Annotated in this window: 99 protein-coding genes and 1 pseudogene (1 of these 100 running past the window's edge); 37 read left to right on the top strand and 63 right to left on the bottom strand. The window is 70.8% G+C overall.

The genetic code is table 11. From position 1 onward, the window contains the following. Positions 1–297 precede the first annotated feature (297 nt). Positions 298–921, bottom strand: coding sequence for a DUF305 domain-containing protein (locus ABZT74_RS08245; RefSeq protein ID WP_355870344.1), 624 nt, complete (start codon positions 919–921; stop codon positions 298–300). Next, complete coding sequence (locus tag ABZT74_RS08240) at positions 918–1,583, bottom strand: DUF3105 domain-containing protein (protein WP_356165912.1); 666 nt, start codon at positions 1,581–1,583, stop codon at positions 918–920. Before ABZT74_RS08240 ends, ABZT74_RS08245 begins: the two co-directional genes overlap by 4 nt. Positions 1,584–1,916: 333 nt before the next feature. Between ABZT74_RS08240 and glnA (ABZT74_RS08235) the strand changes: the two genes are divergently transcribed. Beyond that, the gene (gene glnA, locus ABZT74_RS08235; RefSeq protein WP_355870349.1) at positions 1,917–3,278 is read left to right on the top strand and encodes a type I glutamate--ammonia ligase; all 1,362 of its coding nucleotides are present in this window, start codon (positions 1,917–1,919) and stop codon (positions 3,276–3,278) included. Between the two features lie 78 nt (positions 3,279–3,356). Here glnA (ABZT74_RS08235) and ABZT74_RS08230 read toward each other — a convergent pair whose 3' ends face one another. The 5 genes from ABZT74_RS08230 to ABZT74_RS08210 all read right to left on the bottom strand — a co-directional run bounded on the left by ABZT74_RS08230 (position 3,357) and on the right by ABZT74_RS08210 (position 8,771). Further along, positions 3,357–4,622, bottom strand: a complete 1,266-nt coding sequence (locus tag ABZT74_RS08230) for a site-specific integrase (protein ID WP_356433771.1) — start codon at positions 4,620–4,622, stop codon at positions 3,357–3,359. Positions 4,623–4,694: 72 nt separating this feature from the next. Then, positions 4,695–4,940, bottom strand: a complete 246-nt coding sequence (locus tag ABZT74_RS08225; RefSeq protein ID WP_356433770.1) for a helix-turn-helix domain-containing protein — start codon at positions 4,938–4,940, stop codon at positions 4,695–4,697. 447 nt (positions 4,941–5,387) lie between these two features. Next, positions 5,388–6,863, bottom strand: a complete 1,476-nt coding sequence (locus ABZT74_RS08220; RefSeq protein ID WP_356433769.1) for an ATP-binding protein — start codon at positions 6,861–6,863, stop codon at positions 5,388–5,390. After that, the gene (locus ABZT74_RS08215; protein WP_356433768.1) at positions 6,856–7,698 is read right to left on the bottom strand and encodes a bifunctional DNA primase/polymerase; all 843 of its coding nucleotides are present in this window, start codon (positions 7,696–7,698) and stop codon (positions 6,856–6,858) included. Before ABZT74_RS08215 ends, ABZT74_RS08220 begins: the two co-directional genes overlap by 8 nt. Further along, positions 7,695–8,771 (bottom strand): DNA cytosine methyltransferase, encoded by a 1,077-nt coding sequence (locus ABZT74_RS08210; protein ID WP_356433767.1) that lies wholly within the window; start codon positions 8,769–8,771, stop codon positions 7,695–7,697. The genes ABZT74_RS08215 and ABZT74_RS08210 overlap by 4 nt, the downstream gene beginning before the upstream one ends. Positions 8,772–8,889: 118 nt before the next feature. On the opposite strand from ABZT74_RS08210, the gene ABZT74_RS08205 reads away from it, so the two are divergent. Then, complete coding sequence (locus tag ABZT74_RS08205; RefSeq protein ID WP_356433766.1) at positions 8,890–9,336, top strand: hypothetical protein; 447 nt, start codon at positions 8,890–8,892, stop codon at positions 9,334–9,336. Here the strand turns inward: ABZT74_RS08205 and ABZT74_RS08200 are convergent. The 6 genes from ABZT74_RS08200 to ABZT74_RS08175 all read right to left on the bottom strand — a co-directional run bounded on the left by ABZT74_RS08200 (position 9,333) and on the right by ABZT74_RS08175 (position 14,211). Continuing rightward, on the bottom strand, positions 9,333–9,797 hold the full coding sequence (locus ABZT74_RS08200; protein ID WP_356433765.1) for a hypothetical protein: 465 nt from the start codon (positions 9,795–9,797) through the stop codon (positions 9,333–9,335). The genes ABZT74_RS08205 and ABZT74_RS08200 overlap by 4 nt on opposite strands. Positions 9,798–10,001: 204 nt before the next feature. Then, positions 10,002–12,113, bottom strand: coding sequence for an ATP-binding protein (locus ABZT74_RS08195; protein WP_356433764.1), 2,112 nt, complete (start codon positions 12,111–12,113; stop codon positions 10,002–10,004). 16 nt (positions 12,114–12,129) lie between these two features. Next, a complete protein-coding gene (locus tag ABZT74_RS08190; RefSeq protein ID WP_356433763.1) occupies positions 12,130–12,690 on the bottom strand; it encodes a hypothetical protein in 561 nt (186 codons plus the stop codon). Continuing rightward, positions 12,687–13,064 carry an RRQRL motif-containing zinc-binding protein gene (locus tag ABZT74_RS08185; RefSeq protein ID WP_356433762.1) on the bottom strand — a complete coding sequence of 126 codons (378 nt, stop codon included), beginning with the start codon at positions 13,062–13,064 and terminating at the stop codon, positions 12,687–12,689. Before ABZT74_RS08185 ends, ABZT74_RS08190 begins: the two co-directional genes overlap by 4 nt. Beyond that, the gene (locus ABZT74_RS08180; RefSeq protein WP_356433761.1) at positions 13,064–13,948 is read right to left on the bottom strand and encodes a DUF2637 domain-containing protein; all 885 of its coding nucleotides are present in this window, start codon (positions 13,946–13,948) and stop codon (positions 13,064–13,066) included. The genes ABZT74_RS08185 and ABZT74_RS08180 overlap by 1 nt, the downstream gene beginning before the upstream one ends. Further along, positions 13,945–14,211 carry a DUF6284 family protein gene (locus tag ABZT74_RS08175; RefSeq protein WP_356433760.1) on the bottom strand — a complete coding sequence of 89 codons (267 nt, stop codon included), beginning with the start codon at positions 14,209–14,211 and terminating at the stop codon, positions 13,945–13,947. Before ABZT74_RS08175 ends, ABZT74_RS08180 begins: the two co-directional genes overlap by 4 nt. Before the next feature lie 458 nt (positions 14,212–14,669). Here ABZT74_RS08175 and ABZT74_RS08170 point away from each other — a divergent pair, with 458 nt between their 5' ends. Beyond that, a complete protein-coding gene (locus tag ABZT74_RS08170) occupies positions 14,670–15,464 on the top strand; it encodes a GntR family transcriptional regulator (RefSeq protein ID WP_356433759.1) in 795 nt (264 codons plus the stop codon). Next, on the top strand, positions 15,461–16,126 hold the full coding sequence (locus ABZT74_RS08165; protein WP_356433758.1) for a YdcF family protein: 666 nt from the start codon (positions 15,461–15,463) through the stop codon (positions 16,124–16,126). The genes ABZT74_RS08170 and ABZT74_RS08165 overlap by 4 nt, the downstream gene beginning before the upstream one ends. A gap of 36 nt (positions 16,127–16,162) precedes the next feature. On the opposite strand, the gene ABZT74_RS08160 is transcribed toward ABZT74_RS08165, so the two are convergent. Together ABZT74_RS08160 and ABZT74_RS08155 are read right to left on the bottom strand one after the other, a co-directional pair. Beyond that, complete coding sequence (locus ABZT74_RS08160) at positions 16,163–16,738, bottom strand: DUF4231 domain-containing protein (RefSeq protein ID WP_356433757.1); 576 nt, start codon at positions 16,736–16,738, stop codon at positions 16,163–16,165. Positions 16,739–16,782: 44 nt separating this feature from the next. After that, complete coding sequence (locus ABZT74_RS08155) at positions 16,783–19,872, bottom strand: ATP-binding protein (RefSeq protein ID WP_356433756.1); 3,090 nt, start codon at positions 19,870–19,872, stop codon at positions 16,783–16,785. Positions 19,873–20,476: 604 nt separating this feature from the next. Between ABZT74_RS08155 and ABZT74_RS08150 the strand changes: the two genes are divergently transcribed. Beyond that, a complete protein-coding gene (locus ABZT74_RS08150; protein ID WP_356433755.1) occupies positions 20,477–20,584 on the top strand; it encodes a glutamine synthetase in 108 nt (35 codons plus the stop codon). A 97-nt stretch (positions 20,585–20,681) separates the two neighbouring features. On the opposite strand, the gene ABZT74_RS08145 is transcribed toward ABZT74_RS08150, so the two are convergent. The 4 genes and pseudogenes from ABZT74_RS08145 to ABZT74_RS08130 form a co-directional block, all read right to left on the bottom strand. Further along, on the bottom strand, positions 20,682–21,701 hold the full coding sequence (locus ABZT74_RS08145; RefSeq protein WP_356433754.1) for a TolB-like translocation protein: 1,020 nt from the start codon (positions 21,699–21,701) through the stop codon (positions 20,682–20,684). Further along, a complete protein-coding gene (locus tag ABZT74_RS08140) occupies positions 21,698–23,158 on the bottom strand; it encodes an MFS transporter (RefSeq protein ID WP_356433753.1) in 1,461 nt (486 codons plus the stop codon). Before ABZT74_RS08140 ends, ABZT74_RS08145 begins: the two co-directional genes overlap by 4 nt. A gap of 1 nt (position 23,159) precedes the next feature. Continuing rightward, positions 23,160–24,047 carry an alkaline phosphatase family protein gene (locus tag ABZT74_RS08135; protein WP_356165863.1) on the bottom strand — a complete coding sequence of 296 codons (888 nt, stop codon included), beginning with the start codon at positions 24,045–24,047 and terminating at the stop codon, positions 23,160–23,162. Between the two features lie 215 nt (positions 24,048–24,262). After that, a pseudogene (locus tag ABZT74_RS08130) lies at positions 24,263–24,462 on the bottom strand (hypothetical protein); the annotation flags it as partial. Between the two features lie 114 nt (positions 24,463–24,576). On the opposite strand from ABZT74_RS08130, the gene ABZT74_RS08125 reads away from it, so the two are divergent. Beyond that, positions 24,577–27,582, top strand: a complete 3,006-nt coding sequence (locus ABZT74_RS08125) for a bifunctional [glutamine synthetase] adenylyltransferase/[glutamine synthetase]-adenylyl-L-tyrosine phosphorylase (protein ID WP_356165860.1) — start codon at positions 24,577–24,579, stop codon at positions 27,580–27,582. A gap of 134 nt (positions 27,583–27,716) precedes the next feature. Here ABZT74_RS08125 and ABZT74_RS08120 read toward each other — a convergent pair whose 3' ends face one another. Both ABZT74_RS08120 and ABZT74_RS08115 read right to left on the bottom strand, forming a co-directional pair. Then, the gene (locus ABZT74_RS08120) at positions 27,717–28,577 is read right to left on the bottom strand and encodes a phosphatase PAP2 family protein (protein WP_355870366.1); all 861 of its coding nucleotides are present in this window, start codon (positions 28,575–28,577) and stop codon (positions 27,717–27,719) included. A gap of 108 nt (positions 28,578–28,685) precedes the next feature. Next, positions 28,686–29,720, bottom strand: a complete 1,035-nt coding sequence (locus ABZT74_RS08115) for a LacI family DNA-binding transcriptional regulator (RefSeq protein WP_355870368.1) — start codon at positions 29,718–29,720, stop codon at positions 28,686–28,688. 467 nt (positions 29,721–30,187) lie between these two features. Between ABZT74_RS08115 and ABZT74_RS08110 the strand changes: the two genes are divergently transcribed. The 7 genes from ABZT74_RS08110 (at position 30,188) to ABZT74_RS08080 (ending at position 43,077) form a co-directional block, all read left to right on the top strand. Continuing rightward, a complete protein-coding gene (locus ABZT74_RS08110; protein ID WP_356165857.1) occupies positions 30,188–31,462 on the top strand; it encodes an extracellular solute-binding protein in 1,275 nt (424 codons plus the stop codon). Positions 31,463–31,566: 104 nt separating this feature from the next. Further along, a complete protein-coding gene (locus ABZT74_RS08105) occupies positions 31,567–32,571 on the top strand; it encodes a sugar ABC transporter permease (RefSeq protein WP_356165854.1) in 1,005 nt (334 codons plus the stop codon). 13 nt (positions 32,572–32,584) lie between these two features. Then, positions 32,585–33,493: a carbohydrate ABC transporter permease gene (locus ABZT74_RS08100; protein ID WP_355870376.1), complete on the top strand. Its 909-nt coding sequence runs from the start codon at positions 32,585–32,587 to the stop codon at positions 33,491–33,493. 254 nt (positions 33,494–33,747) lie between these two features. Continuing rightward, positions 33,748–35,427 (top strand): glycoside hydrolase family 13 protein, encoded by a 1,680-nt coding sequence (locus ABZT74_RS08095; protein ID WP_356165851.1) that lies wholly within the window; start codon positions 33,748–33,750, stop codon positions 35,425–35,427. Positions 35,428–35,675: 248 nt separating this feature from the next. After that, a complete protein-coding gene (locus ABZT74_RS08090; protein WP_356165849.1) occupies positions 35,676–37,058 on the top strand; it encodes an alpha-amylase family protein in 1,383 nt (460 codons plus the stop codon). Positions 37,059–37,196: 138 nt separating this feature from the next. Further along, the gene (gene pulA / locus ABZT74_RS08085) at positions 37,197–42,602 is read left to right on the top strand and encodes a pullulanase-type alpha-1,6-glucosidase (protein ID WP_356433752.1); all 5,406 of its coding nucleotides are present in this window, start codon (positions 37,197–37,199) and stop codon (positions 42,600–42,602) included. A 118-nt stretch (positions 42,603–42,720) separates the two neighbouring features. Continuing rightward, complete coding sequence (locus ABZT74_RS08080) at positions 42,721–43,077, top strand: 5-carboxymethyl-2-hydroxymuconate Delta-isomerase (RefSeq protein ID WP_356165846.1); 357 nt, start codon at positions 42,721–42,723, stop codon at positions 43,075–43,077. Positions 43,078–43,099: 22 nt separating this feature from the next. On the opposite strand, the gene ABZT74_RS08075 is transcribed toward ABZT74_RS08080, so the two are convergent. From ABZT74_RS08075 to ABZT74_RS08055, 5 genes are all read right to left on the bottom strand, one after another. Beyond that, positions 43,100–43,801 (bottom strand): TetR/AcrR family transcriptional regulator, encoded by a 702-nt coding sequence (locus tag ABZT74_RS08075; protein WP_356433751.1) that lies wholly within the window; start codon positions 43,799–43,801, stop codon positions 43,100–43,102. A gap of 57 nt (positions 43,802–43,858) precedes the next feature. Continuing rightward, the gene (locus tag ABZT74_RS08070) at positions 43,859–44,911 is read right to left on the bottom strand and encodes a PDR/VanB family oxidoreductase (protein ID WP_356433750.1); all 1,053 of its coding nucleotides are present in this window, start codon (positions 44,909–44,911) and stop codon (positions 43,859–43,861) included. After that, positions 44,908–45,828: a metal-dependent hydrolase gene (locus tag ABZT74_RS08065; protein WP_356433749.1), complete on the bottom strand. Its 921-nt coding sequence runs from the start codon at positions 45,826–45,828 to the stop codon at positions 44,908–44,910. Before ABZT74_RS08065 ends, ABZT74_RS08070 begins: the two co-directional genes overlap by 4 nt. Positions 45,829–45,966: 138 nt before the next feature. Further along, positions 45,967–47,895, bottom strand: coding sequence for a hypothetical protein (locus ABZT74_RS08060; protein WP_356433748.1), 1,929 nt, complete (start codon positions 47,893–47,895; stop codon positions 45,967–45,969). 50 nt (positions 47,896–47,945) lie between these two features. Beyond that, positions 47,946–48,455: a tetratricopeptide repeat protein gene (locus tag ABZT74_RS08055; protein WP_356433747.1), complete on the bottom strand. Its 510-nt coding sequence runs from the start codon at positions 48,453–48,455 to the stop codon at positions 47,946–47,948. 157 nt (positions 48,456–48,612) lie between these two features. Here ABZT74_RS08055 and ABZT74_RS08050 point away from each other — a divergent pair, with 157 nt between their 5' ends. Next, the gene (locus tag ABZT74_RS08050) at positions 48,613–49,050 is read left to right on the top strand and encodes a hypothetical protein (protein WP_356165832.1); all 438 of its coding nucleotides are present in this window, start codon (positions 48,613–48,615) and stop codon (positions 49,048–49,050) included. A 96-nt stretch (positions 49,051–49,146) separates the two neighbouring features. On the opposite strand, the gene ABZT74_RS08045 is transcribed toward ABZT74_RS08050, so the two are convergent. The 9 genes from ABZT74_RS08045 to ABZT74_RS08005 form a co-directional block, all read right to left on the bottom strand. Next, positions 49,147–50,688 carry a DUF1996 domain-containing protein gene (locus tag ABZT74_RS08045; protein WP_355870407.1) on the bottom strand — a complete coding sequence of 514 codons (1,542 nt, stop codon included), beginning with the start codon at positions 50,686–50,688 and terminating at the stop codon, positions 49,147–49,149. 212 nt (positions 50,689–50,900) lie between these two features. Then, on the bottom strand, positions 50,901–51,557 hold the full coding sequence (locus tag ABZT74_RS08040; protein WP_356433746.1) for a response regulator transcription factor: 657 nt from the start codon (positions 51,555–51,557) through the stop codon (positions 50,901–50,903). Further along, positions 51,542–52,813, bottom strand: a complete 1,272-nt coding sequence (locus ABZT74_RS08035; protein ID WP_356433745.1) for a sensor domain-containing protein — start codon at positions 52,811–52,813, stop codon at positions 51,542–51,544. The genes ABZT74_RS08040 and ABZT74_RS08035 overlap by 16 nt, the downstream gene beginning before the upstream one ends. Before the next feature lie 306 nt (positions 52,814–53,119). Then, a complete protein-coding gene (locus ABZT74_RS08030) occupies positions 53,120–54,124 on the bottom strand; it encodes an NAD-dependent epimerase/dehydratase family protein (protein ID WP_356433744.1) in 1,005 nt (334 codons plus the stop codon). 113 nt (positions 54,125–54,237) lie between these two features. After that, entirely contained in the window at positions 54,238–54,834 is a 597-nt protein-coding gene (locus ABZT74_RS08025; protein WP_356433743.1) for a winged helix-turn-helix domain-containing protein, read from the bottom strand. A gap of 328 nt (positions 54,835–55,162) precedes the next feature. Beyond that, positions 55,163–56,092, bottom strand: a complete 930-nt coding sequence (locus ABZT74_RS08020; RefSeq protein ID WP_356433742.1) for a hypothetical protein — start codon at positions 56,090–56,092, stop codon at positions 55,163–55,165. Positions 56,093–56,197: 105 nt separating this feature from the next. Beyond that, on the bottom strand, positions 56,198–57,226 hold the full coding sequence (glnII, locus tag ABZT74_RS08015; protein WP_355870422.1) for a glutamine synthetase: 1,029 nt from the start codon (positions 57,224–57,226) through the stop codon (positions 56,198–56,200). A gap of 597 nt (positions 57,227–57,823) precedes the next feature. Then, positions 57,824–58,510, bottom strand: a complete 687-nt coding sequence (locus ABZT74_RS08010; RefSeq protein WP_355870424.1) for a hypothetical protein — start codon at positions 58,508–58,510, stop codon at positions 57,824–57,826. Between the two features lie 188 nt (positions 58,511–58,698). Then, entirely contained in the window at positions 58,699–59,061 is a 363-nt protein-coding gene (locus ABZT74_RS08005; protein ID WP_355870426.1) for an arsenate reductase family protein, read from the bottom strand. A 208-nt stretch (positions 59,062–59,269) separates the two neighbouring features. Between ABZT74_RS08005 and ABZT74_RS08000 the strand changes: the two genes are divergently transcribed. Continuing rightward, positions 59,270–59,578, top strand: a complete 309-nt coding sequence (locus tag ABZT74_RS08000; RefSeq protein WP_355870428.1) for a hypothetical protein — start codon at positions 59,270–59,272, stop codon at positions 59,576–59,578. 138 nt (positions 59,579–59,716) lie between these two features. Here the strand turns inward: ABZT74_RS08000 and ABZT74_RS07995 are convergent, their stop codons facing one another. Further along, entirely contained in the window at positions 59,717–60,853 is a 1,137-nt protein-coding gene (locus ABZT74_RS07995) for a winged helix DNA-binding domain-containing protein (protein WP_356433825.1), read from the bottom strand. Positions 60,854–61,096: 243 nt separating this feature from the next. On the opposite strand from ABZT74_RS07995, the gene ABZT74_RS07990 reads away from it, so the two are divergent. The 6 genes from ABZT74_RS07990 (at position 61,097) to ABZT74_RS07965 (ending at position 67,426) form a co-directional block, all read left to right on the top strand. Then, positions 61,097–61,603: a hypothetical protein gene (locus ABZT74_RS07990; protein WP_356433741.1), complete on the top strand. Its 507-nt coding sequence runs from the start codon at positions 61,097–61,099 to the stop codon at positions 61,601–61,603. 5 nt (positions 61,604–61,608) lie between these two features. After that, positions 61,609–62,967: a DUF2252 domain-containing protein gene (locus ABZT74_RS07985; protein WP_356433740.1), complete on the top strand. Its 1,359-nt coding sequence runs from the start codon at positions 61,609–61,611 to the stop codon at positions 62,965–62,967. Positions 62,968–63,088: 121 nt separating this feature from the next. Continuing rightward, entirely contained in the window at positions 63,089–63,688 is a 600-nt protein-coding gene (locus ABZT74_RS07980) for a chemotaxis protein CheB (RefSeq protein WP_356165812.1), read from the top strand. A gap of 105 nt (positions 63,689–63,793) precedes the next feature. Continuing rightward, entirely contained in the window at positions 63,794–65,665 is a 1,872-nt protein-coding gene (locus ABZT74_RS07975) for a CheR family methyltransferase (protein WP_356433739.1), read from the top strand. 18 nt (positions 65,666–65,683) lie between these two features. After that, positions 65,684–66,532 carry an ANTAR domain-containing protein gene (locus ABZT74_RS07970; RefSeq protein WP_356433738.1) on the top strand — a complete coding sequence of 283 codons (849 nt, stop codon included), beginning with the start codon at positions 65,684–65,686 and terminating at the stop codon, positions 66,530–66,532. 153 nt (positions 66,533–66,685) lie between these two features. Beyond that, positions 66,686–67,426, top strand: coding sequence for an ANTAR domain-containing protein (locus ABZT74_RS07965; protein WP_356165804.1), 741 nt, complete (start codon positions 66,686–66,688; stop codon positions 67,424–67,426). Between the two features lie 87 nt (positions 67,427–67,513). Here the strand turns inward: ABZT74_RS07965 and ABZT74_RS07960 are convergent, their stop codons facing one another. Beyond that, a complete protein-coding gene (locus ABZT74_RS07960) occupies positions 67,514–68,242 on the bottom strand; it encodes a DUF1269 domain-containing protein (protein WP_356165802.1) in 729 nt (242 codons plus the stop codon). A 274-nt stretch (positions 68,243–68,516) separates the two neighbouring features. Here ABZT74_RS07960 and ABZT74_RS07955 point away from each other — a divergent pair, with 274 nt between their 5' ends. Further along, on the top strand, positions 68,517–68,822 hold the full coding sequence (locus tag ABZT74_RS07955; protein WP_355870442.1) for a hypothetical protein: 306 nt from the start codon (positions 68,517–68,519) through the stop codon (positions 68,820–68,822). Positions 68,823–68,859: 37 nt separating this feature from the next. Here ABZT74_RS07955 and ABZT74_RS07950 read toward each other — a convergent pair whose 3' ends face one another. The 3 genes from ABZT74_RS07950 to glnA (ABZT74_RS07940) all read right to left on the bottom strand — a co-directional run bounded on the left by ABZT74_RS07950 (position 68,860) and on the right by glnA (ABZT74_RS07940) (position 72,023). Next, positions 68,860–69,444 carry a hypothetical protein gene (locus ABZT74_RS07950; protein WP_356433737.1) on the bottom strand — a complete coding sequence of 195 codons (585 nt, stop codon included), beginning with the start codon at positions 69,442–69,444 and terminating at the stop codon, positions 68,860–68,862. A gap of 4 nt (positions 69,445–69,448) precedes the next feature. Beyond that, entirely contained in the window at positions 69,449–70,393 is a 945-nt protein-coding gene (htpX, locus tag ABZT74_RS07945) for a zinc metalloprotease HtpX (RefSeq protein ID WP_356165796.1), read from the bottom strand. Between the two features lie 220 nt (positions 70,394–70,613). Further along, positions 70,614–72,023 (bottom strand): type I glutamate--ammonia ligase, encoded by a 1,410-nt coding sequence (gene glnA, locus ABZT74_RS07940; RefSeq protein ID WP_355870449.1) that lies wholly within the window; start codon positions 72,021–72,023, stop codon positions 70,614–70,616. 199 nt (positions 72,024–72,222) lie between these two features. Between glnA (ABZT74_RS07940) and ABZT74_RS07935 the strand changes: the two genes are divergently transcribed. Further along, positions 72,223–72,690 (top strand): RDD family protein, encoded by a 468-nt coding sequence (locus tag ABZT74_RS07935; protein WP_355870451.1) that lies wholly within the window; start codon positions 72,223–72,225, stop codon positions 72,688–72,690. Between the two features lie 337 nt (positions 72,691–73,027). On the opposite strand, the gene ABZT74_RS07930 is transcribed toward ABZT74_RS07935, so the two are convergent. The 4 genes from ABZT74_RS07930 to lipB form a co-directional block, all read right to left on the bottom strand. Continuing rightward, positions 73,028–73,726 (bottom strand): DUF4191 domain-containing protein, encoded by a 699-nt coding sequence (locus ABZT74_RS07930; protein ID WP_355870454.1) that lies wholly within the window; start codon positions 73,724–73,726, stop codon positions 73,028–73,030. 81 nt (positions 73,727–73,807) lie between these two features. Then, on the bottom strand, positions 73,808–74,005 hold the full coding sequence (locus ABZT74_RS07925; protein WP_081216839.1) for a hypothetical protein: 198 nt from the start codon (positions 74,003–74,005) through the stop codon (positions 73,808–73,810). Positions 74,006–74,309: 304 nt separating this feature from the next. Continuing rightward, positions 74,310–75,275, bottom strand: a complete 966-nt coding sequence (gene lipA / locus ABZT74_RS07920) for a lipoyl synthase (RefSeq protein ID WP_355870456.1) — start codon at positions 75,273–75,275, stop codon at positions 74,310–74,312. Between the two features lie 132 nt (positions 75,276–75,407). Then, the gene (lipB, locus tag ABZT74_RS07915; protein ID WP_355870459.1) at positions 75,408–76,214 is read right to left on the bottom strand and encodes a lipoyl(octanoyl) transferase LipB; all 807 of its coding nucleotides are present in this window, start codon (positions 76,212–76,214) and stop codon (positions 75,408–75,410) included. 328 nt (positions 76,215–76,542) lie between these two features. Here lipB and ABZT74_RS07910 point away from each other — a divergent pair, with 328 nt between their 5' ends. Continuing rightward, positions 76,543–78,015 (top strand): regulator, encoded by a 1,473-nt coding sequence (locus tag ABZT74_RS07910; RefSeq protein ID WP_355870461.1) that lies wholly within the window; start codon positions 76,543–76,545, stop codon positions 78,013–78,015. A 99-nt stretch (positions 78,016–78,114) separates the two neighbouring features. Here ABZT74_RS07910 and ABZT74_RS07905 read toward each other — a convergent pair whose 3' ends face one another. Together ABZT74_RS07905 and ABZT74_RS07900 are read right to left on the bottom strand one after the other, a co-directional pair. Beyond that, positions 78,115–79,476 (bottom strand): NAD(P)/FAD-dependent oxidoreductase, encoded by a 1,362-nt coding sequence (locus ABZT74_RS07905; RefSeq protein WP_356433736.1) that lies wholly within the window; start codon positions 79,474–79,476, stop codon positions 78,115–78,117. Between the two features lie 267 nt (positions 79,477–79,743). Then, positions 79,744–80,661 (bottom strand): TIGR01777 family oxidoreductase, encoded by a 918-nt coding sequence (locus tag ABZT74_RS07900; RefSeq protein WP_356433735.1) that lies wholly within the window; start codon positions 80,659–80,661, stop codon positions 79,744–79,746. A gap of 72 nt (positions 80,662–80,733) precedes the next feature. Between ABZT74_RS07900 and ABZT74_RS07895 the strand changes: the two genes are divergently transcribed. After that, positions 80,734–81,225, top strand: coding sequence for a GNAT family N-acetyltransferase (locus tag ABZT74_RS07895; protein WP_355870468.1), 492 nt, complete (start codon positions 80,734–80,736; stop codon positions 81,223–81,225). An 84-nt stretch (positions 81,226–81,309) separates the two neighbouring features. Here ABZT74_RS07895 and ABZT74_RS07890 read toward each other — a convergent pair whose 3' ends face one another. Beyond that, positions 81,310–81,975, bottom strand: coding sequence for a TetR family transcriptional regulator (locus tag ABZT74_RS07890; protein WP_356165787.1), 666 nt, complete (start codon positions 81,973–81,975; stop codon positions 81,310–81,312). Positions 81,976–82,134: 159 nt separating this feature from the next. On the opposite strand from ABZT74_RS07890, the gene ABZT74_RS07885 reads away from it, so the two are divergent. Next, positions 82,135–82,920: an SDR family NAD(P)-dependent oxidoreductase gene (locus ABZT74_RS07885; protein ID WP_356165784.1), complete on the top strand. Its 786-nt coding sequence runs from the start codon at positions 82,135–82,137 to the stop codon at positions 82,918–82,920. Positions 82,921–82,995: 75 nt separating this feature from the next. Here ABZT74_RS07885 and ABZT74_RS07880 read toward each other — a convergent pair whose 3' ends face one another. After that, positions 82,996–84,180 (bottom strand): MarP family serine protease, encoded by a 1,185-nt coding sequence (locus ABZT74_RS07880; protein ID WP_355870476.1) that lies wholly within the window; start codon positions 84,178–84,180, stop codon positions 82,996–82,998. Between the two features lie 389 nt (positions 84,181–84,569). Between ABZT74_RS07880 and ABZT74_RS07875 the strand changes: the two genes are divergently transcribed. Together ABZT74_RS07875 and ABZT74_RS07870 are read left to right on the top strand one after the other, a co-directional pair. Then, complete coding sequence (locus tag ABZT74_RS07875) at positions 84,570–85,295, top strand: peptidoglycan recognition protein (protein WP_356165781.1); 726 nt, start codon at positions 84,570–84,572, stop codon at positions 85,293–85,295. A 319-nt stretch (positions 85,296–85,614) separates the two neighbouring features. Then, positions 85,615–85,791: a hypothetical protein gene (locus ABZT74_RS07870; RefSeq protein ID WP_356165778.1), complete on the top strand. Its 177-nt coding sequence runs from the start codon at positions 85,615–85,617 to the stop codon at positions 85,789–85,791. A gap of 78 nt (positions 85,792–85,869) precedes the next feature. On the opposite strand, the gene ABZT74_RS07865 is transcribed toward ABZT74_RS07870, so the two are convergent. From ABZT74_RS07865 to ABZT74_RS07850, 4 genes are all read right to left on the bottom strand, one after another. Beyond that, on the bottom strand, positions 85,870–86,391 hold the full coding sequence (locus tag ABZT74_RS07865) for a DUF4240 domain-containing protein (RefSeq protein ID WP_355870727.1): 522 nt from the start codon (positions 86,389–86,391) through the stop codon (positions 85,870–85,872). 141 nt (positions 86,392–86,532) lie between these two features. Next, positions 86,533–87,504: a WYL domain-containing protein gene (locus ABZT74_RS07860; protein WP_356165775.1), complete on the bottom strand. Its 972-nt coding sequence runs from the start codon at positions 87,502–87,504 to the stop codon at positions 86,533–86,535. A 154-nt stretch (positions 87,505–87,658) separates the two neighbouring features. Then, on the bottom strand, positions 87,659–90,367 hold the full coding sequence (gene aceE, locus ABZT74_RS07855; protein WP_356165772.1) for a pyruvate dehydrogenase (acetyl-transferring), homodimeric type: 2,709 nt from the start codon (positions 90,365–90,367) through the stop codon (positions 87,659–87,661). Between the two features lie 353 nt (positions 90,368–90,720). Beyond that, complete coding sequence (locus ABZT74_RS07850) at positions 90,721–91,344, bottom strand: GntR family transcriptional regulator (protein WP_355870491.1); 624 nt, start codon at positions 91,342–91,344, stop codon at positions 90,721–90,723. 274 nt (positions 91,345–91,618) lie between these two features. Between ABZT74_RS07850 and ABZT74_RS07845 the strand changes: the two genes are divergently transcribed. Then, on the top strand, positions 91,619–91,801 hold the full coding sequence (locus ABZT74_RS07845; RefSeq protein WP_356433734.1) for a hypothetical protein: 183 nt from the start codon (positions 91,619–91,621) through the stop codon (positions 91,799–91,801). A 97-nt stretch (positions 91,802–91,898) separates the two neighbouring features. On the opposite strand, the gene sucB is transcribed toward ABZT74_RS07845, so the two are convergent. The 3 genes from sucB to ABZT74_RS07830 all read right to left on the bottom strand — a co-directional run bounded on the left by sucB (position 91,899) and on the right by ABZT74_RS07830 (position 96,993). Then, complete coding sequence (gene sucB, locus ABZT74_RS07840) at positions 91,899–93,698, bottom strand: 2-oxoglutarate dehydrogenase, E2 component, dihydrolipoamide succinyltransferase (protein ID WP_355870497.1); 1,800 nt, start codon at positions 93,696–93,698, stop codon at positions 91,899–91,901. Positions 93,699–93,790: 92 nt separating this feature from the next. After that, positions 93,791–95,179: a dihydrolipoyl dehydrogenase gene (lpdA, locus tag ABZT74_RS07835; RefSeq protein WP_355870500.1), complete on the bottom strand. Its 1,389-nt coding sequence runs from the start codon at positions 95,177–95,179 to the stop codon at positions 93,791–93,793. Positions 95,180–95,472: 293 nt separating this feature from the next. Further along, positions 95,473–96,993, bottom strand: a complete 1,521-nt coding sequence (locus ABZT74_RS07830; RefSeq protein WP_356433733.1) for a leucyl aminopeptidase — start codon at positions 96,991–96,993, stop codon at positions 95,473–95,475. A gap of 347 nt (positions 96,994–97,340) precedes the next feature. Here ABZT74_RS07830 and ABZT74_RS07825 point away from each other — a divergent pair, with 347 nt between their 5' ends. From ABZT74_RS07825 to ABZT74_RS07810, 4 genes are all read left to right on the top strand, one after another. After that, complete coding sequence (locus tag ABZT74_RS07825) at positions 97,341–99,368, top strand: hypothetical protein (RefSeq protein WP_356433732.1); 2,028 nt, start codon at positions 97,341–97,343, stop codon at positions 99,366–99,368. Positions 99,369–99,489: 121 nt separating this feature from the next. Next, entirely contained in the window at positions 99,490–101,019 is a 1,530-nt protein-coding gene (pelF, locus tag ABZT74_RS07820) for a GT4 family glycosyltransferase PelF (protein ID WP_356433731.1), read from the top strand. Continuing rightward, positions 101,016–102,638, top strand: a complete 1,623-nt coding sequence (locus ABZT74_RS07815; RefSeq protein WP_356433730.1) for a hypothetical protein — start codon at positions 101,016–101,018, stop codon at positions 102,636–102,638. The genes pelF and ABZT74_RS07815 overlap by 4 nt, the downstream gene beginning before the upstream one ends. A gap of 38 nt (positions 102,639–102,676) precedes the next feature. Continuing rightward, a complete protein-coding gene (locus tag ABZT74_RS07810) occupies positions 102,677–103,372 on the top strand; it encodes a spherulation-specific family 4 protein (protein ID WP_356433729.1) in 696 nt (231 codons plus the stop codon). Between the two features lie 43 nt (positions 103,373–103,415). On the opposite strand, the gene ABZT74_RS07805 is transcribed toward ABZT74_RS07810, so the two are convergent. Then, positions 103,416–104,210: an adenosylcobinamide-GDP ribazoletransferase gene (locus ABZT74_RS07805; protein WP_356433728.1), complete on the bottom strand. Its 795-nt coding sequence runs from the start codon at positions 104,208–104,210 to the stop codon at positions 103,416–103,418. A 60-nt stretch (positions 104,211–104,270) separates the two neighbouring features. Here ABZT74_RS07805 and ABZT74_RS07800 point away from each other — a divergent pair, with 60 nt between their 5' ends. Next, positions 104,271–105,038 (top strand): hypothetical protein, encoded by a 768-nt coding sequence (locus tag ABZT74_RS07800; RefSeq protein ID WP_355870521.1) that lies wholly within the window; start codon positions 104,271–104,273, stop codon positions 105,036–105,038. Here ABZT74_RS07800 and ABZT74_RS07795 read toward each other — a convergent pair. From ABZT74_RS07795 to cobT, 3 genes are all read right to left on the bottom strand, one after another. Further along, a complete protein-coding gene (locus tag ABZT74_RS07795) occupies positions 104,975–105,676 on the bottom strand; it encodes a hypothetical protein (protein ID WP_356433727.1) in 702 nt (233 codons plus the stop codon). The genes ABZT74_RS07800 and ABZT74_RS07795 overlap by 64 nt on opposite strands. Before the next feature lie 43 nt (positions 105,677–105,719). Further along, positions 105,720–107,516 (bottom strand): phosphatidylglycerol lysyltransferase domain-containing protein, encoded by a 1,797-nt coding sequence (locus tag ABZT74_RS07790; RefSeq protein ID WP_356165742.1) that lies wholly within the window; start codon positions 107,514–107,516, stop codon positions 105,720–105,722. Between the two features lie 235 nt (positions 107,517–107,751). Further along, on the bottom strand, positions 107,752–108,906 hold the full coding sequence (gene cobT, locus ABZT74_RS07785) for a nicotinate-nucleotide--dimethylbenzimidazole phosphoribosyltransferase (protein WP_356433726.1): 1,155 nt from the start codon (positions 108,904–108,906) through the stop codon (positions 107,752–107,754). Between the two features lie 122 nt (positions 108,907–109,028). Here cobT and ABZT74_RS07780 point away from each other — a divergent pair, with 122 nt between their 5' ends. Continuing rightward, complete coding sequence (locus ABZT74_RS07780; RefSeq protein ID WP_356433725.1) at positions 109,029–110,096, top strand: class I SAM-dependent methyltransferase; 1,068 nt, start codon at positions 109,029–109,031, stop codon at positions 110,094–110,096. 25 nt (positions 110,097–110,121) lie between these two features. On the opposite strand, the gene ABZT74_RS07775 is transcribed toward ABZT74_RS07780, so the two are convergent. Next, on the bottom strand, positions 110,122–111,321 hold the full coding sequence (locus ABZT74_RS07775; protein WP_355870535.1) for a bifunctional adenosylcobinamide kinase/adenosylcobinamide-phosphate guanylyltransferase: 1,200 nt from the start codon (positions 111,319–111,321) through the stop codon (positions 110,122–110,124). A gap of 113 nt (positions 111,322–111,434) precedes the next feature. On the opposite strand from ABZT74_RS07775, the gene ABZT74_RS07770 reads away from it, so the two are divergent. Further along, complete coding sequence (locus tag ABZT74_RS07770) at positions 111,435–111,659, top strand: hypothetical protein (protein ID WP_355870538.1); 225 nt, start codon at positions 111,435–111,437, stop codon at positions 111,657–111,659. A 67-nt stretch (positions 111,660–111,726) separates the two neighbouring features. On the opposite strand, the gene ABZT74_RS07765 is transcribed toward ABZT74_RS07770, so the two are convergent. From ABZT74_RS07765 to ABZT74_RS07755, 3 genes are all read right to left on the bottom strand, one after another. Further along, positions 111,727–112,833 (bottom strand): trypsin-like peptidase domain-containing protein, encoded by a 1,107-nt coding sequence (locus ABZT74_RS07765; RefSeq protein ID WP_356433724.1) that lies wholly within the window; start codon positions 112,831–112,833, stop codon positions 111,727–111,729. A gap of 94 nt (positions 112,834–112,927) precedes the next feature. Then, positions 112,928–113,629 (bottom strand): methyltransferase domain-containing protein, encoded by a 702-nt coding sequence (locus tag ABZT74_RS07760; protein ID WP_356165728.1) that lies wholly within the window; start codon positions 113,627–113,629, stop codon positions 112,928–112,930. An 83-nt stretch (positions 113,630–113,712) separates the two neighbouring features. After that, complete coding sequence (locus ABZT74_RS07755; protein WP_355870546.1) at positions 113,713–114,336, bottom strand: DUF3043 domain-containing protein; 624 nt, start codon at positions 114,334–114,336, stop codon at positions 113,713–113,715. A 245-nt stretch (positions 114,337–114,581) separates the two neighbouring features. Here ABZT74_RS07755 and ABZT74_RS07750 point away from each other — a divergent pair, with 245 nt between their 5' ends. After that, on the top strand, positions 114,582–115,343 hold the 5' portion of the coding sequence (locus ABZT74_RS07750; protein ID WP_355870729.1) for a PspA/IM30 family protein. It continues 36 nt past the right edge of the window; the window shows 762 of its 798 coding nt (coding positions 1–762); it begins with the start codon at positions 114,582–114,584; its stop codon lies off the right edge, out of view.

The raw sequence follows: 115,343 nt of genomic DNA, 5'->3' as shown, positions 1-115,343 counted from the left end.
CATGTAGTGGTTGGTCGGTGAACCACGTGGGACCCCACGCCCTACCAGGGCGGGAGGAATGGATCACAGATGGGGGCCACTCTTTCGATGAACCGTTCATGCCAGGGGAATGAAAGAGCCAAGGAAACCCCAAGTGGCCGTGATTCACGGCTGTTTGGGGCGATTTGTTGGATCTCCATGCCCAAGATCGAGGGTTTTCCCTCGGTCTGTCGGGATGAGGGCAGGGGGAGGTGCGCAGATCCGCGGGCGCGGCGCCCGCGGCCGGACCCGGCGGGCCTCGGCGACCGCCTTGCGTGACTAGTTCCGGGGCTTCGCGCCCCGCTGCTCGAGCAGGCCGGCCATCAGGTCGAGTTCCGACTGCTGCGAGGCGACCATGCCCTGCGCGAGCCGCTTCTCCACGCCCACCGTGCACTTCTCGACGCAGCCCTCGGCCATGTGGATGCCGCCCTTGTGGTGGTCGGTCATCAACTGGAGGTAGAGGACCTCGGCCCGCTTCCCGTCGAGGGTGCCGAGCCGCTTCATCTCGGTGTTGGTGGCCATGCCCGGCATCAGCGAGCCGTCCTTGCCGGAGGCCATGTCACCCATGCCCATCCAGGTCATCGGCGGGTCGGCCGACACTTTCGGCAGCTCCCAGAGGTCGAGCCAGCCGAGCAGCATGCCCCGCTGGTTGGCCTGCGTCTGCGCGATGTCGTACGCGAGCCGCCGCACCTCCGTGTTCCTGGTGCGGTCCCGCACGATGTACGACATCTCGACGGCCTGCTGGTGGTGGACCGCCATGTCCCGGGCGAAGCCGGCGTCCGCCGAGTCGGCGGCGGGCGCCCGCGTCCCGGAGTCGTCGCCGTCGGCCACCGCGTACGTGATCGCCCCGGCCCCGACCAGCACGGCCGCGGCGCCGCCCGCGATCCACCCGAGATGCCTCACTGGGAGAGACCGTTGGTGCAGGCGGCACCCGGCTCGGGCGTCTGCTTGCCCTGCACGAACTCCGAGAAGAACGCGTCGACGTTCTTGTCCGACGCACCCGTCACCGTGCGCTGCTTGCCCCAGGCGCTCAGCATGATCGGGTCCTTCTGGTCGTCGACCGGGCTCATCAGCGTGTACGGGGTCTTCTTGACCTTCGCGGCGAGCGTCTTCACGTCGTCCGCGGACGCCTTGCTGTTGTACGTCACCCACACCGCACCGTGCTCCAGCGAGTGCACGGCGTTCATGTTGTTGACCGCCTTGGTGTAGACGTCGCCGTTGCAGTTCATCCAGACCTGGTTGTGGTCACCGCCGACCGGGGGCTCCATCGGGTAGGACACGGTCTTCGTGACGTGGTTGCGCGCCAGGGTGCCCTTCCAGGTCTTCACCCCGTCCGCGCCCGTGACGAAGTGCCCGGAGGCCTGCTTCGCGTCGCTCGCGGTGTCCTTGTCGTCGGACTGGGACTGGACCAGCACGACACCGCCGACGGCGAGGCCGATGACGACGACCACGGCGGCGGCGATCACCAGGATCCGGTTGCGCCGGTCACGGGAGCGCTCGGCACGGCGCAGCTCCTCTATACGTGCCTTGCGCGAGCCGGTGCTGGTGTTCTTGGCGGAACCCATGGTGAGTCCTTATGAGGATGGGACGGTCGGTGCGCTGATCGTAATCGCCCGGGGAGCTCTGTCGGCAGGGCGGGCGCGGGATTGGCCGAAGCCGTACGGGGCCGGTCGGAGAGTGGGTGAGGGTCGGCCCTTACAGGTGGGGCCGTGAGCAGGCAGTATGGGCACCGGAGCAGGACACCTCCCGTACGCGAGGCGTTCAGACCGAGGTCGCCCGGTCGATCAAGGTCCGCAACGCGCATGAAATGGTGTTGTGGTGGGATGCTCAGGAGCCCCGATCGTCTCCGAGGCGTGGGAGCAGGCGGCCTGACCAGCAAGGATGGGTGGAAGCGGAAGATGGACAAGCAGCAGGAGTTCGTGCTCCGGACGCTGGAGGAGCGTGACATCCGGTTCGTACGTCTGTGGTTCACGGACGTACTCGGCTTCCTGAAGTCGGTGGCCGTGGCCCCGGCCGAGCTGGAACAGGCCTTCGACGAGGGCATCGGCTTCGACGGCTCCGCCATCGAGGGCTTCGCCCGCGTCTACGAGTCCGACATGATCGCGAAGCCCGACCCGGCCACCTTCCAGGTGCTGCCCTGGCGCGCCGAGGCCCCCGGCACGGCCCGGATGTTCTGCGACATCCTGATGCCGGACGGCTCCCCGTCCTTCGCGGACCCGCGCTACGTCCTCAAGCGCGCCCTAGCCAAGACGTCCGACCTGGGCTTCACCTTCTACACCCACCCCGAGATCGAGTTCTTCCTGCTGAAGAACCGCCCGCTGGACGGCTCGCGGCCCACCCCCGCGGACAACTCGGGCTACTTCGACCACACCCCGCAGAACGTGGGCCAGGACTTCCGGCGCCAGGCCATCACGATGCTGGAGTCGATGGGCATCTCGGTCGAGTTCAGCCACCACGAGGGCGCCCCCGGCCAGCAGGAGATCGACCTGCGCTACGCCGACGCGCTCTCCACGGCCGACAACATCATGACCTTCCGGCTGATCATGAAGCAGGTCGCGCTGGAGCAGGGCGTGCAGGCCACGTTCATGCCGAAGCCGTTCTCGGAGTACCCGGGCAGCGGTATGCACACCCACCTCTCCCTCTTCGAGGGCGACCGGAACGCGTTCTACGAGTCCGGCTCGGAGTACCAGCTCTCGAAGGTGGGCCGCTCCTTCATCGCCGGCCTGCTCAAGCACGCCGCCGAGATCTCCGCCGTCACCAACCAGTGGGTCAACTCCTACAAGCGCATCTGGGGCGGCTCGGAGCGCACGGCGGGCGCCGGCGGCGAGGCCCCCTCGTACATCTGCTGGGGCCACAACAACCGCTCCGCCCTTGTCCGCGTCCCGATGTACAAGCCCGGCAAGACCGGCTCGGCGCGGGTCGAGGTCCGCTCCATCGACTCGGGCGCGAACCCGTACCTGGCGTACGCGCTGCTGCTGGCCGCGGGCCTGAAGGGCATCGAGGAGGGCTACGAGCTCCCGCCGGGCGCCGACGACGACGTCTGGGCCCTCTCCGACGCCGAACGCCGCGCGATGGGCATCGAGCCCCTCCCGCAGAACCTCGGCGAGGCCCTGGCCCTCATGCAACGCAGCGAACTCGTCGCCGAAACCCTCGGCGAACACGTCTTCGACTTCTTCCTCCGCAACAAGAAGTCGGAATGGGAGGAGTACCGCAGCGAGGTCACGGCCTTCGAGCTGCGGAAGAACTTGCCTGTGCTGTAGGGGCAGGTCAGGGCAGGTTTTTGCGGTCTTCTTCATGGGGCCCACGGTCGTTGACCGTGGGCCCCCACGGCTGTGCGGCTACGGCTGGGCCGTCTCTGGGCCGTCGGACGCTGAACCGGTGCGTTGGAACACGGAGTCCACCGCCCTCCGGCTACGTCCCTCGCTGCTCGGCAGCAGGTGCGTGTACACCCGGAGCGTGAAGCCAGGGTCGGTGTGCCCGAGGTAGGTACTCAGCGCCTTGATGTTCTCGCCCGCGTCCAGGAGCACGGACGCGTAGAAGTGCCTCAGGGCGTGCATGCCGTGCTCGCGGGCGGCCTGGTGACGTTCGCCCGGCCTGGGCTCAGGAATGACGCCGGCCGCGACGAGTGCGGGCTTCCAGAAATGCGTGTTGAAGTCCGTACGGCGCAAGGCGCCCCGGCCGTCGGGGCGCACGAACAGGAGCTGCTTCGTGACCGGGCGACCGTCAGGGCGCTGCCACGGCAACGTCACCGCTACGGGAGGATGAGCGGCCATGTGCTCCTTGAGGGCGCGCGCGACAGAGTCGGAGAGCGGGACGTCCCGTTCCTTCTCGCGCTTGGGAGGGGCGAACACGAGCTTCCCGCCGGACACCTTCACCTGGTAGGCGACGTGCAGCCAGCCAGTGTCGAACCTGATCTCATCGGCCGGAAGCCCGAAGATCTCGCCCTGTCGCAGACCGCAGCCGGCCCCCAGGTCGACGATGGCACGGTGCTGCGCCGGGAGGGCGGCGCGCACAGCGAACGTCCGCTCGGCAGTCCACGGGACTACACGACGATTACTCGGACCAGGGGCGCGGACCGTGCTGGACTTACACGGGTTCCGGTGCAAGTGGTCGTCCTCTACAGCCGCGGCGAAGACTCCAGAGACGCTCGCAAAGATGACCCGCCGGTAGCTGGACGCGGGAATGGCCCGCTCCAGGTCGGCGAGCCAGTCGCGGATGTTCTCGGGCTTGAACGTGCCCAGGGGACGAGACCCCAGGTAGGGGATGGCGTGGCGCCGGATCTGGACGCTGACAGGTTCCTGCGTGGTGGGGTCTGTTGTCTGCGACTGAAGCCACTTTTCCGCGTACTGCCGGAACGTGATTCGCCCTGCCTTGGGGTCGATGTAGCGGCCGCCGTCCATGTCGGCCTTGGTCTTTGTCAGCCACTGCTCAGCCTTGCGCTTCTGCCCATCGGGGAAGCTCTGCGACTTCTCGGTGCCATCGGGGCCGATGTAGCGGGCCCGATAGCGGAGACCGGTGCCGTGGCGGTCGGACTTCGTGCGGATGCTCTTGCCGTTGGCGTCGTTCTCGGTCTTGAACCAACGGTCTTGGATATGGCCGGCCATGTGGTGTCTGCGTCTCCTCATGCAGAGGGAGGGCCACCGAGGCGGCCCTCCCTGGGAACAGCGATGACAGATCTAGGCGGCGTCAATCTCGGCGCGCTGCTGCCGGGCGACGAAGGCCTGAACGTCAGCGGGGTCGTAACGCAGGTGCTTGCCGATGCGGAAACCGGCCGGGCCGGTGCGCTTCTTGCGCCACTGGTAGACGGTTTCGAGGGGGACACCGAAGATCTCGGCGATGTCGCCCGGGGTGAGGTACCGATCGGGCAAGCCGCCGCGAAGGGCGGCGCGGGGGTCGGGTTGAGCGGAACGGGATCGGCTCATGGGGTGTCCTCAGAAGTTGAGTCACATTGGCATCGGTGACCTCGGACTCCTTGTGTGTCCGAGGCTCGGATTTCTGCGTCACCCGCGCCATCAGCGTCACTATGGTTTCTGACCTGCGGTTTTCGGTGACACGGCAAATCGGTCCTGCGTCACCGGTCCGTCATCGATTGCGTCACCGGGTGACGCAGGTGACGCAGGATGACGCAGAGAAATCCGTCTGCGTCACCGCTGTTGCCGCAGGTCAGCAGCCGTTTTCCGGCCGTGGTGACACGGGTGACGCAGCGTCTTTCTACTTAGGACAAAGAAGGGGCTGCCTGTAGTAGTTGGCTGCGCCTCAGGGCGTGAAGAAGGAGCCGCTGCGCGGCGCGACCTTGGGGCGGCGTTCCGCCGAACAGCAAGAGGAGCACGTGCTCCTCTTGCTGTTCGCTTGTGCCTGCGGATCGCGAGTCAGAACGCCCGCGACTGCTCGTGCGGTGCCGGGGGCAGTGTGCGGGTCATTTCGAGATAGCGGCCCGCTTTGGTGCGGCCCGCGTCGACGACGACACGGCGGGCCGCAAGGGTGGGTTGAAGGCGCTTGAGGCGGTCGGAGAGGACTTTGCCGGTGGTCGGCCACCCCTTCGGCAGGGGACGGCAGTCCGCGCCGCTGTAGAGGCCGCTGAGGCAGGCAAGCCACTCGGTGGACGTCATGCGCTGCGCCGCGCCGGGCTCCATGGTGTCGGCGTGCAGGAGGACGGTCTGTGCGAGGAGGTCACCTTCGATGACGTCGTCGTTCAGGTCGTCCAGACTCGCCCGGTACGCCGCGAGAGCTCCCAGCCCGGTTGCTGCGTCGAACTGCGCGCACAGGTGGGCGAAGTCAGCCATCCGCAGGTCGGTGGGCGTTTCTGCTTCCACGGCCCGGACCTTGACCGTGAGGTCCAGAAGCGAGCCGAGGACGACCGGCAGGACTTCTGCGTACTCGGCCCACAGTTCGGCCTCGGTGCGCCGGACCTTGGGGCGTTCCAACCGCAGTGGGAGGAGCCGGTCCGCGAGGTCGGGGCGGATGACGCCGACGTCGATGCCGGTGAGGAGCAGGGGTCGGCGGTAGCCGACGCGGAAGACATCTCCGTCGGTGAACAGGGCCCGCTTGACGCTCTCGGCTCCGGTCACGATGCAGCACATTGCGTCGGACAGGTCCGGCGTGACGTGGGAGAGGTTGTCCAACGCGGTGACCCATCCCGCCGCCACTGCTGCAATCAGGCTTTCCTCATCCTTCGGTGCCCGCCGCAGGTCACCGCTCATCCCTTCAATGATCCGGGTGAGCATCCGTCCCCCGGTGGACTTGCCCGCGCCCTGGGGGCCGGTGAGGAACGGCGCGGGCACAGGCACGGACGGTCCGAGGCAGCCGATCAGCCACACGATGGCCAGGCACTCGGTTTCCGCGTTGGCGAAGTTACACAGCCGCATCAGGAGGTCGATCCCCTTCCCGCCGGTGTCCTTCGCCGGCAGCGGGAGCTCCCCGGTGAGCTGTGTGCGCCGCCAGCAGACTTCGCGTGGGTCGGGGGTAAGGATGTCCCACCCGGTGGGGTGGATGCGGACGGACCTCCCGTCACCGCGTCCTAGGTCCAGCCACGTCGCCCCGTCGAACCCGGGGGCCACGCGGATGTGCACGGGCTGAACGTCTTCGGTGAGCGCGAGTGCTTCGATCAAGTCCAAGGCTTCCTTGAGCGCGGAGCCGTTGAAGACGCCGATGCCGTCCTTGAACAGTCCGACCATGAGTTCCTGCCTGTGGCTGCCGGTGGTGCCCTGTGAACGGATCGGGCGGGCCACAGGGTGGCCCTTCTTCTGCGCGTAAACGGTCCCGTCCGCGGTGCGGAAGTATCGGAAGTGCTCCTGCGCGTAGTCCGCGATGACTTCGCGGCCGGGAGTCTTGTCGTCGTCAGACATGGTTCAGGCCCAACGTGGTCAGGGCGTTGGTCCACGCATCGGTGCAGTGCCGGGCCGATTCACCCTTGGCTTGCGCTGCGGTGAACAGGCGCGCGGTGTGCGTCTCGGTGAGACAGCCGCACCGGCCGTGTGTGGACAGCACCGCGAGGAACGTGCGGTAGACGGTGGCGTGCACCGCCTCCCGGGCCTCGGTGATGCGCTGTTCCGCCATGGCGATCCCACGGTCCAGATAGGTCGGCGTGCGGTGCGGGCACTCATCCCCACTGGCCAGCGCGGGCATCGTGACGCACACCGAGCGAAACGGAGCGGGCTCCTTGACGATCAGCGCTCGCACGGCATCCGGCAAGGGCGCCATGGTTCCGGTCCCGGAGCCGAGCCAACGGGCGTATTGCATGGACGACTTGATGTCCACGCCGGGCCGTACGGCATTGGCCGACGCCGTGGGCCCCATGTAGAGCCAGTGCTCACCGCGCGTCGTCGGCACGGTCCGCGTGGCGGGCAGGGTCTCGCGGGCCCATGCGATGGCTTCGGCGTGGTCTAGGTCTACGACCGTCAACCAGGCCCCGCCGGGGTGATAGGCGACCGCACGTGCCCGCATCCATGCGCGGCGCCAGATGCCGGACTCGATGACGTCCGGGTCGGTGGTCGCGGCGGCCCAGCCGTGGCAGGGCGCCGGGCAGGTGCAGAAGCCGGGCGTCCTCATGTTCGGCCGGCCACCGCATGCGTTCTTGGCGCAGGCCCGGCAGTTACCGAACGGCACCTTTCCCTCGCGCAACGGCAGCACGGGCACGCCTTGAGCCGCGAGGGTGAGCGCGGTACGCAGATGTTCGCTCATGCCGCCACCTCCAGTGGCCGTGTTGCGGTGAATTCGAGCAGCAGTCCGTAGGCGTGGTGTGCCTGGCGGGGCACGACTCCGTTGCCGAGGATGCGGAGCTGTTCTTTGCGGGGGATGCCGGGCACGGCGGTGACCCACCCGTCGGGCAGGCCCATCAGCCATTCCGTGAAGACCGGGGACAGCCGGCGGTTGCCGCGCGTTCCCGGCTCGGTCGGGCAGGGTGCCGGCCGTCCGGTGATCTGCTCCCAACGGCGGATGGCGGGCCCGTAGTCGACGCCGTCCGTGGACACCCATGAGCCGCTGTAGGGGAGTCGGTTGACGACGAACTCGTTGAGCGGGCGGGCGTTGCGGTCCATCAGGTTGGAGGCGCCGGACCGCCAGTCCCGTGCGGCCGGTGTGGGGACCAGGCTCAGGACTCCGGGTTCTCCGGGGTGGCCGGCAGTCGGGTCACTGCGGTGCGCAGGTTCAGGCCGCCCTTGCGTTTGGGGGAGGTGCCGGGGCCGCCAGTGCCGTCCGAGGTGGTGGGGGTCGGCATCAGCGGGATGGGCAACTGAGAACCAGCGATCCCGTTCGTGCGGGGCGCCGGTTTCGGGGTCACCAGCTCGTAGACATGTCCACCGCGCGTCATACCCGATCGCGGCCAGGTCCGCGGCGACGACGTCCAGCCCCCGCGAGCGGAGCGCCGCCACGTTTTCCAGGAACACGAGACGCGGTCGAAGGACGCCCACAGCCTGAGCGACGTTTTTCCAGACCCGAGACCACCGTCCATGGATTCCGTCCTTTCGACCAGCGTTGGAGATGTTCCTGCACGGGAAGCCGGCGGCGACGACGTCAGGCCGGTACAGGTCGCGGACTTGGCGCCAGTCCACGGCGGTGATGTCCCCGAGGTTCGGCACCCCGGGGTGCCGGGCGGCGTAGACGGTGGAGGCGTAGGGGTCGTTCTCGGCGTAGGCGGCGACTTGGCCGCCGATGTGGGCCCGGATCGCGGCTTCCAGGCCGCCGTAGCCGGCGCACAGCGCCACGATGGTTGGCGGTAAGCCGGGGGCTCGCGGGATGTCGGTGGGTTGCGTCATGCTGGGGGATCTCCACTTCGTTGGGTAGAAGCAGGCGCGGCCCGGTCTTGGCGGAAGGGGTCGCGCCTGCGCTGTTGGGCGGGAGCTGTTTTCGGGGGTGGCTGTGGAGTGGGTGGCGTTGACCAGCACCGTGGTGGGCGGTGGGATCGCCATGGCCTCGGCTGGCACGTTGGAGCTGTGGCGTTGGAGGCGGGACCGAGGGGTGCAGCACGTGGAGACGCGGAGGGTCCTCTACGGCTCGTATCTCGCGGCTCTGGCCAAGTCACGGCACACATGCAGCCTCATGGCACGGGAAACAGCACTGCCGGACGACGAGCGCAGAAGGGCCGTGTGGGACGCGTTCGAACCGTGCGCCAGCCTTCGCTACGAACTGGCGATCTCCGCACCGCCCTTTGTCGTTGAGCCCGCGGAAGCCACGTTTCGCAGGCTCCGGGACATCCGCGACACCGTCGCGCAGGGCCTGCCCCCGGACAGCGGGGAATACGCCCGAGGTCGCACGGAGTACGACAAGGTCCACTTGGCCCTTCGCAAGGCGATGAGGCGGGACCTCGGTGCGGACGCCTAGCCGTGGAAGTGGTTGCGCTTGATCACGGCTTTGCGGATGTTGACCGTGGTCCCCTGCTTGGGGCCGGACGCAGAGAAGATCTGCACCGCGATCCATCCGCCGAAGATCACGGCGGCGAGGGTGATCAGTTGGGTGATGAGCGCGGTGAGTGCCGCGATGAACGTCGTCAGCAGGATCAGCCCGCCGCACACAGCGGCGAACCCGATCCCCCCGACTGCGACGTTCACGGCCGCCCGCGAGACAGCCGGCTTGGCCGCGAGGGGTTCGGGCTGGACGGGGTTGATCGCGTAACCGGTGACGATCCGTCCGTCGGGAAGGACGATGCTCGCCACGGCCGGAACGCTGCCCGGCTGCATGGCCACGAGCGGCGCCGGCGCCATCGTGGCGGGTGCGAGGGGTATGGGCTGGTGGACTTCTACGGCGGTCCTGGGGTGGCTGGTGGTGGGGTGTTCGGGGTACATGCGGAATCCCTTCCGGCGCTTGGTCAGGGAGGCGGGGGCACACCCTTGGGGGTGGGCTGTGGTGGGGGTTTTCGGGGGCTGACCTGGGGTGCCTCCCTGACTCCCTGAGCGATCATTTGTGCAGCTCAGGTGCAGGGAGGCGGGTCAGGGAGGCTGTCAGGGAGTTCTCCCTGCCTCCCTGACCCGTGCGGGGTCGGCTCCCTGTCATCCGTCGGCGGAAGCGGAAGCGGAACCGTCCGTGTCGCGGTTGGCGAGTGCTTGGGCGACGCGGTCGCGGCTGACGACCATAACCCCGTCGGACTTGTGGGGCTCCGCGCCGGCGTCGTCGAGCACGCGCTTGAGGTCGAGGAACGACCAGCCGCTGTATGCCTTCTCGTTCAGGGTGGCGAGCCGCTTGAGGACGTCCTTGGTGCGGACCCTTGGGGCGTCTCCGAGGGCGCCGAGGATGTCGGCGAGCGGGTCGCGCTCCTCGCCCTGCTCGATGACGGTGAGGGTGGCGATCCCGTCCCGCAGGGCCTTGGCGCGGTCGGCGATGACGTGGGCTTCCTCGGTGCTGATGTAGTGCGTGCGGACTGTGATGGACGACTGCCCGGCAGGGACCTTGATGCCGTCGGAGGCGATGACCAGGGTTCCTTTGTCGAGCCCGGGGCGCAGTAGGTGCGGGGCGGCGCCGCCGTTGACGGCCTTGTCCCCGAGTGCCATGCGGGACTGCGACTCGGTGCCCAGCGCGAGGGATGCGCGGGTGTGGGCACCCTCGCGAACCAGCTTGGGAAGGTTCTGGTCGGTCGGGTCCTGCGTGCCCTGCCACAGCAGCACGTTGACCGCGCGGCCCTGGTTGTGAAGCTTCCGGGCGGCCATGAAGTACCGGGAGGTGGCCTTCGATCCGCCGTAGAAGCGGCCCTCTTCGTCCTTGAGCGGGCACATGAACGCGACCTGCGCCTCATCCACGTTCACGATCAGCGCGGGGAACTGCGTTCCGGGCGGAGCCATCAGACGCCGGTTCATCTCCTCGACCGCGTCTTCCAGCATCTTCGTGACCTGGATGACGTGGTCGTCGGTCGGGCCCTGGATGAAGCGGGTCGCGAGCCCTTCGAACATGGCCCAGTCACCGACGCCCTTGAGGTCACCGACCCAGAACTCCACCGACCGATCCAGCGCGGCCCACAGGGCCAGCGCGCGGAGAGCTGCGGTCTTGCCCTGGTTGGACAGGCCCGTGATCAGAAGGTGCCGCTGGTAGACCGAGAGCGCCGCCGCGTCGCCGCGCAGGTCCTGGCCCCAGGGCGCGCGGCCCTTGGCGTAGTCGGCGGTCATCGTCTCGTCGGTGACGAGCAGGGACGGGCCGATCGGCTCGTCGAGTGCACCGGAGTCGGCGACCCACAGGCGGACCGTGCGGGCGGCCTGCGGGATGGTGATGAACACCTCGTGCTCGTGCCGGGTGAGGTTCTCCGCGAGCTTGCGGCGCCGGTTCTGCACCTCGATCGTTGAGACCCCGGACGGGAGGGTGACGTCGACTTCCACGCCGCATCCCGCGATCCGGATCGGACCGAGCATCCCGGCGCCGGCATCCCCCATGTCCTTGATGGCGGTCCGCAGGGCAGGCACGCCGAGGTCGCGCAGGGCCTTGACCACAATGGACGGGGTGATCGGCTCACCCTCACTGTTGCGGACATTGTCCGGCAGGGCCCAAGCAGGGGCGGCTTGCTGGTGCTTGCCCACGGCCCACAGGGCGAGCAGGGCCAGGAACGGACCGAGGGTTACGGCCGGGCCCCACACCACCTGAGCGATGGTGATGAGCAGGTTGATGAAGTCCACCGTCGCCATCAGCGGCGTGAACACGTTCCCGGCATCTTTCGTCGCGACCGCCATGACCACACCGAGCGCGATCAGTGATCCGACGCTCATCCCGGCGCCGACCGCGACGCCTTTGGCCGCGTCGATCGGGGAGGTGATCAGGTCCATGCGGCGTTGGTGGCGTTCGCGGCGGAAGTGCTGCCCGCGCTCTTCCCACTCAGCGGCCAACTCGTGGTTCCCCGCGGCTTCTGCCGCGCGGATCATCCGCTCGTACCGGGAAGCGGTCCGACCGTCCCATGTCCGCTTGGCCGCGATCCTCGCGCCGCCGGCGACGAACAGTGTGTGCCGGGCCATGGCGCGGGCTGTTGTCTTGGTGACGTCGTGCGTCACAGCCGTACGCACCGCGCGCCCGGAGCGGATCCAGAGCGGCACGGGCTTGGCCGGCGCAGGTTCGGGGACCACGGTCAGGGTGGTCACGGGCGCCGGATCGGTGTTCTTGTGCAGGTGAACGACGTTGTCACTCATGCTGAGATCTCCTGAGTCAGGCGGCGCGGGCGCCGGGAACGATCTGGTCGGCGAGGTACTCGCGGCTGTACGCCTCGCGCTCTTCCTCGTCGTGGCAGCGCTCTTGCTCGCGGGACTGCCGGCGGGACTGGCGCTCGATGTTGAAGCAGTGGCGGCGGTCGCGGATGATCCGCTCGCGGACGCCCTTGCGGCTGAACTGCATGGCGTGGACCAGCTCGTGCACGAGGGTGATGGCGAACTCACCCGGGCTCTGGTTCTGGTCGACGTTGATCAGGACCAGCACCGACCCGTCCGCGAGCGGTACCGCCCTGCCAGCGCAGTCGCGGCCCTCCCGGGCGGCGTGCCGCTCCTCGCGGTCCTTGACCCGCTTGTCGACCCCGCCACCTGCCAACTCGACTTCCGCGAGGATGGCCAACTCGGCCATGCCGCGCGGGTTCGTGAGGGTGATCTGAACGTCCGGCATGCTGCCCGGCACGGACCGGTTGACCACCTTCACCGCAGGTGTGGCGAGTTGTTTCGCGGTGCGGAGGGTGGCGCGGTAGCCGAACAGCTTGTGCGTGCTGACCTCGATCTTCACTGCGGGCACTCCTCGGGGTAGGCGCAGGTCACGCAGGTTCCGAGCGATGAAGGGATGACGTATCCGGCGTCCGTGCGGCACTGCGGGCAGGTGCGGCGGGCGAGCATCGCTTTCGCGAGTGCGGCTCGCCGGCCGGCGGTCATGGGCCGGACGGGCTTGGCGCGGTCGACGCGGTACAGGTAGGCGACCAGCGGGCCGCGCCGGTAGCGCGGGCGCAGGATCTGCGCCGCTATCGGCTGACCCCCCGGACGCAGCCCTCGGGCCCGTAACTGCCGACGGGTCGCGAACCCGTCCGGGGCGAGCCGCCACGGGTAGGTGGGCAGTCCGTAGCGGGCGCCGTTCGGGTCGAAGCACCTACCGAACGAGCCGCCCATCAGACGCTCTTGGCGGCGCGCTCAGCGGTCAGGGTGTCCCGCAGCATCCGGGCGTTCGCCGGGGACGTGTGGACGGTCTTGCGGATGCCTTCGGCTGTGATCCGGTCGTCCGACCAATCGGCCGTCGCGGTCCGTGCCTCGTCGAGCAGTTGCGCGGCGGTGCGGCGAGGCTTCGGGGATCGAGCAACCTCCGGAACCCGACCGGTTGCCCGGCGGGGTCGGGTCGACTCCGCGGCGACCGGGCGGCGCTCGATCGCGACGACCGGAGCCGGGGTGGGGAGTGGCTTGGCGAGCGGGGTCGACTTCAGGAAGTCGACCGTCACCGGATCGGGTATCCGCACCGGCAGCACCGACGCGGGCGCGGGGGTCGATACGACGAGGTCAGCCGTAGACCGATTCCTCAGCGTCTCGGTGGATTCCTCCGCATTCGCGCCCGGTCCGAGGATCGGGTCGGGGCGGTGGTGGAGAACCTTGGCGACCAGGTCGGAACCGAAGTAGATCGACCCGACCGGAAGCGACGTCGCGAGCAGGACCAAAGCCCAGTTGGCTGGGTCCCAATTGGCGAGCCGCGTCCAGTCGAGTTGCGCGTCATGGAGTTTGGGGACCAGGCCGTGCACGTAGTTGAGGACCAGGGAAGCGAGCGTGTAGGTGCCCAGCACCCGCAGCGCGAATGTCCGATCCTTGCCCGCGAGTACGAGGGTGGCGACCAGGGCGAGGGCCATCAGGCCGTCGACCACGAACGGGTAGAGCGTCGCGGCCGTGTTGTCCGCGCCGACCGCGTTCGCGATGTCCCGCAGTGCGTTCCACGAGACGCGGAACGCCATGGCGACCACGGCGACCAGGGCCAGCACGAGAGCGGCCCTGCCTTTGCGGTGAAGGTTCATGCCGCACCGCCCGCCGTGCTCGCGCCGGCGCGGTTGGCCTGGTCGCGTTCGGCGGCCAGCACCCGTCGGGCGGCCCGGCGGATACGCCGGATGTCCAGCTCGGTGGGCGTGCGGTCAAGGGTGGTGATCTGCGCGTCGAGCAGGTCGACGTCCGCCAGGATCGCGGGCATCTCCAGGTCGATCGCGTCCAGCTCCCCGTTCGTCGGCTCCATGAAGTCGGCGAATGCGGTAACAGCGTCCTGAACAGTGACGATGGGACTCATTGGGTCGTGTTCCTCTCACACAGGAACGGCCCGAACAGCGGCCCCGGTGTTCCAGCACCGGGGCCGCGCGCCGTTGAAGTCGGTAGATCCGGCTCCCCTCAGCGCTGCTCGTACGAGACGAGCAGCGGAGGCAACCGGCCGCAGGTGCCCTGCGGAAAGGTCGATAGGCGCTGTACTCGCACCCGGGACAGAGCCCGTGTACGCCGCCCTCTTGATCGTGGAGGTGGGGCGGTTTCCCTCAGGCGCACTGTTTAGTTCTCAAGGAACGACCGGCAGGGGGCTGGCTCCCGCAGGAGGGCTATCCCGAACCGACCGGGCTTCGAAGCAGCCCTAAGAAGACCGCTCCGGATCGCTGTCCCAGGACTGCGACCGACTGAGAAAGAGAATGCACCGCAGTCCCAGGACTGTCAACAGTCCTGGGACTGTGCTTCACTGGACGCGTCGAGAGGAGTTCTGTAGTGGCACCGAAGTGGCGGGAACTGGCGGACAAGCTCGCCGAGCAGATCAGGAGCGGCGAGTACGCTCCGGGCGTCCAGTTGCCCCAGATCAGGGACCTTGTGGCGGCCGGCGAGGGCTCAAAGGACACTGTCCACAAGGCATACAAGGCGCTCGAAGTGCAGGGACTAGTGACCTCTTCGCGAGGCCACGGCACGGTGGTGCGACAGCAGACGCCTCTCAAGCGGCTCGGTATCGCTCGGTACGACAAGGCCAAATGGCGCGACGGTGACGAGGTGGCGTTCATCGCCGACCGCGTGGCATCCGGCCGTGCCTACCGCCGGAACGAGCAGACGCAGAGCGTCAGCCGGGTGCCGGCCCCGCCACTCGTGGCGGAGGCGCATGGTCTGCCTGAGGGTGCAGACGTCTACGCGCGGGCCCGGCTCGTAAAAGAAGGCTCGCAGCCGACGCACACCCTCACCAGCTACTACAGGCCCGAACACGTCGAGGGCACACGGATTGTGGACCCAACTCCGGGGCCCGCCGGCCGTGGCGGCGGTTTCCGAGTCCTCTATGACGCTGGGTACGAGATCGACCACATGAAAGAGGACCTGTTCGCCCGGGTCCCTACCGACGAGGAATCCCAGCTCTTGCAGCTCTCGCCGGGGGAGTGGGTCGTCGAGTTGCACCGCACCACATTCACCGCCGACGGGACTGTGGTGGAGTTCGCGATCGGGGTACACGCAGCCACACGGTTCTCGTGGTCCTACGACTTCAAGGTGCCCGACTCGGCGAAGACTGAGGGTGAGCGCAAGTGATCTCGACGCAGGCATGGGCCGATGCACAACTGCTCTGGGACTTCCAGGAAATGGGGCACGAGCTGCGCCCATGCTCTGTCGCGATAGGACTTGGCAGTCACGACCTCGGCGTCGCGGAAACAACCGCCGATCTCTACCGCCGGGGCATGATGCCGCTGACCGTCTTCACCGGGGCGACCAGCCGCACCACACGCGACCGCATGCCGCGAGGCGAGGCTGAGCACTACCGCGAGCGGGCGATGGAACTGGGGATGCCAGCCGATGCCATCCTCGTGGAGCCGCGGGCTCGGAACACAGCAGAGAACATCCGATTCGCGCGCGCACTGCTGGAAGAGCACCAGATCACGGTGTCGTCCGTCCTGCTGGTGAGCAAGCCGTATGAGGAACGACGGGCCTACGCAACCGCACGCAAACTATGGCCCGAAGTCGAGTGGGTCAGCGCGTCCACACCCATGACTCTGGCTGACTACGTCGACTCGATCGGAGACGCACGCCTGGTCATCGATATGCTGGTTGGCGCGCAGCAACGGCTCATGCTCTACCCGCAACAGGGCTTCATGATTGAGCAGTTCGTGCCTGGAGAGGTGGCCGCAGCGTACGAGCGCCTTCGCGAAGCCGGGTTCACAAGTCGGCTTGTGGAGGGCACCGCAGAGGCGAATTGATCAAACCGTCATTGTTCGTCAAAAAGCTCCCCTCTGTCAGCCAGCTCGACCGGCAGCGGCAGCACCCTGCACTTGGGTGACTGAGCCCTCCAGAATATTCAAATCACCATGGAACTCTGTGATCCAATTTGCGGTCTCTTGCTCCACCACCTGTGCCACAGATTCCACGAATTCCTCCAGCAAATCGAACTGGCGAGCCAGCAGTGGACCGGCAAGTTCATCCCGCGGAGAGTGGACATACTTCATCCACTGTACTTGAAAAACCATAAGCATGCGACGCAATGCTGTGGCCGTAGCAAGGTACCGAGTCCAAGACGATGAGAAACCGAATACCTTGTCAACGGCAATAAGACCCGCGCCTAGGCCGATGAATCCGTAACCCCAGATGGCATTACTGGATATCTTGAGGCCTACGGCTACGACGGGCGCTACTGTGCCCAGAGTAATGAACGTTACAGCTAGGAAACGTAGCGTGCGAGACCATCGAGCTTTACTTGTCTTTTCTCTTAAGTACCAATCGATCGTTTCAGTTACCTGATGTTCAACCCAGCCGAATACGGCCTCTGCTACCTCTGTGGAGTTAGCGTCAACGGAAAGGCGAGGCGCGGTCACCGGACCCAAGTTTTCCGAGGTCCCACCAGGGTTTCCATCCACGGTTAGGCTACCTCGTTATTTCTCGTCCAGTAGCTGGTGTCTAGTAGTCTCTTCCCCTCTGAGGCTCCACTAAGAATCTGCGAGAATGCATCCAAATCGATTGTATTCAGGCTTCTGAGTTTAGAAAGCCTTACCATGAAATCGTTCGCCATGTTGCCAGTAACGAAATATCCGGATTGGCCGGCAGCGTAGCATGTGGCGATCAACCAAAGAAGAAGAGCCAGTCGTTCGTCGCCAGGTGCCAATAGACCCTCAGCGTCACGGTAGGAATCGACTGTTTCTTTCCAAGGGTGATCTGGGAGCAGGAAAACCTGGCCGCCCATTCGCACTCCGATGATATCTTCGGAAAAACCGCTCAACTCAACTTTTGAGAGCGGAGCCAGGAACTGAGAAATCGAGCCTCGGACGTCCTTTTCTGCGGCCTCTACCTGCAATTCGCGTGGAATTTTGACCTTCGACCATCGAGGCTCGGAACTCTTTTCAAGCATCACGTCAAAGTAGCGCGCCTCAAGGTTGGCCACTAGCCTTGCCGGCTGCCACACGTCACTAACGTACGTGTGAAGTGGGTTACTAGCCGAGAGGGTGGTGCACAAGAGCGCTTCGTTCTGTTGAATTTGATTAATGGGCTCGCCCAAAGCCTTCATGAGCGACGTCCGCGATACGGTTGAAGAAAGATCTCGAAGAAGATGCTCGGCGTGATAGGAGATATTTCCTTCGCGGCAATGTAGGGCAGAGAAGGCTTCGAGATCGCTGGCACTGTACTGCCGTCTGATCCCGGTAATATCTTCGGCAAGGAACAGGGGCACACTCCGAAGCGCAACATCGAATTGTTCGCTAAGTTGGCTCCTGCGACGTTGCCTCTGCGCAAGGATCCGGGCCATGTACGTACCTTCCTGCACCGCAAAGGTAAGTGACTGTCCCCGGCTTGCCTGGAGTTCTTCGACTTCATTTTCGATGTGTTTAGCGTAAGCGCTGTAGATGTCTCGCATTAGAATCTCGCGGGCGGGAGTTGCGTCAAGAGACTTGCGAGCTACATCCGTTCGGGGAGATTTCAGGCCGCACGAATTGACCAGTGCCCAAATACCGCTGTTCTCCGAGAAGCCTGGCGACGTGCCCTCGACTTTAATGCCTTCGACACAGATACCAAAGCCTCCCTGAGGAATATCTACTACCCGCTCCCAGGGTTCGTGATCTCGAAGGTAAATGAAGCTCCAGGTCTTGAAGTAGTCGTCTCGTTGAAGAGCGTACGCAATGGAAAATTCCTCTTCTTCCAAGCATTTAATTCGCACTTTGCCTTCCGTGAAGTCTTTCTCCGTATATGTTCCTTCGTTTAACATTGAAACGCGAAGCGCTTCGGTCAAAGTGGAGAAGCCAACTCGTACAGATTCAGCTCCATCGATCTCCATCGAGACGTGGCAACGAGGCATCACAACCCAGTCGTGCGCAGCCTCAAAAATGCTGTCCGTCTCGACGCTGTGTCGTACCTTGAGCCGAACGATAGTCCCGTTGTTTGAAACACCTTCAGGAATTTCCGAGCCAGCCTTGTTTAGCAGTTGCACAAGGTACTGACCGTGAGCCGTTCGCAGTGAGAGTTGCCTTCCTTCCTCTTCATCGGTATGTGCTGTAATTACTTCAACAGTATCGGCGATCATGAATGTTGACATTACGCCAATGCCGAAGCGACTGATTGGACTGAAATCAGGATTCTTTTTCTTGAATTCCTCCTCTTGATATAGGCTAGATCCGGCTTTTAGCAGGTTGTCTCTGATGACCCTTTGCGTCATCCCAGTCCCGTTGTCTCCAACCTCCAGGATCCTTTTTTCCGAGTCCCATTTAATCCACACCCTTCCCAGCTCTTCTGACTTTTCCTGATAGCGCAAGCGCACTGCGTCGATAGAGTTTTGCAAGAGTTCTCGCAGGACGACGCGGGAGTCGTTGTAGAGGGTGTGGCCGGTGAGCAAATCCAGGACTTTCCTCTGATCGAGAGAGAACCGGAACTGCTGAGGAAGGAAGCCCTTGGCTTTGACGTTTCTCGAATCAATTGAACGCCAAGGAAATTCGTGTGGAGCGGCGTGCATCTCACGGGACGTGAGAATCCATCGGTTGCTCTGTTGTAGCTGCTGCTCCGCATAGTCCAGGTAGGAGGTCAACCCGAAGTAGGCCTGACCGCTTGTGAAGTTCGCATAGACCTCTACGGTGTCCGGTTCGCCGTGCGGATCGGCGGAACCGTCTGGCTTTTTTGCCATCTGGTTACGCACGGTCCGAACGGGTTCCTGCTTGGCCCACTCGAATTGACTAATGGGATCCGATGGGGTGATTAGGCGATAGGTGAATGACGGAGTGCGATCCTTTGTCATGTGCAAAAGATCGGCGGTCCTTAGAAGTACAGCCGAGTACTGAACATTGGCACACTCGTCCCTGTCTAGCCCGTACGGATTCGAAACAGGGTACCTTTCGGTGTCATAAAGGTTGTCCAGATGGTGACTCTCGCACACGAAGGCCAAATCCTCCCGGAATGGCTGACCCAAGGGTGCGAGAATCTCTGAAACGATTTCTTGCGCGGCCGAGGAAACGCCCAACTTTGCTGGAGCGTCCCCGAGAATCCAGTTCTTGATTCTCGTAGCGTGATTATGGCGAACGTACTCTTGATACTGCATCCGTTCAATGTCGACTCCAAGGTCCCTTAGTTCTTCGAGTCGAAATTCATAATTTTTGCCATCGTCGTCATTAGTGAGAAGGGTGTTTCGCTTGAAGTCTTCGAATCCGCTGTTGGATCGGTTTCGGTACTCTTCCTTAGTTACCAACATGCCGAGATCGTGGAAGTAAACTCCCAAAACCGTGAGGAGCCAATCCCCCACGGTCATAATTTCCTTCGTTCGCTCAGGGATAATCCAATCAAGAGATTTGAGCATGCCGTCTACATGCTTCATGTCGTGCTTGGTGTATTCGTCGAAAATTCCATCAGTGCCGATGAGTTCAACTAGCTGAGCCACTTGGCGGCGCACGTGAATAATGTTGATTCCGCCGAACGCTTCAAGCTGTACCGCAGCTTGTGCCTTGACCTCAGCTGCGGTCTGGAGTCCCTCGGTCAAGACGTCTCCCGGTTTGTCGCCCTTGCATCGCGTGAGAACCCAACACTCTACTGTCGATTTGAGGCCCTGTCAGGGGTTGACGCTAGAACGCCAAATCGTGGCAAGGGGCGCGACCTCCAGGCTCCAGAAATGCAAGATTCTGACACATAAGACCCAAATCTGGAGTGAAGTAGCGGCATCCCGTGAATTGTTGAAGTGTCAACGAGTCGAGGGTTTGGTGCACCTTCATCCGGACGCGGGCAGTCATCGCAGGGCTGACCCGCATACCTGTGACTTCAGGTGGGCTTTGTAGGACGTGGGGGAGGTTGAAGGCGGACTGAGTCGGCTTACCCTCGCCGTCTGGACGTCCCTCTCGAACCAGATAGGCCTATCGGGGCGGCAGCGGGTATCTCGGGGGCCCGCCGGTTGGTGCTTCCCTTGGAAATGTCCGAGGCGTGCGACACGTGAGCGGCGGCCCGATGACGCACTTGCTTCCCTCAACGTTGGAAGCAGCCTTTGTCGGGGCCGTCGCTGGGCCGTCAACGGGCAACCCGCAACGACAACCGACGGCCTCGGACGACCTGACTTGCGCAGGTCAGGGGCGGACCAGATTGGATCGCCCCACGTGGCTGGCGGCCCTCGTCAATTCCTCCGCAACAAGAAGTCGGAGTGGGAGGAGTACCGCAGCGAGGTGACCGCGTTCGAGCTGCGGAAGAACCTGCCGGTGCTGTAGGGGCACGGCGGTGCGGGTCTGTCTCAAGGGTCCGCGCGGAAGCGACACGCAGGGCCGGCGGTCATTGATCGTCGGCCCTGCGCTGTGTCCGGCGGGGCTAGCCGATGTATGCCGGAGATACCGCCGCCGTGCTGATGCGGTGTGGGGTTCCCGTGCCGTTCGACGGGATTGTGTACAGGTCGGCGCCGTAGTCGCCGGGGAGGGCGTAGACCAGGGTGTGGTTGTCGTGCCAGACCGCCTGGTCGTCGACGCTGCGGGGCTCCGCGAGGGCGGTTTCGCGGCCGGTGCGCAGGTTCAGGACGTACAGGTGCCACGGGGCGTCCGCCGGGAGGCCCTTGACGCGCTTCTTGTAGGCGACGCGGGTGCCGTCGGGGGACAGGGACGGGCATTCCACGTTGGTGTGCAGGGTGGTGACGGTGCGGGCCCGCAGGTCGCCGCGGACCAGGTAGGTCGAGCCGTGCGTGGCCATCGTGGCGTAGAACGTGCGGTCGTCGTCCGCGAAGGTCACGCCCCAGAAGTTCACGTCCGCCGCGTGATAGGCCCTCCCGTCCTTGACCACCCGGTACGCCTCCAGCGACGGCGTCAGCCGGCCCGTGCGCGTGTCGACGATCGCCGCCCGTGTCGAGAAGTTCGTGCCCGCGTACGAGTCGCCGCCGACGAACGCCGTCCAGGCCGCGAACCGCCCGCTGGGCGAGACCCGGGCCCGGGACGGGATCCCCGGCACGTCGTAGCGGGCCCGCTCGTGCAGCGTGGCGTCCAGGATCACCGCCCGGTATGTGTCCCGCACCGCGCCGTGCGCCGCCTGGAGACACACGCCGGTGCCCGAAGCGGCGTAGAAGCGCAGGCACTTGACGTCCGACGCGACGCGCGGGCCCGACGGGTCCGACGCCGGGACGGCCGTCAGCTCGTCGCGGTGCGGACCCCACGCCATGTTGCGGAACACCAGCCGCCTCGAATCGGTCAGGGACACCGGCCCGGCGGTGATCCGCGGGCCGCCCGGCCGGGCCTGGTTCCGGCGGTCCGCGCGCGCCGAGGCGTGCAGCACGGAGGCCACCGCGACGCCCGCGAGGACGACCAGGGCGCAGGCGAGGACCAGGATGCGGTTGCGGAGTGTCATACGAGGCCTTCTGAGGGGGTGGTGGCGCGGATCGGGCGGAGGCTCAGGGCGAACGCCGCGCACAGGGCGAGCAGGACGGCCGACGCCGTGAGCGCCGTACGGTCGCCCCACGCCGTCCAGGCCGCGCCGAAGCCGAGCGAGCAGACGAACCGGGCCAGCGCCTGGCCCGTCTGGACGAGCGCGAGCCCGGACGAGCGCAGCTCGCTCGGCACGCTGTCCGAGGCGGCGGCCATCAGGACGCCGTCGGTCGCCGCGTAGAAGCCGCCGTGCAGCAGCAGCACGGCGCAGGCGGACGCGGTGCCCTGCCAGGAACTGAGCAGCAGCGCGTACGCGAGGAGCAGGGCGCCGTGCCCGCCGAGGAACACCCGCCACCGGCCGGCCCGGTCCGCGAGCCGGCCGAGCGGGACGGCGAGCAGGAGGAAGGCGGCGGCGGTGCCGAGCGGCAGCAGCGCGAACCAGCGGTCCGGCACCCCGAGACGCCGCTGGAGGAGCAGGAACACGAAGGAGTCGCTGACCGTGGCGAGCCCGAGCAGCAGCGCGCACACCGCGATGCGCCGCAGCTCCGGGCGGTGCAGCAGGGCCAGGGCGGCGCGCAGGGTGGGGCGCGGCGCGGCGGCCGGTTCGGCCGCCTGGCCGCCCGTGCCGGCCGCGGTTACGGGACCGGCCCCGCTCTCCGTCCCGGTTTCCGGACCGGCCCCGGTCCTCGTCCCGGTTACGAGCCCGGCCCCGCTCCCCGTCCCGGTTTCGAGGCCGGCACCGGTGCCGGGCGGCCCGCCGGTGTCACCCTTCGTGCCGGCGCCGCCCGGTACGAAGAGCACCAGGACGAGCACGCCGACCACGGCCACGCAGAAGCTCACCGTGAACACGGCGTCGTAGCCGTCGACGGTGGCGCGCAGGATCAGGAAGGCGGCGAGCGGGCCGAGCAGGGCGCCCGCGGTGTCCATCGCGCGGTGCACGCCGAAGGCGCGGCCACGGTTCTCCGGGGTGCTCGACAGGGAGATCAGGGCGTCGCGCGGGGCGGTGCGCAGCCCTTTGCCGGTGCGGTCGGCGGCGAGGACCAGCCCGATGGGGGTGAGCGTCTGTGCCACCAGGAGCAGCGGTTTGCAGGCCGCGGAGAGCGCGTAGCCGGCGCCCGCCACCCACTTGTGGCGGCCGCCTCCCCGGTCGGCGAGATGGCCGCCGACGAGGCGGACCAGGGCCGAGAAGCCGTTGTAGATCCCGTCGAGGAGCCCGAAGCCCAACGGGGACAGGCCGAGCCCCGCCACCAGGTAGAGGGGCAGCACCGCCGTCACCATCTCGGAGGAGACGTCGGTGATCAGACTGACCGCGCCGAGGGCCAGCACGGTGGGCGCGACCGCGGCACGGCGCCGCCCGGCGAGGGGCCGGGCGGCGCTGTCCGCGGACGGGGCCGCCGCCGGGGTCTCGGGCGTACCGGCGCGGCTGTCCGCTACGTACATGTCAGGACGTCCAGATGCCCGTGATGTCCTTGGCGGAGGCCGCGTTGCCGGCGTGTGTGAGGCCGTGCATGTCCTCCAGCGTGCGGAGCAGGTCGTAGTGGTTGTAGGTGGTCGCCGAGGAGGAGCCCGGGGTCACCTGCTGGCCGTACAGCACGGTCGGGATCTTGTTCCCGGCGAGCCGGTTGTCCTCGTCGAAGGTGACGACGAGGAGGCTGTTGTGGGTCTTGGCCCAGGTGGCGTAGGCGCCGATCTTGTTCTTCAGCCAGGTGTCACCGGTGGACACCGAGCAGTCGTGCATGTCGCTGCACAGGTTCGGGACGACGAAGGAGACCTGCGGGAGCGTCGTGTAGTCCGTGGGGAACTGCGCGAACGTCTTGGCGCTGGACGTGGGCACGTTGCTGAAGCCGAACCAGGGGTTGTGCTTGCGGGCGTAGTCGCCGCTGCTGCAGGTCGTCGAACCCTGGCTGGGCAGCGTCTCGTTGTAGCTGCCCCAGGTCTTGCCCTTGGCGATCAGCTCGGAGGCGAGGTTCGGGGCGGAGGAGAAGCCGGGCGTGTAGCAGCTGTCGTCCGTGATCCCCTGGGTGGAGCCGGAGAACAGGGCGAAGTAGTTGGGCTGGCTCGGGTGCGTCTCCGCGTACGACTGGGAGAGGTTGGCCCCGCCGGTCTTGAGCGAGTTGATGTAGGGGGCGCTGGAGGAGCCGATCACCTGGCTGTACGCGTGGTTCTCGAAGACCACGACCACGACGTGGTCCGGGGTCGGGACGGCCGCCGCTGCGTGCGCGGGGGCCGAGCCGGCGAAGCCGGTCCAGACCCCGGCCGCTGCCGCGGTGAAGGCGAGGGCGGATGCCACGACGGCACGACTGCGGCGGTACACGTTTCTGCCGGGCACTGCAGACCTCCGGTGAGTGGGGGGTGACGACGGGGGCGGTGCGGACAGAGCATGCACACGCCAATATTCCCGGGGCCCACGTCCCTCAACCGGCGGGGTGAAGAGCGGATGAACGACTGCCGTCGGCGCCGCCCGCCGTAAGCCGCGGCCGTCGGCGCCGCCCCCTGTGAGTTGCCGCTGCCGTCGGCGCCCGCTGCCCTGGGCGCCGCCCGCCGTCAGTGCTCGCGGGCGAGTTGGCCGAGGGCCTGGTGGAGCGGCTCAGCCGCCCGCTTGCGGTACTCCTGGACCACCCAGCCTCCCCGAGTTCTCGGCTTCGCTCGAACACGGGGGGACCCCCGTCATCCGGGTCCGCGAAGTGCATGAAGGCGGCACCGTCCTGCGGCGCGTACGCCACCGGCTCGCTGACGCCGAGGCCATCACCTCGCCGTCCCGACCGGCGCGGGGCGCCACCCCGGCACCCGGGGTTACGCTCGCTTCGCACGACCTTGATCCGAAGGCGGTGCGGGGTCCGATCCGACGGGAGGCCGGGATGACGGCGCCGGGGCGCAGGAGCAGTACCTTCACACGGCTGCTGCGGCACGGGTTCACCGATCCCTCGGCGGCCGAACGTCTGCTGGAGGGCCCCGAACTGGCGCCCATAAGAGTCGACCCGGTCCTCCTGGACGCCCTCGGCGCCACCGCCGATCCCGACCTCGCCCTCCTCGGACTCGTCCGGCTCGTCGAGGCGCAGGACGGGGACTCCGCCCGGCGGGAACTCCTCGACACCCTGATCGCCGCCAAGCCGCTGCGGGACCGGCTCCTCGGCGTCCTCGGCGCCTCCGAGGCGCTCGGCGACCACCTCGCCCGGCACCCCCAGGACTGGCAGGTCCTCGTCACCTACGAAGCGCAGGACCTGCACCCCGGCGTCGCGGAGTTCGAGGAGGGGCTCGCCGACGCCGACGACCCCGTCGCCCTGCGCGTCGCCTACCGCCGCTGCCTGCTCTCCATCGCCGCGCGGGACGTGTGCGGCACCACCGACCTCGCCCAGACCGCCGCCGAGCTGGCCGACCTCGCCACGGCGACCCTGCGCGCCGCCCTCGCCATCGCCCGCGCCGCCGCGCCCGAGGACGCCGCGCTGTGCCGGCTCGCGGTGATCGCGATGGGCAAGACCGGGGGACACGAGCTCAACTACGTGTCCGACGTCGACGTCATCTTCGTCGGGGAGGGCACGGAGGGCACCGAGGGTGCGGACGAGTCCAAGGCCGTGCAGGCCGCGACCCGGCTGGCCTCCCACATGATGCGCATCTGCTCCGAGACCACGGTCGAGGGCAGCATCTGGCCGGTCGACGCCAACCTCCGCCCCGAAGGCCGCAACGGCCCGCTGGTGCGCACGCTCAGCAGCCACCTCGCCTACTACCAGCGCTGGGCGAAGACCTGGGAGTTCCAGGCGCTCCTCAAGGCCCGCCCGGTCGCCGGTGACCTCGAACTGGGCAAGGAGTACGTGGCGACGCTGGCTCCGCTGGTGTGGCACGCCGCCGAGCGGGACAACTTCGTCCCCGACGTGCAGAAGATGCGGCGCCGGGTCGTCGAGAACATCCCGGCCGCCGAGATCGAACGCGAGCTGAAGCTCGGACCCGGCGGCCTCAGGGACGTCGAATTCGCCGTGCAGCTCCTCCAGTTGGTGCACGGCCGGGTCGACACGTCGCTGCGCAGCGGCACCACCCTGGACGCCCTGAAGGCACTCGCCACGGGCGGCTACGTGGGCCGCGCCGACGCCGTGCAGCTCGACGAGGCGTACCGCTTCCTGCGCTCGATGGAGCACCGCATACAGCTCTTCCGGCTGCGGCGCACCCACCTGGTGCCGGAGGACGACGCCGACCTGCGGCGGATCGGCAGGTCGCTCGGTCTGCGCGTCGACCCCGTCAGGGAACTGAACCGGGAGTGGAAACGGCACGCCTCCGTGGTGCGCCGTCTGCACGAGAAGCTCTTCTACCGGCCGCTGCTCGACGCCGTCGCCCAACTGGCGCCGGGCGAGACCCGGCTGAGCCCCGGCGCGGCCCGGGAGCGGCTCGTCGCCCTCGGCTACGCCGACCCGGCCGCGGCGCTGCGACACCTGGAGGCCCTGGCGTCCGGGGTGTCGCGCAAGGCCGCCATCCAACGCACCCTGCTTCCGGTCCTGTTGGGCTGGTTCGCGGACTCCGCCGATCCCGACGCCGGTCTCCTCAACTTCCGGAAGGTGTCGGACGCTCTCGGCAAGACCCCTTGGTATCTGCGGCTGTTGAGGGACGAGGGCGCCGCAGCGGAGAACCTCGCCCGGGTGCTCTCCGCGGGGCGGCTCGCCCCCGACCTGCTGCTGCGCGCGCCGGAGGCCGTCGCGCTGCTGGGCGACGGCGAGGCCGGCGGCCTCGAACCGCGCGACCGCGCCCACCTGGAGCAGGAGATCCTCGCCGCGGTACGCCGGGCCGACGGCGGCGAGCAGGCCGTGACCGCCGCGCGCGGGGTGCGGCGGCGGGAACTGTTCCGCACGGCCGCGACGGACATCGTCGCCTCCTACGGCACCGAGGAGACCCCGGCCGTCGCCGACCAGGGAGCACTGGTCGACCTCGTCGGCGGCGCGGTCTCCGACCTGACCGCGGCGACGCTCGCCGGGACGCTGCGGGCCGTGGTGCGCGACAGCTGGGGCGACACCCTGCCCACCCGGTTCGCCGTGATCGGCATGGGCCGCTTCGGCGGCCACGAGCTGGGCTACGGCTCCGACGCGGACGTCCTCTTCGTGCACGAACCCCGCGAGGGCGTCGACGACCAGGAGGCCTCACGGGCCGCGAACGCCGTGGTGTCCGAGATGCGGCGGCTGCTGCAGATCTCCAGCGCGGACCCGCCCCTGCTGATCGACGCGGACCTGCGCCCGGAGGGCAAGTCCGGCCCGCTGGTCCGGACGCTGAAGTCGTACGAGGCGTACTACCGGCGCTGGTCGCTCGTGTGGGAGTCGCAGGCACTGCTGCGGGCGGAGGTCGTCGCGGGTGACGCCGACCTCGGGAGCAGGTTCATCGAGCTGATCGATCCGCTGCGGTACCCGGCGGAGGGGCTGGGCGAGGAGGCCGTCCGGGAGATCCGGCGGCTGAAGGCCCGGATGGAGTCGGAGCGGATGCCGCGCGGCGCCGACCCGACGCTGCACAGCAAGCTCGGGCGGGGCGGCCTGTCCGACGTGGAGTGGACGGTGCAGCTCATCCAGCTCCGGCACGGCTGGGCCGAGCCGGGCCTCAGGACGACCCGGACCAGGGAGGCGCTGGCCGCCGCGTGCGCCGCGGAGCTGCTGTCCACGGAGGACGCGGCCACGCTGGACGAGGCGTGGGTGCTGGCCACCCGGGTACGGAACGCCGTGATGCTCGTACGGGGCCGGGCCGGCGACACCTTCCCCTCCGACGGCCGCGAGCTGGCCGCCGTGGGCCGCTACCTGGGCTACGGCCCCGGCCACGTCGGGGACATGCTCGACGACTACCGCCGCACCACCCGCCGGGCCCGTGCCGTCGTGGACGAGCTGTTCTACGGCGCGTGAGTGGCAGGGCCCCGCGGCGGCGCGCCGTGATCCGCCCGGTCCTGGTGCGCGGGGACCGAGGGCGAAAGTGCCGAAGGGCGGTCACACGACGTGACCGTCCTTCGATCGTGGTGGCCCCCCCGCCGGCGGCTCGGTCAGGTCTTCGCCGGCAGGTTCCGCGCGGTGCCGGTGTCCGGGACCCACTGCGGCAGCCGGTAGGGCAGCGCCCCGTACCAGAGGCGGGCCACCAGGAAGCCGAAGGCGAGGCAGAGCATGCCGCCCACCGCGTCCAGCCAGAAGTGGTTGGCCGTCGCGACGATGACCATGAGGGTGGCCGCGGGGTAGAGCAGGCCGAGGACACGGGCCCAGGGGGCCGAGGCCAGGGCGAAGACCGTCAGGCCGCACCACAGGGACCAGCCGATGTGCATGGACGGCATCGCGGCGTACTGGTTCGACATGTGTTTCAGGTCGCCGGAGGCCATCGACCCCCAGGTCTGGTGGACCGTGACGGTGTCGACGAAGGTCCCGCCGGTCATCAGGCGAGGTGGCGCAAGCGGGAAGAAGTAGTAGCCGAGAAGGGCCACCGCCGTGGTCGCGAAGAGCGCGAGACGGGCGGCCGCGTACCGGCCGGGATGGCGACGGTACAGCCACACGAGAACACCCAGCGTCACCACGAAGTGCAGCGTCGCGTAGTAGTAGTTCATCCCGATGATCAGCCATGTCGCCGAGTTCACGGCGTGGTTCACCGACTCCTCGACGGCGATGCCGAGGTCGTGCTCCAGCCGCCAGATCCAGTCCGCGTTGCGCAGCGCCTCGTGCCTCTGCTCCGGCACGGCGTTGCGGATCAGCGAATAGGTCCAGTAACTGACGGCGATGAGCAGGATTTCGAACCAGAGGCGGGGGCGACGCGGGGCCCGCATACGACGCAGGAGGTTGTGACCCGCCTTCTCCTCCGCGACGGGTTGTGGAGTGGCCTCATTCCGGCCTTCCAGTGTCGTCACGGTCGTCTCACCCATAGGCGCAGAGTCTGCCAGAAAAGCCTTCGACCACCGATCATCCACCGGATGGGTTCGAGTCGCACTTTCTACGCCCAGGGCAGGACTGAAACCCGCAGATCATCCTGCTCAGGGACGAATACGGTCTCCGGGCGCCGAAGCGGTCGAACCGCGCACCACCAGTTCCGGCATGAACACGAACTCGCTGTGCGGCGCGGGTGTCCCGCCGATCTCCTCCAGCAGCGTGCGCACCGCCGCCTGCCCCATCGCCGGCACCGGCTTGCGGATCGTCGTGAGCGGCGGGTCGGTGAACGCGATGAGCGGCGAGTCGTCGAACCCCACGACCGAGACGTCCGTCGGAACCTCCAGACCGCGCTGGCGCGCCGCCCGTATCGCGCCGAGCGCCATCATGTCGCTGGCGCAGACGATCGCCGTGCAGCCGCGGTCCATGAGAGCGCTCGCGGCGGCCTGGCCGCCCTCCAGCGTGTACAGCGAGTGCTGGACCAGTCGCTCCTCGACGTCGGCGGGGAGCAGGCCCAGCTGCTCCTGCATCGTGCGCACGAAGCCCTCGATCTTGCGCTGCACCGGCACGAAGCGCTTGGGGCCGAGTGCGAGCCCGATGCTCGTGTGTCCGAGGGAGGCGAGGTGGGTGACGGCCAGGGCCATCGCCGCGCGGTCGTCCGGGGAGATGAAGGGCGCCTGCACCTTGGGGGAGAAGCCGTCGACGAGGACGAAGGGGACACCCTGACCGCGCAGTTGTTCGTAGCGCTGCATGTCCGCGGAGGTGTCGGCGTGCAGTCCGGACACGAAGATGATGCCCGCGACCCCGCGGTCCACCAGCATCTCGGTCAGCTCGTCCTCGGTGGAGCCGCCCGGGGTCTGGGTCGCGAGGACGGGGGTGTAGCCCTGGCGCGTCAGGGCCTGCCCGATGACCTGCGCGAGCGCGGGGAATATCGGGTTCTCCAGCTCGGGGGTTATGAGGCCCACCAGGCCCTCGCTGCGCTGCCGCAGACGGACGGGGCGCTCGTAGCCCAGTACGTCGAGCGCGGCCAGGACGGACTGGCGGGTGGTCGCGGCGACGCCCGGCTTCCCGTTCAGGACGCGGCTGACAGTCGCTTCACTGACCCCCGCCTGGGCTGCGATGTCGGCAAGCCGTGTGGTCACAGGATTGGACTGTACCGGTCGTGTCCCGCCCTGCCCACCAACCGGACGCCGTGTGCGGGCGGTTGTACGGCCCGCTGCGGGCTGCTGCGTCATCGCGCTCCCTCGTGTTCCGGTCGGATCGGCGTCCCGGGCGTGCGCCGCGGGAAAGGGTGGCTCCTGCAAGGCGCTGACGGCCCGATGATCCCCGTGCGCGACACCCATGGCAAGAGCTTGCAGAGTCTTGCACAGCGGCCCCGAAGTCCGCTGAGCGGCCTCAGAGAAGGGTTTCGGGGTGATGCGGGGGAGGTCACGGCGCCGTAACTCTCGGCAGCTCTTGCACTTTTTTGCTGCAAGGTCTTTCGCGCCGCTTACAACGCTGTTACGTTCACGTCGCCCGGCGGACGCAACGGCGCAGTCGGCAAGTCGGCAAGGGGATCGGGCGGGACCGCATCCCCACCTACTCGGGCTTTCACCCTCAAGGAGATCTCATGCGGCGTGGCATAGCGGCCACCGCGCTGGTGGCGTCCCTCGCCCTCGCGGCGACGGCCTGCGGCGGCAGTGACAGCGGCAGCGACAAGTCGGACGGCCCCACCACCATCACGTGGTGGGACACCTCCAACGCCACCAATGAGGCGCCGACGTACAAGGCCCTGGCCCAGCAGTTCGAGAAGGCCAACCCCGGTATCAAGGTCAAGTACGTCAACGTGCCCTTCGACCAGGCGCAGAACAAGTTCGACACGGCCGCCGGCTCCAAGGGCGCCCCGGACATCCTGCGCTCCGAGGTCGGCTGGACCCCGGCCTTCGCGAAGAAGGGCTTCTTCCTGCCCCTCGACGGCACCGCGGCCCTCGCCGACCAGGCCAAGTTCCAGCCCAGCCTGATCGAGCAGGCCAAGTACGACGGCAAGACCTACGGTGTTCCGCTGGTCACCGACACCCTCGCGCTCGTCTACAACAAGGCGCTCTTCAAGAAGGCCGGCATCACCGAGGCCCCGAAGACCTGGGCCGACCTGAAGACCGACGCCGCGAAGATCAAGTCGAAGACCGGCACGGACGGCTACTGGGGCTCGACCCAGGCCTACTACGCGCAGTCCTTCCTCTACGGCGAGGGCACCGACACCGTCGACGCGAGCGCCAAGAAGATCACCGTGAACTCGCCGGCCGCGCAGAAGGCGTACGGCACCTGGCAGGGCCTGTTCTCCGGCAAGGGCCTGCACAAGGCCGACACCACCGCCGACGCGTACGCCCACATCCAGGACGCGTTCGTCAACGGCAAGGTCGCCGCGATCGTGCAGGGCCCGTGGGAGATCACGAACTTCTACAAGGGCTCGGCCTTCACGGACAAGGCGAACCTCGGGATCGCCACCGTCCCGGCCGGCTCCTCCGGCAAGGCGGGCGCCCCGACCGGCGGCCACAACCTCTCCGTGTACGCGGGTTCGGACAAGGCCCACCAGGAGGCCTCGCTGAAGTTCGTGAAGTTCATGACCTCCGCGAAGTCGCAGGCGACGATCGCGCTCAAGAACTCCACGCTGCCGACGCGTGACGACGCCTACACCGCCGAGGTCAAGGCCGACCCGGGCATCGCCGGCTACCAGACGGTGCTCTCCGCCGCCCAGCCGCGCCCGGCGCTGCCCGAGTACAGCTCGCTGTGGGGCCCGCTCGACACCGAGCTGCCGAAGATCGCGGGTGGCAAGGAGTCCCTGGACAAGGGCCTGAGCAACGCCGAACTGGCGATCGCCAAGCTGGTCCCGGACTTCAGCAAGTGAGCCCGTGTGGCCGCCGGTTCCACGCCCCCGCCGGACGGGGGCACGGATCCGGCGGCCACCGGCTGTGTGCGCCCAACTCCTGATCTTGCAGAAGGTGTCGAACCATGACAGTCGCCATCGACCGAGCGACCGGCAAGCGCCGCGGTGACCGAGCACCGCGTCCCGGCCGGATGCAGCGTCTGAAGCACTCGTACCAGAAGTACTGGTACGCGTACGCGATGATCGCCCCGGTCGTCGTCGTACTCGGCGGATTGGTGCTCTATCCCCTGGTACGGGGCCTCTATCTGACGCTCACGGACGCCAACAGCCTCAACTCGGCCCGCACGATCGGCGTCAACCACATCGACGCCACCTACAAGTTCATCGGCCTCGACAACTACAAGGACATCCTCTGGGGCCCGACGTCGTACGACCGCTTCTGGTCGCACTTCATCTGGACCATCGCCTGGACCGCCCTGTGTGTCGCCCTGCACTACTGCATCGGCCTCGGCCTCGCGCTGCTGCTCAACCAGAGGCTGCGTGGCCGCACCGTCTACCGCCTGATCCTCGTGCTGCCGTGGGCCGTGCCGACGTTCGTCACCGTCTTCGGCTGGCGCTTCATGCTCGCCGACGGCGGCATCGTCAACTCCATGCTGGACGCCGTGCACCTGCCGTCACCCGCGTGGCTGGAGGACACCTTCTGGCAGCGGTTCGCCGCGATCATGGTCAACACCTGGTGCGGTGTGCCGTTCATGATGGTCTCGCTGCTCGGCGGCCTGCAGTCCATCGACGGCACGCTGTACGAGGCCGCCGAGATGGACGGGGCGAACGCGTGGCAGCAGTTCCGCTTCGTCACCCTGCCGGGACTCAGGTCGGTCAGCTCCACCGTCGTGCTCCTCGGTGTCATCTGGACCTTCAACCAGTTCGCGGTGATCTTCCTGCTGTTCGGCAACACCGCCCCGGACGCGCAGATCCTCGTCACCTGGGCCTACTACCTCGGCTTCGGCCAGCAGCCGCGCGACTTCGCGCAGTCGGCCGCCTACGGCGTGCTGCTGCTCGCCATCCTCGTCGTCTTCACCTCCTTCTACCGCCGCTGGCTGAACCGCAATGACCAGCAGCTCGCGATCTGAGGCGGGAGTCTCCATGAGCACCACCACCCTGCGGACGCCGCCGGCCGACCAGGCCCCCGGCCAGGCCGAGCCCGCGCGTCCGGCGCGCAAGCGCGGTGAGCGCGGCCTCGGCGGCAAGCTCGCCTCCCACGGCATCCTGACCGTCGCGAGCCTCGTCGCGCTGTTCCCGATCGCCTGGCTCGTCTTCCTGTCCCTCGGCCCGGACAAGGACGACTACCTGCACCCCGGACGCATCTGGGACACGATGACGTTCGACAACTACTCCTTCGTGCTCCAGCACACGAACTTCTTCGACTGGATGAAGAGTTCGCTCATCGTGTCGCTGGGCACCACGGTGATCGGCGTGATGGTCGCGGCCACCACCGGCTACGCCGTCTCGCGCATGCGCTTCCCCGGCTACCGGAAGTTCATGTGGGTCCTGCTGGTCACCCAGATGTTCCCGATCGCCGTACTGATCGTGCCGATGTACCAGATCCTCTCGGACCTGCAGCTCATCGACTCCTACCTCGGCCTGATCCTCGTCTACTGCTCGACGGCGGTGCCCTACAGCGCCTGGCTGCTCAAGGGGTACTTCGACACCATCCCGTTCGAGATCGACGAGGCCGGCCGCGTCGATGGGCTGAGCCCCTTCGGCACCTTCTTCCGGCTGATCCTGCCGCTCGCCAAGCCGGGCCTCGCGGTGGCCGCGTTCTACAACTTCATCACCGCGTTCGGCGAGGTCGCCTTCGCCTCGACGTTCATGCTGGACGACTCGAAGTACACGTTCGCCGTCGGACTCCAGAGCTTCGTCAGCGAGCACGACGCGCAGCGCAACCTGATGGCCGCGACCGCGGTCCTGGTCGCGATACCCGTGTCCGCGTTCTTCTACCTCGTGCAGAAGAACCTGGTGACCGGACTGACCGCCGGCGGCACGAAGGGCTGACCCGCCAGGGACGCCCCAGAACGCCCGCAGACTCCCGCGCGCCGACGCGCGCGGGTGGCGGCCGCGGTGCCCATCCGACCCCGCCGGTACCGCGGCCGCCTCATCTCCACCCCGACGTCTCCGCCTTCCGTATACCGCCCGACCTCCGCGCCCCGTCACTCCCGGTCTCGCGCGCGGCGGGGGCAGCCCCCACCGAACTCCTCCCCACGACCGGCCGCGCCCGGCCGAGGGGAACGAATCGCATCAAGGACGCCATGAGCCAGCACTCCGCCGACCAGGCCCCGAACTCCGTTCTCGCCACCGTCGCCGCGCACCGCGACTGGTGGCGCGACGCGGTGATCTACCAGGTCTATCCGCGCAGTTTCGCCGACAGCAACGGCGACGGCATGGGTGACCTGGAGGGCGTACGCTCCCGACTCCCGTACCTGCGCGACCTCGGCGTGGACGCCGTGTGGCTCAGCCCCTTCTACGCCTCGCCGCAGGCCGACGCCGGCTACGACGTGGCGGACTACCGTGCCGTCGACCCCATGTTCGGCAACCTCCTGGACGCCGACGCGCTCATCCGCGACGCCCGCGGACTGGGCCTGCGGATCATCGTCGACCTGGTGCCCAACCACTCCTCCGACCAGCACGAGTGGTTCAAGCGTGCCCTGCGCGAGGGGCCGGGCTCCGACCTGCGCGACCGCTACCACTTCCGCCCCGGCAAGGGCGCGGACGGCGAACTGCCGCCCAACGACTGGGAGTCCATCTTCGGCGGTCCGGCCTGGACCCGGGTCACCGAGCCGGACGGCACGCCGGGCGAGTGGTACCTGCACCTCTTCGCGCCGGAGCAGCCCGACTTCAACTGGGAACACCCCGCCGTCGGCGACGAGTTCCGCTCCATCCTGCGGTTCTGGCTCGACATGGGCGTCGACGGCTTCCGTATCGACGTCGCGCACGGCCTGGTCAAGGCGGAGGGCCTGCCGGACCTCGGTGACCACGACCAGCTGAAACTGCTGGGCAACGATGTCATGCCGTTCTTCGACCAGGACGGTGTGCACGAGGTCTACCGGCAGTGGCGCACCATCCTCGACGAGTACTCCGGTGAGCGCATCTTCGTCGCCGAGGCGTGGACGCCGACCATCGAGCGCACCGCCAACTACGTGCGCCCCGACGAGCTGCACCAGGCCTTCAACTTCCAGTACCTGGGCACCCACTGGGACGCGGCCGAGCTGCGTTCGGTGATCGACCGCACCCTCGACGCGATGCGTCCGGTCGGCGCCCCCTCCACCTGGGTGCTGTCGAACCACGACGTGACCCGGCACGCCACCCGGTTCGCCAACGAGCCCGGCCTCGGCACCCAGATCCGTACGGCGGGCGACCGGGAGCTCGGTCTGCGCCGGGCCCGCGCCGCGAGCCTGCTGATGCTGGCGCTGCCCGGCTCCGCCTACCTCTACCAGGGCGAGGAGCTCGGCCTGCCCGACGTCGTCGACCTGCCCGACGAGGTACGCCAGGACCCCGCCTACTTCCGGGGCGCCGGACAGGACGGCTTCCGCGACGGCTGCCGGGTGCCGATCCCGTGGACCCGCGCCGGCTCCTCGTACGGCTTCGGTGACGGCGGCAGCTGGCTGCCGCAGCCCGCCGAGTGGGCGGAGCTGAGCATCGAGGCGCAGACCGGCGCGGCGGGTTCGACCCTGGAGCTGTACCGCGAGGCGCTGGCGGTGCGCCGCGAGCGGCCGGACCTCGGGGCGGGCGACACCGTCGAGTGGCTCGACGCTCCCGAGGGCGTCCTCGCCTTCCGGCGGGGCGAGTTCGTCTGCACCGCGAACACGAGCGGAGTGGCCGTGACCCTCCCGGCGTACGGCCGGGTGCTCGTCGCGAGCGGCGAGGTGACCGTGGAGCGCGACGGCGGGGCGAAGCTGCCCGCCGACACGACCGTGTGGTGGGCAGCCTGACCCTGCCCCGCCACGACTGAGCGGTGCCCCGGTCCTCAAGGACCGGGGCACCGCTTTTTCACGCCCTGAAATCTCTTACGACATCTTGCTGAAACTTGTTGGCAAGAGATACGTTCCGGCACACGCCCGACTGATTTACCGGGCAACTTCCCTCCAGGGCGCCTCACTTGACCCCCCACCGCACACCCCGGCGCCCCGGTCGCAGGCACCCGCACACCCCCACCGCACAACGACGTGCAGGAGATGACATGGCCAAGAGAACTCTTGCCACCGCGCTCGCACTCGCCGCCGGAATGGCCGCCTCGGTGGTCCTCCCCGCCGGTACGGCCGAAGCCACCCCGCCCGGCACCAAGGACGTCACCGCCGTCCTCTTCGAGTGGAAATTCGACTCGGTCGCCAAGGAGTGCACCAACACGCTGGGCCCCGCCGGATACGGCTACGTCCAGGTGTCCCCGCCCGCCGAGCACATACAGGGCTCGCAGTGGTGGACCTCGTACCAGCCCGTGAGCTACCGGATCGCCGGGCGGCTCGGTGACGCCACCGCCTTCAAGAACATGGTCACCACCTGCCACGCCGCCGGCGTGAAGGTCGTGACGGACACGGTGATCAACCACATGTCCGCCGGCTCCGGCACCGGCACCGGAGGCTCGTCGTACACGAAGTACAACTACCCCGGCCTGTACTCCTCGTACGACATGGACGACTGCACCGCCAGCATCAGCGACTACACCAACCGCTCCAACGTCCAGAACTGCGAACTCGTCGGCCTCGCCGACCTGGACACCGGCGAGGAGTACGTCCGCTCCACCATCGCCGGATACCTGAACACCCTGCTCGGCTACGGCGTCGACGGCTTCCGTATCGACGCGGCCAAGCACATCCCGGCGGCCGACCTCGCCAACATCAAGTCCCGGCTGACCAACCCGTCCGCGTACTGGAAGCAGGAGGTCATCTACGGCGCCGGAGAGGCCGTCCAGCCCACCGAGTACACCGGCAACGGCGACGTCCAGGAGTTCCGCTACGCCTACGACCTCAAGCGGGTCTTCAACAACGAGAACCTCGCCTACCTGAAGAACTACGGCGAGGGCTGGGGCTATATGAGCAGCTCGAGCGCCGCCGTGTTCGTCGACAACCACGACACCGAGCGCAACGGCTCGACCCTCAACTACAAGGACGGCGCGAACTACACCCTCGCCAACGTCTTCATGCTCGCCTACCCCTACGGCGCCCCCGACATCAACTCCGGCTACGAGTGGTCGAACGTGGACGCCGGACCGCCCAACGGCGGCACGGTGAACGCCTGCTGGCAGGACGGCTGGAAGTGCCAGCACGCCTGGCCCGAGATCAAGTCCATGGTCGCCTTCCGCAACACCACCCGCGGGCAGGCGCTGAGCAACTGGTGGGACAACGGCAACGACGCCATCGCCTTCGGCCGCGGCAGCAAGGGATTCGTCGCCATCAACCACGAGACCTCGTCGCTGAGCCGGACGTACACGACCTCCCTCGCGGCGGGCACCTACTGCAACGTGCAGAACAACACGCAGGTCACGGTGAACGGTTCGGGGCAGTTCACGGCAACCCTGGGCGCCAACACGGCACTCGCGCTCTACGCGGGCAAGTCCAGCTGCTGAAAAGTCTTTCCGCATGTTGCAAGACTCTTGCTGTAAACCTTGCGTGAGCGATACGGTCACGCGGGCGTTCGGCACCGAAGCCGGAACGCAGCGCGGGGTCGGACCCGAGTACGCCGTCATCGCTAGGAGTTCACTGCTGTGGACCTGATACCGAGAGGGTCGGCGCGCCGCTTCGGCCGCCCCCGGCTGCGCGCAGCCGTCCTCGCCGCCGCACTGGCCGTATCGCTCGCGCAACCCCTCGCGGCGCGGGCCGAGACCCCGCCCGCACCCCCGTCCGACGCGAAGCTCGCGGCCGAGCCCGCGCGGCACGACGCCACCCGCGACCAGTTCTACTTCGTGATGCCGGACCGCTTCGCCAACGGCGACACCTCCAACGACGAGGGCGGACTGACCGGTTCACGCCTGTCGACCGGATACGACCCGACCGACAAGGGCTTCTACCAGGGCGGCGACCTCAAGGGCCTCACGAAGCGGCTCGACTACATCAAGGACCTCGGCACCACCGCCATCTGGATGGCGCCGATCTTCAAGAACCAGCCCGTGCAGGGCACCGGCAAGGACGCCTCGGCCGGCTACCACGGCTACTGGATCACCGACTTCACCCAGGTCGACCCGCACTTCGGCACCAACAAGGACCTGGAGAAGCTGATCTCCACGGCCCACGCCAAGGGCATGAAGGTCTTCTTCGACGTCATCACCAACCACACGGCCGACGTCGTCGACTACCAGGAGAAGTCCTACGACTACCTCTCCAAGGGTGCCTTCCCCTATCTGACCAAGGACGGCCGGCCCTTCGACGACGCGGACTACGCGGACGGCGCCCACGGCTTCCCGTCCGTGGACACCGGCTCCTTCCCGCGCACGCCGACGGTGCCCGCCGCGAAGAAGAACGCCAAGGTCCCGTCCTGGCTCAACGACCCGGCCATGTACAGCAACCGGGGCGACTCCACCTACGCGGGCGAGTCCACCACGTACGGCGACTTCTCCGGCCTCGACGACCTGTGGACCGAGCGTCCCGAGGTGGTCAGCGGCATGGAGAAGATCTACGAGCGGTGGGTGCGGGACTTCGGCATCGACGGCTTCCGGATCGACACCGTGAAGCACGTGAACATGGAGTTCTGGACGCAGTGGGCGACCGCCCTCGACGCGTACGCCGCCCGGCAGGGGCGCAAGGGCTTCTTCATGTTCGGCGAGGTCTACTCCGCCGACACATCGGTCACCTCGCCCTACGTCACCGAGGGCCGGCTCGACGCCACCCTCGACTTCCCCTTCCAGGACGCGGCCCGCTCGTACGCCTCCCAGGGCGGCAGTGCGAAGAAGCTGGCGTCGGTGTTCGGGGACGACTACAAGTACACGACCGACAAGGCCAACGCGTACGAGCAGGTCACCTTCCTCGGCAACCACGACATGGGCCGCATCGGGTACTTCCTGGACCAGGACAACCCGAAGGCGACCGACGCCGAACTGCTGAAGAAGGACCGGCTCGCCAACGAGCTGATGTTCCTCAGCCGCGGCAACCCGGTCGTCTACTACGGCGACGAACAGGGCTTCACCGGCTCCGGCGGCGACAAGGACGCCCGGCAGACGATGTTCGCCTCGAAGGTCGCCGACTACCTCGACGACGACGAGATCGGCACCGACCGCACCCACGCGAGCGACGCCTACGACACGAGCGCCCCGCTCTACCGTCAGATCGCGGAACTCTCCCGGCTCCGCAAGGCCAACCCGGCCCTCGCCGACGGCGTCCAGACGGAGCGCTACGCCGCCGACGGAGCGGGCGTGTACGCCTTCTCCCGCACCGACGCGAAGTCCCGCACCGAGTACGTCGTCGCCGTGAACAACGCCGACGAGGCGAAGTCGGCGACCTTCGCGACGGGTTCGGGGGGCATGGACTTCCGTGGCGTCTACGGCACCTCCGCCTCCGTGCGCAGTGACGCAGACAAGAAGGTCACCGTCTCCGTCCCGGCCGGTTCGGCGATCGTCCTCGAGGCCGCGGGCCGGCTCGCCGCCCCCGCGACGAAGCCGACCCTGACCCTCAAGGCCCCCGACGCCGGGGCCACCGGCACCGTCGAGCTCGGCGCCGACGTCACGGGCGGGCAGCTCGACCGGGTCGTCTTCGCCGCCCAGGCCGGCAACGGCTCGTGGCGCACCCTCGGCTCCGCCGACCACGCCCCGTACAAGGTCACCCAGACCATCGGCAAGGACGTGCCGGCCGGAACGCCCCTGCGTTACAAGGCCGTTGTCGTCGACTCGGCGGGCCGCACCGCGAGCGCGACGGCCGCCTCCGTCACCGGCGCCCCGCCGGCCGCGGAGATCCCGACGGCCTCCTCCCGCGACTACGCGATCGTGCACTACAAGCGCACCGACGGCGACTACACCGACTGGCGGCTGTACGCCTGGGGCGACCTCGCCGACGGTGAGGCCACGACCTGGCCGGCCGGCCACGACTTCGTCGGCCGCGACGCCTACGGGGCCTTCGCCTACGTCAAGCTGAAGCCGGGTGCCTCCAGTGTCGGCTTCCTCGTCATCGACAAGGACGGCAACAAGGACGTCGCCACCGACCGCACCATCGACGTCACGAAGACCGGTGAGGTCTGGCTCGAACAGGGCAAGGAACCGGTCCTGACCGAACGGCCCGACTACCCTGCCCAGGACAAGTCCAAGGCCGTACTGCACTACCACCGCGCGGACGGCGACTACACCGGCTGGGGTCTGCACACCTGGACCGGGGCGGCGAGCCCCACGGACTGGACGAAGCCCCTGGAGCCGGTGCGCACCGACGCCTACGGAGCCGTCTACGAGGTGCCGCTCGCCGAGGGCGCGACCAGCCTCAGCTACATCCTGCACAAGGGCGACGAGAAGGACCTGCCCACCGACCAGTCCCTCGACCTGACCGCGAACGGCCACGAGGTGTGGCTGCTGAACGGTCAGGACACGTACCTGCTCCCGCAGCCCGCGGGCAGTGCCGCCGCCCTCGACCTGACCACCTCCAAGGCGGTCTGGATCGACCGGGACACGGTCGCCTGGAACGGCTCCGACGCCGCCGTCTCCACCCAGCTCCTCGCCTCCCGCGACGGCTCGATCGCCGTCAAGGACGGGACGCTGACCAGCGACGACGAGCGATGGCTGCGGCTGGAGAAGACCACACTGACCGACGCCCAGAAGGCCGCGTTCCCGCATCTGAAGACGTACACCGCCTGGTCGGTCGACCCGCGCGACCGCGACCGGGTCCGGGCCTCGCTCGGCGGCCAGCTCGTCGCCTCGCAACGCGCGGCCAACGGCGCGGTGCTGGCGGCCACCGGTGTGCAGACCGCCGGTGTCCTGGACGACCTGTACGACGCGCGCGGCGCGCGCCTCGGACCGGTCTTCCGCGGCGGTGTCCCCACCCTGTCGGTGTGGGCCCCGACCGCGCAGTCGGTGAGCCTCGACCTCGACGGCACCGCCGTCGCGATGCGACGGAACGACACCACCGGCGTCTGGTCCGTCACGGGCAGGCCGTCCTGGAAGGGCAAGCCCTACCGCTACGTCGTGAAGGTGTGGGCGCCGACCGTCGGCAAGCTCGTCACCAACAAGGTCACCGACCCGTACTCGGTCGCCCTGACCACCGACTCGGAGCGCAGCCTGGTCGTCGACCTGGACGCCCCCTCCCTCGCCCCGTCCGGCTGGTCCTCGCTGAAGAAGCCCAAGGCCGTCCCGCTGCGGGACGCGCAGATCCAGGAACTGCACGTCCGCGACTTCTCGGTGGAGGACAAGACCGTCCCCGCGAAGGACAAGGGCACCTACCTCGCGTTCACCGACAAGAACAGCGACGGCTCGAAGCACCTGAGGAAGCTGGCCGCGTCCGGCACCTCGTACGTGCACCTGCTGCCGGCCTTCGACCTCGCGACCGTCCCGGAGAAGAAGGCGGACCGGGCGAGCACCGACTGCGATCTGGCCTCCTACCCGGCCGACTCCGAGAAGCAGCAGGAGTGCGTGGCGAAGACCGCCGCGAAGGACGCGTACAACTGGGGCTACGACCCGTACCACTACACGGTCCCCGAGGGGTCCTACGCCACGGACCCCGAAGGCACCGGGCGCACGGTCGAGTTCCGGAACATGGTCAAGTCGCTGAACGAGGACGGCCTGCGGGTCGTCATGGACGTCGTCTACAACCACACCGCCGCGAGCGGCCAGGCCGACACCAGCGTCCTCGACCGGATCGTCCCCGGCTACTACCAGCGGCTCCTCGCCGACGGCAGCGTCGCCAACTCCACCTGCTGCTCCAACACGGCGACCGAGAACGCCATGATGGGCAAGCTCGTCGTCGACTCGATCGTCACCTGGGCCAAGGAGTACAAGGTCGACGGCTTCCGTTTCGACCTCATGGGGCACCACCCCAAGGCCAACATCCTGGCGGTCAGGAAGGCCCTCGACGCGCTCACCCCCGCCAAGGACGGCGTCGACGGCAAGAAGATCGTCCTGTACGGCGAGGGCTGGAACTTCGGTGAGGTCGCCGACGACGCCCGCTTCGTCCAGGCCACCCAGAAGAACATGGCCGGGACCGGGATCGCGACCTTCTCCGACCGCGCCCGCGACGCCGTGCGCGGCGGCAGCCCCTTCGACGAGGACCCGGGAGTCCAGGGCTTCGCTTCCGGCCTGTACACCGACCCCAACTCGTCGTCCGCCAACGGCACACCGGCCGAGCAGAAGGCCCGCCTGCTGCACTACCAGGACCTCATCAAGGTCGGGCTGACCGGCAACCTGGCCGCGTACCGCTTCACCGACTCCGCGGGCAAGGAGGTCAAGGGCTCGGAGGTCGACTACAACGGCCAGCCGGCCGGATACGCCGAGGCACCGGGCGACGCGCTCGCCTACGCCGACGCACACGACAACGAGTCCCTGTACGACGCGCTGACGTACAAGCTGCCCGCGACGACCGGCGCCGCGGACCGGGCCCGGATGCAGGTCCTGGCGATGGCGACGGCCACCCTCTCGCAGGGACCGTCCCTCTCCCAGGCCGGATCCGACCTGCTGCGCTCCAAGTCCCTGGACCGCAACTCCTTCGACAGCGGTGACTGGTTCAACGCCATCCACTGGAACTGCCAGGACGGCAACGGCTTCGGCCGCGGGCTGCCGCCGGCCGCGGACAACGCCGCCAAGTGGCCCTACGCCAAGCCGCTGCTGACGACCGTCTCGGTGGGCTGCGCGCAGATCGACGGCACGTCCGCCGCCTACCAGGACCTGCAGCGCATCCGTACGGGCGAGGACGTCTTCTCGCTCTCCACGGCCGCGCAGGTGCAGTCGAAGCTCTCCTTCCCGCTCTCGGGCAAGGAGGAGACCCCCGGAGTGATCACCGCGCGCCTCGGCGACCTGGTGATGGTCTTCAACGCGACCCCGACGAAGCAGGAGCAGACGGTCGGTTCCGTGGCCGGGACGCCGTACGCGCTGCACCCGGCGCAGGCCAAGGGCGCGGACCCCGTGGTCAAGTCCTCGTCCTACGCGCGGAGTTCGGGCACCTTCACGGTCCCGGCCCGGACGGTCGCGGTGTTCACCCGGACCCCGTAACCGCCCGTCGCACCACCCCACCCCGGCGCTCCGGGGACCGCACCCCAGCCCTGCCCGCCTTCACCGCCGGGCAGGGCTAGGGTGTTCGGGACTTTCCCGCCCGGAACAGGAGCGCCCCATGCCGCAGATCACCGTCGACTACTCCGCGACGCTCGACGACGCCTTCGACCGTCAGGGCTTCGCCCTCGCGCTGCACGACGAGGTGGTCGAGACGGCAGCGGCGAAGATCGGTGCCTGCAAGACGCAGTTCCGCCGCACCGAGGACACCGTGGTCGGCGCGGACACCGCAGGGCACGCCGTCGTGCACGTCACCCTCGGTCTGCTCGCCGGACGGACCGAGGAGGTCAGGGCCCGGCTCGCCGAGGCGACCCTGGAGCTGCTGAGGACCTACGTGAAGCCGGCCGGGGGAGTGGAGCTGCACGCCTCCGCCGAAGTCCGCGACCTCGACCCCTCGTACCGCAAGTTCGAGGCGTAGTCCCCGTCTCCCGCACGCGCCCCTACGGCGCGGGCGGGGTGGCCAGCGAGATGAGCCGGACGGCGAGGTCGGTGAACGGGCCGTCGCCCGGCTCGCCCTCCAGCCCCCGGCGCAGCAGGGCGGCCACCTCGTCGTCGTAGGCCGCGCTCACCGCGGCCAGCGCCGCGAAGTCGTGCACGAGCTGGACCTCCAGCTCGCCGCGCGGGATCCGCCGCCCGTCCAGCCAGATCAACGCGGTCGACTCGACCAGCGAGATCCAGGAGCGGACCACCAGCTCCAGCCGGGCCGGCGGGTTCTGCACGTTCAGATGCGACAGGACCTGGAGGTAGGCGGCCTGCCGGACGGAGTCGACCAGGGCGTTGGTGGTGGACGAGCCGACGGCCGGACCGCCCCGCATCAACGCGGCGAAACCGGGCCCGTGATCGTCGACGAAGTCGAAGAACCGGCGCATCACGCGCAGCAGCCGGGCCCCCAGGGGGCCTTCGTGGGCCTCCACGAAACGGCCCGCGAGATCGTCCGCCGCCCGCTGCAAAGCGGCCTCGTACAAGCTGAGTTTGCCCGGGAAGTAGTGGTACACGAGCGGGCGTGAGATGCCCGCGGCGGAGGCTATCTCGTCGATGGAGACCTCGTCGGGCGAGCGTCGGCTGAACAGTTCGAGGGCGACGCCGATCAACTGCTGCCGTCGCTCCTCGACACCCATCCTGCGGCGTACCCCGGTTGTCATGCGAACACCTTACCGATCGGATCCGGCCCGGAACGGGCCGGTCCGGGCCGCCGGCGCTCACATGTCCAGCACGATGCGCTCCCCTCGCGCGCGGGAGACACAGATCAGCATCGAGTCGTCACGCTCCGCGTCCGTCAGGAGTTCGTCCCGGTGGTCGATCTCTCCCTCCAGGACACGCTGTTGGCAGGTTCCGCAGAACCCCTGCTCGCACGAGTACAGGGTGTCGGGGAACTCCGCGCGGACGGCGGCGAGGACCGTGGAGCCCGCGGGCACGGTCACCGAACGTCCGCTGCGGCGCAGTTCCACCTCGAAGGAACGGTCACCGGATCCGGGTGCCCGGGCCGTGAACCGCTCCAGGTGCAAGGTGCCGCCCTCGGGGAGACGGGCCTCGACCGCGGCCATCAGACCCTCGGGGCCGCAGCAGTAGACCGCCGCGCCCGCGGGAAGGTCCGCGAACAGCGCGTCCAGGTCGGGCAGTCCGTCCTCGTCCTCGGCTGTCACGGTGACCCGCGTACGGTCGAGCTTCTCGATCTCCTCCAGGAACGGCATCGAGGCACGCGTCCGGCCCCCGTAGAGCAGCCGCCAGTCGGCGCCCTCCCCGACGGAGCGCAGCATCGGAAGCACGGGGGTGATGCCGATCCCGCCCGCGACGAACACGTAGGCCGGCGCGTCCCCGAGCGGGAAGCGGTTGCGCGGTCCGCGCACCTCGACCTCCGTGCCCTCCTGGAGCTGCTCGTGCACCTCCCGCGATCCGCCCCGCCCGTCCTCGACCAGCCGGGTCGCGACAGTGTACGAGGAGGCGTCCTCCGGGTCCCCGCACAGCGAGTACTGCCGGACGAGTCCCGAGGGCAGCACCAGGTCGAGATGGGCGCCCGGCTCCCAGGAGGGCAGGTCCGCTCCCTCCAGACGCAGTTGGACGACGCCGTCGGCGACCCGCTCGTGCCGGGTGACCAGCAGCCGCAGCGCCCGCGACCGGGGCCGGCCCGAGACCGGTTCCTCCAGGGCGGGCAGCGGCCACAGCGGCGACGCCCCGATACGGCGCCGCAGGGCCCGGCGGACCAGCAGGGCCGTACCGGCGATCGCGACGACGGTCCGCAGCCTGGGCGTCATGCGGCACCAGCACCCTTCTCGGCGAGCGAGGCCGCAACGGCGGCCGGGGAGGAGGCCAGATAGGCGACGGCCTGTTCGGTGGAGCCTTCCTGCGAGGGGTGGTACGTGCGGCTCAGATAACGGGGGATCGACCGGAGCATGGCGCCGGTGGACGGCAGCACGCCGCGCTTGCCGCCGACGTAGAAGTCCTTGAAGCTCGCGTGGCCGTCCGCCAGGGTCGGGTCGTTCTCCATGAAGAACCGGGCCCCGCGCTGCCACAGGAAGACGAGGGCGCTGAAGGCGGTCGCCCAGGTACGCGCGCGCCGCCGGTAGCTTCCGTCGACGTGCTGGAACAGCTCGAACGCCACCGAGCGGTGCTCGACCTCCTCGGCGCCGTGCCAGCGCAGCAGGTCCAGCATGGTGGGGTCGGCGCCGCGCCGGTCCAGCTCCCGCGCGTTCAGCACCCAGTCGCCGAGGAAGGCGGTGTAGTGCTCGATCGCCGCGATCAGGGCGACCCGCTCCAGCAGCCACCACTTCCGGGCCCGGCCCGGCGGCAGCGTCCGGTCGCCGAGCAGCTTCTCGAAGAGCCAGTCGACCTGCGCGGTGTACGGCGTCGGGTCGAGCCCCAGCTCCTTGAGATGCGGCAGCACCTCATCGTGCGCCTGCGAGTGCATCGCCTCCTGGCCGATGAACCCGATGACGTCCGCGCGCAGCCGCTCGTCGCGGATCAGCGGCAGCACCTGTCGGTAGACGTGCACGAACCACCGCTCACCGGCGGGCAGCAGCAGATGCAGCACGTTGATGGTGTGCGTGGCGAACGGATCGTCCGGCACCCAGTGCAGCGGTGTGTCCTCCCACGAGAACGACACCTTGCGCGCCTTGAGCGCCGTCCACTCGGACTCGACCGGCACCGGCAGCCGGGCCTGCGTGTTAGACATGGCGTCAATGTACTGACGGGTAGGCGCGCGGAGAACCCCTCTGCGCCCACTTATTTACGTACGCGTCAGCAACCGTCGTGCAGAACGACGCCGCCGGCCACCCCGCCCGAGGTGGCCGACAGCGTCGAGGCGTCCGGTTCAGCGCAGTCCGCTGATGCCCCGGCCGTCCTCCAGGGTCCCCTTCAACTGGGCCTGCGCCCCCTGCTTCGTCCGAACGGCGAGCAGCGGCCCCTCGGCCGAGCCGCGCACCCCGCCGCTCGCCGCGACCGACGCCGTGTCCTTGGTGCCGGCGGCGAGCAGGTACCAGGACCCCGCGCCCGACTTCCACAGCACACCGGCCAGCACGTGCGGGTCGCGGGAGCCGCACGCGGGGGAGTTCTCGGCCTTCGCCGCGACCGCCCCGTACGTCCCGCCGGGGGTGCGGAACTGGGCCAGTACCCGGGTGCCGCCGCCCCGCCAGGTGTCGGCGCGGGTGCACACCCAGGTCGCCGAGCCGCTCGCGTCGGGCAGTGACTGCTGCGCGAACTGCCAGGCGTTCACCGACCGCACGCCCTGCGAGCGCACCGAGGCGAGGGAGCACGCGAAGGGCGCCCAGCTCCGCAGGTTCGCGGCGCCCGTCGTCTCCCGCGGGGCGCCGGGCCGGCCCGCGGTGAGGTGGGCCGGGATCAGCTCCCCGAGGTCACTCAGCAGGCGGCTGCCCGAACCGTCGTCGACCTGGAGCACGTTCCACGACGTGCACGCGCCGGTCTGCGGCGGGCCCGCCAGCGGCGAGGTGGAGCCGTCGGCGGACAGCGTGAGGTCCATCGTGCCGGTGTTCGGCTTCAGCAGGTCGCGCTCGGCGGCCTTCTTCACCCAGGGCGCGGTCAGATAGCGGACGTTGCCGTCGGCGCGGCTCAGCACCACCGCGCTCGCCTCGGCTCCGCTCGCCCCGTCCACCCGGGCGAAGTCCAGGGCCGCGCCGCCCGTGCCGTCCTTCGGCTCGGCGTAGCGGGCGATGCGCAGACCGTCGTAGAGGAGCACCACCCGGGCCTGGTCGACGGTGCCCGCGTACAGCAGCTGGGGCGGTCCGGGCGGGGCGCCCGACGGGGTGCCGGGCGTCGCCGACACCTGGACGGACTCCCCGGGCCTCGCCCACACCGCGAGCGCGCGGCGCAGCAGCCCGGTGTCCTTGACGAGGTCGCCGCGCGCGGGCCACACGGAGAAGTCGGTGCGCGCGGACGACTCCCAGGCGGCGGGCGCCACCCGCTCCAGCCGGGCCGGGTTCAACGCGGCCTCGGCGGCCGGGTTCTGCGCGTAGGACGGGGCCGCCGCGCCGTCCGGGCCCCAGCCGTCGCTCGGCAGTCCGAGCAGCGCGCCGCACACGGCCAGCGCGGCGGCGGCCGCGAGGGCGGCCCTCAGGTGCTGCCTGCGCCGCATCAGGTCGGTCGGCCGCGCGTGCAGCGAACAGGGGTCGAACTCCGGGGAGGCGAGCAGCGCGTCCCGCGCCTCCACGCCGGCCGCCTCCGTCAGTGCCGCCGCCGGGTCCGCCACGCCCGCGGCCGCCAGCACCTTGCGCAGCTGCGGGTCGGGCACCTTCTCCAGGCCGCGCAGCACGTACGCGGCGCGGGCGGGGCCGGAGAGCGCGGACAGCCGCTGGTCCAGGGCGAGTTCGTCGGCACCGCCGGAGCGGGGGAACAGCCGCAGGCCCCACACCTGGGGGAGCAGCGGCGGCAGCTGGGACCGCTTCGGCCAGGCCCGCCGCTTCAGCGGCAGCCCCGCCTCCAGTGCCGAACGCACCACCTGGAGGCGGACGAACGCGTAGCCGGGGTCGCCGTCACGGCCGCCGCCGCTCTGCTGGGCCGGGATGACCGAGGCGTCGCCGGACGCCCGGCCGCGGGGCAGGGCTCGCTGAGTGAGGGCGTGCGCCGTCAGGACCCGCCGGTTGCGGCCGAGGCTCGGCGGCAGCACCAGATACGCGAGCCGGACCAGCCGCGGGTAGTGCTCGACGAGTGCCGCCTCGGCCTGCTCGACGTCGACGACCGTTCCGGAGGAGGCTGCGGGGCGTTTGGCTACATCCTGTGACTGCACGTTCAGCAAAACGAGCGAACGGGTGGATGGTCACCGGCCCCGCCGGGGGCTCAGGAGCCGGACTCCTCCGGCTCCACCAGCAGGCGGGCGTAGTTCGCCATCGACCGCTGGTAGCGCGGCAGATGAGGGGCCAGAGCGCCGATCACCAGGGCCAGGCCCTCACGTTCGCGGCCGAGATCGGCGAGGCAGAGGGCGAGGCACGCGCGCACCGCGTCGTCCAACTCGTCCGAGGGTGCGACCAGTTCGGGAGTGAGGAGCTTGACGCCCTCGTCCGCCTGTCCGATGTTGCGCAGTGAACTGGAGAGCTGGATCCTGGCGCGCCGCCCCTTGTACCCGCTCAGGCCGCGTGCCAGGGCCTCGCGGTACAGCGGCACGGCCCGGTCGGAGTGGCCCGTGGAGTCCCAGGCGCAGGCCTGCTCGAAGGGGCCGAGGGGGCTGTCCGCGGGCAGTTCGGCGACCAGGACGTCGATCACCGCCCGGAAGTCGGCCTCCCGCTCTTCCTCGTAGCTGTCGAAAGTGGCCCAGGCGGCCGCCGTACGCTCTTCCCAGTCTTCGGTCACGAGGGACACCCTCGCACAGCTGTGCCACCAGCGGTATCGGGTTCCCCACGCGAAAACGGCGTCCCGTTGAGCATGGGGCGGCCCGGAGCCGTATCGGAGACAGAGCCCCTGCCGGGGCTCGCTTCGGCGTGAGCGCCGACAGGTACCGGAGGAACGTATGAGGGTGACACGCGAGAGGCTTCTGGCCGGGGCGGCCGTGACCGTCCTGCTGACGCTGACCGGCTGCGGCGGCGGATCGGACGACAAGGCGGCCGCCGCGCGGGAGACCGTGCCGGCCACGGCGACCGGCAGCCTGGAGGACCTGGCGGCCGAGGTGAAGTGCCGTCCGGACATCCAGACCGACGCGGACGAGATCCGCCAGGGGGTCTGCAAGGTCGACGCCGGCAAGTTCATCCTGGCGACCTTCGCCACCGACCGCGGTCAGCGCGAGTGGCTCAACGGGGCCAAGGACTACGGCGGTTCGTATCTCGTCGGCGCCAAGTGGGTGGCCGTCGGCGACCAGAAGATGGTCACGTCCCTGCGCGGACGGCTCGGCGGAAGCCTGGAGGAAGGGACCTCGCACGGCGCGCACGCCGGTCACGAGCACAGCGGCTGACGGCGCGGACCTGTCCCCGGCCCGACGGGCCGGGGACAGGCGGACACAAGAAAGCCGGTGGCGGGGAATTCCCGCCACCGGCTTCCTCATGGGGGGTCACTTACAACGCTGGCCCTTGTTGATGCAGTTGACCATCTTGGTCATCAGGTTGTCGTCGAAGACATTGATGAAGTCGTCGTGGTCGGTCGCGGCCTTGTGCAGCTGCTCGGGGAATCCGTCCACCGCGTAGGCGTTCTTGACCTGCCCGTTCTGCAGGGTCGGCGCCCGGAAGCCGTAGACCAGGCGCATCGTCAGCTGCGGAATGGCCTTGAAGCCATTGGCGCAGTTGCCCTGGGCGTCCGCGAAGGCCACGTGTGTACGGTGGTTGGCGCTGTCGGCGTTCACTCCGTCCCAGCAGCTCTGGAAGGCGAAGGTGCGTACCACGGTGCTGCCGCGCGGGCAGATCGGGTACTGCTGCGTGAGCTGCACCTTGTTCTCGAAGCCGGTGCAGGACCAGTGCGCGTTGGCGTTCGCGAGACCGTTGGTCGTGGTCTTCGCGTCACCGGTGATGATGCGCAGGAACTTCGGCATCGCGACGACCTGGCTCTTCGCGCTGCCGACGAACTTGATCTGCGCCTGCTTGACCTGCTGGATCTGGCCGACGTTTCCTTCCTTGCCACCGCCGTCGTTGTTCTGGTCGAAGTCCTGCGTACCGTTCTGGATACGCACGACCGGCCAGTAGTACGTCGACTTGTCGCCCTGGTTGGCGCAGGTGGTCTTGGCCGCGGCGAACGTGTCGTTGTTGGCGAACGCGTCGTTCGACTGGTTGCCCACGTAGTCGTGCAGGTGGTGCGCGCCGTTGCTGACGCCGGGCGCCACGATCACGTTGTCCGTGTTGAACTTCTTGTTCGCGTTCACGCCGCAGGACGTGGTGAACGTGCCCGTCGAACCGCCGGCCCGGGTGCGCGCCTTGCGGGGGACGTTCGCCTGGGCCTTCGTGATGTCGACGAAGTCCGCGGCGAGCGGTCCGTTGCCGGCCTGACCGCCGTTGCCCGCCTGCTGGCCGCCGCCCTGCTGGCCGCCGGCGCTCGCGCTGGCGGACGGGGACGGAGCCGGACTGGCCGTGCCGCCGTTGTTCTGCCCGCCGTTGTTCTGGCCGCCGTTGTTGCCCCAGCCGGCGTTGGTCTGGCTGGCGGGCGTACCCGTGCAGGAGGAGAGGCCGTCGAGCGAGCCGGGAGCGGCCCCGCCGACCCTGCTGATCTCCAGCTTGATCCGGTCGATGATCACCGACCGGTTGTTCTTCAGCGGTCCGAGGATGGAGTTCTGGACGAAGCTCGCATCCCTCGTCTGCGCGTCGCGGGTGGTGGCGAGCCGCTGGTAGGCGGCGGTGATCTGCTCGTCCAGCGTGGCGAGTTCGCCGTCCACCTCACCACGGGCCTTGTTCGGCACGTTGGTCAGCTTCTGGCCGACGTCCGGACAGCTGATGGTGGCCACCTGAGCGGTGGCTGCCTTCGTGGTATTGGGAGACGAGTTCTCCTCGTGCGCCGAGGCGTAGAAGTTCGCCCAGACCAGTCCACCCCCGCCGATAGCGAGCGCTGCCGACGCGGCAATGGCCCGAACGGCCAGCGGCGAACGGCGTTTTCGTACGTTGCGTCCCATGGAACTCCTCTGACTTCCTTGCGGGGCATCGAGGGCGCCCGACAGGAGTGAAGCGGCTCCATTCCATACGCACGGGGCGGGTGGGGTGTTCAGAAACCCCGGAAAATCTTAGAACTTCGTGAGACCAATTCGGGCACAATGGGCCCAGAAGCCCCCGAATTCACGGGAGTTGCTCTCACTCAAAAGGTTTGAGAGCGCTTTTTGACTGAAATTCAGTGGGCGTCCCGGTCCAAATAGGCGAGCACCGCGAGGACGCGCCGATTGTCGTCGTCCGACACCTCCAGACCCAGCTTCGCGAAGATGTTGGAGGTGTGTTTGGCGATCGCCCTTTCCGTCACGACGAGCTGTGCCGCGATCGCCGCGTTGGTACGTCCCTGCGCCATCAGATCCAGCACCTCCCGCTCCCGCGGAGTGAGCCGCCCGACCGGCTGGTCCCCGGCCGTACGCCGGGCCAGCAGCTGCTGGATCACCTGCGGGTCCATGGCGGTGCCTCCCGCCGCCACCCTGCGTACGGCGTCGATGAACTGCTCCGCGTCGAACACCCGGTCCTTCAGCAGATAGCCGACCCCGCCACTGCCGTCGGCGAGCAGCTCACGCGCGTACAGCTGCTCGACGTGCTGCGACAGGACGAGCACCGGCAGCCCGGGCCGCTCACGCCGGGCCCGCAGGGCGCACTGCAGTCCCTCGTCGGTGTGCGAGGGCGGCAGCCGTACGTCCACCACCGCCACGTCCGGCTGCAACTCCCGCAGCGCCCGCGCGAGTTCGGGCCCGGTCTCGACCGCCGCGGCGATCTCGAAGTCGTAGGCCTCCAGCATCCGGACCAGGCCGTCGCGCAACAGGAAGAGGTCTTCGGCTAGGACAACACGCAAGGGATCTCCAGGGTGACCCGGGTGGGACCGCCCGCGGGGCTGCTGACGGCGAGGACGCCGTCGAATGTACCGAGCCGCCGCTCGATCCCGCCGAGCCCGGATCCGGCGCCGACCCGGGCGCCGCCCCTGCCGTTGTCGGTGACGGTGATCCGGAGCGTGCCGTCCCGGTGGTGCACGTCGATCCAGAGCCGGTCGGCGCCCGCGTGCTTGACCGCGTTGGCCAGCACCTCGCTCACCGCGAAGTACGCGGCCGACTCGACCGGCGCCTCCACCCGCCCGGCCAGGTCCACGTCGACCTCGCTCACCGGCGGCAGGCTCAGCGCCAGCGCCCTGATGGCGTCGCCGAGTCCGCGTTCGGCGAGTACCGGCGGATGAATGCCCCGGACGAGGTCGCGCAGCTCGGTGAGCGCGTCGGCCGAGGACTTCCGCGCCTGCGCCAGCAGGTGCTTCGCCCGCGCGGGGTCCTTCTCGATGAGCGCCTCGACGGTTCCCAGGTCCATGCCCACCGCGACCAGGCGGGCCTGCGCGCCGTCGTGCAGGTCCCGCTCGATGCGCCGCAGTTCGGCGGCCGAGGTGTCCACGGCCTCCCGCCGGGTCTCGGTCAGCACCCGCACGCGCTCGGCGAGTTCACCCTCGCCGGGGGCCAGGACGGCACGGGTGACGCGGAAGTGGAGCCGCAGGAGGAGAGGGGAGCAGAAGAGGGAGGCGGCCAGGAGCGCGGCGCCGAGGACCCCCGCGGCCAGCGCCGACGCCTGACCGGAGATCGGCACGAAGCCGTACCACCAGCCGACGTACGTGCCGTCCGTGAACACCCGCCACAGGCCGAGCGCGAGCGCGAAGCCCTCCAGCGGGTACAGCACCAGCGCGGCCGGCAGCATCGCGGTGACGAACCCCGCGGTCATGTCGAACAGCAGCCAGCGCACGTCCCGCCGGGTGGCCGGGTCCCGGAGCATCCCGAAACACCGCGCCCAGGGGTTGGCCCCCTCGGGCAGCGGCCGGTAGGCGGCCGGGATCCGCACCCCGCACCACCGGGCCGCGGCCAGCCGCCGCGCGTCCGCGAAGGCCCGGACCGCGGTCAGCACCCGGGGTGTCGTGACGATCCCGACACCGACCGGGACCAGCAGGACGGATACGACGGTCAGGACGAACAGCCCGACCGACCCTGCCAGTCCGGTCACGGCGACCGCCAGCCCGCGTGCCCCGGCCACCAGGGCCTCCCGCCCGCGGGCCCGCGCCTCGAACCTCTGCGACTCCATGCCCCGAGTCTCGCCGACCGACGGAGCCCCGTCACTGGGCCGAGCCCCCTGCCGGGGGGTGGTGCCAGCAGCACCCCCCGGGGGCGGCGGTGGCGGGAGGGGGCTGCCGATCGTCGTAATACCGGGGCCCGTTCGCGGCTCCGGTCACCGGCCGGGTCGGTACGGGCGCCGGCTCCGGCGGAGGCTGCGGCCCGGGGAGAACGCGAGCCCGGGCCGTGTCCGGGTGACGCGTTCGGTTCGCCTCGGCCTGCGTGGCTGGGCGGCGTGACGCCACACCCGCCGCGTCGCGAGCGGTGCCGCGGGGTCTCAGATGCCGAGGACCTTCGCCTCCACCGCGGGGTCGAGACCCACCGCCGGCCGGTCGGGCCGCAGCGGCGCCGTCCCGCCGTGCGACCGGAGCCACTCCCAGGTGTCGGCGACGGTCGCCCGCACCGGCCGGCAGCGGAGCCCGGTCCCGAGCGCCCGGGAGACGTCCATCGCGTACACGGCGGCGTGCAGTTCGCTCGCGGGCGGCACCCAGACCGGCAGCTGCGTCCACGGCTCGATCCCCGCGGCGAGGACGGTCTCGGGATCGGTCCACCGCAGCTCCGCGCGGCCCCCGGTGACCTCGGCGCACGCGTCGAGCAGGGCCCCCATCGTGCTGTGACCCGGGGTGCTCACCAGGTCGTACGCGCCGCCGAGCCCCGCCTCCGCCGCCGAGAGCGTCCACTCCGCGAGGTCCCGCACGTCGATGTACTGGAGCGGTAGTTCACGCGGGCCGGGCGCGAGGACCGGGCCGCCCGCCGCGATCCGGTTCAGCCACCACGGCAGCCGCCCGATGTTCTCGTACGGCCCGAGGATCAGCCCGCACCGCACGAGCAGGGAGTTCTCCGGCCCGAAGGCGTCCGTGGCGGCCAGCTCGCCACCCCGTTTGTCCCGCGCGTAGTCGGTCGCCTCCGCGTCGGGCGACGCCCCGTCCACGACCGGCGCGCCCTCGTCGGACCCGGCCTCGCGCGGCCAGGCGTACACGGAGCAGCTCGACACGTACACGTACCGGGACACCCGCCCGGCCAGCAGCCGCGCGCTGTCCCGGACCACGCGCGGTGCCCCCGACCAGGTGTCGACGACGAGATCCCACTCGTCGGCGCTGCCGGCGAGCGCCGCGAGTCCGTCCGGAGCGGTGCGGTCGCCCAGCAACGTCCGCACCCCGGCCGGTGGTTCGTGCCGGCCGCGGTGGAAGACCGTGACCTCCCACCCCCGGCCGAGCCCCGCCTCCACGACGGCGCGCCCCACGAACTCCGTCCCGCCCAGCATCAGAAGTCTCCGTGTCATACGGACGACTCTGCCCGCCGCACCCGGCCGGCGGAACAGGAATCTGCCGACAGAAGAACCGGCCGGGGCGGCGGCGGACGGGTGACGGGGGAGCCGGTCGAGCCGCGGTCAGGTCAACTGCCGCTCGAAGGGGCGTACTTGTAACCCACGCGGCGCACCGTCTGGATGGACTGGCGGTGCTGCGCCCCGAGCTTGCGGCGCAGCCGCGCGACATGGACGTCGACGGTCCGGCCGTCGCCCACGTGGCCGTACCCCCACACCGTGGAGACCAGCTGGTCGCGGGTGTGCACCCGGTGCGGGTGCTGGACGAGATGCGCGAGCAGCTCGAACTCCAGATAGGTCAGGTCCAGGATCCGTCCGTCGACCTCGGCGGTGCGTTGCACGGTGTCGATGCGCACCAGCGGTTCGCCGGCACCCGTGCCGCCGGGTGACGGCTCGGCGCCGTCCTGCGCGGGCCGGTCCGGTACGGCCACGGGCAGCAGGGGATGCTGGTCGGCCGGCACGAGGACGAGGTAGCCGATCATCGGCGGCTGTCCCGGCAGGACCGGCAGGGTGTGCGGGGGAGCGGGCAGCCAGGTGGCGCCCGGCGGCAGGAAGCCGGCGACGTCGACCACCTCGTCCCGGTCGACGGCACGCAGTCGGTGCCGTCCCGGGGAGGTCGAGGGGGTGGGAGCCGTCGCTACGGAGGAGAAGGAACGAGTGGTCGCCATGAGAGGTCAGCTCTTTCGCGCGAGAAGTCCGTCGGGTGGTCGACGACCGCGGGTTCGTGGCCGGGTCGTCGAGGACGTACGTCGTGCGCGCTGGCCGAAGGCCGGGGTGTACGGCTTTAGAGGGCCGGCGCGTTCGTCGCGCGGCAACACACCCGGTCGAAGTCGTGGTGCTGACGGGAAGGCCAGAAGGGCTCGAGGTCATGGCGACCCGTCGCGGTGCACTTCTGGTAGCTGGCCATGCCCCCATTGAAGCAGAAGGCGGCGCGCGGCAGGAGAGTCCTTCCACGGACCGGACGCATCCTTGGCGTGAACGTGACGCAGGGAGTCCCTATCCGACCAGGCGCTTGTGCCACGTCAGACCGGTGACATGGACGGCGCTGTCCGGGGAGCCGTCCCACTGGGCGGACAGGCCCGCCGCGTCCAGTGCCGCGACGACCTCGCGGCCGACGGACGCCGTGGTCGCGGCCGAGCCGTCGAACCCGCCGTACAGCAGCATCAGTCCGTGGCCCGCCGTGGCGCCCTCCGTGCACTGGGAGTGGAAGAAGACGAAGCCGCGCGACCCCTCACCGCGCTCGGCCCCTATCTCGGTGATGCCGCAGGTACGGCAACAGGTGAAGTTCTCCCGGGCGGTGATGCCGTCCGCGTCGAGCGCCTCGAAGATCTCGGTGAGGCGCTCCGGGTCCGTCACCCCTTCCCAGAGCGCCTGTTCGGCCAGCCGCTCCGTCCACAGCCGGTCGACCAGTTCGCGGGCCTGGGCCCGGGAGACCGGCCGGTGGTCGCCGTCGACCAGATACTCCTCGGCGTTCTCGGTGAGCCGGGCCCGGTCGTCGTAACCGCAGCGCAGCAGTTCCCTGATCCGTGGCTCGATCTCGCCCCGTACGTCCGCCGGCAGTTCCGGGACGTCCTCCGGGACGTCGTGGCCGAGCGGCTCCCACGTGAGGCCCGCGTCCCAGCCGTCCTCGCCCCGGGCCCAGCCCACCAGAGCGTCGGCCACCCGGTCGGCTTCGCCCGCGTCCAGCGTCGTGCCGAAGAAGCGGGCGCGGCTCTCGCGGTGCTCCAGGCGGTAGTCCCCGCCCCGCTCGTGCCACACCTGCGCGAAGACGTCCGGCAGGTCCGGTATCCGGTTCAGGACCAGGAAGCGGTCGCCCGCGCCGCCGATCCCGCGCACCAGCGTCCGCAGCGTGTCCGCCGGAATCCGCTGGTGGCTCCGTCCGTTCTCCGTCTTGACCTTGACGGCGAGCTGTTCGTCGTTCCCCATGGGGCAACTCTGGCACGTCCCACCGACAACGCCCCGGCCGGTCCGGGGAACGCGGGAGGGGCGCCCGCCGGTCCGGCGGGCGCCCCTTCACGGGTGTGCGGCGGATCAGACCTGGCCGGCCTTCTCCAGGGCGCTGCAGCAGGTGTCGACGATCAGGCGCGTCACGACGTACGGGTCGACGTTCGCGTTGGGACGGCGGTCCTCGATGTAGCCCTTGCCGTCCTTCTCGACCTGCCACGGGATACGGACCGAGGCGCCGCGGTTGGAGACACCGTAGGAGTACTCGTTCCACGGGGCGGTCTCGTGCAGGCCCGTCAGGCGGTCGTCGATGCCGGCGCCGTAGTGCTTGACGTGGTCCATGGGCTTCGAGCCCTCGCCCAGCGACTCGCACGCGGTGATGATCGCGTCGTAGCCCTCGCGCATCGCCTTCGTGGAGAAGTTGGTGTGCGCGCCCGCGCCGTTCCAGTCGCCCTTCACCGGCTTGGGGTCGAGCGTCGCGGAGACACCGAAGTCCTCGGCGGTGCGGTAGAGCAGCCAGCGGGCCACCCACAGCTGGTCCGAGACCTCCAGCGGCGCCAGCGGGCCGACCTGGAACTCCCACTGGCCGGGCATGACCTCGGCGTTGATGCCGGAGATGCCGAGGCCCGCCTTCAGACAGTTCTCCAGGTGCGCCTCGACGACGTCACGGCCGAAGATCTCGTCCGAGCCCACCCCGCAGTAGTAGCCGCCCTGCGCAGCCGGGAAGCCGCCCTCGGGGAAGCCGAGCGGGCGCGTGCCCTTGAAGAACGTGTACTCCTGCTCGATGCCGAAGATCGACTCCTGGGCGGCGAACTTCTCGGAGACCTCGGTCAGCGCGGCACGGGTGTTGGACTCGTGCGGCGTCATGTCGATGTTCAGGACCTCGCACATGACGAGGACGTCGTCGCCGCCGCGGATCGGGTCCGGGTAGCTGGCCACCGGCTTGAGTACGCGGTCGGAGGCGTGGCCCTCGGCCTGGTTCGTGGAGGAACCGTCGAAGCCCCAGATCGGCAGCTCCGCGCCCTTGGCGTCGTCGCCCAGGATCTTCGTCTTGGAACGGAGCTTGGCCGTCGGCTCGGTGCCGTCGATCCAGATGTACTCAGCCTTGAAGGTCACGGGCCACATCCTTCGGGGTGTGTCTTGAGGCGCACTTGCGGGTGCTGCGGCGCTGCGGCACCGGGACGCCGCTGGGGATGCCCGGCAGCCTGTCAACCGGCGATTTCCCGGCCGTTGCCCGTAGGTGAACCCCGTGTTACCCGGCCTGTGTGTGCCCCGTCTCACGCGAGCCGCCCCGCGGCCCGGGTGCGCGCGACGGTGTTCGCAACCGCGATCCGCCGGCACGCCGCCCGGCCCGGTCCCGAACACCCCTGCCCGCGGCCGGCTCGTATGCGATGGGCATGGAGGCGATACGGGCGAAGTGATGCGGTTGCGCCCCGGTTGCCCGACGCACGAAGACCCCGCCCCCACCGGTCCGGAGGAACCGGCGGGGACAGGGCCTCGACCCGTTGCGTCCGCTACCCGGGCAGCCTAGGACCTGCCCGGCCGATCATGGCGGAGACGCGAGGTGTGGCACGCACATCTGCGGCGTTGTCGTCGGTCGACGACGCTCCGCGTCGCCTCCCTCCTCCGCCTTGCAGCTGCACGCACCACACCTCGCTCAGGTGGGTCGATCAGGCACCGACGTCTCCTCCACCAAGATCGACCGGACAGGTCCTAGCCCACCTTCTCGATGCGGGCCTTGCGGATCAGGAACTTGCCGGGTTCCCTGACCTGTTCGAAGGCCGCGTTGTTCAGCAGGACACAGCTTCCGGAGACCGAGGTGACCTCCACCGTCGTGGACTTGTTGTTGTCCAGGTTGGTGACCTTCAGCTTCGTCCCGGCCGGGAACTGGTTGCTGGACGCGGCCGGTGCGCCGCCCTCGCCGGAGAGCGTGACCGTCGAACCGGTGCAGACCTGCTGCCCCGTGGCGGCGCCCGCTCCCGCGTTGTCCGCGGGAGCGGTCTGCGCCGGGTCCGCCTGCGCCGGAGCGGAGGGGGCGGGCGCGGCCTCGGCCGGCGCGGACTGGCCCGGCTGCGGAGCGGTCTGGGAGTCCTGAGCCGACTCCCCGACCGCGCAGCCGGACGCCTCCTGCTGAACCTTGATCTGCGCGATGACGGCCTCGCGGTTGGCGATCCTGGCCGCCGACTGGGCGTCGGGCGTGGCCCGCTGGTCCGCGATGAACTTCTGGTTGTTGCCGAGCGCGGTGGCCAGACCCTTGCAGACCGTCGAGGTCTGCGCGTTCTGCACCGACGCGGCGTTCGAGGTGGCGGCGAGGGCGAACGCCCCGCCCCCGGCCACGAGCGCCGCGCCGGTCAGCAGGGCGATCTTCTTCTTGGTGCTGAGCGTTCTCCTACGCGACATGCGCGCCTCCAGTGCGGGGGGGAGCGTTACGCCGCTATGTACGGGATACCGAACGGAGTTGCTCAACGGTGACCGCGGCCTCGTAAGTAACCTGGATCACAGGGGAGTTGGGACGGGGTCCGGCTCGGGCCCGCCGAACGGCATGGTGGTGCCGCTTCGTTCGGTGTTCGCCGCCGGTCCGCTCGCGTCTACCGCCGGGACAGCGCGTCCCGTACCGCCTCGTCCGTGCGGGCCACGACCGCCGTCCCGTCGTCCGCGGTGATGATCGGCCGCTGGATCAGCTTCGGATGCTCACTGAGCGCGGTGATCCACCGGTCCCGCGCACCGGCGTCCCGCGCCCACTCCGCGAGTCCCAGCTCCTTGGCCACGGTCTCCTGGGTCCGCGTGATGTCCCACGGTTCGAGTCCGAGACGGTCGAGCACGTCGCGGATCTCGTCCTCGCCCGGCACGTCCTCCAGGTAGCGGCGCACGGTGTAGTCGGCGCCTTCCGCGTCGAGCAGGCCGACCGCGCCGCGGCACTTCGAACAGGCCGGATTGATCCAGATCTCCATGCCGCACACGCTACCCCTGTTCGATTTTCCGCCGCCCCACGCGTCACTCTCGGACCGGGGGTGGAACAGCGTCAATTCCCTTTCTCACCTGGCCGTTTAACGTCTGTCCGGGCTCCCTGAATGTCAGTGCCACGCAGTAGACTGATAGCAGTGTTCGAGGATCCCGCCGGGCGGTCCGGAGGGGTCCTGACGCGACAGGAGGATGCCCGTGCCCGCTGCCGCACTGAAGCCGCTGCCCACCCAGTCCACCGCGAGGAGGCCGGTCCAACTGGACCTGCCGTACGAGCCGGTGGAGAAGCGCCCGCTCCCGCCGGGCCGTCCCCGCGACTGGTACGTCACGCACAACCGCCGGCTCAAGGCGATGCGTCTGGCCATCGCCCTGCTCGACTCCGGTGTGTACGTGCCGAACCAGGCCCGCAACGAGACCATCCACGGCGCCGCCCAGCTCATCGGCGTCCACCCGCCGTCGGACACCACGTGCCACATGGTGCGCGCCCTGATGAGGTACGCGCGCTGAGGCGTCCCGCCCGCTGAGGGTTCGGGTACGCCGCTCCGAAAGTGCCGGGTGCCCTCGTCGTGCGACGGGGCGCCCGGCACCGGTTGTTCCGGCACCGGGGCGGGGCGTTCCGCTCCGCCCCGCGCGGCCCGCGTAGCCTCAGCCGGCCGCCAACTCCCTTTCCAGGGGCGTCCGGAAGCGAGGGGTGACGCGGGTCGTCCCCACCCATTGCCGCAGGCGTGCGGCCTCCGCCGTGACGGCGGCCCGCGCGTCGCGGCCCACGCCCTCCGTCTCCAGCAGCCGCCAGGCGATCTCGCCGTCGGGCCGCTGCGCCCAGCCGCCGACCACCCGGCCGTCCCACCACACCGTCGGCCCGATGTTGCCGCTGCGGTCGAACAGGGCGGCCCGCAGGGAGGGGGCGAGATACCAGTCGCGCTCCTGGCGGCTCATCGGCGTCGGGTCGAGGGCGGGCAGCAACGCGGCCCAGGGTTCGGCGGGTCCGGTGACCGGCTCCTCGTCGCCGGCCGTCACGTAGGCGGTGATCCCGTCGTCGAGCGAGACGGTCACCGCGCCGATCGCGGCCAGCGTCCGCCGTACGTCGGTGACCTTCCAGCCCGTCCACCACTTCAGGTCGGCCTCCGTGGCGGGCCCGCACGCGGTGAGCCAGCGGCGCAGCAGCTCGGACCTGGCCTCCTCGGGCGGGAGTTCGGGGTGCGGCGGCGCCACCGCCCAGCGGAACTGGCTCGACGTCCAGGAACCCAGCGGACGTCCCCGCACCACCCGGCCCTCGACGCCCAGCACCCGCATCAGCCGGGACGACAGCGTGTGCGGACTCTCGTAGCTCTTGCCGGCGCCGTAGGTGAACTGCTCCTTCAACCGGGGCTCGTCCCGGGTGAGTTCGTTCACCGTCGCCTGGCCGCGGCGGGCCAGCGCGGCGAGCGCCGACTCCTCGACCGGGGTGAGCCACTCCTCGGTCAGCCGCCCGTCGCTGCCGGTGACCATGTCCTTGATGAGTCCGGCGCGCGCCTTCGCCGCGATGTCCAGCCCGGTCGAGGCGTGCACCACGGCCGCGAGAGCGGTGGGGAACACGAACACGGTGTGCCGCATGCCGTGCATCCGCACGAGCGTCCGGTCCTCGTACAGCGCCCGGTCGACCTCGGCGACCGTCACCCCGGCGTCCACGAGCCGCGCGCCGACCGCCAGGTACACCGTCGACGGATCGGTCCCGTGCAGCGCGACCAGCGCGTCCGCGATCTCCTCGGGCCGTGCGGCCCGCGCGGACGGCGCGAGGCCCATCCGCAGCCCCAGCCGTGCCCGCCGCTCCGCCACCCCGATGTGCCGTGGTTTCCCCGTCACGCCGCCTCCGCCTCCCGACCCCCGGCCTTCGTGGCGCTCATCCTCCCGGACGGCCGCCCGGTACGGGGCGCGGCTCACCCGTTCGTCCTACCCGGGCATGCGGCGGCCCCGCCCGCGGCCTTGACTGGGGCCACCGCGAGGAGCGGAGCCCGGAGGCGAGACAGGACCACAACGGGAGACGCGATGCAGAGCAACGGCGCACGAGGGCCGGTCCGGCTGATCCTGGCCGTGGCCGTGGTGGTGTCGCTGGCCGCGTCGCTGGCCGCCTGCTCCGACGACAGCAGCCCCTCCGACGCGGCCTCCAAGGCCGCCTCGGCGGCTTCGAGAGCCGCGTCGGCCGCCACCCGGGCCGGCGACTCCCTCGCCTCGGCGACGGCTGAGGCCGGCCGGAGGTTCGACGAGTTCAAGAGCGGCGCGGACGCCAAGGACGAGGTGAAGCTCGACGGCTCGCCGAGCGCCGACTCCGACGGCCGCGCCACCGTGAAGGTGACCGCGTCGAACCCGACCTCCTCGGCACGGTCGTACGTCGTCCAGGTCGACTTCCGCGACACGAGCGGCAACCTCCTCGACACCACCGTCGTGACCGTGGACGACGTCGCGGCCGACGGGTCCAAGGACGCGACGGCCCGCAGCAACCGCGCCCTCACCGGCGACGTCGACACCACCGTCGCCCGCGCCGTGCGGCACTGACGGCCGTGCTCCGCAACGGTGTCACGGCGACCTCGGCGGACCGCGCCGCCCGCGGCCGGGCGGCCCGCAAGCGCGTCTCCCGCTCCGCGCACGGCACCTGGATCCCCGCCGCGGACCGCCCCGATCCGGTCGGCGTCCTGCAACGGCAGGGCCGGGACCGGCTCCAGGAACTGCTTCCCATCCGGTACGGACGGATGGCCGCGTCACCGTTCGCGTTCCTGCGCGGAGCCGCCGCCGTCATGGCCGCCGACCTGGCGGCCCAGCCGCACACCGGGCTCACCGTCCAGCTGTGCGGCGACGCCCACCTGCTGAACTTCGGCCTCTACGCCTCACCGGAACGCTCGCTGCTCTTCGACCTCAACGACTTCGACGAGACGTTCCCCGGCCCCTTCGAGTGGGACGTGAAACGGCTCGCGGCCAGCGTCGCCGTCGCCGCCCGCGAGAACGGGCACAAGGAGGAGCACGTCTTCGCCGCGGCACGGGCGGCCGCCGGGCACTACCGCGAGACCATGCGCCGGCTGGCCCGGCAGGGCGAGCTGACCGTCTGGTACCAGCACATCGACGCCGACCTGCTGCTGCCGCTGGTCCGCTCCGGACGCAGACGCCGGCGCGCCGAGGCGACCCTCACCCGGGCCCGCCGCCGCACCAGCCTGCACGCGCTCGGCAAACTCACCGAGACCGTCGACGGACGCCCCCGCATCGTCCACGACCCGCCCCTGCTGGAACCGGCCGGCACCCTCGACATGGCGACGCTCCGCAAGATCTTCAGCGACTACCGCTCCACGCTCACCGAGGAACGCCGTCTCCTCCTCGACCGCTACCGCTTCGTCGACGCCGCTCGCAAGGTGGTCGGTGTGGGCAGCGTAGGCACCCGCTGCTTCATCGTGCTGCTCGCCGGCCGGGACGCCGACGACCCGCTGTTCCTGCAGATCAAGCAGGCCGGCCGCTCCGTACTCGAGGAGCACCTGCCGACCGGTCCGTACCTCCACCCGGGGCGCCGCGTCGTCGCCGGGCAGCGGCTGATGCAGGCCGCCGGCGACATCTTCCTCGGCTGGACCACCGGACCCGAGGGACGCGCCTTCTACTGGCGCCAGCTGCGCGACATGAAGGGCTCCGCGGACATCGCCGGCATGGACCCAGGTGAGCTGCGCGGATACGCCGGACTGTGCGGCACCGCCCTGGCCCGCGCGCACGCCCGGTCCGGTGACCGCGTCGCCATCGCGGCCTACCTCGGCGGCGCCGACACCTTCGACCGCTCCCTCGCACACTTCGCGCTGCGCTACGCGGACCGCACCGCCGCGGACCACATGGCGCTCGGCGCGGCGGTGATGGCCGGCGTCGTCCCGGCGGCCCCCAACGTGTGACCTCCCGCGCCCGTCGACCGGCACCTCCGGGCCGACGCCACGCACCCTCGCGTGCCCCGAATCCGACGCCCGCGGGGGTTCGGCGCCGTCGGTGACCCCGATACGGCGCTACGCTCCGTGTATGAGGGCTGAAGCGTCCACTCCGGAGCAGTACGCCGTCGTGGCGGTCGCCTCCTCCGCGGGCGGCATCTACGCGCTCATCGAACTCCTCGGCGGTCTCGGCGCCGACTTCCCCGTGCCGGTCCTCGTCGTCCAGCACCTCGACCGCCGGCACCGGACGGTCATCGCCGACGTGCTCTCCCGGCGTACGGAACTCGCGGTCAAGCTCGCGGAGGCCGACGAGCGGATCGAGGCAGGCACCGTCTACATCGCCCCGCCCGACCGCCACCTGCTGGCCGGTCCCGAGGGTGTCCTGAGCCTGTCGAACAGCGAGCTCGTCCATTTCGTCCGTCCCTCGGCCGACCTGCTCTTCGAGTCGGTCGCCGGTGCGTACGGGGAGCGGGCCATCGTCTGTGTGCTCACCGGATCGGGTGGTGACGGCGCGATGGGGGTGGACGCCGTGAAGTCGCGCGGCGGCACGGTCATCGCCCAGGATCCGGCGAGCGCGCAGTTCCGGGGGATGCCGGACGCGGCCGTGGCCACCGGCGCGGTCGATTTCGTCCTGCCGCTGGCAGAGATCTCCGAACTGATCCGGGGGCTGGTCGCGAGCGAGAAGCAATGAGCGACCGGCAGTGAGCGACCGGCAGTGAGCGACCAGCACAAGCGGCCCGCGGTGACCGGCGGCGGAGCGACACGAAGTGACTGACACGAAGTGGATGAGGACGTCATGGCTGACGGGCGGGACGCTGAGACCGACGAGGAACTGGAAGAGCTCCTCGGCTTCCTGCGGGACGCGCGCGGATTCGACTTCACCGGGTACAAGCGGTCGACGCTGGGCCGCCGCATCCGCAAGCGGATGGCCGACGCCCAGGTCACGTCGTACGCCGACTACCGCGACCGGCTGGAGACGAGCGCCGACGAGTTCGGCGCCCTCTTCAACACCATCCTGATCAACGTCACCTCGGTCTTCCGCGACCCCGACGCCTGGACCTTCCTCCAGAACGAGGTGGTGCCCGAGGTGCTCGCGCAGCTCGGGCCCGAGGAGGAGATCCGGGTGTGGAGCGCGGGCTGCTCCAGCGGCGAGGAGGCCTACTCGCTCGCGATCATGTTCGCGGAGACCATCGGCCTGGACGAGGCACTCAACCGGGTGAAGATCTACGGCACGGACGTCGACGAGGAGGCGCTCCGCGAGGCCAGGGCGGGCCTCTATCCGGCGAAGGCCCTCGAAACCCTCGCTCCGGAACTGCGCGAGAAGTACTTCGACGCGAACGGTGCCCAGTTCAGCTTCCGCGGCGACCTGCGCCGCCGGGTCATCTTCGGCCGCCACGACATCACCCGCGACGCCCCCATCTCGCGCCTCGACCTCCTCGTCTGCCGCAACACGCTGATGTACTTCAACGTGGAGGCGCAGACCCAGATCGTCGACCGCTTCCACTTCGCGCTCCGCGAGAGCGGCTTCCTCTTCCTCGGCAAGGCCGAGCTGCTCCTCAACGACGCCGACCGCTTCGACGTGGTCAGCATGCGCCAGCGGATCTTCCGCCGCCGCCCCGGGAGCCAGCCCACGCCCTACCAGCCGACCGGCGTGAAGATCAGGTCGGGCTCCGCCACCGAGGTGAAGACGGTGGCCCGCACCCGGCAGGTCCGCGACCTCGTCGTCGACGGCGCGCCGACCCCGATGCTCGCCGTCGACGCCGACGGCATCGTCGTCCTCGTCAACAGCCAGGCCCGGACCCAGTTCGGACTCACGGCCGGTGACCTCGGCCGCCCCTTCCAGGACCTGGAGATCTCCTACCGGCCGCTGGAACTGCGCTCACTGATCGAGCAGGCGACGAACGAGCGCCGCTCCCTGCGCATCAACGGCACCGAGCGCCGGGTCGGCGAGGAGCACCAGTACTACGACATCCTCATCCAGCCGCTGATGTCGCCGGGCAATCCGCCCGTGGCCACCAGCATCACCTTCACCGACGTCACCGTCGCCACCCAGCTCAAGTCCGAGGTCAAGCGCGTACGCGAGGACCTGGAGACCGCCTACGAGGAACTCCAGTCCACCAACGAGGAGCTGGAGACCACGAACGAGGAACTCCAGTCCAGCATCGAGGAGCTGGAGACCACGAACGAGGAACTCCAGTCCACCAACGAGGAACTGGAGACCACCAACGAGGAACTCCAGTCCGGCAACGAGGAACTGGAAACGATGAACGAGGAACTCCGGGTGCGCACCGAGGAGCTGGACGCCGCCCGCGTCTTCCTCGAAGGCATCCTCTCCAGCGTCGGCGCCGGCGTCGTGGTCCTCGACCGGGACCTGAAGGTGACCAGCTGGAACTCGGGCGCCGTCGACCTGTGGGGACTGCGCGGCGACGAGGCGATCGGGCAGCCGTTATTCTCACTGGACTTCGGGCTCCCCACGGACTCGCTGCGCACGGTGGTCCACGAGTGTCTCGACACCGGCAAACGGGGCACTCCGCGCTATGTGGCGTCGGTCAGCAGGCTCGGAAAGTCCCTCCGGTGCGCCGTGCTGACCAGTCCCTTCGACGGCGACGGCGGCGGGGTGGTCATGCTCATGGAGGAGAGCTCCGGCGACGCCTCCGCCCGGACCTGACGGGCGTAGGCTGAGGACATGGAGCCCCTGGGCGGTCGACCCGACCCGGTGGCGCGGGCCCTGCGCCACGCCGCCCAGGCCCGGGAGCGCGCTGAGCGCGAGCTGGGCGCCGCCGCACGCCAGGTGCGACTGGCAGAGCGCACGGGCATGGACCTGCACCACCGTCTCGCGCGCCTCCACCGTGACTCCGCGTCCTGCCAGCGCACGGCCGCCGAACTCCAGGAGGCCTACGCCCGGCTGCTCACCGGCTCCGCCGCCGACGGTCCGCCGGCCACCGCGCCCGGCTTCATGGCGTCCGTGGCCGAGGTCTGCGGCACCCGTGGCGCCGCCCTCAGCTACCTCGCCGCCGACCGGAGCCAGCTCGCGGTCGCCGCGTCCGACGAACCCGCCCGCGCCGCACAGGAGCTGGAGTTCCTGCTCGGTGAGGGACCGGCCACCGACGCGAGCGCGGCCGGCGCCGCGGTGCGCGCCGCCGGACCCGAGCTGCGCGAGCGCTGGCCGGTGTACGGGACGGCACTTCCCGAACTCGGCTTCGACGAGGTGGCCGCCGTGCCGCTGCGGCAGCACGACACCTGCGTCGGCTCCCTCACCGTCTTCGACCCGCGGCCGAGCTCGACGGGCTCCCTCACCGAGGTCGCGGACGCCCTCACCCGGACGATGGTGCTCGGCCCGCAGGCCGACCCCGGGCTGTACGGCGGGACGGACGTGCGCGCGGTGGTGCACCAGGCGGCGGGCATGGTGTCGGTCCACGCGGGCTGTGCCGTCGCGGACGCCCTCGAGCTCGTCAAGGCCCGTGCCTTCAGCGAGGGTCTGCCGGTTGACACCGTGGCCGAGCGGATCGTCGGGGGAGAGCTGCTCCTCGGATGACTCGGACGGACGGACACGGCGCGCGGACCGCGGACATCTCGGGCCCGCGCCCGGCACAGCCCGGGAACACGCGGCACCCGATCCCGCGGACCTGAAGAACCAGTAGCAGGAGAGAACCCCAGTGGCAGAGATCCGAGAGGTGGCAACGACCCCATGAGCACGCCCATGCCGCAGCAGCGGCTGGCCCACGCCTTCGTCGAGTTGGCCGGGCACGGGGTGACCGAGCCCGACGACCCGTCCGGGCTGCTCGCCACACTCGCCACGATCGGACCGCGCCTTCTCGGCAGCCACGGCGCCACCGTCATACACGTCCCCGACGACCACCTCCCGGTCCAGCTCGCCGGGACGGACCCCGACCTGGTGGACCTGGAATGGGAGGCGGTGGAGTGGGGCGAGGGGCCGGGGCACGACGCACGGCGGACCGGCCGCCCGGTGCCGGACAGCCTCCTGGACGCACCGCAGGCCCAGCAGGCCTGGCCGCGCTACGCCCCCCGCGCCGTACAGCTCGGCTGCCGTCGGGCCGTCGCCCTCCCGCTCTCCGCAGGGCCCGGCCGGGGTCTGACCCTGGGTGCCCTGGTCCTGCTCTACACCGGGCCCGACCCCCTCAGTGACGAGGTGCTGGCCCTCGCCCGGGCGTTCGCCGACGCGGCCGGCTACACGCTGGCGCGCGACCGCGAGATCCGCCAGAGCCGTGCCCTCGCCGACCAGCTCGGGCACGCCCTGAAGAGCCGGGTCGTCATCGAGCAGGCCAAGGGCGTGCTCGCGGCCCGCCGGAAAGTGTCGGTCGACGAGGCGTTCGCCGTCCTGCGCGCCCACGCGCGGTCGCAGCAGCGGCGACTCGCCGAGGTGGCCCGGGACGTGGTCGACGGACGGCTGGACCTCGGAACCGACTGACCGTCCCGGACGCCGGCGGGCGCACACACCGCCGCCCGGCCCCTGACAGCGGGCCGGGCGGAGAAGGCGGGGCGGGCCCGCCGGGCCTCAGGAGGAGACCGGTGCGCCGCTCATCGCCGACCCGGGCGGGGCGGGCGGAGCGGGCTTCGGCGGGCCGGGCTTCGGCGGGGCGGGCTTGGGCGGCGTCCCGTCGCCTCCGGACTCCGACCGCACGGTGCCGCTCTTCGACGGCGCCGCCGTACCACCGGACGGGGACGAACCACCGGTCGCCGGCCGGGCCGCGGCCGTGCTGCCCGCTCCCGGTGCCGGGGCGCTGTCCGACTGCTTCGACCGCGCCGCCGCGACGGCGTCGCGCAGCGCGTCCTCCTGCTCCTGGCTCAGCGAGGTCTGCACCAACTGGCCGCCGAACTCCGCGATCTGAGGGATCACCTTGTCCCCGGCCGCCTGCTTCACCAGGACGAACAGCGCGGCGGCGCCGGGCCGCAGATTCTGGCTCAGGTCCTTCATGAACCGGTCGTCGACCCCGGTGTCCGTGATCGCGCCGCCCGCCGCTCCGGCCGCCGCTCCCACCGCCGCGCCCAGCAGCGGCGCCAGGAACAGCAGTCCGATGACACCGCCCCACAAGGCGCCGCCCGCCGCGCCCACGGCCGTGTGGCTGACCGCCTGATGCAGCTTGATCCGGCCGTCCTCGTGCCGCTCGACGACAACCGCGTCCTCCAACTCGACGAGATGCTGCTTCGACAGCTCGAACAGCTTGTCGCGCACCTGGTCGGCGGTGGCCACGTCGTCGTAGGCGACGACGAACAGATTGCTCATGAGGGGAACCCCTTATGTCGATTTCGTTCGACTTTATAGTCATATCGCACAAGGTGCAGTCGGGAGAAATCCAGATGCGTCCGGGCAGCCACGCTCCCTACGCTGAAGGTGCGTTCACGTACGACACGGCACCGCTTTCCGCCGTACGGGCATCAGTTCGCGGACGTGGGGCTACTCTCTACGCACCGACGGACGGCTGCCTTCCCCAGCGCCCCGCCGGCCCATCCAGAAAGCCGTCAAGGCCCTTTCATCCACGCATCCAAGGAGTCCCGTCATGGGCACCTTGATCTTTTCCGCGACCGCGATCCTGGTCGTCATGGGTTTCACCAACCACACGCTCTGGCTCGCTGCGGTGGCGGTCCTCTTCCTGTACGTCCGTTACGGCCGGACCGGGGGAAACACGTCCGCCGCGTCCTCCCCGGGCACCCCGGGAACTCCGGGTCCCGCCGCCGGCGCCTCCGGTGCCCGGCCCGACTCCAGCTACCGGGCCTACCGCGACCGGCGCGACCGTCAGGCCAGGTGGGAGCGCCGCTACCGGCGCGAACGTCCCCTGGAGTCACGCCGCCAGGAACGCAAGTAGCTCCGCCCACGCCCCGGGGCCACGCGGTCCCGGGGCGTCACAGCCCCGGCGCACCCCAGATCGGGAACCAGCGGCCGAGGTCCTCCTCGACCCGCAGGTCGCTCGCGAGCACCGCCTTGATCTGGAGCTCCAGCGCGTTGTCGCGCCGTTCGCCCGCTCCGGCGAGCGGCGCGAAGGGGTAGAAGGTCCCGCGCTTGTACAGATAGACGAGGCCCAGGTGGCGCTGCCCGCTGTCCTGGAACGCCGCCACGGAGCAGAGCAGTTGCGGCCCGAAGCCGGTGCTCTCCAGGGCGCTGTTGACCGCGTGCAGATCACTCACCAGCGCGGGGAGGTCGTCGGGGGTCCGGCGGGAGACCAGCCACGAGTACCCGTACTCGTCCCGGCCGACCTCCACCGGTGGTCCCGACCGCTCGGCGTCCGCGTCGAGCAGGGCCTGCGCCTCCCGGTGGGCCTCGGCGAAGGCCGCGCCCTCCACGGACGCGAAGCACACCGCGCCGGTGCCGGTCGGGGTGAAACCGGCCGCCGCCTCCAGGGTCACCGCGGCCGACGGCAGCCCGAAGAGCCGGTCGAGGTCCGGAGCGACGGGCTTGCTCCGGCCGAGCAGGATGTCCAGGAACCCCATGCGGTCAGACGGCCTCTCCGGGAGTCGGGGCGATCGCGTCCGGCACCGCGGGCTCGCCCAGCTCGACGGAGATGCGGGCCAGTTGTTCGAGCCTCTGTTCGAGACTGGGGTGGGTGGAGAAGAGGTTGGCGATGCCGGGCTCCCGGCCGAACGCCGGGGTGAAGTAGAAGGCGTTGAAGGCCTGGGCCGTACGCAGGTCCTTCGTGGGGATGCGGCCGATGTCCCCGGTGACCTTGGTCAGGGCCGACGCGAGCGCCGAGGGGCGACCGGTGAGCAGGGCCGCGGCCCGGTCGGCGGCCAGCTCGCGGTACCGGGACAGCGCCCTGATCAGCAGGAAGCTGAGGGCGTACACGGCCGCGGACACCGCCATCACCGCCATGAAGATCGCCACGGTGTTCTGGTCCTTGCGGCCCCGCCCGCCGAAGAGCTGCGAGTAGAACGCGAACCGCACGATGAGACCGGCGAGCACACCGAGGAAGGACGCCACGGTGATCACGGCGACGTCCTTGTGCGCCACGTGCGACAGCTCGTGCGCGAGGACGCCCTCCAGTTCGTCGGGCTCCAGCCGCCGCAGCAGACCCGTGGTCACGCAGAGCACCGCGTGGTCGGCGTTGCGCCCGGTGGCGAACGCGTTCGGCATGTCGATGTCCGACACGGCGACGAGCGGCTTGGGCATGTCGGCCACCGCGCACAGCCGGTCGACCACCCCGTGCAGCTGCGGATACTCCTCACGCTCCACGATCCGCCCGTGCATGGCGTACAGCGCGATCCGGTCGGAGAACCAGTACTGCGCGATCAGCACCCCGGCCGCGATCACCACGACCAGCACCCACGACTTCAGCAGCACGATCAGCGCGGCGACGAACGCCACGTACAGCAGTCCGAGCAGGAACAGCGTGACCGTCATCCTCACGGTCAGCCGCCGATCGTTCCGGAAACGGCTCTGCATCTCGCATCACCCCGCAGCTCAGGCACTCGCCCCGCTGTCCATTGTGCTCCCGTCACCCCCCATGAACAGGTGCCGATACCCCCCGCACCGGGCAAAGAACTCCCCTGTCAAGAGCCACTTACTTACGCCGCTCCGACACCCGCACCGGCCCGGGCAGCACGACGGCCGTGCCCCTCCCGGAGGAAGGACACGGCCGGTGGTGTCGCTGGTGGGGCGAGGTCTACACGTCGAAGTAGAGCTCGAACTCGTGCGGGTGCGGACGCAGCTGCAGCGGGGCGATCTCGTTCGTGCGCTTGTAGTCGATCCACGTCTCGATCAGGTCGGACGTGAAGACGTCGCCGGCGAGCAGGAACTCGTGGTCGGCCTCGAGGCGGTCGAGGACGGCCGGGAGCGAGGTCGGCACCTGGGCGACGCCCGCGTGCTCCTCGGGAGCCAGCTCGTACAGGTCCTTGTCGATCGGCTCGGCCGGCTCGATCTTGTTCTTGACGCCGTCCAGGCCGGCCATGAGCAGGGCCGAGAACGCGAGGTACGGGTTGCCGGAGGAGTCGGGCGCGCGGAACTCGACGCGCTTGGCCTTCGGGTTGGAGCCCGTGATCGGGATACGCATGGCCGCGGAGCGGTTGCGCTGCGAGTACACCAGGTTGACCGGGGCCTCGAAGCCGGGGACCAGACGGTGGTACGAGTTCACCGTCGGGTTGGTGAACGCCAGCAGCGACGGGGCGTGCTTGAGGATGCCGCCGATGTAGTAGCGGGCCATGTCCGACAGGCCCGCGTATCCGGCCTCGTCGTAGAACAGCGGGGAGCCGCCGCTCCACAGCGACTGGTGGACGTGCATGCCCGAGCCGTTGTCACCGAAGATCGGCTTCGGCATGAAGGTCGCGGTCTTGCCGTTGCGCCAGGCGACGTTCTTCACGATGTACTTGAAGAGCTGGAGGTCGTCGGCCGCGGCGAGCAGCGTGTTGAACTTGTAGTTGATCTCGGCCTGGCCGGCGGTGCCCACCTCGTGGTGCTGGCGCTCGACCTGGAGGCCGGACGCGGCCAGCTCCAGCGAGATCTCCGCACGCAGGTCGGCGAAGTGGTCGACCGGCGGGGTCGGGAAGTAGCCGCCCTTGTAGCGGACCTTGTAACCGCGGTTGTCCTCGACCGCACCGGTGTTCCAGGCGCCCGCCTCGGAGTCGATGTGGTAGAAGGACTCGTTCTCGGCGGTCTTGAAGCGCACGCTGTCGAAGACGTAGAACTCGGCCTCGGGACCGAAGTACGCCGTGTCGGCGATACCGGTCGACGCGAGGTAGGCCTCGGCCTTCTTGGCCACGTTGCGCGGGTCACGGGAGTACTGCTCGCCCGTGATCGGGTCGTGGATGAAGAAGTTGATGTTGACCGTCTTGTCGCGGCGGAAGGGGTCGACGCGCGCGGTGGACAGGTCGGCGCGGAGCGCCATGTCGGACTCGTGGATGGCCTGGAAGCCGCGGATGGAGGAGCCGTCGAACGCGAGCTCCTCGGCCGGGTCGAAGGCCTCGGCCGGGATCGTGAAGTGCTGCATCACACCCGGCAGGTCACAGAAGCGGACATCGACGAACTTGACGTCCTCGTCCGCGATGTACTTCTTGGCCTCGTCGGCGTTCTGGAACATCCAGCTCCTCCTACTCCCGCCCACTGTGGACCGGGGTGGTAGTTCGTTCGTGCGGCCAGTGCGGTGGCACACGCTGGAGCCGACCATAGGGACGGGGGATTTCTCAAGCGTGACCCATTTGTTTCGCCCAAGTTAACCGACCCGGGCCCGTACGGCCCCTCCTGTCCACAGGCCAAAACGGGCACAGTACCGTGGACACGTGGACAACAGGCAAGCAATCGGATCGTGGCTCTCCGGACCCCGCGCGGCCGCCGAGGACGCCGGTGTCGACTTCGGATACCGCGGCGAACAGCTCGGACTGCCGGAGCAGGGACCGGGCTCGATCGCCCGCCCCGGCCGCCGGCTCGGCGCCCTCGTCGTCGACTGGGGCCTGTGCCTCCTGATCGCATACGGGCTGCTCACCCATGGCTACGACCAGGCCACGGGCAACTGGGCCCTCCTCGTCTTCTTCGTCCTCGGCCTGCTCACGGTCGGTACGCTCGGCTTCACGCCGGGCAAGCGCCTGTTCGGCCTGCGTGTCGTCCCCGAGGGCGGCGGCCGGCTGAACCCGCTGCGCGTCCTGCTGCGCACCGCGCTCCTGTGCGTGGCCGTCCCGGCGCTGATCTGGGACCGCGACGGCCGCGGCCTGCACGACCGGCTGGCCCGCACGATCGAGGTCCGCGCCTGACGCGCACGGCGCCGACCCGCCGGCCGCTGCATGAGCCCGGCCGCCGTGGGCTGCCGCGTTCCCGTCACGGACGACCGGTCCCGACCGCCCCCTGACCGCCCGCGGTCCTTCCCGACCGGTCCTTGTCTGTCCGTGGTCCTTCCCGACCGGTCCCTGTCCGCTCGCACCGGAAGGTCGCGCGTGAGTGACCCCGCCCGCTCGGGAAGTGAGCGATCTCTCTCCGCCGGGCGGCCCGCAGCGGCATCCCGGAGCACGGCGCACACGACGCACGAACGCCGATGGGGCGCCCGGAGAAGTCTCCGGGCGCCCCATCGGCGTTCTGGTTCCGAGAGGAGCGTCAGCGGCCCTTGCCGCCGCGCGGCATCCGCATGCCCTTGGGCATCGGGCCCTTCGGCAGCGGCATGTTGCTCATGAGGTCGCCCATCGCGCGCAGCCGGTCGTTGGTCGCGGTGACCTGCGGGCCGGTGAGGACGCGCGGCAGCTTGAGCATCGTCGTACGGAGCTTCTTCAGCTCCACCGTGTTCTCGCCCGTGCCCACGAGGATGTCGTGCACCGGAACGTCCGAGACGATCCGCGCCATCTTCTTCTTCTCGGCGGCCAGCAGGCTCTTCACCCGGTTCGGGTTGCCCTCGGCGACCAGCACGATGCCGGCCTTGCCGACCGCGCGGTGCACCACGTCCTGGCTGCGGTTCATCGCCACCGCCGGAGTCGTGGTCCAGCCTCGGCCGATGTTGTCGAGCACCGCCGCGGCTGCGCCGGGCTGCCCTTCCATCTGCCCGAAGGCGGCCCGCTCGGCCCTGCGCCCGAAGACGATCGCCGTCGCGAGGAAGGCGAGCAGGAGCCCGAGGATGCCGAGATAGACCGGGTGGCCGATCAAGAAGCCGATCGCGAGGATGACACCGAAGGTGACAATTCCGACAGCCGCGAGTACAAGACCGATCACCGAATCGGCCTTGCGGGTCATCTTGTACGTCTGGACGATCTGCTTGAGTCGCCCGGGGTTCGCAGCGTCCGCTGCGGGTTCCTTCCTCGCCATGCCAGGAAGTCTACGTGGCCCGGGAAGCGCCTTCGACGGCAGTACCGGGCGAGCGGGTCCGTTGGGTCCCGGCGCCGGGGGTCAGGGGCGCGTGAGAACGGATTCCAGCACGAGCTGTGCCTCGACCCGGTCCTTCGCGCGGCGCCGGTCCTCCAGGACGGAGGTCCACGCGTTGCGGCGGGCGGTGCGCTGACCACTGCTCATGAGCAGCGACTCGACGGCACGGAGTGCATCGGTGAACGACGGGATCGCGGTGGCGCGAACGGGCGCGGCCTGCATGGTGGAGGTCCCCCCTCGGGATAGGCGGCTCGAGCGGAACGGTACGGGGTGTAGGACAAGGGTCACTGATTGGTGTTACCAGGGCGTGACCGACCGGTCAAACACCAATGAAACCTTGATGCCCGGGGTCGTATTTCCGGCGCCTTCGCGCTGGCGTCTCCAACTGCGCGAATGGCCGCGACGGCCGTGAACGGGCCGGTGTGAACGGTGAGTTGGCTGTGCGCGGACTCACACGAAGGCGGTGGCACTCAGTGCCACCGCCTTCGTTTCGCAAAATATCGCGAGCGCTTCCCGTTCGGCGTAATCAGACCGCCTGGGAGGCGACGTAGGCGCCGCGCTTCTCGACGGCCATCTGGTAAAGCCGGCCGGCGCGGTACGAGGAACGGACCAGCGGACCCGACATGACGCCGGAGAAACCGATCTCCTCGGCCTCCTCCTTCAGCTCCACGAACTCGTGCGGCTTGACCCAGCGCTCCACGGGGTGGTGGCGCACGGTGGGCCGCAGGTACTGCGTGATCGTGATGAGCTCGCAGCCCGCGTCGTGCAGTTGCTGGAGCGCCTCGCTGACCTCCTCGCGGGTCTCGCCCATGCCGAGGATCAGGTTCGACTTCGTGACCAGACCGTAGTCACGGGCCTCGGTGATGACCTTGAGCGAGCGCTCGTAGCGGAAGCCCGGGCGGATGCGCTTGAAGATCCGCGGGACGGTCTCGACGTTGTGCGCGAACACCTCGGGGCGCGAGGAGAAGACCTCGGCGAGCTGCTCGGGCTCGGCGTTGAAGTCCGGGGCCAGCAGCTCGACCTTGGTGCGGCCGGTCCCGCGGTCCGCGGTCTGGGCGTGGATCTGGCGGACCGTCTCGGCGTACAGCCAGGCGCCGCCGTCCTCCAGGTCGTCGCGGGCGACGCCGGTGATGGTGGCGTAGTTCAGGTCCATCGTGACGACGGACTCGCCCACACGGCGCGGCTCGTCACGGTCCAGCGCCTCGGGCTTGCCCGTGTCGATCTGGCAGAAGTCGCAGCGCCGCGTGCACTGGTCACCGCCGATCAGGAAGGTGGCCTCGCGGTCTTCCCAGCACTCGTAGATGTTGGGGCAGCCCGCCTCCTGGCAGACGGTGTGCAGGCCCTCGCTCTTCACGAGCGCCTGCATCTTCGTGTACTCGGGGCCCATTTTCGCCCGGGTCTTGATCCACTCGGGCTTGCGCTCGATGGGGGTCTGGCTGTTCCGGACCTCCAGGCGCAGCATCTTGCGTCCGTCGGGTGCGACTGCGGACACATCGGCTCCCTGTAGCTTCGATTCTTCGGCGTACACCAGGGTACGCCCGTGCGGTTCTCGGCCCCCGGGGTGGGCAACCTTCGGGAACAGGGGTCCATTCCCGTACGGCCGCCCCCGGGCGGGGGCGGGTCTCTAGGCCGGCGTCCGTTCCACGGTCCGCGGCTGCAGCTCGGCGTTCTCCAGGACGTCCCGCAGGTGCCGCTCGGCCACCGGGAGGACCTCGGCGATGGTCACGTCGCGGCCGAGTTCGCCCGCGAGGGAGGCGACGCCCGCGTCGCGGATGCCGCACGGGATGATCCGGTCGAACCAGGCGTTGTCCGGGTTCACGTTCAGCGCGAAGCCGTGCATGGTGACGCCCTTGGCGACGCGGATGCCGATCGCGGCGATCTTGCGGTCCTCGCGTCGCTGGCCGGCGTTGGAGGGCGCGTACTCCGGGCCGTTGAGCCGGGGGTCGAACTCCTCGTCCTGGAGCCTCGGGTCGAAGTCCAGGGAGAGGCCGCCGAGCGCCGGGCGCTGTTCGGCGGGGTCCTTGGCGTCGCCGAGGATCCACACACCGCTGCGGCCCTCGACCCGGCTGGTCTCCAGCCCGAACTCGGCACACGTACGGATAAGGGCGTCTTCCAGCCGGCGCACGTGTGCTACGACGTCCACCGGGCGGGGGAGTTTCTGGATGGGGTAGCCGACGAGCTGGCCCGGGCCGTGCCAGGTGATCTTGCCGCCGCGGTCCACGTCGATGACCGGCGTGCCGTCCAGGGGCCGCTCGTTGTCCGCCGTGCGCCGGCCCGCCGTGTAGACCGGCGGGTGCTCCAGGAGCAGACAGGTGTCGGGGATCTCGTCCAGGAACCGCGCGGCGTGCACGCGGCGCTGCTCGTCCCACGCCTCCTGGTACTCGACGGCCTCGTCGCCGAATCCCATGCGGACGAACCGCAACTCACTCACGGCAAGCGCCTCCCTCGAAGCTTCCCGGGGCGGTGGTGGCCCCGTGCGCGGCACGCGGAAGAACCTTTCGTCAGGTCCGTCGGCGCCCACGCCACTGTACGTCCGGCCGAAACGCGTCAGCCCGACGGTCAATCCTCACACGATCGGATGAATGAATGTCGAAGTGTGCGATGACGTGCTCACGCTCCGCTACATTCGCGCCGTTCACGAGGCCATAAGGGCTGCTCACAGGCAATCCGGGCACCAGGCGGCCTCGGGGCGGCCCGAGCACGCTCCACGCCGCCCCGAGGCCCCTTGGTGACCCGAAAGGCAGGAGACCGCACCGCAGATGACGGAACGACCCGCGCAGCGCACTCCCAACCGCCAGCTCGCCGCGCTCATCGCAGAAGCGGGGTTCTCCAACGCAGGTCTCGCCCGTCGCGTGGACCAGCTCGGTCTGGAACACGGACTCGACCTCAGATACGACAAGACATCGGTGACGCGGTGGCTGCGGGGACAGCAGCCCCGCGGGACCACGCCCGCGCTCATCGCCGAGGTCTTCACCCGCCGCCTCGGCCGGCGCCTGACCGCGCAGGACCTCGGACTCGACGCCTGCGCGCCCGTCTACGCCGGGCTGGAGTTCGCCGCCTCCCCGGAGGAGGCCGTCGACATCGTCAGCGGCCTGTGGCGCAAGGACTCGGGCAGTCACGCCGAACTCCGCAAGATCGCCTTCACCCCGGCCGGACTCGTCGTCCCCAGCCGGGACTGGCTGATCGGCCGGGCCGACGACCGCGTCGCCCACGGCGACCAGCCCTCCCGGGTGCCTCCCCAGGGCCGCCCGGCGATCCCCCGGCTCACCGCGCCGCCCGAACCGGGCGTCCCCCCGGCCCGGCGCGCCCGCACCGAGCGCGGTCCCGGGCAGCGGGTCACAGGAGGGGACATCGCCGCCCTCCGCTCGGTCGGCGAGCTCTTCCGCGCCCTCGACCATGCATACGGCGGCGGCCACGCCCGGCAGGCACTGGTGCGCTACCTGGAGCACGAGACCGAACCGATGCTGCGCGGCGCGTACGGCGAGCAGACCGGCCGGCACCTGTTCGCCGCCGCCTCCGACCTCACCCGGCTCGCCGGCTGGACCTCGTACGACATCGGCGCGCACGGGCTCGCCCAGCGGTACTTCGTCCAGGCGCTGCGGCTCGCGCAGGCCGCGGGTGACCGGGTGTACGGCGCGTACGTCCTCATCACGATGAGCCGGCAGGCGGTCTACCTCGGGCACGGGCGGGAGGCCGTGCAGCTCGCCCGGGTCGCCCAGCAGGGACTCGGTTCGTCGGGACCGCACCTGGTGCAGGCGCTGCTGCACGCCGTCGAGGCACGGGGGCACGGTGTGCTCGGCGAGGTGCGGGCCTGCACGGCCTCGCTGGTCCGGGCCGAACGGGCGCTGGAGGCGTCCCGGTCCGGCGACGAGGTCCCGCACTGGGCCCGCTTCTTCGACGAGGCGCAGCTCGCCGACGAGTTCGGGCACTGCCACCGGGACCTCCAGCAGTTCCGGGCCGCCGCGCAGCACGCCGAGCGCTCCCTGCAACTGCGCGCGCCCGGGTACGCCCGCAGCCGGCTGTTCTGCCGGGTGGTGCTCGCCTCGGCCCGGCTCGGGCTCGGTGAGCTCGACCAGGCCTGTCTGCTGGGCGCGGAGGCGGCCGGTCAGGCGGCGGAGATGCGCTCGGCGCGGGCCGTCGAGTACGTACGGGACTTCGAGAAGCGGCTCGAACCGTACAAGGACGCGGCGCCCGTGCGCGGATACCGGGACAAGGTGTCCACGCTGAGCTGAGCCAGGGGGACCGCGGCGGTCGTCCCCGGTCTCCGGCCTGGGGTGCCGGAGACCGGGAAGCTCGCCGTGCCCCGCCGCGCACTCCCGGGGCGGGGAGGGTCAGGCGGCCGCGGATTCCAGTTGTTCCGCCGACGGGACCGGGCGGACGTCCAGGTCCCTCAGGAGGGCGTGGGCGGCCCGCCGGGCCGAGTGCAGCGCGCCCTGGACGGTGCTGGTGTCCCGGTGGTCGCCGCACACGTACAGGCCCGCCAGCAGCCGCACCGGGCGCCGCGCGTCGTGCGGGGGAGGCATCGCCGGGACCGCCTCGGGTTCGTGGTGGACCGCCAGCAGTTCCCAGCGGGACGTCGACGTCCCGTAGAGGCGGGCCAGTTGGGCGCGGACCGTCGCGTCCAGGTGGGCCGCGCCGGGCGGGGTGCCGAGCACGGTCGAGGAGACCAGGGCGCGGCCCGCCGGGGCCCGCGTCGGGTCGACCTGGCTGACGACCGCCGTGTGGGCCACCGGACCGCTCCGGTCGGCGTCCAGCAGGAGGGCCGGGTCGGTGAGCGGAGGCTCGTCCATGGTGTGGTGCAGGACGGTCACCGGATGGAAGGCGGGGACGTGCAGCCCCGGCAGGAAGTCCGCGGCGGCCCGCGCGCCGGTCGCCAGCAGGACGGACCGGCAGCGGATCTCGCCGTGCTCCCGCGTCGACACGGTGGTCGTGGAGACGGCGGTGACCTCGACGTTCGTGTGCACGGTGCCCGGCGGCAGGCCGGCCGCGAGCAGTTCCGGGAGCGCGTCCGCCCCGCCCTCGGGCAGGCACAGCCGGCCCGTGGCGAAGGAGTGCAGGGCGAGGTCCGCGCACCGGCTGGACGTCCCGAGCTCCGGGTCGCAGAGCAGGGCGGCCAGGAGGGGGCGCAGAAAGCCGTCGACCGTACGGGCCGGCAGGCCCCGGGCGGTCAGCGAACGGGCCGCTGTGAGGTCGGGGCGCGCGAGGAGCCGCTCCGGCTCGGTGGCGGCGAGCCGCCCGAGGGCCATCGCCAGACGGGACTGGTCCAGCGCGCCGCCGAGCGGTCCGGGCCGGGAGGTGCCGCGTGCCGGACGGGCCAGCTGCAGCCGGGGGGCGCTCGCGAGGGCGCGTGCGGTGGTGAGTGCGCCCCTTGCGCTCCGCGGCGAGCCGGGTGCGACGGCCCGGTGGTGGTGGCCGTCGCTGTGCAGGAGCACGCCGGGCGAGAACGGCCGCAGGGCCAGGGCGTCCAGTCCCGGGGTGTGGCGCAGTTCCGGGTAGGAGGTGGACAGGAGCCGGCCGAGCCGGTCAAGCCGGAAGCCGTCGACTTTCTCCGTGGACATCCGGCCGCCCACTTGGGGGGCGGCCTCCAGGACGACGGTCCTCAGCCCCGCCCCGGTCAGATGTCGTGCGGCCGCGAGACCGGCGACACCGGCTCCCACCACCACGACATCCGCATCTTCTGCGTCTTCCGCCATCGCCGCCCTGTGCGCGGCTTGGCGTGCGGGCTCTAGCACGTGCCCCTCCTCGAGGTTGCGCGGCCGGTGGGGACGTCATGCCCCCAACAGGCGTCAGAAATACCCGAGTTCGGATCGAGGGTGCGAGGCCCGCGCCCCCGGCGGAAGCCGCGCGGCAGCCGTGCACGGGGGCACGGGGGGTGCATGTGCGCGCCGGGGGGAGGCCGATCGGCCCGGTGGAGCGGCCGGGTGGGGGCGCGCCCGGCGTGAGCGCTCCCCCTTCCCGGCTCAGCCCAGAGCGGCCCGCAGTGTTCCGTCGATCGACGGGAACGCGAACGTGAAGCCCGACTCCAGGAGTCGGGTCGGCAGCACGCGCTGGCTGCCCAGGATCTCCCCGGACATCTCGCCGAGGGCGAGGCGCATGAGCGGAGCGGGCGTGGCCAGCAGGGCCGGGCGGTGCAGGACCCTGCCCATGGCCTCGGTGATCTCCCGGTTGGTGAGCGGGTCGGGTGCCGTCAGGTTCACCGGCCCGGACACCGACTCCGTGTCCATGAGGTGCCGGATCGCGGCCACCTCGTCGTGCAGGGCGATGAAGCTCCAGTACTGGCGGCCGTCGCCCAGCCGGCCGCCGAGGCCCGCCTTGAACAGCGGGAACAGTTTCGCCCAGGCCCCGCCCGCCCGGGACACCACGAGCCCGGTCCGGGGCAGCACCGTGCGCACTCCGGCCTCCCGCGCGGGAGCCGTCGCCTCCTCCCACTCCACGCACACCGAGGAGAGGAACCCCTCGCCGGGCGGCGCCGACTCGTCGACCGCGCGGCTGCCCGTGTCCCCGTAGAAACCGATCGCGCTGCCGTTCACGAAGACCCGCGGCGGCTCGTCGAGCGAGGCGACCGCCTCGGCGAGCGTCGCGGTACCGAGCACCCGGCTGTCCCGGATCTGCTTCTTGTAGGCCTGGGTCCACGGCCGTGAAGCGACCCCGGCGCCGGCCAGGTTGACCACGGCGGCGCACCCGAGGAGCCCGGCCGCGTCGATCCGCTGCCGCTGCGGGTCCCAGCGCACCTCGTCCGTGGAACGGGGGGAGTGACGCACGAGCCGGACCACGTCGTGTCCGTCCGCCCTCAGGGAGCGCGCGAGTTCGGAGCCGATGAGGCCGGACGCGCCGGCGATCGCGATACGGGAACCCGGGGGGAGGGGGGAGTCGCTCATGGGTCCATCCTGCCCGGAAGGCGGCGGAAATCCCGGAACGGACCTCCGTACGGCCGCCGTACAGTGATCGGCATGGCAGCCGCACCGCACATACGTACCGCCACCCTCGACGACGAGGACACGCTCGGCAGGCTCGACCGTGACACCTGGTCGACGCTGCACGCCGTCATGGCGCGGCCCCAGCCGCCGTACGAGCCGTTCTACAGCGAGCGGTTCGGCCCCCGGGACCATCTCGTCGCCGAACTCGACGGCCGGGTCGTCGGGTACATCCGGCTGGGCTTCCCGACCCCGCTCGCCTGCAACGCGCACGTCCGGCAGATCCTCGGACTCGCCGTCGCCGACGAGGCGCGCGGTGCCGGGGTGGGCCGCGCGCTGCTGCGGGCCGTGTGCGAGGAGGCCCGCGGTCAGGGCGCCCGGCGCATCACGCTGCGGGTGCTCGGCCACAACGCCCCGGCCCGCGGCCTGTACGCGTCCGAGGGCTTCGTCGTCGAAGGAGTCCTGCGGGAGGAGTTCCTGCTGGACGGGGTCTACGTGGACGACGTCCTCATGGGCCGGTCCCTCTGACCGACGCGCGTCCCTCCGGTCGGACCGCGCGCGCCGACCTGCTCCCTTCCCGGCCGGGCGCGCCGAAGACCCCGCGCGCGTCCGTCAGTTCCCGCCCGCGGTGAGCGACGGGCGCGTCCCGCCCAGGAGATGACGCAGACAGCGGACCGCCAGCTCGGCGGGGGAGCCCGGGCCGTCGGCCGCGGCGTCCGTGGCCGCCCAGGTCTCCAGGGCGACCCGGACGGCGTCGGTGGCCGCCGCGGCGGCGAGCCGGACCTCCAGCGGGTCGGCGCCGGCGCCCGAGAGCCGGGCCACCACCGGGATCAGCCGCTCCTCCGACTCCTGGTTCACCCGGTACCAGACGGCCCGCAGCGCCGCGTCGTCGACAGCCGCGCGCAGCAGCGCCCGCGTCTGCTCCAGCCCGTCCACCGCGCGCGCGTCCGGCGCGGACAACGCCTCGACCGTCGCCCGCTCCAGCGCCTCGGGCAGCGCCGTGCCCGGCTCGGCCGCCGCGAGCACGGCGCGCCAGCGGTCGCCGCCCGACGCGAGCAACGGGCCCACGGCGTCCTGCTTGTTGCGGAAGTAGCGGTAGAAGGTGCGCAGGGCCACCCCGGCGCGGCGGGCGATGTCCTCGGCCGTGGTGCCGTCCGGACCGAACTCCGTGAAGAGCTCCGCCGCCGCGCGGGCGATGTCGAGCTGGGTCGCGGCCTTGCGCCGTTCGGTCAGCGAGGGGGCGGGGGGTTCGGGGGCCGGGGACGGCTGGCTGCTCACGGGCACAGCGTACGCCGCGAACGTGGCGAGGGGCACATTTCGCCGTGATGGCAAAACGTGCCACATCGACGTACTGTGCAGGACGTAACGCCGTATCACCGCATTGCCGCGGCCGGTGCCGGGAGAGCCGGCGGCGGCCCGAGGACCGGGAGACCCACCATGAACCGATACGAAGGACGCCGTGCGCTCGTCACCGGAGGCGGCTCCGGCATAGGCCAGGCCACCGTGGAGCGCATGCTGGCCGAGGGCGGACACGTCGTCGCCGCGGATGTGAGCGAGGCGGGTCTCGCCGACACCGTGGCCAGGGCGGGCGCCCACGTCGGGCGGCTGACCACCGTCGTCGTGGACATCGCCGACGAGGCATCCGTACGGGCCGCCGTCGCCGAGGCCGTACGCGTCCTCGGCGGTCTGGACGTGCTCGTCAACGCCGCCGGGATCCTGCGCTCCGCGCACACCCACACGATGCCGCTGGCCGACTTCAACCAGGTCATCGCCGTCAACCTGACCGGCACGTTCCTGATGATCCGTGAGGCGCTGCCGCACCTGACGGCCGGACAGGACCCCGCCGTCGTCAACTTCAGCTCGACCTCGGCGGCGTTCGCCCACCCCTACATGGCGGCGTACGCGGCCTCCAAGGGCGGCATCCAGTCCATGACGCACGCCCTGGCGAGCGAGTACGGCAAGCAGGGCGTGCGCTTCACCGCCGTGCAGCCCGGCTCGATCTCCTCGGGCATGACCGACGGCTCGGGCGCCAGCCGGCGGAGCGTCGGCCCCGGACTTCCGGCCGACGCCGACCTGAGCCTGTTCACCAAACTGGCGCCGGCCCTCGGCGAGGGCTTCGCGGGCCCCGAGGCGGTCGCCGGTGTCGTCGCCATGCTCGCCTCGCGGGACGGCCGGTTCATCACGGGCACCGAGGTGCGCGTCGACGGCGGCACCCACTTCTGAGCCGCCGGTCCCCCGGCGCCGGGGAGCAGCGGGGCCCGGGTGGGAACCGGCGCCGGGGTCGGGCCCCAGCCGGGGTCAGGACGTGACCAGGTCGCCCGTGTCGACGCGGGCCGTGGCGTGCGTCGCCTTGCGGGCGTCGCCCGCCACCTCGTGCGCCGTCAGCACGTACCCCGTCTCGCTGTCCGAGGTCGACCGGGCGAAGACCACGCCGTACACCTTGCCGTCGGTGGTCAGCAGGGGGCCGCCGGAGTTGCCCGGGCGGACCGTCGAGCGGATCGAGTAGATCTCGCGCGTCACCGTGCCGGAGTTGTAGATGTTCTGGCCCGTCGCGTTGATCCGGCTCGCCACCGTGGCCGCCTGGAGGTCGAGGCCGCCGTCCTGCGGATAGCCCGCGACCACCGCGGAGTCGCCGCGTGAGGCCACCCCGTCGAAGTGCAGCACGGGGGCCCGCAGACCCGGCACGTACAGCACGGCGACGTCCTTCTGCGGGTCGAACAGCACCACGCGCGCCGGATAGGGCCGGCTGACCCCGCCCACCCGGACCGTCGGCCGGTCGATGCCCGCCACCACGTGGGCGTTGGTCATCACACGCTGCGCGGAGTACACGAAACCGCTGCCCTCGCGGCCCTGGTTGCCCGAGACGCCCTCGACCTTCACCGTGCTCAGCTTCGCGGCGTTCGTCGCCGACGGCGTCACGCTGTCGCCGGAGGGGCGCGCGACACCCGCCGTCGGTTCGTTCTCGAAGGGGTTGAAGACCTGCGGGAAGCCCGCCTCCGTCAGCGCCGAGGTGGCGCGCGAGAACCACGTCGGCGTCGTCTCCGGCATCGTCTTCTGCACGGCGCCCAGCAGTGCCGAGTTGCGGATCGACTGCGTCACCACCGGTGACGAGGAAGCGCCCAGCACGCTCGCGGCCACCCAGGCCACCAGCAGCACCGCCAGGGTGTTCGCCGCGGCCCCGCCGATCCCGTCCGCCACCCGCAGCGGTCCCCGGTCCAGCTCCCGCCGCAGCTTCAGGGCCAGCCGCCCGGCCAGCTCGTGACCCACCACCGCCGGCACCAGCACCGTGAGCACCGCCGTGACCGTCGCCGCCGGGGTGCCCGCCGTGACCAGCTCCATCATCCAGGGCAGCACCCACACGCCGATCACGGCGCCGCCCACGAAGCCTGCCAGCGAGACACAGCCGGCGACCAGGCCACGGCGGTACCCGGACGCCGCGTAGGCCAGGATGACCAGCATCAGCAGGAGGTCGAGCACGTCCACGGAGCCGCCTTTCTCTGGGGCCCCTTAGTACGCGCCGGGCGGGCCCATTGATCAGCCACGCGCGTGTGGTGCCGCGGAAACGACCACACACCCGTGGACCTGTAAAAACGTCCCGGACACGCCCGATGGTTCCACCGGGTGGCACACCACACATCGCGGCCCGCGCGGATCCGGGTCAGGGTGGGTCCATGCGTGTCTTCGGGAAGACTCGGGGGCCTCGAATACGGAACGGGCGGCGAGAACCCCGCCCCGTCGGCCACGGACGCCCGGAACACCGGGCGAACGGGGCCCGAATACCATCGGGGCGCGAGCCCCGGCCCCCCGGACCGTGGAGTCCGCGCCGCCCCTGGGCGGCGCTGCCGAAACCGGCCCTCGTCCTGCTGGCCTGCGTGCCGGGCCTCCTCGCCGTCACGGCGCTCGTGACCTGCGCGGCGGGCGTGGACCGCACCGCGACCCGCGCCGCCGTCCCGCCACCGGTGACGGCCCGCGCGGCGGCGGAACGCCCTGTCGAGCGGCCACCGATCGTGCCGCGGTCGAAGTGGCTCGGTTCCGCGAGCCCGCACCAGCAGCCACCGCCCCGCTACGACGACCGCGTCGTCGCGGTCTTCGTCCACCACACCGACTCGCCGAACGGCTACGACTGCGCCGACGTGCCCCGCATCATCGGCGACCTCTACGCGGGCCAGACCGGCGCCAAGCAGTGGGACGACATCGGCTACAACTTCCTCGTCGACCGCTGCGGCACGATCTACGAGGGCCGCGCGGGCGGCGTCGACCGGCCCGTCACCGGGGCCCACGCCCAGGGCTTCAACCACCGCACCGCGGGGATCGCCGCGATCGGCACCTTCACGGCGGGCACCCCGGTGCCGAAGGCCATGACCGACGCCATCGCCCGCCTCGCCGCCTGGAAACTCGGTCTCAGCGGCGTCGACCCGCGGGGCACCGTCCGCCTCACCTCCAGCAACAGCCTCAGCCGCTACGCCAAGGGCAGCACCGCCGTCCTGCCCACCATCGCCGGGCACAACGACGGTTTCGAGACGAGCTGCCCCGGCGCCGCCCTCACCGCCCGCCTCCCCGAGATCCGCGCCGAGGCCGCCAGATACCAGGGCCGCTGACCACCCCGCCGCCGACCCGCGCCCCGTCCCGCGGCCTCGTCCCGTACGCGCCCGCCCGACCGGTCACAGGCACGCCGCAGGCCGTTCACAGGCTCCCCACCGCCGAGCGGCGCAGCATCGTCGTACGCACTGACCGGAGGTGGGGATCATGAGGATCAGTCGGCCGGAGAACCCAGGGCACCCGGCGGCCCCGGCTCACCCGCCTCACGTCGGACACCCGCGCCGCGCCCGGCGTGAGGCGCGCACCGGGTGCCGGGGGAGGAGCGGGAGCCCGGAACGGGCGGAGGCGCCTGAGCGGGCGGCCGGCTGGACGAAGGCCGTGCGGGGCCCCTGGGTGGTGGCCTGCGCGGTGGCGACGGTCCTCCTCGGCCCGGCGGCGGTCACGGCCTCGGCGCTGGACCGGGCCAACGCGGCCCCGCTGCGGCACGCCGTGCGGGTCGAGCAGCCGCGGACCTACCTGCCCGCCGACCTCGCCCGCCGCCGCACGACGGCCTGATGCCGCGGCCGGCGGGCGCGGCACACAGGAAGGAGGACCCGGACAGAAACCCGGGTCCTCCTTCGGGCAGGTCCGCCGTCAACTCTCGCGGAACCGCTCCCACAGCTTCGGGTAACGCTCCGCGACGAGGGACTCGGTCTCGAAGTCGAGCGGGGTGCCCGCGGGCTCGGAGGCAGCGGCCGGAATGCCGAGATCCGGAGCCACGGCTCCGGTCAGCTGCTCATAGGCCTCGTCCGCCGCGTACCCGAGCTCCTCACCGTCGCCGTCGATCTCCTCGTCGAAGTCGTCCAGCAGCTCGGCGAGCGTGTCGGGGTCGTGCATCGCGCCCTCGAAGACCTCCCGGCCCTGGCCGATAAGCCAACACCGGAAGAAGTCGAAGGCGTCGTCGCTGGCCCCGTCGAGCAGCACCCACGCGGCACCCCACAGGTCCCAGCGGTAGGCGCGGTTGTAGCGGGACTCGAAGTGCCGGGCGAAGTCCAGCACCGAGTCCGGATCCAGCTGGACGAGCCGCTCGACCAGCAGGTCGGCCTGTTCCTCGGGGTCTCCCTCGGCAGTCTCGCGGGTCGAATCCACCAGCTGCCAGAACTCCGTCTCGTCCATCACGGGTCAAGCATCGGGCCTGCGCGGGAGCGACGCACGCGGAGTGGCGCAGATTGTTATGCGTGCACATGCCGAAGGTAAAACCGCCGGGTTCGTACGGATTTCAAGCGGCGTGCGGCCACGGCCCTCCACGGACCGCGATCACCGGTAGAGCGCGGCAGACCGGGCGGCGTCCTCGGCGCAGCGCTCCCGCAGCGACGCGGGGGCCAGCACCTCCACCTCCGGTCCCAGTCCGCGCAGCTGGGCGCGGGCGACGTCCTCCGACTCCATGAGCAGCGTGAGGCCCACCCAGCCCCGCCCGTCGGGCACCCCGGACGCGCCCAGCGCCTCCTTCGCGGTCGCCGGATCCAGCACGTACGGCAGCCGGCGGACGCCGTCCGGGGACAGTCGTACGGCGATCTCGGCGCGCAGGATGGACCGGGCGAACTCCTCGGCCCGCTCCGCCCAGAACCCCGGCAGGTCGAACCCGTCCTCCCGCCGGAACCGCTCCGCGCCGGGTTCGACGGCGGTGAACCGGTCGATCCGGTACACCCGGAAGGCCTCCGTCCCGGACACACGTGCGCAGAGGTACCACAGGCCCGCCTTGAGGACGAGACCGTACGGGTCGAGCGTCCGCTCCACCTCCGAGGCGTCCCGCCGGTACCGCGTGACGATCGGACGGTCGTCCCACACCGCGTCCGCGACCGACGGCAGCAGCTCGGGCGTCTGCGGTTCGCTGAACCAGGCGGGCGCGTCCAGATGGAAACGCTGCGCAGCCGTCCGCGAGGCGTCCCGCACGGAGGGCTGCAGCGCCGCCGACACCTTCAGCCTCGCCGCCGACGCCGTGTCCTCCAGGCCCATCTCGCGCAGCGCCCCCGGCACCCCGCTCAGGAACAGTGCCTCCGCCTCGCTGCGCGCCAGCCCCGTGAGTCGGGTGCGGTAGCCCCCGACCAGGCGGTAACCGCCGGCCCGGCCACGGTCCGCGTACACCGGGACGCCCGCCTCGGACAGCGCCTGCGCGTCCCGCGTGATGGTGCGCTCGGACACCTCCAGCTCCCGCGCCAGCTCGGCGGCGGTCATCGACGCCCTGGTCTGGAGCAGCAGCACCATCTTGATCAGACGAGCAGCACGCATGCGTTCATGATGCCGGGCCCCACTGACAACGAGGGGACGGACCGCTGACACCCCGGCCACGGCGGAACGCCGATGAGGGGCACGGCGAACGCCGTGCCCCTCATCGAATCGTCCTGACTGCTGCTGTGCCTACCGCCGCTGTCGCGGCCGAGGCCTACAGGCCGTAGCGCTCCCGGGCCTCCTTGACCGCGGACGCCTTGACCTCACCGCGGCGGGCGAGCTGCGCCAGCGCCGCGACGACGATCGACTCGGCGTCGACACCGAAGTGACGGCGGGCCGCCGCGCGGGTGTCGGAGAGACCGAAGCCGTCGGCACCGAGCGAGGAGTAGTCCTGCTCGACCCACTGCGCGATCTGGTCCGGGACCTGGCGCATGTAGTCGGAGACCGCGAGGACCGGGCCCTCGGCGCCCTGCAGCGCCTGACGGACGAACGGCACCCGCTCCTCGCCGCGCAGCAGCGCCGCGTCGGCCTCCAGCGCGTCACGGCGCAGCTCGGTCCAGGAGGTCGCGGACCACACGTCGGCGGCCACACCCCACTCCTCGGCGAGCAGCTTCTGCGCCGCGAGCGTCCAGTGGATCGCCGTGCCGGAGCCGAGCAGCTGGATACGCGGGGCGTTCGCGGCGGCCACGTTCACACCGGCCGACTCCGCCGTGTTGAAGCGGTACAGGCCCTTGAGGATGCCCTCGTCGACACCGGCCGGCTTGGCGGGCTGCGGCATCGGCTCGTTGTAGACGGTCAGGTAGTAGAAGACGTTCGCGTCCTCGCCCGGGGCCGCCTCGCCGTACATCCGGCGCAGACCGTCCTTGACGATCGCCGCGATCTCGTAGGCGAACGCGGGGTCGTAGGACAGCGCGGCCGGGTTGGTGGCGGCGATGACGGGGGAGTGGCCGTCGGCGTGCTGGAGGCCCTCACCGGTCAGCGTCGTCCGGCCGGCGGTGGCGCCGACCAGGAAGCCGCGGCCGAGCTGGTCGCCGAGCTGCCACATCTGGTCGGCCGTGCGCTGCCAGCCGAACATCGAGTAGAAGATGTAGAACGGGATCATCGCTTCGCCGTGCGTGGCGTACGCGGTGGACGCGGCGATGAAGTCGGCCATCGAACCGGCCTCGGTGATCCCCTCGTTGAGGATCTGGCCGTTCTTGGCCTCCTTGTAGTACATCAGCTGGTCGCGGTCGACCGGCTCGTACGTCTGGCCCTTGGGCGAGTAGATGCCGAGCGACGGGAAGAGCGACTCCATACCGAAGGTACGGGCCTCGTCGGGGACGATCGGCACCCAGCGCTTGCCGGTCTCCTTGTCGCGGACCAGGTCCTTGACGAGGCGGACGAACGCCATGGTCGTCGCCAGGTTCTGCGTGCCGGAGCCCTTGTCGAAGGACGCGAACGTCTTGTCGGCGGCGGCGGGCAGCGGGGCCAGCGGGTGCGTGCGGCGGGCCGGGGCCGGACCGCCGAGGGCGGCGCGCCGCTCCTGGAGGTAGCGGACCTCGGGGGCGTCGGCGCCCGGGTGGCCGTAGGGGACCACGCCGTCGACGAACTGGCTGTCGGAGATGGGCAGTTCGAGCAGGTCACGCATCTGCTTGAACTCGTCCGTCGACAGCTTCTTCATCTGGTGGTTGGCGTTCTTCGACGCGAAGCCCTCGCCGAGGGTGTGGCCCTTGACCGTCTGGGCCAGGATCACGGTCGGCGCGCCCTTGTGCTCGACGGCGGCCCGGTACGCGGCGTAGACCTTGCGGGCCTCGTGGCCACCGCGCGAGAGGTGGAAGCACTCGAGGATCTTGTCGTCGCTCAGCAGCTTCGCCATCTCGACGAGCGCCGGGTCGGCGCCGAAGAAGTCCTGGCGGATGTAGGCGGCGTCGCGGGTCTGGTACGTCTGCACCTGCGCGTCGGGTACCTGGCGCAGGCGGCGGACGAGCGCGCCCGTGGTGTCGAGCCGGAACAGCTCGTCCCAGGCGTTGCCCCACAGCGACTTCACGACGTTCCAGCCGGCGCCGCGGAACTGGGCCTCCAGCTCCTGCACGATCTTGAAGTTCGCGCGCACAGGGCCGTCGAGGCGCTGGAGGTTGCAGTTGATGACGAAGGTCAGGTTGTCGAGACCCTCGCGGGCGGCGAGTGCGAGTGCCGCGGTCGACTCCGGCTCGTCCATCTCGCCGTCACCGAGGAACGCCCACACGTGGGACGCCGAGACGTCCTTGATGCCGCGGTTGGTGAGGTAGCGGTTGAAGCGGGCCTGGTAGATCGCCGACAGCGGGCCGAGGCCCATGGAGACGGTCGGGAACTCCCACAGCCAGGGCAGCCGGCGCGGGTGCGGGTACGACGGGAGGCCGTTGCCGCCCGACTCCTGGCGGAAGTTGTCGAGCTGCTGCTCGTTCAGCCGTCCGTCGAGGAAGGCGCGGGCGTAGATGCCGGGGGAGGCGTGGCCCTGGATGTAGAGCTGGTCGCCGGATCCGGGGGACTCCTGCGACTCCTTGCCCTTGAAGAAGTGGTTGAAGCCCGTCTCGTAGAGCCAGGCCGCGGAGGCGAAGGTGGCGATGTGGCCGCCGACGCCGTGCTTCGCGCCGCGGGAGACCATCGCGGCCGCGTTCCAGCGGTTCCATGCGGTGATCCGGGACTCCATCGCCTCGTCGCCGTCCACGGTGGGCTCGGCGGAGGTCGGGATGGAGTTGACGTAGTCGGTCTCGAGCAGCTTGGGCAGCGCGAGGCCGTTGCCCTCGGCACGCTCCAGGGTGCGGCGCATCAGGTACGCGGCACGGTGCGGCCCGGCCGCCTGGGTGACGGCGTCCAGGGAGGCCTGCCATTCGGCGGTCTCCTCGGGGTCGCGGTCCGGGAGCTGGTCGAGCTCGCTCGGCTGGATAGCGGTGGGGTCGGTCATTGCGCCGCCTTCCGGATGCGGAGGGGGGTTCCCTCATCGGCAAGGGGTTTTCGGGGGTGCCCTTGGTCTTTGGCAGGACAGGGCGGCGGGCTCGGGTGGGAGCCCGTCGGTGACTGTAACTCCCTGATCGATGATCGATCAAAGGGTTCCGGGAGAAAACCTCTTCAGATCGGAAAAGTCGGCACGGCGTGCCTCGCCCTCAGGCACGCGGTGCCGTGGAAACCGGGGATTCCCGCAGGTGAGGGCACGCTTGAGCGCGGGTGTGCTCCACTGTGCCGTGGGGCGGCAGCGGGCGGCACCGGACGGCATCGGGCGGAGGCCACGGCTTCCGGCGCACGGCTCCCGCGTACCGCTCACGGACGGGGCGCGCACCCGAGGACATGGGCCTTGACCAGGTCGGCGATCAGCGGGTCGCGCCGCCGGAAGGCGTCCACGAGGGCCTCGTGCTCCTCCGCGTACGACTGCTGCACCGTCCCCAGCCACCTTATGGACAGGGCCGTGAAGACCTCGATCCCCAGGCCCTCCCAGGTGTGCAGGAGGACGGAGTTCCCGGCGGCCCGCACCAGCTCCCGGTGGAAGCCCACGGTGTGCCGGACCTGGCCGGTCCCGTCGGACAGCCGGTCGGCCTCGTACAGGGCGCTCACGTGCGGTTCCAGGGCCGAGCAGTCCTCGGCGAGCCGCTCGGCCGCCAGCTCCGCCGCGATGGCCTCCAGACCGGCGCGTACGGGGTAGCTCTCCTCCAGATCGGCGGCCGTCAGGTTCCGCACCCGCACGCCCTTGTTCGGCGCGGACTCGATCAGCCGCAGGGACTCCAGCTCGCGCAGCGCCTCCCGCACCGGGGTCTGGCTGACCTCCAGCTCGGTGGCGATCCGCCGCTCCACGATCCGCTCGCCCGGCTTCCAGCGACCGCTGACGATCCCCTCCACGATGTGCTCGCGGATCTGTTCGCGCAGCGAGTGGACGACGGGCGCGGTCATGAGGGCTCCTTTGGGAGGAGTGCGGGACCCCGAGGGCGTTTGACGTTTAGACAATAAGGCCGTGCCCGGGCCGGGGAGGGGCGCATGGGGGCGCTTTACCGCAGGTGAGACGAGACTTACACGTTGTCGGAGCGATCCCGCCCGTAAAGACCCGTACCGGACGGTGTCCGGACGCGTCACGTCCGTGTCACCCCGGGAACCCCGCCGCCCCGCACACGGTGGTGACGGACACAGGGGCGCCGACGGCGTGCCCCGGTCCGCACCAGGGGGAGCCATGAACGGTCGGGCACACGTACGGGGATCGAGCGCGGCGGTCATGGTGGCGGTGGCCGCGCTGGTGGCGGGCGTGCTGACGGGCTGCCGTCCGATGGAGACCCGAGCGGCGGACCCGGGGCCGGGACGGCCGCAGACGGTGGTCTCCCGCGCGGTGGACGGCCCTTCGGGCCCGCTGCGCTGACGTCTGCGGCGCGCCGGTGGCAGGTCCGAGCACCGCGCCCCCGTCCGGAACTCCGGACGGGGGCGCGGTGACGGTGCGATCGGTGCCGCTGTGCCGACTACAGGCCGAGCTCGACCTCGAACTCGCCCGCCTCCAGGATCGCCTTGACCGCGGTCAGGTAACGGGCCGCGTCGGCGCCGTCCACCAGACGGTGGTCGTAGGAGAGCGTCAGGTAGGTCATGTCGCGGACACCGATGACGGTGCCCTCTTCCGTCTCGATGACGGCCGGACGCTTGACCGTGGCGCCGATGCCGAGGATCGCGACCTGGTTCGGGGGCACGATGATCGTGTCGAAGAGCGCGCCGCGCGAACCGGTGTTGGAGATGGTGAAGGTCGCGCCGGACAGCTCGTCCGGAGTGATCTTGTTCGCCCGGACCTTGCCCGCCAGGTCGGCGGTGGCCTTGGCGATACCGGCGATGTTCAGGTCGCCCGCGCGCTTGATGACCGGGGTCATCAGGCCCTTCTCCGAGTCCACCGCGATACCGACGTTCTCGGTGTCGAAGTAGGTGATCGTGCCCTCGTCCACGTTGATCCGGGCGTTGACGGCCGGGTGGGCCTTCAGCGCCTGGGCCGCCGCCTTCACGAAGAACGGCATCGGGGAGAGCTTGACGCCCTCGCGGGCCGCGAAGGAGTCCTTCGCCTGCGCGCGGAGCTTCATCAGCCGGGTGATGTCGACCTCGACGACCGAGGAGAGCTGCGCCTGCTCGTGCAGGGCCTTCACCATGTTGTCGCCGATGACCTTGCGGATGCGCGGCATCTTGACGGTCTGACCGCGCAGCGGGGAGGCCTCCAGCGCCGGCGCCTTCTTGGCGGAGGCGGCCGGAGCCGCGGCGGCCGGGGCCGGAGCGGCGACGGCGGCCTTCGCGGCCTCGGCGGCGGCGATGACGTCCTGCTTGCGGATACGACCGCCGACGCCGGTGCCCTTGACGGCGGCCAGGTCGACGCCGTTCTCGGCGGCGAGCTTGCGCACCAGCGGGGTCACGTACGCGCCGTCGTCACCGGAGGTCGCGGCGGGCGCCGGGGCCGGGGTGACGGGAGCGGGCGCGGCCGGCGCGGGGGCCGGAGCAGCCGGGGCGGCGGGGGCCTGCGGCTGGGCGGGGGCCGGAGCGGCGGCGGCCGGAGCCGGAGCCGGGGCGGCGGGGGCGGCCGGGGCCTGCGGCTGGGCCGGAGCCGGTGCGGGCTCCTCGGCGGGGGCGGCGGGAGCGGCCGGGGCAGCGGCGGCCGGAGCGGCACCGGGAGCGCCGATGACGGCCAGCTTGGCGCCGACCTCGGCGGTCTCGTCCTCGGCGACCACGATCTCCAGCAGCACGCCGGCGGCGGGCGAGGGGATCTCGGTGTCGACCTTGTCCGTCGACACCTCCAGCAGCGGCTCGTCCTCCGCGACCTCGTCGCCGACCTCCTTCAGCCAGCGGGTGACGGTGCCCTCGGTGACGGACTCGCCGAGCGCGGGCAGGACGACGTCCGTGCCCTCGGCGGAACCGCCGCCGGACGCGGCCTCGGCGGTCGGGGCCGGCGCCGGGGCGGCGGCCTCGGTGGACGGGGTGGCCTGCGGGGCGGGCTCCGGCTCGGCGGCCGGGGCCTCCTCTGCGGCGGGGGCCGGGGCGGCGGCGGGCGCGCCCGTGCCGTCGTCGATGACGGCCAGCTCGGCGCCGACCTCGACGGTCTCGTCCTCGGCGACCTTGATGGACGCGAGGATGCCCGCGGCGGGCGAGGGGATCTCGGTGTCGACCTTGTCGGTCGACACCTCCAGCAGCGGCTCGTCGGCCTCGACGCGCTCGCCCTCGGCCTTCAGCCAGCGGGTGACGGTGCCCTCGGTGACGCTCTCACCGAGCGCCGGAAGGGTTACGGAAACCGGCATGGTTTCTGTTGCTCCTTACGAATTTTGCGGAAGTCTGTGGTCGTCGTCGCGCCCTGCTCGACGCGGGTGACTGGGAACGGCCCGCGGGCCGGTCAGTCGTGCGAGTGCAGCGGCTTGCCCGCGAGGGCGAGGTGGGCCTCGCCGAGCGCCTCGTTCTGCGTCGGGTGGGCGTGGATGAGCTGGGCGACCTCGGACGGCAGCGCTTCCCAGTTGTAGATCAGCTGGGCTTCGCCGACCTGCTCGCCCATGCGGTCGCCGACCATGTGGACGCCGACCACGGCACCGTCCTTCACCTGGACGAGCTTGATCTCGCCCGAGGTGTTGAGGATCTTGCTCTTGCCGTTGCCCGCCAGGTTGTACTTCAGAGCGACGACCTTGTCCGCGCCGTAGATCTCCTTGGCCTTGGCCTCGGTGATGCCCACGGAGGCGACCTCGGGGTGGCAGTACGTCACCCGCGGGACACCGTCGTAGTCGATCGGGACGGTCTTCAGACCGGCCAGACGCTCCGCCACCAGGATGCCCTCGGCGAAGCCGACGTGCGCGAGCTGGAGCGTCGGGACCAGGTCACCGACGGCGGAGATGGTCGGGACGTTCGTGCGCATGTACTCGTCGACCAGGACGTAGCCGCGGTCCATCGCGACGCCCTGCTCCTCGTAGCCGAGGCCGGCCGAGACCGGGCCGCGGCCGACGGCGACGAGCAGCACCTCGGCCTCGAACTCCTTGCCGTCGGCGAGGGTGACCTTGACACCGTTCTGGGTGTATTCGGCCTTCGAGAAGAAGGTGCCCAGGTTGAACTTGATGCCGCGCTTGCGGAACGCGCGCTCAAGAAGCTTGGAGGAGTTCTCGTCCTCGAGGGGCGCGAGGTGCTTGAGACCCTCGATGATCGTGACCTCGGAGCCGAAGGACTTCCACGCGGAGGCGAACTCCACGCCGATGACCCCGCCGCCCAGGATGATCGCGGACTGCGGCACGCGGTCCAGGACGAGGGCGTGGTCCGAGGAGATGATGCGGTTGCCGTCGATCTCCAGGCCAGGCAGCGACTTCGGCACGGAGCCGGTCGCGAGGAGCACGTGGCGGCCCTGCACCCGCGTGCCGTTCACGTCGACCGAGGTCGGGGACGACAGACGGCCCTCACCCTCGATGTACGTCACCTTGCGGGACGCGATCAGACCCTGCAGACCCTTGTACAGACCGGAGATGACCCCGTCCTTGTACTTGTGGACTGCGGGTACGTCGATGCCCTCGAAGGTGGCCTTGACGCCGAACTGCTCGCTCTCGCGGGCCTGGTCGGCGATCTCGCCCGCGTGCAGCAGAGCCTTGGTGGGGATGCACCCACGGTGCAGGCAGGTACCGCCGACCTTGTCCTTCTCGATCAGGGCGACGTCCAGGCCCAGCTGCGCTCCGCGCAGCGCCGCGGCGTAACCGCCGCTACCACCGCCGAGGATCACTAGGTCGAAAACGGTGCTGGCGTCGTTCGCCACGTCACGTCCTCCATGCATGTGCGCCACGCCGGTCTCCAGTGACCGGTCGGCGGCTGGTGTCCGGCCGCTCTTCTTCGGCCCTGTGGTGGGGGCCCTGTCCTGCCGAGAACCCATCTTCGCACTTGTCGAGGGCGAGCGAGACGCCGGGCCGGTGTGTGGGACGTCTGATCCATCACGTCGACGGGGTGCGGGGTACGGAGAACCTGCGGATTTCGTCGAAGGCGAAACCCTCGTACGGCCATACGAACGGCCCCGGGTGAGGGAACACCCGGGGCCGTTCGTCGCCCGGAGGCTCAGCCCAGGTCGCCCGCCGCCGTCAGTTCGGCGAGGCGGACCAGGGTGCGGACCGCGGAGCCGGTGCCGCCCTTGGGGGTGTAGCCGAAGGGACCGGCCTCGTTGAACGCGGGGCCCGCGATGTCCACGTGCGCCCAGGTGATGCCCTCGCCGACGAACTCGCGCAGGAACAGGCCGGCGACCAGGCCGCCGCCCATCCGCTCGCCCATGTTGGCGATGTCGGCGGTGGGGGAGTCCATGCCCTTGCGCAGGTGCTCGGGCAGCGGCATCGGCCACGACTCCTCGCCGACCTCCTCGGCGGCGTCGACGATCGAGGCGCGGAACGCGTCGTCGTTGGCCATCACGCCGAAGGTGCGGTTGCCGAGCGCGAGGACCATCGCGCCGGTCAGGGTCGCCACGTCGACGATCGCGTCCGGCTTCTCCTCCGAGGCCTTCCACAGCGCGTCGGCGAGGACCAGCCGGCCCTCGGCGTCGGTGTTGAGGACCTCGACGGTCTTGCCGCTGTACATGCGCAGCACGTCACCCGGGCGGGTGGCGGAGCCCGACGGCATGTTCTCGGCGAGCGCGAGCCAGCCGGTGACGTTGACGTCCAGGCCGAGACGCGCGGCGGTGACGACGGCGGCGAAGACCGCGGCGGCGCCGGCCATGTCGCACTTCATCGTCTCGTTGTGGCCGGCCGGCTTCAGCGAGATGCCGCCCGAGTCGTAGGTGATGCCCTTGCCGACGAAGGCGAGGTGCTTCTTGGCCTTCGAGGAGGTGTACGACAGCTTCACCAGGCGCGGACCGGCGGCCGAGCCGGCGCCGACGCCCAGGATGCCGCCGAAGCCGCCCTTGACGAGCGCCTTCTCGTCGAACACCTGGACCTTGATGCCGTGCTCCTTGCCGGCCGTGGTGGCGACGGCCGCGAAGGACTCCGGGTTGAGGTCGTTCGGCGGGGTGTTGACCAGGTCGCGGGCGCGGTTGAGCTCGTCGGTCAGCGCGGTGGCGCGGGCGACGGCCGCCTTGTACGCGGCGTCCCGGGGCTTGCCGCCGAGCAGCGTGACCTCGCCGAGCGGGCCCTTGCCGTTCTTCGCGGCGCCGACGGTGTCCTTGTAGGCGTCGAAGGAGTACGCGCCGAGGAGCGCGCCCTCGGCGACGGCGCCGGCGTCGGCGGCGTCCGTCACGGGCAGCGCGAACGCGGCCTTCTTGGAACCGGCGAGCGCGCGGGCGGCGGCACCGGCGGCGCGGCGCAGCGCCTCGGCGTCGAAGCCGTCGTCCTCCTCCGGGGCCGCTCCCAGGCCCACGGCCAGCACGACGGGGGTCTTGAAGCCGGAGGGTGCGGGCAGCTTGGTCACCTCGCCCTCGGAGCCGGAGGCGCCGAGGGTCTCCAGGATTCCGGCGAGCCCGCCGTCGTACGCCTTGTCCACGGCCTCGGCGCCCGGCGCGACGACCGGGCCCTTGGGGCCCTTCGCGACGCCGACGACGATCGCGTCGGCCCGCAGACCGGACGCTGCGGCGGTGCTGAGAGTGAGAGCAGTCACGGTGGTGAGATCTCCGCTTCCTTGAAAGTTCTTCTGGCCGAGAGAGGTGGGTCGACCGGGCCCGACGGCTGACCCTAGATCCGTCCTCGGGGGCGGTCCTTGCCGGGGCCCCTGCCAGGAGCCGGGCGAGTACCCGGGACGAGCCTACGCTCGGGGGCGCGTTTCGCTCATTCCTGCGGGCGTTCACCTACAGGTGGTGCCATTGTCCGGTTCCCGTCCCTCACTCGTGGTGACCTGAGCAACACTCGTCGTGTTCCCGTGAGCACGGCGCTCACGGCTTTGCATGATTTCCACAGATCCCCTTCGGTTTCCACCGAAATGCGGATCTTCGAGGGGGAGACGTCGACATGGCACCGAACACGCACCGAAAGAGAGCGACGGCCGCCGTCGTGGCGGCCGCCGGACTTCTGGCGCTGGGAGTGGGGGCTCCCGGCGCGACCGCCGCGACCACGCCGAGGATCGATCTCAGGGTCCTGGTCGTCGACAACGGCGCCGGCCAGGTCGCGGCCATCACCGCCGAGCTGAAGAACAGCGGCATCCCGTACACCACGCTCGACCTCACCGACACGGGCCGTCCGAAGATCGACGCCGCCTTCCTGAGCGACACGGTCAACGGCACCCCGCGCGCCAAATACCAGGGTGTCGTCCTGCCGAACGAGGCGCCGTTCGGGGCGGGTTCGGCCGAGCAGACCGCCCTGGAGACGTACGAGAAGACGTTCGCGATCCCGCAGGTCGACGCCTACACGTGGGCGCACCCGGAGGTCGGGCTCGACTACACCGACCAGAACGGCGGCTGGTCCGGCGTCCTCGACGGCGCCCGCACACAGGTCACCGCCGCGGGCACGGCAGGACCGTTCCGCTACCTCGACGGACCGCTCACCTTCGGGGACAACGACCCGGCGGTGGACGAGACCTACGGCTACGCGGCCCACCCGAGGGAGGGGTTCACCAGCTATCTGGACGCCCCCACCGGCGGCACCCTGCTCGGGCAGTACGCGCACGACGGCCGCCGCGAACTGGTCGTGACATTCGCGTACAACCAGTACCAGAAGCAGTTCAAGGTCCTCGCCCGCGGCATCGTCGAGTGGCTCACGCAGGGCGTGCACCTCGGCCAGAGCAGGAACTACTTCTCCGTGCACGTCGACGACGTGTTCGCGCCCGACGCGCGCTGGGACTCCGGCCGCAACTGCACGCCCGGCGACATCGACTGCGCGGGCGGCGACGGCGAGGACACCACCACGCCGATCCGGATGACCGCCGCCGACGCCGCCTACGCCGCCCAGTGGCAGGCCGCCCACGGCTTCACCCTCGACATGGTCTTCAACGCGGGCGCGGGCGAGGAGTGGAAGAGCGAGAACGGCGGCACCGACGCCCTCGCCACCAGGCTGCTCGCCGACCGGGCCAAGTACCGCTGGGTGAACCACACCTACACGCACCTGTTCCTGGGCTGCGTCCAGGACACCACGACCGTGCCGTGGAGCTGCTCGAAGAACGCCGACGGCACGACGAAGTACATGAGCCGGGCCGACATCTCCGCGGAGATCTCCCAGAACAACAGCTGGGCGTCCTCGCACGGCCTGTCCACCGACCGCAGCGAGCTGGTCACCGGCGAGCACTCGGGCCTGCGGACGCTGCCCCAGCAGCCCGACGACAACCCGAACCTGGCGGGCGCGCTCTCCGCGAACGGCGTGAAGTGGACCGGCTCCGACAACTCCCGTGAGCCCGCGCAGCGTTCGGTCGGCAGCGCGCTGACGGTGCCGCGCTACCCGATGAACGTGTACTACAACGCCGGCCGGGCCGAGGAGATGGCCGACGAGTACAACTGGATCTACACCGCGAAGGCCGACGGCGGCAGCGGCATCTGCGAGAACAACGCGACGTCCACCTGCCTGCCGGCCCCGCTGGACACCGCGACCGGCTACGCCGACCACATCGTGCCCCTGGAGGCGCGCACCGCGCTCGGGCACGCCATCGGCAACGACCCCCGCCCGCACTACGTCCACCAGTCCAACCTGGCCGAGGACCGCATCCTGTACCCGGTCCTCGACAAGGTGCTCGCCGACTACCGCGCCCTCTACGCAGACAACGCCCCGCTGCAGAACCCCCGGCAGAGCGCCATCGGCACCGAACTCCAGCGCCGCACGGCCTGGCAGGCCGCCCTGGCGTCCGGCAAGGTCACGGCCTACCGCGTCGGCAGCACCGTCACCGTCACCGCCCCCTCCGGCACCCAGATCCCGGTGACCGTGCCCGAGGGGACCAAGAAGCAACTCCTGCTCGGTACCACCGTGTTCGGCACCGCGTACGCCGGACAGCGCAACGACTGGACCACCCCGGAGCTCCTCCAGTCCGCTCTGAAGCTCACCCTGCCCGCCTAGCCGCGCAGCCTCGCGGCACGACGCGCACCCCGGTCCGACGGGCCGGGGTGCGCGTCCGAGCCGTGCAACCGGGGGGCCGGGGGTGCCCTCCGGACGGACACGTCCCAGGGGGGAACCGCGCATGATGCGCACCGGCCGTCATGTCACCATGCTCACCGAAGGCACCTACCCGCACGTCCACGGCGGGGTCAGCACCTGGTGCGACCAGCTCGTCAAGGGCATGCCCGAGGTCGACTTCCACATCGTCTCGCTCACCGGCAGCGGCCGCGAACCCGTGACGTGGGACCTGCCGCCCAACGTCTACCGGCACACGTCGGTGCCCACCTGGGGCCCGCGGCCCGGCCGCGCCCGGGCACCGCTCGGCCGCGCCCGGCGCCGCTTCACCGACACCTACGAGCGGTTCCTGCTCGCCTTCCTCGACCCGGACCCGGACCGGCCCGGGGACTTCGGCGACGCCCTCCACGAACTGGCCGTCCTCGCCCGCGACGGACACCTCTCCGCCGCCCTGCGCGGCGAGGCCGCGCTGCGTTCCCTGATGTGGATCTGGACCCTGCCGCACCTGCCGACGGCAGCCGCGGCGCCCACCGTGCACGACGCGCTCACGGCGACGGACCTGCTGGAACACGCGCTGCGCCCGCTCGGCGTCCGCATCCCCGAGGACTCCGTCGCCCACGCGGTCAGCAGCGGTCTCGCCACCCTGCCCGCCCTCGCGGCACACCGGTTGGACGGTGTCCCGTTCCTGCTCACCGAGCACGGCATCTACCTGCGCGAGCGCTACCTCGGCTACCGCGCCGCCGAACAGCGCTGGCCCGTCAAGGCGTTCATGCTCGGCTTCTACCGCGAACTGAACTCCCTCGGGTACCGCGCGGCCGACCTCATCACGCCCTGCAACCAGTACAACCGGCGCTGGGAGGAGCGCGGCGGCGCCGACGGCGACCGGATCCGCACGGTCTACAACGGCGTCGACCCGCACGCCTTCCCGCACGCCGGCCCGGAACCCGCCGTGCCCACCCTCACCTGGTGCGGCCGCGTCGATCCCATCAAGGACCTGGAGACACTGCTGCGCGCCTACGGCATGGTGCGCGCCGAACTCCCCGACACCCGGCTGCGGTTGTTCGGCCCCGTGCCGCCCGGCGCAGAGGCGTACCGGACCCGCCTGGAGAAGCTCGCCGCCGAACTGGGCGTCACCGACGGGCTGACCTTCGAGGGACGCATCAGCGAGGTGTGGCGGGCGTACGCGGCCGGGCACGTCGTCATGCTGTCGTCCATCTCCGAGGGCTTCCCGTTCTCCATCATCGAGGCGATGTCGTGCGGCCGCACGACGGTCTCCACGGACGTCGGCGGCGTCCGAGAGGCGGTCGGCGACACCGGCATCGTCGTCCCGCCCCGCGAGCCGGAGAAGATGGCGGCCGCGGCCCTCGCGCTGCTCCGCGACGACGAACGGCGCGCGGAGCTGGGGGAGTCGGCCCGGCAGCGGGTCATCGACCGGTTCACGCTGCGCCGTTCCGTCGACGCCTTCCGGACGATCTACCAGGAACTCGCCGGACGGCCCGCGGTCTACGAACCCACCGTCGAGACCGTCGCCGACTGGACCCTCGAACTCCGCGACCCCTGGTACCAGGCCGTCGCCACGGACGGGACCGGCCGGTGAGCGACACCCTGCGGCCGCCCGGCGCCTTCGAGGTCACCCTCGCCCCGCCGCCGGCCCGGCGTCGCCCGCCGGACTGGGCGCATCCGGATCCGATCGACGAACTCGCGGACCGGATGGCGGAGTTCGTGGCCGCCGCCGTCCACCCCGACGAGGTGGCCGCGGCCCTGGAGTCGGACGGCATGTCCGACGACCAGATACGCGAACGCTACGGCGTCCGCAACTCCTTCGCCCTCGCCGAGGAGTTGTACGGCCGGGTCGCACGGCACCACCCCGAACCCGCGGATCCGCCCCACGACCCCTGGCGGATCGGCCTCCTCGGCTGCCTGCTGCGGGGCATCGTCTTCGCCCTCCCCGCCCTCGGCCACGTCCTCGCCGGACCGCTTCTCGCGGGCCCCAAGGGCGCGTTCGGGCTCCCGGCCGGAACCGTCCCGCTGCTCGCGGGCGCGCTGTGCGGCTGGACCTGGAACCAGGGGCTCGCGCACCGCGCGTACACCTGGCTCGGGCTCGGGGACCGGGCGGCCGCGCGCCGCGTGCTGCTCGTCGGGACCCCGGCCGGTGTGCTGCTCGGCTCCCTGGCGGCCCTCGCGGCGGCGGGCACGGCCCGGCCGGGCGCCGTCGTCTTCGCCGCCGGGCAGTCCGCCTACCTGGGCGCGGCCACCGTGCTGCTGGTGATGGGGAGGGAGCGCCTCCTGCTCGCCGCCCTGGCCCCCATGACGGCGGGCGCGGTCGTCACCGTCGTGCACCCGGTCCCCGACCTCGCGCGCACGGCCCTCCTGCTGGTCTCGCTCGCCGCCGTCGCCCTGCTCGGCCTCCTCGAAGTGGCGCCCGGCGCAAGGGAGTCGGGCAAGGACGGCCGGTGGGCCGGGCTCGCCGCGCTGCTGCCGTACGGACACCGCCGGCGCGGTGCGCACCCCGCCGGGCGCACCGGAGTGCCCCGCCCGGCCTCCGCGGGCCGGCCGGCGGGCGGGAAGCGGCCGCCCGCTCCCCGGCGCCGGGGTGTCGCCGGACGGCTCCGGGCCCGCCGGTGCACCTCACGGCGCCCGGCGGGAACCCTCCCGTACGCCCTCTTCGGGCTCGGCAGCGGTGTCCTCGTGCTCCACGCGGCCCTCGGCGACGTCCTCGCGGGAGCCGGTACGACGATCGCCGCGCCGGCCGCCGTCGCGCTGACCCTCAGCATGGGGCCGGCCGAGTGGCTGCTGTACCGCTTCCGCAGCGGGAGCCTCGCCGGACTGCGGGCCAGTGGTTCGGCGCGGGCCTTCCGGCGGGTCACCGGGGGCGTCCTCGTCCGCTGCCTCGCCGCCTATCTCGCCGCGCTGCTAGCCCTCACCCTCGGCACCTCCGCGCTGTGGCCGCACGGCACAGCCTCCACGGGCGGGGTCGGGCTCGCCGGGCTGCTCCTGCTGGGCGCTGTCCTGTGGACCGGGTTGCTGCTCCAGTCGTTCGGCGCGGTCACCGGCTCGGCCGTCGTCGTCTGCGCCGCCGCGCTCGCCCGGACCGCGGCCCTCGCCACCCGCACCGGCGACCCGAACGAGGTGGCCCTGCTCGTCCACGGCACCGCGGCCGTCGTCCAGACCGCCCTGGTCTGCGCCCGGCTGCGCAGGGCCACGGCCCATCGATGAACCCCGTCCGACACCGGCATCCGGAAGAGAGCCCGTCCATGCGCACCCCCGATCCCGGGCCGTCCGGAGGATCCGGGGGCCCGGTCACCTCCCGTACGGACCGGGCCCTCCTCGTCCCCTACTACGAGCACCCCTCCGTCCGCCCCGCCGAGTGGGACGCGCTGCTGGCCGCCGCGCCACGTCTGTACGGCGTGGTGCTGAACCCGGGCAGCGGACCCGGCGAGCACCCCGACCCGGCGTTCGCGGCGGTCGCCGCCCGGCTGCGCGCCGCGGACGTCCGGGTCCTCGGCTACGTCGACACGGACTACGGACGCCGGCCCCTCGCCGACGTCCTGCGCGACGTGTCCCGGCACCGCTCCTGGTACGACACCGACGGCACGTTCCTCGACCAGGCGGCCGCCTCCGAGGCGGGCGTGGGCTACTACCGGCGGCTGGCGGCGGCCTCCCGGGGCACGCTCGTCCTCAACCACGGGACGACACCCCACCCCGCGTACGCGCGCGTCGCCGACGTGCTCGTCACCTTCGAGGGGACCTGGGCCGGCTACCGCAGGAAGGCCCCGCCGCCGTGGACCGGTACCGGGGCGGACGTGTGCCATCTCGTCCACGGGGTGCCGCCCGGTGCCGATCCGGCGGCCCTGACCCGGGAGCGGGGAGCCGGCCTGTACTGCGCGGTCCCCGGCGTCGGCGACCATCCCTGGGGAACCCTTCCCTGCGGCCTGGCGCCCGCGCCGTGAACCGCCCGCGCCGTGAACCGCCCGGGCCCGCGGCGCCGGACCGTCAGCCGAGGGCCAGCACCACGAGCGCCGTCGTGGCGGCCGTCTCGGCGAGGCCGCCGAACACGTCGCCGGTGACGCCGCCGAAGCGGCGCGTGCAGTGCCTCAGCAACAGCTCGGCCGCCACGCAGGCGGCGGCCACCGCCACCACCGCGCGCACCAGGTCGCCCGCCCCGACGAGCGCACCGCCGCCGGCCGCCAAGACCGTCACGGCGGCCGCCACCAGCAGGGCCGAACGGGCAGGCACGGTGCCCGCGACCGCCGCGCCCAGGCCCTCGGGGCGGGCCGGGGGCACTCCGGCGCGGGCGGCGAGCGTCAGCGCGAGGCGGGCCACGACAGCCGAGAGGACGGCCGCGAGGACACCGCGGGACCACGAGGTGCCGTAGGCCTCGGCGAGTGCGGCCACTTGGGCCAGCAGCACGAACAGCAGGGTGATCACCCCGAACGGGCCGATGTCCGACTGCTTCATGATCCGCAGCGCGTCCTCGGCGGGCCTGCCGCTGCCCAGTCCGTCCGCGGTGTCCGCGAGGCCGTCGAGGTGCAGACCCCGGGTCAGGGCCGCGGGGATCGCGGCCGTGGCCACGGCCGCGAGCAACGGCCCGGCCCCCATGGCCAGCAGTGCCACGCCGGCCAGCGCCGCACCCGCCCCCACCACCAGGCCGGCCAGCGGAGCGCACAGCATGCCGCCGCGGGCCGCGTCCCGGTCCCAGCGGGTCACGTTCACGGGGAGGACGGTGAGGGTGCCGAAGGCGAAGCGGAGGCCGTCGGCGCGGGAGGGGGAGGAAGGGGTCGTGGACACCGGCGCAGGCTATCCGGACGTTCGGAGGGCGGACACGGCGCGGGTGGATAAAGTTCACATATGGGTCATTGGCTGCATCGGAACATTGTCGAGCCGGGCAAACTCCCCTTGTTGCTGGCGCTGGGCTCGTTCGTCGTGACCTTCGTCGTCACCCGCGTCATCGTGCGGATGATCCGGGCGGGCAAGGGCCCCTTCGGCAACGTCAAGGCCGGCGACCTGCACATCCACCACGTGGTCCCCGGCATCGTGCTCACGGTGATCGGCGGATTCGGCGCGGTGGCCAGCGGCCGGTACGGATTCGGGGCGTGCGCGTTCGCCGTGGTGTTCGGCATCGGCGCCGGCCTCGTGCTCGACGAGTTCGCGCTGATCCTGCACCTCGACGACGTCTACTGGACCGAGGCCGGGCGCAAGAGCGTCGAGGTCGTGGTGCTGACGGCGGCCCTCGGCGGCCTGGTGCTCAGCGGCTTCTCGCCCTTCGGCGTCAACGACGTCAACGACCAGGAGCTCCAGGACCGTACGAGCGCGATCGTGACCATCGTCCTGAACTTCGGCTTCGCGCTGCTCGCCCTCAGCAAGGGCAAGACACGCACGGCGATCTTCGGCGTCGTCGTCCCCTTCGTCGCGCTCATCGGCACGCTCCGGCTGGCCAAACCCGGCTCTCCCTGGGCCAAGCGTTTCTACCGGCGCCGGCCGCGCGCGCGGGCCCGGTCCCGGCTGCGCGCCTACCGGCACGACCGCCGCTGGGCGGGCCCCAGCCGCAGGCTTCAGGAGTGGATCGGCGGCAAGCCCGACCCGGAGCCCGCCCGCGCCCTGCCCGAACGCCGGTGACGCGCGGCGGAGACGCCGCACATCACCAGCACCGCCGCGATGGCCGCCAGATGCTCCTTGCCGGCCAGGTTGTCCTTGAAGAGCACCTCGACCACCATCGCCGCGATCACCAGGCCCGCCGTCACGTACGCCCGGTAGCGCCAGCCGAGGAACACCGCGAGGCCCACCACGGCCGCCGACGGGCCGGTGTCCATGATCTGCGCGTCGGCGCCGGGCAGCCCCAGCGGATGGTGCGGGCCGAGCGCGATGCCGACCCGCGCGTACAGGGTCCCGGCCAGCGTGGCGACGTACGCGATGACGAGCGTGCGCCACCAGCCCAGACAGATCTCGGCGATCCCGAAGACGAGCAGGATCTGCGCGAGCGCGCCCCACACCGGCAGGTCCAGCGCCGGTACGAACAGGGAGAGCGGGGTGCGCAGCAGGGCGAGCCACAGCGGGTCCTCGGCCCGCACCGAGCCGAAGTCCTGCACTGCCTGGAAGCCCCAGGACCGGTTCTGGACGAACTGCAGCAGCGCCGTCAGGCACACCGCGCCGAGCGTCACCGGGGCCGCCCGCCACCCGCGCCGCGCGAGGCCCCGGCACACGGCGAGGTACAGCGCACCCCACTCGGCGCGGGCCCAGCGGGCGAGTCGGCTCATCCGCGGGTTCCCGCGGTTCGCCCGGCGGCGGTCCCCGTCCGTCTCATCTGTGCGACTCCAAATGCTTGCGGTGCAGCCACTTCGGCAGGCCCGGCGCCTCCAGGAACCCCTCGGCCCGCGCGGACGCGACACCGATGCGCAGCAGGTCCGCGCTCTTCTCGAAGAGCAGGAACCGCGGTTCCCAGATGGGCCGGTACTTGGCGTTGGCGCGGTACAGCGACTCGATCTGCCACCAGCGGGAGAAGAAGCTGAGCAGCGAGCGCCACAGCCGCAGCACCGGACCGGCGCCGAGGCGCGCGCCACGTTCGAAGACCGAGCGGAACATGGCGAAGTTCAGTGAGACCTGAGTGATCCCGATCTCCCTCGCGCGCCGCAGGAGTTCGATCACCATGAACTCCATCAGCCCGTTCTCGGAGTCGCGGTCACGTCGCATCAGGTCCAGGGACAGCCCGTTCGGACCCCAGGGGACGAAGGACAGCACCGCCCGCAACTCGCCCTCGGCGTCCGTGCATTCGAGCATCACGCAGCGCCCGTCGTCCGGATCGCCGAGCCGGCCGAGTGCCATGCTGAAGCCCCGCTCGGTGGCCCCGTCGCGCCAGTCGTCCGCGCGCCGCAGCAGATACGCCATCTCGTCGGCGGGGATCTCCTCGTGCCGCCGGACGCGCACTCGGTACCCGGCTCGCCGGACCCGGTTGTAGGCCTGCCGGACGGTGCGCATCGCGCGCCCCTCAAGGGTGAAGTCGGCGGTCTCCACCAGGGCTTCGTCGCCCAGTTCCAGCGCGTCGAGACCGTGCCGGGCGTAGATCGTGCCGGCCTCCTCGCTCGCGCCCATCACCGCCGGGATCCAGCCGTGCTCCCGCGCCTCGGCGAGCCAGGGCTCGATGGCGCCGGGCCAGGCCTCGGGGTCGCCGAGCGGATCGCCGCTGGCCAGCGAGACCCCGCCCACCACGCGGTACGCCACCGCCGCCTTGCCGGTCGGCGACCAGACCACGCTCTTCTCCCGGCGCAGCGCGAAGTAGCCGAGCGAGTCCCGGTCGCCGTTGCGTTCGAGCAGGACCCGCAGGTGCTTCTCGTCCTCCTCGGTGAACGGGTCGACGGCGCGCCGGGAGCGGAACGCGGCGTAGAGCACGGCGAGGACCAGCAGGGTGCTGAGCACGTTGACGGTGACGTTGACCCAGTTGGGCGTCGCGATGCCGGGGTAGTGGGAGTCGTCCGCGGCGACCGACACGAGCCGCAGGGTGCCGTAGCGCCAGCGGTCCAGGAAGCTGGAGCGGTAGGCGTCGCCCGCGGTGTTGGTGACCGTGACCAGCAGGGCCGCGAGCAGCGAGGTGGCCAGCAGGCCGCCGGCCGCGACGGCCGCGGCGAGTCTCGGGTTCGACCGGTCGCCCTTGGCGTAGAACTCCCGGCGGCCGACGGCCAGTGCGCCCACGAAGCCCGCGGTGAGCGCGAGGGAGACCCAGTTCTGCGCGTACCGACGGATCTCCGGGAAGGCCATCGCGACCGTGAAGAGCAGCAGGAACAGGCCGCTGAGCACGGAGTTGAGGATCCACGCGGCCCGTTTGCGGCGCCGCATCGTGATGGCCAGGAACATGGTGAACACCCCGGACGCGAAACCCGCGGTCAGCAGGTAGGGCGTGAAGTAGTTCTCCGTGTTGTGCCGTCGTACGTCCTGTCCGAGCGAGACCCACGCGGCGCTCAGAAAGTTGATGAACGTGACCGCGCGCAGATACCAGACGGCGAAGGACGCGGCCCGCCGTGAGGCAGCCGTGGACCCCCGGTCCCCGTCGCTCCGGCGGGCCGACGCCCGTTCCTGATCTACCGCAATTCGGGCATCTCCCATAAGGCGCGATGATATGGGGCGCGACCGCCGGTGCGAGGGAGGGACGGGACGGGCGATGCGCCCAGGACCCGCGTGCCGAACGGGGCCCCGCCGGGACGGACGTGGCACACGCTCGGCGCCGTGCGGCACCGCACGGGAAGGGCGCCGACCACCCGGTGCGGGTGCCGGGTGCGGGCCGGGAACGCGGCCGGCCCCCGGCGGCGGGCTCGTCGTCGGGGGCCGGGGCGGTCCTGGTTCAGGTGCCGGTGCCGGGCTCGGGAACCTGCTGGGATCCGGGCTCCGACCCGGACGCGGGGTCGGGGTCGGGGTCGGGCTTGGCCTCGGGCTCCGGGGCGGCCGCGGGGGAGGGGGCCTCCGGGAGGTCCGCGGCGAGGCCCGCCGCGGCCTGGACCAGCGGAAGCGCCAGCAGCGCGCCCGCGCCCTCGCCCACCGTCACCCCGTGGTCGAGGAGCGGTTCGAGGGCCATCCGGTCCAGCGCCTTCGCCTGCGCCGGCTCCCCGCTGTTCTGTCCGGCCAGCCACCAGTCCGGGGCGCGGAACGCGACGCGCTGGCCGACGAGCGCGCACGCGGCCGACACGACGCCGTCGAGGATGACCGGCATCTTCCGCGCCGCGCTCTGCAGCAGGAACCCGGTCATCGCCGCCAGGTCGGCACCGCCCACGGTCGCGAGCAGTTGCAGCTGGTCGCCGAGCACCGGCCGGGCGCGCCGCAGCGCGTCACGCACGGCGGCGCACTTGCGCATCCACGTGAGGTCGTCGATGGCCTCGCCGCCCCGGCCGGTCACGACCGACGCGTCCGTGCCGCACAGTGCCGCGACCAGTACGGCCGCCGCCGTGGTCCCGCCGACGCTGATGTCGCCGAGCACCACCAGGTCCGTACCGGAGTCCGCCTCCTCGTCCGCGAGCGCGACCCCGGCGCGGAAGGCGGCCTCCGCCTCCTCCAGGGTCATCGCGTCCTCGACGTCGATCCGGCCCGAGCCGCGCCGGATCCGGTGCCGCACGACCTCGTCGGGCAGCCCCTCGGGGTCGGCCTCCAGCGCCATGTCGATCACCCGCACCGGTACGCCGAGCCGGCGGGCCAGCACCGCGGCCGGGCTGGCGCCCTCCAGGACGGACCGGACCAGAAGGGAGGCGCTGCCCGCGGGACGCGCCGACACGCCCAGGGCGGCGATCCCGTGGTCGCCCGCGAACAGCACGGCACGCGGGTGCTCGATCGGCCGCACCGGCACCGCGGACTGCGCCGCCGCCAGCCACTCACCCAGGTCGTCGAGGCGGCCCAGGGCGCCGGGCGGGACGATCTGCCGCTCCCGCCGCGCCTCGGCGTCACGGCGTACGCCTCCGTCGGGGCGCTCGATCAGATCGGTGAAGTCATCGAGATTAAGCGAGCTCATTCGCCGAACAGTACCGGCCCCGATCGAACACGTCCGCGCCACGTCGTTGCGCTCCGGATCGCGCTCGCATACGTACCGTTTGTGTCGGATTGTCGTACGGCTCGTCCCCGACAGGAGCGCCCATGCCCCCCACCTCGCTGCCGATCGCCGAACGCCGGGCCGCCTACGCGGCCGAACTCGCCCAGGGCACCGAGCGGTTCCACGAACCGCGCCGAGCCGACTGCCCCTGGTGCGGCTCGCGGCGCCTGCGCACCCGGCTGCGGACGCCCGACCTGCGCCAGCGCAAGCCGGGGACGTTCGTCGTCGACGAGTGCGGGGACTGCGCCCACGCCTTCCAGAATCCCCGGCTCACCCCCGAGGGGCTGGCCTTCTACGACCGGGACGGCCGCGAGGAGGCCCACGAGGGCCTGGCCGACCGGCTGCTCGGCGCCCGCGGCGGTACCCGGCGCCACCGCGCCGCCGCCCGCGCCATGCTGCCCTTCCCCGAGCCGGAGAGCTGGCTCGACATCGGCACCGGGCTCGGACACTTCCCGGAGGCGGCGCGGGAGGTCCTCCCGTACACGTCCTTCGACGGACTCGACGCGACACGGCGTGTCGAGAAGGCGCGCGCCGCCGGACGGGTGGAGGAGGCCCACGTCGGCCGGCTCACCGACCCGCGGATCGCCGAGCGGCTGCGCGGCCGCTACGACGTCGTGAGCATGTTCCACCATCTGGAGCACACCCCCGACCCGCGCGAGGAACTGCGGGCCGCCCTGGAGGTGCTCCGTCCCGGCGGCCACCTCCTCGTCGAAGTCCCCGACCCGGACAGCGCGTTCGGCCCCCTGCTCGGCAAGTGGTGGGTGGCGTACGGCCAGCCGCGCCATCTCCACCTCATGCCGCTGCCCAACCTGCTCGGCGAACTGGAGTCCCTCGGCTGCGCCGTCGTCGTGACGGACCGCCGGGAGCCGCACGTCCCCTACGACCTCGCGGGCGCCGTCGCGCTGGCCCTCGGGCGGACCCTTCCCGGCCTCGACGCCCCCTGGCGCCCCGCGCCCCCGACGCCCCTCCAGCGCAGGCTGCGGACGGGCCTGACCAGGGCGTCCGCCCCGCTCCTCGCCTCCACCGCGGCGCTCGACCATCTGATGGCCCCCCTCCTGCGCCGCACCCGCTTCTCGAACGCGTACCGCGTGGTCGCCCGCCGGGAGCCCTGAGGCGCGAGGCCACGCGTCCGGCGTCTCAGCCCCGCAGCCGCAGCGCCTGTCCCGCCACCAGCAGCAGCACGTGTTCGCACTCGTCGGCGAACTGCGCGTTCAGGCGCCCGAGTTCGTCGCGATAGCGGCGGCCCGACGCGGTGGCCGGGACGATGCCCGAGCCGACCTCGTTCGAGACGGCGACGAGCGTGCGGCGGGTGGCGCGGACCGCGGCGACCAGCTCCCGCGTGCGGGCCCGCAGGGCGCGTTCGCCGCCGCCGGACCACTCGGCGTCGTCCCACGCGTTCACCTCGTCCATCGCGTCGGTCAGCCACAGGGAGAGGCAGTCGACGAGCAGCGGCGGCCCGTCCTCCGTGAGGAGCGGGACCAGGTCGCAGGTCTCGACGGTGCGCCAGGACCCGGGCCGGCGCTCACGGTGGACGCTGACACGCGACGCCCACTCGGAGTCCCCGCCGCGCGTGCCCCCCGTGGCGACGTACAGCACCTCCGGGAACGCCTCCAGGCGCCGCTCCGCCTCCACCGACTTGCCCGACCGCGCTCCGCCGAGCACCAGCGTCCTGCGCGGGACGTCCGGCACGTCCTCGTAGACACCCACGTCCAGCGTCGTCCCGTCGGGCACCGCCCGCGCGCCCGCCGCCGCGAGCCGCCGCCGCAGCTCGGGCCCGGGCGGCACGTCGTGGTCGAGGTGCACCGCGATCACGTCCGTCGTCGGGCCGACCGCACCGACCGCCCGCAGTCTCGCCAGCGCGTCCGGCCGCCCCACCACGTCGGCGAGCACCATGTTGTACGCGTCGCCGTTCTCGTCCAGGCCCGCGGGCGCGCCGCCCGGCGGCAGGTACAGCAGCCGCAGCCCGTCCGGCCCGGTCACCGCGTATCCCGTGCCCGGCGAGTCCATCGGCACCGCCCGTACCCGGTGTCCGGTCAGCAGCGCCAACTCCCGCCCGTCCGGCACCCGGCCGGGCTGCGGCAGCCCGGCCGGCACCTCCACGGCGGGCCCGTCGTGCGGATGCGAGAGCAGGACCTGCCGGACGCCGGCCAGCGACTGTCCGGCGCGCGCCGCCGCGAACGCGGCGCCCGGGGTCAGGTCGAGGAGCAGCGTGCCGTCGACGAGCAGCGCGGTCGCCGCGCGCGCCCTCTCGCCGAGCGCGGACGCGCAGGCCGCGCAGGGACAGTCGGGGCGGGGCAGGCCCGCGGGGGCACCGGTGCCGAGCAGAGTCAGTTCCACGCCGACGATTTTTCCGTGTCCCCGCAGGTCTTGCGCGTCCGGCTAGGCTTCGGAGGGGAGCCGGATCTTGTCCGGCCTCCGCTGTGCACTGGGCTCACACCTTGGAGGCGTACATGGCGGCATGGACGTGGCGGTTCGAGAAGTCCGACGGGACAGAGGTCCAACCCGCGGTGCAGCCCGAGGAGTTCACCACCCAGGGCGACGCCGAGTCCTGGATCGGCGAGGTCTGGAAGGATCTCCTGGCGGGCGGCGCGGACCAGGTGTTCCTCTTCGAGGACAGCACGCAGATCTACGGTCCGATGAGCCTGCACGCCGAACCGGAGGCCGATCCGGAGTAGGCCGGTCGGGGTTGCCGGGGCCCCGCCCCGGCAACCCGCGCGCCGGGACGCGTCCCGGCGGCACCCGCTAGATCTCACCCAGCGTCACCTCGACCGTCCTGCGTTTCCCGTCGCGGGTGAACGTCACCTCGGCCTTGTCGTCCGGCTTGTCCGCGGCGAGCGCCTCGGAGAGCGAGGTGATGCTGGTGACCGCCGTGTCGTCGAGCCCCACGATGACGTCGCCGGGCTCGATGCCGGCCTTGTCGGCCGCGCCGCCGCTCTTCACCTGCGCCACGGCCACGCCCGCGGGCTGCGAGGAGGCGTCCACCACGGTCCGTCCGGTGATGCCGAGCGCGGCCCGGCCCGAGTCGGTGACCCGGCCGTCCTTGATGATCTGGTCCGCGACCGTCCGCACCATGGAGGCGGGGATCGCGAAGCCGATGCCGGGCGCCGCGCTGTTGCCGAGGTCGGGGTCGGTGGCGGCGAGGGTCGGGATGCCGATGACCTGGCCGTCGAGGTTCACCAGCGCGCCCCCGCTGTTGCCGGGGTTGATGGCCGCGGAGGTCTGCACCATGTTGGCGATGGTGGCGCCCGTACCGCCCCCGGAACCGCCCTCGCTGACGGTACGTCCGGTCGCCGACACGATGCCCTGGGTCACGCTGGACGACAGACCGAGCGGAGAGCCCATCGCGAGCACGATGTGCCCGACCTCCACCTTCGAGGAGTCCCCGAAGACCGCCGCCTTGAGACCCTGCGGCGGCTTGTCCAGCTTGATGACCGCGAGATCCTGCTCCGGGTACGCGTAGACCAGGCTCGCCGTCAGTTCGCCCTCGTCGCTGGCCGTCGTGACCGTGAACTTCTTCTCGTCCCCGACGACGTGCGCGTTGGTGACGATGCGTCCCGAGTCGTCGTACACGACGCCCGAGCCGAGCGCGCCGCTCGCCTGGATCTGCACCACCGACGGCAGGACGTTCTTGATCACCTTCAGGTAGTTGTCCTGGAGGTCGTCGGCCGCCGCGGGCGCCGCCGCCTGCGTGGTGGTCGAGCCCTCCTTGCGGCCGGAGCCGGAGCCGGTCCCCGTCCCGTCGGCCGAGCAGCCGGACACCAGCACCGCCACGCCGGCCAGCAGGGCCAGCGACGCGCGGCGCCGGAGGGGATGAACACGGGCGCGGGCGAGGGCACGGGAGGCATCCATGCCCGAAGTGTCGCTTCGCGCCGGGTGTCACTGCCTGCGGTGCTCACCCGAACGGGTCTCAGGGGCTCCCGCGGTCCTGCCGTCGGCCCGACGGTCAGCCCCGCACGCCGCACAGGTGCAGCAGTGCCGCCACCTGGCGGTACGGATCGGTGCGCCCGGCCCGCTCCTCGGCGGCCAGCAGCGTCTCCACGTCCTCGGGAACGGCCGTGCCGTCGGCCGCGGTGTCCGTGAAGACCCGCACCCCGTACCAGGCGTGCAGCGGTGCCCCGATCCCGGCGAGCGCGCCGGTCAGCGTCGAGAGCCGGTCGGCGCGGACGTCGAGCCCGAGCCGGTTCGTGTAGGCGGTCGTGTCGAAGGCGGACAGCGTCGCCGCCCAGTCGCCGTGCAGACCGGGGCGCATGGCCAGCGCGTCCGCGTTGCGCACCAGCAGCGAGAGCAGGCCGCCCGGGGCCAGCATCCGGGCGAGGCCCGCGAGGAGCGCGTCCGGCTCCTGGACGTACATCAGGACGCCGTGGCACAGCACCACATCGAAACTGCCCGGCAGGAAGTGCACCCCGGTCTCGCGCCCGTCGCCCTCGATGAGGCGCACCCGGCTCCGGATGCCCTCGGGCTCGGCGGCCAGCGCCTCCCGGGCCACGGACAGCATCGTCGCGTCCTGTTCGAGGCCGGTCACCTGGTGGCCGGCCCGGGCGAGCCGCAGGGCCTGCGTGCCCTGGCCCATCCCGACGTCCAGCACCCGCAGCCGCTGCCCCACGGGGTAGCGCCCGGCTATCTGCTCGTCGAGCTGCCGGGCCACCAGCTCCTGTCGTACGACATCACGCAGACCGCCCAGCCTGCTCAGCCAGGCATCCGCCGCGCCCCCGGAGAAAGACGTCGCGCTCAGGGCCGCTCTCCGCGCTTGACCTGCGGCTTCGGCAGCCGGAGTCGACGCATCTGGAGGGTGCGCATCAGCGCGTAGCGGACCGCGCCCTTGGTGGACTGGTCCGGGAAGCGCTGGGCGAGCTGCTTCCTCATGCGGATCGCGATGCCGACCGAGTCGAGCACGATCAGCACGATGACGACCAGCCACAGCAGCAGAGCGATGTTCTGCAGCGCACCGACGCGGAGCATGCTCATGACGAGGATGACCACGGCCATGGGCAGGAAGAACTCGGCGACACAGAACCGCGAGTCCACGAAGTCACGGGCGAAGCGGCGCACCGGGCCCTTGTCGCGCGCGGGCAGGTAGCGCTCGTCGCCGTTGGCCAGTGCCTGGCGCTGGCGCTCCATCTGGGTGCGACGGTCGTCGCGCTGGCGCTTGGCCGCCTCCTTGCGCGTCGTCGGCGTCGTGGCGACGCTGCGGCGCTGGGTCTGGGCCTCACTGCGCTTCGGAGTGGGGCGGCCCTTGGGGGCCTGCGGGTCACGGGTCATCTTGGAGTCGGCCTGCGCCTTGGCGGCGGGGGCCTTCTCTTCCTTCGCACGGCTTCGGAACACAAAACCCAAGGGTACGGGGTTCGCGGGCATGGACGTCGTGCGAGTGGGGAACGATCCGGCAACACCGTACGTCTGTAGTGGGACAGAGGGGACGTTGCGCCCGGTGGACCCCGGGTGTCACCTACTCCCTACGCCGGAGCGGTGTCGGTCGCAGTCGTCCTTGGGGATGAGCGCATCCGTCCCCGAACAGTGCGGTAATGGATGCAGGGCCCGTACTGTGGGTTCTGTTGCAGTACCTGGAGCTGGAGTCCGTCAGAAGGGGGCGCGCGAAGCCCATGAGCGGTGTCATGAAGCGTATGGGGATGATCTTCCGCGCGAAGGCGAACAAGGCCCTTGACCGGGCCGAGGACCCGCGCGAAACCCTCGATTACTCGTACCAGAAGCAGCTGGAGCTGCTCCAGAAGGTGCGCCGTGGTGTCGCCGACGTGGCGACGAGCCGCAAGCGCCTGGAACTGCAGCTGAACCAGCTCCAGGGCCAGTCCACCAAGCTGGAGGACCAGGGCCGCAAGGCGCTCGCGCTCGGCCGTGAGGACCTGGCCCGTGAGGCCCTGTCCCGCCGCGCCGCGCTCCAGCAGCAGGTCACCGACCTGGAGACGCAGCACCAGACGCTGCAGGGCGAGGAGGAGAAGCTCACCCTCGCGGCCCAGCGCCTCCAGGCCAAGGTCGACGCCTTCCGTACGAAGAAGGAGACGATCAAGGCCACGTACACGGCGGCCCAGGCGCAGACCCGGATCGGGGAGGCCTTCTCCGGCATCTCCGAGGAGATGGGCGACGTGGGCATGGCCATCCAGCGGGCCGAGGACAAGACCGCGCAGCTCCAGGCGCGGGCCGGCGCGATCGACGAGCTGCTCGCCTCCGGTGCCCTGGACGACCAGTCGGGCCTGGCCAAGGACGACATCCAGAGCGAGCTGGACCGGCTCTCCGGTGGTACGGATGTAGAGCTGGAGCTGCAGCGCATGAAGGCGGAGCTGGCCGGCGGTTCCTCGTCGTCGCAGCAGGCGATCGAGGGCGGCCCGGGCCAGTCCCAGTCGTCGCCG

Source organism: Streptomyces sp. NPDC005302 (assembly GCF_040607345.1).
In the GTDB taxonomy this organism is placed as follows: domain Bacteria; phylum Actinomycetota; class Actinomycetes; order Streptomycetales; family Streptomycetaceae; genus Streptomyces.
This window is presented reverse-complemented; position numbering and strand designations above follow the sequence as displayed.

Coding starts and splice junctions, on each gene's coding strand:
- ABZT74_RS07990 (WP_356433741.1), top strand. CDS start 61,097: ATGCAGAGCAACGGCGCACGAGGGCCGGTCCGGCTGATCCTGGCCGTG.
- ABZT74_RS08210 (WP_356433767.1), bottom strand. CDS start 8,771: ATGACGCAACCCACCGACATCCCGCGAGCCCCCGGCTTACCGCCAACC.
- ABZT74_RS08095 (WP_356165851.1), top strand. CDS start 33,748: ATGAGCCAGCACTCCGCCGACCAGGCCCCGAACTCCGTTCTCGCCACC.
- ABZT74_RS07980 (WP_356165812.1), top strand. CDS start 63,089: ATGAGGGCTGAAGCGTCCACTCCGGAGCAGTACGCCGTCGTGGCGGTC.
- ABZT74_RS08070 (WP_356433750.1), bottom strand. CDS start 44,911: ATGACGCCCAGGCTGCGGACCGTCGTCGCGATCGCCGGTACGGCCCTG.
- ABZT74_RS07975 (WP_356433739.1), top strand. CDS start 63,794: ATGGCTGACGGGCGGGACGCTGAGACCGACGAGGAACTGGAAGAGCTC.
- ABZT74_RS08075 (WP_356433751.1), bottom strand. CDS start 43,801: ATGACAACCGGGGTACGCCGCAGGATGGGTGTCGAGGAGCGACGGCAG.
- ABZT74_RS08080 (WP_356165846.1), top strand. CDS start 42,721: ATGCCGCAGATCACCGTCGACTACTCCGCGACGCTCGACGACGCCTTC.
- ABZT74_RS08195 (WP_356433764.1), bottom strand. CDS start 12,113: ATGAGTGACAACGTCGTTCACCTGCACAAGAACACCGATCCGGCGCCC.
- ABZT74_RS08140 (WP_356433753.1), bottom strand. CDS start 23,158: ATGTACGTAGCGGACAGCCGCGCCGGTACGCCCGAGACCCCGGCGGCG.
- glnA (WP_355870349.1), top strand. CDS start 1,917: ATGGACAAGCAGCAGGAGTTCGTGCTCCGGACGCTGGAGGAGCGTGAC.
- ABZT74_RS07790 (WP_356165742.1), bottom strand. CDS start 107,516: ATGGGAGATGCCCGAATTGCGGTAGATCAGGAACGGGCGTCGGCCCGC.
- ABZT74_RS08200 (WP_356433765.1), bottom strand. CDS start 9,797: ATGTACCCCGAACACCCCACCACCAGCCACCCCAGGACCGCCGTAGAA.
- ABZT74_RS07970 (WP_356433738.1), top strand. CDS start 65,684: ATGGAGCCCCTGGGCGGTCGACCCGACCCGGTGGCGCGGGCCCTGCGC.
- ABZT74_RS07780 (WP_356433725.1), top strand. CDS start 109,029: ATGCCCCCCACCTCGCTGCCGATCGCCGAACGCCGGGCCGCCTACGCG.
- ABZT74_RS07965 (WP_356165804.1), top strand. CDS start 66,686: ATGAGCACGCCCATGCCGCAGCAGCGGCTGGCCCACGCCTTCGTCGAG.
- ABZT74_RS07995 (WP_356433825.1), bottom strand. CDS start 60,853: ATGGGCCTCGCGCCGTCCGCGCGGGCCGCACGGCCCGAGGAGATCGCG.
- ABZT74_RS08100 (WP_355870376.1), top strand. CDS start 32,585: ATGAGCACCACCACCCTGCGGACGCCGCCGGCCGACCAGGCCCCCGGC.
- ABZT74_RS07955 (WP_355870442.1), top strand. CDS start 68,517: ATGGGCACCTTGATCTTTTCCGCGACCGCGATCCTGGTCGTCATGGGT.
- aceE (WP_356165772.1), bottom strand. CDS start 90,367: ATGACCGACCCCACCGCTATCCAGCCGAGCGAGCTCGACCAGCTCCCG.
- ABZT74_RS08020 (WP_356433742.1), bottom strand. CDS start 56,092: ATGGGGAACGACGAACAGCTCGCCGTCAAGGTCAAGACGGAGAACGGA.
- ABZT74_RS07800 (WP_355870521.1), top strand. CDS start 104,271: ATGGGTCATTGGCTGCATCGGAACATTGTCGAGCCGGGCAAACTCCCC.
- ABZT74_RS07825 (WP_356433732.1), top strand. CDS start 97,341: ATGGCACCGAACACGCACCGAAAGAGAGCGACGGCCGCCGTCGTGGCG.
- ABZT74_RS08180 (WP_356433761.1), bottom strand. CDS start 13,948: ATGAACCTTCACCGCAAAGGCAGGGCCGCTCTCGTGCTGGCCCTGGTC.
- ABZT74_RS08050 (WP_356165832.1), top strand. CDS start 48,613: ATGAGGGTGACACGCGAGAGGCTTCTGGCCGGGGCGGCCGTGACCGTC.
- ABZT74_RS07860 (WP_356165775.1), bottom strand. CDS start 87,504: ATGCGTGCTGCTCGTCTGATCAAGATGGTGCTGCTGCTCCAGACCAGG.
- ABZT74_RS07795 (WP_356433727.1), bottom strand. CDS start 105,676: ATGAGCCGACTCGCCCGCTGGGCCCGCGCCGAGTGGGGTGCGCTGTAC.
- ABZT74_RS08175 (WP_356433760.1), bottom strand. CDS start 14,211: ATGAGTCCCATCGTCACTGTTCAGGACGCTGTTACCGCATTCGCCGAC.
- ABZT74_RS08220 (WP_356433769.1), bottom strand. CDS start 6,863: ATGTCTGACGACGACAAGACTCCCGGCCGCGAAGTCATCGCGGACTAC.
- pelF (WP_356433731.1), top strand. CDS start 99,490: ATGATGCGCACCGGCCGTCATGTCACCATGCTCACCGAAGGCACCTAC.
- ABZT74_RS07810 (WP_356433729.1), top strand. CDS start 102,677: ATGCGCACCCCCGATCCCGGGCCGTCCGGAGGATCCGGGGGCCCGGTC.
- cobT (WP_356433726.1), bottom strand. CDS start 108,906: ATGAGCTCGCTTAATCTCGATGACTTCACCGATCTGATCGAGCGCCCC.
- ABZT74_RS07960 (WP_356165802.1), bottom strand. CDS start 68,242: ATGAGCAATCTGTTCGTCGTCGCCTACGACGACGTGGCCACCGCCGAC.
- ABZT74_RS08025 (WP_356433743.1), bottom strand. CDS start 54,834: ATGGCGACCACTCGTTCCTTCTCCTCCGTAGCGACGGCTCCCACCCCC.
- ABZT74_RS07770 (WP_355870538.1), top strand. CDS start 111,435: ATGGCGGCATGGACGTGGCGGTTCGAGAAGTCCGACGGGACAGAGGTC.
- ABZT74_RS07765 (WP_356433724.1), bottom strand. CDS start 112,833: ATGGATGCCTCCCGTGCCCTCGCCCGCGCCCGTGTTCATCCCCTCCGG.
- ABZT74_RS07910 (WP_355870461.1), top strand. CDS start 76,543: ATGACGGAACGACCCGCGCAGCGCACTCCCAACCGCCAGCTCGCCGCG.
- ABZT74_RS08110 (WP_356165857.1), top strand. CDS start 30,188: ATGCGGCGTGGCATAGCGGCCACCGCGCTGGTGGCGTCCCTCGCCCTC.
- ABZT74_RS07865 (WP_355870727.1), bottom strand. CDS start 86,391: ATGGACGAGACGGAGTTCTGGCAGCTGGTGGATTCGACCCGCGAGACT.
- ABZT74_RS08045 (WP_355870407.1), bottom strand. CDS start 50,688: ATGGGACGCAACGTACGAAAACGCCGTTCGCCGCTGGCCGTTCGGGCC.
- ABZT74_RS08145 (WP_356433754.1), bottom strand. CDS start 21,701: ATGACACTCCGCAACCGCATCCTGGTCCTCGCCTGCGCCCTGGTCGTC.
- ABZT74_RS08215 (WP_356433768.1), bottom strand. CDS start 7,698: ATGAGCGAACATCTGCGTACCGCGCTCACCCTCGCGGCTCAAGGCGTG.
- ABZT74_RS08240 (WP_356165912.1), bottom strand. CDS start 1,583: ATGGGTTCCGCCAAGAACACCAGCACCGGCTCGCGCAAGGCACGTATA.
- ABZT74_RS07845 (WP_356433734.1), top strand. CDS start 91,619: ATGAACGGTCGGGCACACGTACGGGGATCGAGCGCGGCGGTCATGGTG.
- sucB (WP_355870497.1), bottom strand. CDS start 93,698: ATGCCGGTTTCCGTAACCCTTCCGGCGCTCGGTGAGAGCGTCACCGAG.
- ABZT74_RS07905 (WP_356433736.1), bottom strand. CDS start 79,476: ATGGCGGAAGACGCAGAAGATGCGGATGTCGTGGTGGTGGGAGCCGGT.
- ABZT74_RS07925 (WP_081216839.1), bottom strand. CDS start 74,005: ATGCAGGCCGCGCCCGTTCGCGCCACCGCGATCCCGTCGTTCACCGAT.
- ABZT74_RS07900 (WP_356433735.1), bottom strand. CDS start 80,661: ATGAGCGACTCCCCCCTCCCCCCGGGTTCCCGTATCGCGATCGCCGGC.
- ABZT74_RS08225 (WP_356433770.1), bottom strand. CDS start 4,940: ATGAGCCGATCCCGTTCCGCTCAACCCGACCCCCGCGCCGCCCTTCGC.
- ABZT74_RS08035 (WP_356433745.1), bottom strand. CDS start 52,813: ATGGAGTCGCAGAGGTTCGAGGCGCGGGCCCGCGGGCGGGAGGCCCTG.
- glnA (WP_355870449.1), bottom strand. CDS start 72,023: ATGTTCCAGAACGCCGACGAGGCCAAGAAGTACATCGCGGACGAGGAC.
- ABZT74_RS08185 (WP_356433762.1), bottom strand. CDS start 13,064: ATGGGCGGCTCGTTCGGTAGGTGCTTCGACCCGAACGGCGCCCGCTAC.
- htpX (WP_356165796.1), bottom strand. CDS start 70,393: ATGCAGAGCCGTTTCCGGAACGATCGGCGGCTGACCGTGAGGATGACG.
- ABZT74_RS08010 (WP_355870424.1), bottom strand. CDS start 58,510: ATGTCGCGTAGGAGAACGCTCAGCACCAAGAAGAAGATCGCCCTGCTG.
- ABZT74_RS07930 (WP_355870454.1), bottom strand. CDS start 73,726: ATGGCGAGGAAGGAACCCGCAGCGGACGCTGCGAACCCCGGGCGACTC.
- ABZT74_RS08230 (WP_356433771.1), bottom strand. CDS start 4,622: ATGGCCGGCCATATCCAAGACCGTTGGTTCAAGACCGAGAACGACGCC.
- ABZT74_RS07755 (WP_355870546.1), bottom strand. CDS start 114,336: ATGCCCGCGAACCCCGTACCCTTGGGTTTTGTGTTCCGAAGCCGTGCG.
- ABZT74_RS08105 (WP_356165854.1), top strand. CDS start 31,567: ATGACAGTCGCCATCGACCGAGCGACCGGCAAGCGCCGCGGTGACCGA.
- ABZT74_RS07950 (WP_356433737.1), bottom strand. CDS start 69,444: ATGGGGTTCCTGGACATCCTGCTCGGCCGGAGCAAGCCCGTCGCTCCG.
- ABZT74_RS08065 (WP_356433749.1), bottom strand. CDS start 45,828: ATGTCTAACACGCAGGCCCGGCTGCCGGTGCCGGTCGAGTCCGAGTGG.
- ABZT74_RS07895 (WP_355870468.1), top strand. CDS start 80,734: ATGGCAGCCGCACCGCACATACGTACCGCCACCCTCGACGACGAGGAC.
- ABZT74_RS08090 (WP_356165849.1), top strand. CDS start 35,676: ATGGCCAAGAGAACTCTTGCCACCGCGCTCGCACTCGCCGCCGGAATG.
- ABZT74_RS08005 (WP_355870426.1), bottom strand. CDS start 59,061: ATGGAGATCTGGATCAATCCGGCCTGTTCGAAGTGCCGCGGCGCGGTC.
- ABZT74_RS08030 (WP_356433744.1), bottom strand. CDS start 54,124: ATGACACGGAGACTTCTGATGCTGGGCGGGACGGAGTTCGTGGGGCGC.
- ABZT74_RS07885 (WP_356165784.1), top strand. CDS start 82,135: ATGAACCGATACGAAGGACGCCGTGCGCTCGTCACCGGAGGCGGCTCC.
- ABZT74_RS08125 (WP_356165860.1), top strand. CDS start 24,577: ATGACGGCGCCGGGGCGCAGGAGCAGTACCTTCACACGGCTGCTGCGG.
- ABZT74_RS08120 (WP_355870366.1), bottom strand. CDS start 28,577: ATGGGTGAGACGACCGTGACGACACTGGAAGGCCGGAATGAGGCCACT.
- ABZT74_RS07850 (WP_355870491.1), bottom strand. CDS start 91,344: ATGACCGCGCCCGTCGTCCACTCGCTGCGCGAACAGATCCGCGAGCAC.